This window comes from Microbacterium sp. NPDC060117 (genome assembly GCF_042729315.1).
In the GTDB taxonomy this organism is placed as follows: Bacteria; Actinomycetota; Actinomycetes; order Actinomycetales; family Microbacteriaceae; genus Microbacterium.
The window spans coordinates 284,464-398,535 of record NZ_JBHWXR010000001.1; the positions used below are offsets into that span (position 1 = coordinate 284,464).

General features: G+C 71.4%; 95 protein-coding genes, 1 pseudogene and 2 riboswitches (2 of these 98 cut by a window edge). Of the genes and pseudogenes, 47 read left to right on the top strand and 49 right to left on the bottom strand.

The features are described 5' to 3' along the window. Positions 1-787 carry the 3' portion of an MFS transporter gene (locus tag ACFWCK_RS01255; protein WP_378804174.1) on the top strand. Its footprint begins 485 nt before the window's first position, so 787 of the gene's 1,272 nt are visible here — the last part of the coding sequence; its start codon lies beyond the left edge, outside the window; its stop codon occupies positions 785-787. A gap of 24 nt (positions 788-811) precedes the next feature. Here the strand turns inward: ACFWCK_RS01255 and ACFWCK_RS01260 are convergent, their stop codons facing one another. From ACFWCK_RS01260 to ACFWCK_RS01270, 3 genes are all read right to left on the bottom strand, one after another. Then, entirely contained in the window at positions 812-1,444 is a 633-nt protein-coding gene (locus ACFWCK_RS01260; RefSeq protein WP_378804175.1) for a hypothetical protein, read from the bottom strand. Next, entirely contained in the window at positions 1,441-1,803 is a 363-nt protein-coding gene (locus tag ACFWCK_RS01265) for a PadR family transcriptional regulator (protein ID WP_378804176.1), read from the bottom strand. Before ACFWCK_RS01265 ends, ACFWCK_RS01260 begins: the two co-directional genes overlap by 4 nt. Before the next feature lie 64 nt (positions 1,804-1,867). Then, positions 1,868-3,115: an FAD-dependent monooxygenase gene (locus ACFWCK_RS01270; protein WP_378804177.1), complete on the bottom strand. Its 1,248-nt coding sequence runs from the start codon at positions 3,113-3,115 to the stop codon at positions 1,868-1,870. A gap of 107 nt (positions 3,116-3,222) precedes the next feature. Here ACFWCK_RS01270 and ACFWCK_RS01275 point away from each other — a divergent pair, with 107 nt between their 5' ends. The 4 genes from ACFWCK_RS01275 (at position 3,223) to ACFWCK_RS01290 (ending at position 7,969) form a co-directional block, all read left to right on the top strand. Further along, positions 3,223-3,804 (top strand): TetR/AcrR family transcriptional regulator, encoded by a 582-nt coding sequence (locus ACFWCK_RS01275; protein WP_378804178.1) that lies wholly within the window; start codon positions 3,223-3,225, stop codon positions 3,802-3,804. 87 nt (positions 3,805-3,891) lie between these two features. Further along, on the top strand, positions 3,892-5,493 hold the full coding sequence (locus ACFWCK_RS01280; protein WP_378804179.1) for a class I adenylate-forming enzyme family protein: 1,602 nt from the start codon (positions 3,892-3,894) through the stop codon (positions 5,491-5,493). Continuing rightward, positions 5,490-6,800, top strand: coding sequence for a beta-ketoacyl-[acyl-carrier-protein] synthase family protein (locus ACFWCK_RS01285; protein ID WP_378804180.1), 1,311 nt, complete (start codon positions 5,490-5,492; stop codon positions 6,798-6,800). The genes ACFWCK_RS01280 and ACFWCK_RS01285 overlap by 4 nt, the downstream gene beginning before the upstream one ends. Then, on the top strand, positions 6,797-7,969 hold the full coding sequence (locus ACFWCK_RS01290; RefSeq protein ID WP_378804181.1) for an acyl-CoA dehydrogenase family protein: 1,173 nt from the start codon (positions 6,797-6,799) through the stop codon (positions 7,967-7,969). The genes ACFWCK_RS01285 and ACFWCK_RS01290 overlap by 4 nt, the downstream gene beginning before the upstream one ends. Positions 7,970-8,060: 91 nt before the next feature. On the opposite strand, the gene ACFWCK_RS01295 is transcribed toward ACFWCK_RS01290, so the two are convergent. Then, a complete protein-coding gene (locus ACFWCK_RS01295) occupies positions 8,061-9,545 on the bottom strand; it encodes a DHA2 family efflux MFS transporter permease subunit (protein ID WP_378804182.1) in 1,485 nt (494 codons plus the stop codon). A gap of 94 nt (positions 9,546-9,639) precedes the next feature. Here ACFWCK_RS01295 and ACFWCK_RS01300 point away from each other — a divergent pair, with 94 nt between their 5' ends. After that, positions 9,640-10,335, top strand: a complete 696-nt coding sequence (locus ACFWCK_RS01300) for a winged helix-turn-helix transcriptional regulator (RefSeq protein ID WP_378804183.1) — start codon at positions 9,640-9,642, stop codon at positions 10,333-10,335. A 9-nt stretch (positions 10,336-10,344) separates the two neighbouring features. On the opposite strand, the gene ACFWCK_RS01305 is transcribed toward ACFWCK_RS01300, so the two are convergent. From ACFWCK_RS01305 to ACFWCK_RS01325, 5 genes are read right to left on the bottom strand one after another with little or no spacing between them, the layout of a single operon-like run. Further along, complete coding sequence (locus ACFWCK_RS01305; RefSeq protein ID WP_378804184.1) at positions 10,345-12,654, bottom strand: arylsulfatase; 2,310 nt, start codon at positions 12,652-12,654, stop codon at positions 10,345-10,347. Further along, positions 12,655-13,437: an ABC transporter ATP-binding protein gene (locus ACFWCK_RS01310; protein ID WP_233312548.1), complete on the bottom strand. Its 783-nt coding sequence runs from the start codon at positions 13,435-13,437 to the stop codon at positions 12,655-12,657. Further along, complete coding sequence (locus tag ACFWCK_RS01315) at positions 13,434-14,270, bottom strand: ABC transporter permease (RefSeq protein WP_378804185.1); 837 nt, start codon at positions 14,268-14,270, stop codon at positions 13,434-13,436. Before ACFWCK_RS01315 ends, ACFWCK_RS01310 begins: the two co-directional genes overlap by 4 nt. Next, positions 14,267-15,049, bottom strand: coding sequence for an ABC transporter permease (locus ACFWCK_RS01320; RefSeq protein WP_378805033.1), 783 nt, complete (start codon positions 15,047-15,049; stop codon positions 14,267-14,269). Before ACFWCK_RS01320 ends, ACFWCK_RS01315 begins: the two co-directional genes overlap by 4 nt. A gap of 5 nt (positions 15,050-15,054) precedes the next feature. Then, the gene (locus ACFWCK_RS01325; RefSeq protein WP_233312546.1) at positions 15,055-16,059 is read right to left on the bottom strand and encodes an ABC transporter substrate-binding protein; all 1,005 of its coding nucleotides are present in this window, start codon (positions 16,057-16,059) and stop codon (positions 15,055-15,057) included. 220 nt (positions 16,060-16,279) lie between these two features. Between ACFWCK_RS01325 and ACFWCK_RS01330 the strand changes: the two genes are divergently transcribed. Continuing rightward, positions 16,280-16,879, top strand: coding sequence for a TetR/AcrR family transcriptional regulator (locus ACFWCK_RS01330; RefSeq protein WP_378804186.1), 600 nt, complete (start codon positions 16,280-16,282; stop codon positions 16,877-16,879). 21 nt (positions 16,880-16,900) lie between these two features. On the opposite strand, the gene ACFWCK_RS01335 is transcribed toward ACFWCK_RS01330, so the two are convergent. Next, entirely contained in the window at positions 16,901-18,385 is a 1,485-nt protein-coding gene (locus ACFWCK_RS01335) for a GMC family oxidoreductase (protein ID WP_378804187.1), read from the bottom strand. Positions 18,386-18,388: 3 nt separating this feature from the next. Further along, entirely contained in the window at positions 18,389-19,822 is a 1,434-nt protein-coding gene (locus tag ACFWCK_RS01340) for an aldehyde dehydrogenase family protein (RefSeq protein ID WP_378804188.1), read from the bottom strand. Between the two features lie 227 nt (positions 19,823-20,049). Between ACFWCK_RS01340 and ACFWCK_RS01345 the strand changes: the two genes are divergently transcribed. Next, positions 20,050-20,346 (top strand): hypothetical protein, encoded by a 297-nt coding sequence (locus ACFWCK_RS01345; RefSeq protein WP_233312542.1) that lies wholly within the window; start codon positions 20,050-20,052, stop codon positions 20,344-20,346. Positions 20,347-20,360: 14 nt separating this feature from the next. On the opposite strand, the gene ACFWCK_RS01350 is transcribed toward ACFWCK_RS01345, so the two are convergent. Then, entirely contained in the window at positions 20,361-21,437 is a 1,077-nt protein-coding gene (locus tag ACFWCK_RS01350) for a DUF998 domain-containing protein (RefSeq protein ID WP_378804189.1), read from the bottom strand. A gap of 158 nt (positions 21,438-21,595) precedes the next feature. Between ACFWCK_RS01350 and ACFWCK_RS01355 the strand changes: the two genes are divergently transcribed. Continuing rightward, positions 21,596-22,246 (top strand): HAD-IA family hydrolase, encoded by a 651-nt coding sequence (locus tag ACFWCK_RS01355; RefSeq protein ID WP_378804190.1) that lies wholly within the window; start codon positions 21,596-21,598, stop codon positions 22,244-22,246. Here ACFWCK_RS01355 and ACFWCK_RS01360 read toward each other — a convergent pair. Then, positions 22,233-23,261, bottom strand: coding sequence for a LacI family DNA-binding transcriptional regulator (locus ACFWCK_RS01360; protein ID WP_378804191.1), 1,029 nt, complete (start codon positions 23,259-23,261; stop codon positions 22,233-22,235). The two genes, ACFWCK_RS01355 and ACFWCK_RS01360, sit on opposite strands and share 14 nt — an antisense overlap. Positions 23,262-23,475: 214 nt before the next feature. On the opposite strand from ACFWCK_RS01360, the gene ACFWCK_RS01365 reads away from it, so the two are divergent. Together ACFWCK_RS01365 and ACFWCK_RS01370 are read left to right on the top strand one after the other, a co-directional pair. Continuing rightward, a complete protein-coding gene (locus tag ACFWCK_RS01365; protein WP_378804192.1) occupies positions 23,476-24,555 on the top strand; it encodes a C45 family autoproteolytic acyltransferase/hydolase in 1,080 nt (359 codons plus the stop codon). A 21-nt stretch (positions 24,556-24,576) separates the two neighbouring features. Beyond that, positions 24,577-25,923: an MFS transporter gene (locus ACFWCK_RS01370; protein WP_378804193.1), complete on the top strand. Its 1,347-nt coding sequence runs from the start codon at positions 24,577-24,579 to the stop codon at positions 25,921-25,923. Between the two features lie 141 nt (positions 25,924-26,064). Here the strand turns inward: ACFWCK_RS01370 and ptsP are convergent, their stop codons facing one another. From ptsP to dhaK, 3 genes are read right to left on the bottom strand one after another with little or no spacing between them, the layout of a single operon-like run. After that, positions 26,065-28,629, bottom strand: a complete 2,565-nt coding sequence (gene ptsP, locus ACFWCK_RS01375) for a phosphoenolpyruvate--protein phosphotransferase (RefSeq protein ID WP_378804194.1) — start codon at positions 28,627-28,629, stop codon at positions 26,065-26,067. Between the two features lie 50 nt (positions 28,630-28,679). After that, entirely contained in the window at positions 28,680-29,318 is a 639-nt protein-coding gene (gene dhaL / locus ACFWCK_RS01380) for a dihydroxyacetone kinase subunit DhaL (RefSeq protein ID WP_378804195.1), read from the bottom strand. Between the two features lie 23 nt (positions 29,319-29,341). Further along, complete coding sequence (gene dhaK, locus ACFWCK_RS01385; protein WP_378804196.1) at positions 29,342-30,337, bottom strand: dihydroxyacetone kinase subunit DhaK; 996 nt, start codon at positions 30,335-30,337, stop codon at positions 29,342-29,344. Between the two features lie 256 nt (positions 30,338-30,593). On the opposite strand from dhaK, the gene ACFWCK_RS01390 reads away from it, so the two are divergent. After that, positions 30,594-31,361: an IclR family transcriptional regulator gene (locus ACFWCK_RS01390; protein ID WP_378804197.1), complete on the top strand. Its 768-nt coding sequence runs from the start codon at positions 30,594-30,596 to the stop codon at positions 31,359-31,361. 155 nt (positions 31,362-31,516) lie between these two features. On the opposite strand, the gene ACFWCK_RS01395 is transcribed toward ACFWCK_RS01390, so the two are convergent. Together ACFWCK_RS01395 and ACFWCK_RS01400 are read right to left on the bottom strand one after the other, a co-directional pair. After that, entirely contained in the window at positions 31,517-32,026 is a 510-nt protein-coding gene (locus ACFWCK_RS01395; RefSeq protein ID WP_233312533.1) for a phosphoribosyltransferase, read from the bottom strand. A gap of 47 nt (positions 32,027-32,073) precedes the next feature. Then, complete coding sequence (locus tag ACFWCK_RS01400) at positions 32,074-32,511, bottom strand: Lrp/AsnC family transcriptional regulator (protein WP_233312532.1); 438 nt, start codon at positions 32,509-32,511, stop codon at positions 32,074-32,076. Positions 32,512-32,662: 151 nt separating this feature from the next. On the opposite strand from ACFWCK_RS01400, the gene ACFWCK_RS01405 reads away from it, so the two are divergent. From ACFWCK_RS01405 to ACFWCK_RS01425, 5 genes and pseudogenes are all read left to right on the top strand, one after another. Beyond that, complete coding sequence (locus ACFWCK_RS01405; protein WP_378804198.1) at positions 32,663-33,805, top strand: thiamine pyrophosphate-dependent enzyme; 1,143 nt, start codon at positions 32,663-32,665, stop codon at positions 33,803-33,805. After that, complete coding sequence (locus ACFWCK_RS01410) at positions 33,802-34,860, top strand: alpha-ketoacid dehydrogenase subunit beta (RefSeq protein ID WP_378804199.1); 1,059 nt, start codon at positions 33,802-33,804, stop codon at positions 34,858-34,860. The genes ACFWCK_RS01405 and ACFWCK_RS01410 overlap by 4 nt, the downstream gene beginning before the upstream one ends. Next, complete coding sequence (locus ACFWCK_RS01415; protein WP_378804200.1) at positions 34,857-36,317, top strand: dihydrolipoamide acetyltransferase family protein; 1,461 nt, start codon at positions 34,857-34,859, stop codon at positions 36,315-36,317. The genes ACFWCK_RS01410 and ACFWCK_RS01415 overlap by 4 nt, the downstream gene beginning before the upstream one ends. Before the next feature lie 205 nt (positions 36,318-36,522). Next, positions 36,523-37,020 (top strand): DUF4265 domain-containing protein, encoded by a 498-nt coding sequence (locus tag ACFWCK_RS01420; RefSeq protein WP_378804201.1) that lies wholly within the window; start codon positions 36,523-36,525, stop codon positions 37,018-37,020. 195 nt (positions 37,021-37,215) lie between these two features. Beyond that, positions 37,216-37,546 (top strand): annotated as a pseudogene (locus tag ACFWCK_RS01425) (recombinase family protein); the annotation flags it as partial. A 199-nt stretch (positions 37,547-37,745) separates the two neighbouring features. Here the strand turns inward: ACFWCK_RS01425 and ACFWCK_RS01430 are convergent. After that, the gene (locus ACFWCK_RS01430) at positions 37,746-39,863 is read right to left on the bottom strand and encodes a RecQ family ATP-dependent DNA helicase (RefSeq protein ID WP_378804202.1); all 2,118 of its coding nucleotides are present in this window, start codon (positions 39,861-39,863) and stop codon (positions 37,746-37,748) included. Positions 39,864-39,995: 132 nt separating this feature from the next. Between ACFWCK_RS01430 and ACFWCK_RS01435 the strand changes: the two genes are divergently transcribed. From ACFWCK_RS01435 to ACFWCK_RS01450, 4 genes are all read left to right on the top strand, one after another. Next, complete coding sequence (locus ACFWCK_RS01435) at positions 39,996-40,415, top strand: pilus assembly protein CpaE (RefSeq protein WP_378804203.1); 420 nt, start codon at positions 39,996-39,998, stop codon at positions 40,413-40,415. Positions 40,416-40,479: 64 nt separating this feature from the next. Continuing rightward, the gene (locus ACFWCK_RS01440; protein ID WP_378804204.1) at positions 40,480-42,018 is read left to right on the top strand and encodes an ATP-dependent DNA ligase; all 1,539 of its coding nucleotides are present in this window, start codon (positions 40,480-40,482) and stop codon (positions 42,016-42,018) included. 219 nt (positions 42,019-42,237) lie between these two features. Then, positions 42,238-43,884, top strand: coding sequence for a thiamine pyrophosphate-binding protein (locus ACFWCK_RS01445; RefSeq protein ID WP_378804205.1), 1,647 nt, complete (start codon positions 42,238-42,240; stop codon positions 43,882-43,884). Between the two features lie 39 nt (positions 43,885-43,923). Next, positions 43,924-44,784, top strand: a complete 861-nt coding sequence (locus ACFWCK_RS01450; protein WP_378804206.1) for a PhzF family phenazine biosynthesis protein — start codon at positions 43,924-43,926, stop codon at positions 44,782-44,784. Between the two features lie 10 nt (positions 44,785-44,794). Here ACFWCK_RS01450 and ACFWCK_RS01455 read toward each other — a convergent pair whose 3' ends face one another. Beyond that, complete coding sequence (locus ACFWCK_RS01455) at positions 44,795-46,681, bottom strand: FAD-dependent monooxygenase (protein WP_378804207.1); 1,887 nt, start codon at positions 46,679-46,681, stop codon at positions 44,795-44,797. A 180-nt stretch (positions 46,682-46,861) separates the two neighbouring features. Here ACFWCK_RS01455 and ACFWCK_RS01460 point away from each other — a divergent pair, with 180 nt between their 5' ends. After that, positions 46,862-47,560, top strand: a complete 699-nt coding sequence (locus ACFWCK_RS01460; protein ID WP_378804208.1) for an IclR family transcriptional regulator — start codon at positions 46,862-46,864, stop codon at positions 47,558-47,560. A 160-nt stretch (positions 47,561-47,720) separates the two neighbouring features. On the opposite strand, the gene ACFWCK_RS01465 is transcribed toward ACFWCK_RS01460, so the two are convergent. Then, on the bottom strand, positions 47,721-49,100 hold the full coding sequence (locus tag ACFWCK_RS01465) for an MFS transporter (protein ID WP_378804209.1): 1,380 nt from the start codon (positions 49,098-49,100) through the stop codon (positions 47,721-47,723). A gap of 180 nt (positions 49,101-49,280) precedes the next feature. On the opposite strand from ACFWCK_RS01465, the gene ACFWCK_RS01470 reads away from it, so the two are divergent. The 8 genes from ACFWCK_RS01470 to ACFWCK_RS01505 all read left to right on the top strand — a co-directional run bounded on the left by ACFWCK_RS01470 (position 49,281) and on the right by ACFWCK_RS01505 (position 58,502). Beyond that, the gene (locus tag ACFWCK_RS01470; protein WP_378804210.1) at positions 49,281-50,780 is read left to right on the top strand and encodes a fumarylacetoacetate hydrolase family protein; all 1,500 of its coding nucleotides are present in this window, start codon (positions 49,281-49,283) and stop codon (positions 50,778-50,780) included. Further along, positions 50,780-51,445 carry a GntR family transcriptional regulator gene (locus ACFWCK_RS01475; protein ID WP_233312881.1) on the top strand — a complete coding sequence of 222 codons (666 nt, stop codon included), beginning with the start codon at positions 50,780-50,782 and terminating at the stop codon, positions 51,443-51,445. Before ACFWCK_RS01470 ends, ACFWCK_RS01475 begins: the two co-directional genes overlap by 1 nt. Before the next feature lie 44 nt (positions 51,446-51,489). Continuing rightward, positions 51,490-53,028, top strand: a complete 1,539-nt coding sequence (gene hpaE / locus ACFWCK_RS01480; protein WP_378804211.1) for a 5-carboxymethyl-2-hydroxymuconate semialdehyde dehydrogenase — start codon at positions 51,490-51,492, stop codon at positions 53,026-53,028. A gap of 129 nt (positions 53,029-53,157) precedes the next feature. Then, complete coding sequence (gene hpaD, locus ACFWCK_RS01485; RefSeq protein ID WP_378804212.1) at positions 53,158-54,321, top strand: 3,4-dihydroxyphenylacetate 2,3-dioxygenase; 1,164 nt, start codon at positions 53,158-53,160, stop codon at positions 54,319-54,321. Between the two features lie 138 nt (positions 54,322-54,459). Next, on the top strand, positions 54,460-55,245 hold the full coding sequence (locus ACFWCK_RS01490; protein ID WP_233312884.1) for a 2-keto-4-pentenoate hydratase: 786 nt from the start codon (positions 54,460-54,462) through the stop codon (positions 55,243-55,245). Beyond that, the gene (locus ACFWCK_RS01495) at positions 55,230-56,033 is read left to right on the top strand and encodes an HpcH/HpaI aldolase/citrate lyase family protein (RefSeq protein ID WP_378804213.1); all 804 of its coding nucleotides are present in this window, start codon (positions 55,230-55,232) and stop codon (positions 56,031-56,033) included. Before ACFWCK_RS01490 ends, ACFWCK_RS01495 begins: the two co-directional genes overlap by 16 nt. Before the next feature lie 150 nt (positions 56,034-56,183). Then, positions 56,184-57,161, top strand: a complete 978-nt coding sequence (locus ACFWCK_RS01500) for a DUF559 domain-containing protein (protein ID WP_378804214.1) — start codon at positions 56,184-56,186, stop codon at positions 57,159-57,161. A 117-nt stretch (positions 57,162-57,278) separates the two neighbouring features. Next, complete coding sequence (locus tag ACFWCK_RS01505) at positions 57,279-58,502, top strand: MFS transporter (protein ID WP_378804215.1); 1,224 nt, start codon at positions 57,279-57,281, stop codon at positions 58,500-58,502. A gap of 27 nt (positions 58,503-58,529) precedes the next feature. Here the strand turns inward: ACFWCK_RS01505 and ACFWCK_RS01510 are convergent, their stop codons facing one another. The 4 genes from ACFWCK_RS01510 to thiO all read right to left on the bottom strand — a co-directional run bounded on the left by ACFWCK_RS01510 (position 58,530) and on the right by thiO (position 62,127). Beyond that, complete coding sequence (locus tag ACFWCK_RS01510) at positions 58,530-59,720, bottom strand: ThiF family adenylyltransferase (protein WP_378804216.1); 1,191 nt, start codon at positions 59,718-59,720, stop codon at positions 58,530-58,532. Beyond that, the gene (locus ACFWCK_RS01515; protein ID WP_378804217.1) at positions 59,717-60,553 is read right to left on the bottom strand and encodes a thiazole synthase; all 837 of its coding nucleotides are present in this window, start codon (positions 60,551-60,553) and stop codon (positions 59,717-59,719) included. Before ACFWCK_RS01515 ends, ACFWCK_RS01510 begins: the two co-directional genes overlap by 4 nt. A gap of 5 nt (positions 60,554-60,558) precedes the next feature. Continuing rightward, positions 60,559-60,816: a sulfur carrier protein ThiS gene (thiS, locus tag ACFWCK_RS01520; RefSeq protein WP_378804218.1), complete on the bottom strand. Its 258-nt coding sequence runs from the start codon at positions 60,814-60,816 to the stop codon at positions 60,559-60,561. A gap of 123 nt (positions 60,817-60,939) precedes the next feature. After that, positions 60,940-62,127 (bottom strand): glycine oxidase ThiO, encoded by a 1,188-nt coding sequence (thiO, locus tag ACFWCK_RS01525; protein ID WP_378804219.1) that lies wholly within the window; start codon positions 62,125-62,127, stop codon positions 60,940-60,942. Next, positions 62,122-62,221: riboswitch (TPP riboswitch) on the bottom strand. It overlaps the preceding gene by 6 nt. 92 nt (positions 62,222-62,313) lie before the next feature. On the opposite strand from thiO, the gene ACFWCK_RS01530 reads away from it, so the two are divergent. Both ACFWCK_RS01530 and ACFWCK_RS01535 read left to right on the top strand, forming a co-directional pair. Next, positions 62,314-63,045: a DUF6882 domain-containing protein gene (locus tag ACFWCK_RS01530; RefSeq protein WP_378804220.1), complete on the top strand. Its 732-nt coding sequence runs from the start codon at positions 62,314-62,316 to the stop codon at positions 63,043-63,045. Positions 63,046-63,070: 25 nt separating this feature from the next. After that, complete coding sequence (locus ACFWCK_RS01535; RefSeq protein ID WP_378804221.1) at positions 63,071-64,273, top strand: HupE/UreJ family protein; 1,203 nt, start codon at positions 63,071-63,073, stop codon at positions 64,271-64,273. A gap of 47 nt (positions 64,274-64,320) precedes the next feature. On the opposite strand, the gene ACFWCK_RS01540 is transcribed toward ACFWCK_RS01535, so the two are convergent. Then, positions 64,321-64,797 (bottom strand): DUF4188 domain-containing protein, encoded by a 477-nt coding sequence (locus ACFWCK_RS01540; RefSeq protein ID WP_233312894.1) that lies wholly within the window; start codon positions 64,795-64,797, stop codon positions 64,321-64,323. A 66-nt stretch (positions 64,798-64,863) separates the two neighbouring features. On the opposite strand from ACFWCK_RS01540, the gene ACFWCK_RS01545 reads away from it, so the two are divergent. Both ACFWCK_RS01545 and ACFWCK_RS01550 read left to right on the top strand, forming a co-directional pair. After that, on the top strand, positions 64,864-65,451 hold the full coding sequence (locus ACFWCK_RS01545; protein WP_378804222.1) for a TetR/AcrR family transcriptional regulator: 588 nt from the start codon (positions 64,864-64,866) through the stop codon (positions 65,449-65,451). Positions 65,452-65,518: 67 nt separating this feature from the next. After that, positions 65,519-66,607, top strand: a complete 1,089-nt coding sequence (locus ACFWCK_RS01550; RefSeq protein WP_378804223.1) for an N-formylglutamate amidohydrolase — start codon at positions 65,519-65,521, stop codon at positions 66,605-66,607. A 25-nt stretch (positions 66,608-66,632) separates the two neighbouring features. Here the strand turns inward: ACFWCK_RS01550 and ACFWCK_RS01555 are convergent, their stop codons facing one another. Then, the gene (locus ACFWCK_RS01555) at positions 66,633-67,976 is read right to left on the bottom strand and encodes an anaerobic C4-dicarboxylate transporter (protein ID WP_378804224.1); all 1,344 of its coding nucleotides are present in this window, start codon (positions 67,974-67,976) and stop codon (positions 66,633-66,635) included. 123 nt (positions 67,977-68,099) lie between these two features. Between ACFWCK_RS01555 and ACFWCK_RS01560 the strand changes: the two genes are divergently transcribed. Then, a complete protein-coding gene (locus ACFWCK_RS01560; protein ID WP_233312898.1) occupies positions 68,100-68,639 on the top strand; it encodes a hypothetical protein in 540 nt (179 codons plus the stop codon). Between the two features lie 87 nt (positions 68,640-68,726). Here the strand turns inward: ACFWCK_RS01560 and ACFWCK_RS01565 are convergent, their stop codons facing one another. Continuing rightward, positions 68,727-69,608 carry a bifunctional methylenetetrahydrofolate dehydrogenase/methenyltetrahydrofolate cyclohydrolase gene (locus ACFWCK_RS01565; RefSeq protein ID WP_233312899.1) on the bottom strand — a complete coding sequence of 294 codons (882 nt, stop codon included), beginning with the start codon at positions 69,606-69,608 and terminating at the stop codon, positions 68,727-68,729. Beyond that, the gene (glyA, locus tag ACFWCK_RS01570) at positions 69,605-70,879 is read right to left on the bottom strand and encodes a serine hydroxymethyltransferase (RefSeq protein WP_233312900.1); all 1,275 of its coding nucleotides are present in this window, start codon (positions 70,877-70,879) and stop codon (positions 69,605-69,607) included. The genes ACFWCK_RS01565 and glyA overlap by 4 nt, the downstream gene beginning before the upstream one ends. A 34-nt stretch (positions 70,880-70,913) precedes the next feature. Next, positions 70,914-70,996: riboswitch (ZMP/ZTP riboswitch) on the bottom strand. 85 nt (positions 70,997-71,081) lie between these two features. On the opposite strand from glyA, the gene ACFWCK_RS01575 reads away from it, so the two are divergent. From ACFWCK_RS01575 to ACFWCK_RS01600, 6 genes are all read left to right on the top strand, one after another. Then, on the top strand, positions 71,082-72,641 hold the full coding sequence (locus ACFWCK_RS01575; RefSeq protein WP_378804225.1) for a beta-N-acetylhexosaminidase: 1,560 nt from the start codon (positions 71,082-71,084) through the stop codon (positions 72,639-72,641). Continuing rightward, entirely contained in the window at positions 72,638-73,813 is a 1,176-nt protein-coding gene (gene nagA, locus ACFWCK_RS01580) for an N-acetylglucosamine-6-phosphate deacetylase (RefSeq protein WP_378804226.1), read from the top strand. Before ACFWCK_RS01575 ends, nagA begins: the two co-directional genes overlap by 4 nt. A 468-nt stretch (positions 73,814-74,281) precedes the next feature. Beyond that, positions 74,282-76,318: a sigma-70 family RNA polymerase sigma factor gene (locus ACFWCK_RS01585; RefSeq protein ID WP_378804227.1), complete on the top strand. Its 2,037-nt coding sequence runs from the start codon at positions 74,282-74,284 to the stop codon at positions 76,316-76,318. A 10-nt stretch (positions 76,319-76,328) separates the two neighbouring features. Beyond that, the gene (locus tag ACFWCK_RS01590) at positions 76,329-76,730 is read left to right on the top strand and encodes a YrdB family protein (RefSeq protein WP_233312903.1); all 402 of its coding nucleotides are present in this window, start codon (positions 76,329-76,331) and stop codon (positions 76,728-76,730) included. 8 nt (positions 76,731-76,738) lie between these two features. Next, positions 76,739-78,172 (top strand): FAD-binding oxidoreductase, encoded by a 1,434-nt coding sequence (locus tag ACFWCK_RS01595; RefSeq protein WP_378804228.1) that lies wholly within the window; start codon positions 76,739-76,741, stop codon positions 78,170-78,172. Further along, the gene (locus ACFWCK_RS01600; protein ID WP_233312905.1) at positions 78,165-78,578 is read left to right on the top strand and encodes an NUDIX domain-containing protein; all 414 of its coding nucleotides are present in this window, start codon (positions 78,165-78,167) and stop codon (positions 78,576-78,578) included. Before ACFWCK_RS01595 ends, ACFWCK_RS01600 begins: the two co-directional genes overlap by 8 nt. A 21-nt stretch (positions 78,579-78,599) precedes the next feature. Here ACFWCK_RS01600 and nagB read toward each other — a convergent pair whose 3' ends face one another. From nagB to ACFWCK_RS01615, 3 genes are all read right to left on the bottom strand, one after another. Further along, on the bottom strand, positions 78,600-79,379 hold the full coding sequence (gene nagB, locus ACFWCK_RS01605) for a glucosamine-6-phosphate deaminase (protein WP_233312906.1): 780 nt from the start codon (positions 79,377-79,379) through the stop codon (positions 78,600-78,602). Positions 79,380-79,442: 63 nt separating this feature from the next. Further along, positions 79,443-80,369 (bottom strand): ROK family protein, encoded by a 927-nt coding sequence (locus ACFWCK_RS01610; RefSeq protein ID WP_378804229.1) that lies wholly within the window; start codon positions 80,367-80,369, stop codon positions 79,443-79,445. Next, complete coding sequence (locus tag ACFWCK_RS01615) at positions 80,366-81,517, bottom strand: ROK family transcriptional regulator (RefSeq protein ID WP_233312907.1); 1,152 nt, start codon at positions 81,515-81,517, stop codon at positions 80,366-80,368. Before ACFWCK_RS01615 ends, ACFWCK_RS01610 begins: the two co-directional genes overlap by 4 nt. Positions 81,518-81,800: 283 nt before the next feature. On the opposite strand from ACFWCK_RS01615, the gene ACFWCK_RS01620 reads away from it, so the two are divergent. Beyond that, complete coding sequence (locus ACFWCK_RS01620; RefSeq protein WP_378804230.1) at positions 81,801-83,279, top strand: L,D-transpeptidase family protein; 1,479 nt, start codon at positions 81,801-81,803, stop codon at positions 83,277-83,279. Between the two features lie 156 nt (positions 83,280-83,435). On the opposite strand, the gene ACFWCK_RS01625 is transcribed toward ACFWCK_RS01620, so the two are convergent. Beyond that, a complete protein-coding gene (locus ACFWCK_RS01625; protein ID WP_378804231.1) occupies positions 83,436-85,655 on the bottom strand; it encodes an NADP-dependent isocitrate dehydrogenase in 2,220 nt (739 codons plus the stop codon). A 247-nt stretch (positions 85,656-85,902) separates the two neighbouring features. Between ACFWCK_RS01625 and ACFWCK_RS01630 the strand changes: the two genes are divergently transcribed. Further along, positions 85,903-86,355, top strand: coding sequence for a GNAT family N-acetyltransferase (locus tag ACFWCK_RS01630; RefSeq protein ID WP_233312910.1), 453 nt, complete (start codon positions 85,903-85,905; stop codon positions 86,353-86,355). A 209-nt stretch (positions 86,356-86,564) separates the two neighbouring features. Here the strand turns inward: ACFWCK_RS01630 and ACFWCK_RS01635 are convergent, their stop codons facing one another. The 3 genes from ACFWCK_RS01635 to ACFWCK_RS01645 all read right to left on the bottom strand — a co-directional run bounded on the left by ACFWCK_RS01635 (position 86,565) and on the right by ACFWCK_RS01645 (position 91,302). Beyond that, positions 86,565-87,416, bottom strand: a complete 852-nt coding sequence (locus tag ACFWCK_RS01635) for a hypothetical protein (protein WP_378804232.1) — start codon at positions 87,414-87,416, stop codon at positions 86,565-86,567. A gap of 161 nt (positions 87,417-87,577) precedes the next feature. Continuing rightward, positions 87,578-89,386, bottom strand: a complete 1,809-nt coding sequence (locus tag ACFWCK_RS01640) for an ABC transporter ATP-binding protein (protein ID WP_378804233.1) — start codon at positions 89,384-89,386, stop codon at positions 87,578-87,580. Then, positions 89,383-91,302, bottom strand: a complete 1,920-nt coding sequence (locus ACFWCK_RS01645) for an ABC transporter ATP-binding protein (RefSeq protein WP_378804234.1) — start codon at positions 91,300-91,302, stop codon at positions 89,383-89,385. Before ACFWCK_RS01645 ends, ACFWCK_RS01640 begins: the two co-directional genes overlap by 4 nt. 608 nt (positions 91,303-91,910) lie before the next feature. On the opposite strand from ACFWCK_RS01645, the gene ACFWCK_RS01650 reads away from it, so the two are divergent. From ACFWCK_RS01650 to ACFWCK_RS01665, 4 genes are all read left to right on the top strand, one after another. Continuing rightward, positions 91,911-93,071 carry a M20/M25/M40 family metallo-hydrolase gene (locus ACFWCK_RS01650; protein ID WP_378804235.1) on the top strand — a complete coding sequence of 387 codons (1,161 nt, stop codon included), beginning with the start codon at positions 91,911-91,913 and terminating at the stop codon, positions 93,069-93,071. Beyond that, positions 93,068-93,973, top strand: coding sequence for a GNAT family N-acetyltransferase (locus tag ACFWCK_RS01655; protein ID WP_378804236.1), 906 nt, complete (start codon positions 93,068-93,070; stop codon positions 93,971-93,973). Before ACFWCK_RS01650 ends, ACFWCK_RS01655 begins: the two co-directional genes overlap by 4 nt. Next, complete coding sequence (gene menC, locus ACFWCK_RS01660; RefSeq protein WP_378804237.1) at positions 93,970-95,079, top strand: o-succinylbenzoate synthase; 1,110 nt, start codon at positions 93,970-93,972, stop codon at positions 95,077-95,079. The genes ACFWCK_RS01655 and menC overlap by 4 nt, the downstream gene beginning before the upstream one ends. Positions 95,080-95,182: 103 nt before the next feature. Next, positions 95,183-96,793, top strand: a complete 1,611-nt coding sequence (locus ACFWCK_RS01665) for a PucR family transcriptional regulator (protein WP_378804238.1) — start codon at positions 95,183-95,185, stop codon at positions 96,791-96,793. 73 nt (positions 96,794-96,866) lie between these two features. On the opposite strand, the gene ACFWCK_RS01670 is transcribed toward ACFWCK_RS01665, so the two are convergent. The 13 genes from ACFWCK_RS01670 to ACFWCK_RS01730 all read right to left on the bottom strand — a co-directional run. Further along, a complete protein-coding gene (locus tag ACFWCK_RS01670) occupies positions 96,867-98,930 on the bottom strand; it encodes a prolyl oligopeptidase family serine peptidase (RefSeq protein ID WP_378804239.1) in 2,064 nt (687 codons plus the stop codon). Then, positions 98,927-100,231: an erythromycin esterase family protein gene (locus ACFWCK_RS01675; protein ID WP_378804240.1), complete on the bottom strand. Its 1,305-nt coding sequence runs from the start codon at positions 100,229-100,231 to the stop codon at positions 98,927-98,929. The genes ACFWCK_RS01670 and ACFWCK_RS01675 overlap by 4 nt, the downstream gene beginning before the upstream one ends. A 61-nt stretch (positions 100,232-100,292) precedes the next feature. Then, positions 100,293-102,146 (bottom strand): ABC transporter substrate-binding protein, encoded by a 1,854-nt coding sequence (locus ACFWCK_RS01680; protein ID WP_378804241.1) that lies wholly within the window; start codon positions 102,144-102,146, stop codon positions 100,293-100,295. Between the two features lie 191 nt (positions 102,147-102,337). Next, positions 102,338-103,243: an ABC transporter permease gene (locus tag ACFWCK_RS01685; RefSeq protein WP_378804242.1), complete on the bottom strand. Its 906-nt coding sequence runs from the start codon at positions 103,241-103,243 to the stop codon at positions 102,338-102,340. After that, on the bottom strand, positions 103,240-104,190 hold the full coding sequence (locus ACFWCK_RS01690; protein WP_233310428.1) for an ABC transporter permease: 951 nt from the start codon (positions 104,188-104,190) through the stop codon (positions 103,240-103,242). The genes ACFWCK_RS01685 and ACFWCK_RS01690 overlap by 4 nt, the downstream gene beginning before the upstream one ends. Further along, positions 104,187-106,241 carry a dipeptide ABC transporter ATP-binding protein gene (locus ACFWCK_RS01695; RefSeq protein WP_378804243.1) on the bottom strand — a complete coding sequence of 685 codons (2,055 nt, stop codon included), beginning with the start codon at positions 106,239-106,241 and terminating at the stop codon, positions 104,187-104,189. Before ACFWCK_RS01695 ends, ACFWCK_RS01690 begins: the two co-directional genes overlap by 4 nt. Before the next feature lie 148 nt (positions 106,242-106,389). Beyond that, a complete protein-coding gene (locus ACFWCK_RS01700) occupies positions 106,390-107,433 on the bottom strand; it encodes a dipeptidase (RefSeq protein WP_378804244.1) in 1,044 nt (347 codons plus the stop codon). A 5-nt stretch (positions 107,434-107,438) separates the two neighbouring features. Next, positions 107,439-108,821: a serine hydrolase domain-containing protein gene (locus ACFWCK_RS01705; RefSeq protein ID WP_378804245.1), complete on the bottom strand. Its 1,383-nt coding sequence runs from the start codon at positions 108,819-108,821 to the stop codon at positions 107,439-107,441. Positions 108,822-108,922: 101 nt separating this feature from the next. Further along, positions 108,923-109,429, bottom strand: coding sequence for a methylated-DNA--[protein]-cysteine S-methyltransferase (locus ACFWCK_RS01710; protein WP_378804246.1), 507 nt, complete (start codon positions 109,427-109,429; stop codon positions 108,923-108,925). Further along, the gene (locus ACFWCK_RS01715) at positions 109,426-111,015 is read right to left on the bottom strand and encodes an AlkA N-terminal domain-containing protein (protein WP_378804247.1); all 1,590 of its coding nucleotides are present in this window, start codon (positions 111,013-111,015) and stop codon (positions 109,426-109,428) included. The genes ACFWCK_RS01710 and ACFWCK_RS01715 overlap by 4 nt, the downstream gene beginning before the upstream one ends. Before the next feature lie 253 nt (positions 111,016-111,268). After that, entirely contained in the window at positions 111,269-112,876 is a 1,608-nt protein-coding gene (purH, locus tag ACFWCK_RS01720) for a bifunctional phosphoribosylaminoimidazolecarboxamide formyltransferase/IMP cyclohydrolase (RefSeq protein WP_233310422.1), read from the bottom strand. A gap of 22 nt (positions 112,877-112,898) precedes the next feature. Continuing rightward, positions 112,899-113,525 (bottom strand): phosphoribosylglycinamide formyltransferase, encoded by a 627-nt coding sequence (gene purN, locus ACFWCK_RS01725; protein ID WP_378804248.1) that lies wholly within the window; start codon positions 113,523-113,525, stop codon positions 112,899-112,901. A gap of 57 nt (positions 113,526-113,582) precedes the next feature. Then, positions 113,583-114,072: the 3' portion of a DUF6350 family protein gene (locus ACFWCK_RS01730; RefSeq protein WP_378804249.1), read on the bottom strand. It continues 749 nt past the right edge of the window; 490 of the gene's 1,239 nt are visible here — the last part of the coding sequence; its start codon lies beyond the right edge, outside the window; the stop codon is at positions 113,583-113,585.

Here is a 114,072-nt window from a genome sequence, read left to right on the forward strand (position 1 = left end):
CGCGCTGGCGATGAATACGACCCTCATGCTCGGACCCGCGATCGGCGGGTTGTTGGTGAGCGCGTTCGGCACGGCGGCCGCGCTGTGGATCGGCTCCCTGTGGTTCGGGCTCTCCTTGATCGCGCTCCGCGATGTCAGCAGCGGCTACCGGCAGCCCGAGGTGCCGCACTCCTCGATCTGGCGGATGCTGGGCGAGGGGTTCCTCGCGATCGCGCGCCTGCGCGTGGTGCTGGCCGTGCTGCTCATCACCGTCGCCACGAACTTCCTCATCTGGTCGATCCACCAGGGCTTCATGCCGGTGTTCGCGCACAGCATGCAGCTCGATGCGGCGGGACTCGGCCTGCTCCTGACGGCGTTCGGACTGGGCGGCATCGTCGGTTCGCTCGTGATCGCCGCGCTCGGCGACTTCCCGTGGAAGGGCGCCGTGTTCGTGTGCGGGATCGCCGGGATGTCGGTGTGCTGGATCCTGTTCGCGCTCGCGCCCACCACGCCCCTGGCCGCCGCGGTGTTCACGCTGGCAGGGCTCGTCTCGTCGGTCTTCGGCGTGCTGCAGAACACGCTGATGCTCGCCTCCACGCCGCCGGCGCTGCAGGGCCGTGCCATGGGGCTGCAGGAGCTGGCGATCGGCGCGCAGCCCGTCGCGGCCCTGGCCATCGGCGCCGCCGCACAGGGGATCGGCATCGCCGCCACCACGGTGATCAGCGCGAGCCTGCTGCTGGTGTTCCTGGCCGTGATGGCGCTCAGCGTGCCGGCGCTGATGCGCTACCACGGCACCGCCGGCGCCTGAGCGAGTCAGGATCCGCGGCGGTCGTCAGCGGCGCGGGGTCTCGCGTCCGCGCAGGCGCCAGAGCAGCCAAGCGGCGCCGACGGGGACGAAGAAGATCGCCATGATCAACGATGAGTGCGCCAGGTCGTAGGCCGTGGGCTGCAACGGATTGCTGGCGCCACCGCCGGCGGGCGCTTCGACCCAGATCAGCCTCGACACCAGGGCGGCGGCGTAGAGCAACCCCCACCCCGCGAACGGAAGCAGGATCGCCACCGCCTTCTCCCAGCGCCGCCAGAATCGGCTCGAGGTCACGAGGCCCACTCCGATGATCCATCCGCCGAACGGGACGAGGAAGGTGCCGGCGCCCAGCACGAGCGCACCGACGATCGCGAACCACTTCGTGTCGACCATCGGCGGCTTCGCGAACGGAACCGGGGCCATGACCACGACCGGCGCGGGCGGCGCGGTTCCGGCCTCCTCCTCGGCGGCCGCGGCGATCTGCACCGGATCCCCGAGCTGCGCGATCCGCAGCCGCATCGCGGCGGCATCGAGCCCGTCGAGCTCCTCCGCGACGCCGCTGCGCAGTTCGTTCGCGACCCGCCACGGCAGATCCGCGATGGCGGCATCGAGTCGTCCCAGGTAGTCGTCGCGCAGGCTCTGCGCCTCGGCCTCGGTCATGCTTCCCCCTCTGCGGTCGCCCCCGCCGCCGGCGGGGCCTCTGCGATCAGTCCCGCCACGCTGCGCGCGAACGGGCTCCACGACGCGCGGAACTGCTCCAGCTGCCGCACGCCGTCATCGGTGAGCTCGTAGTAGCGGCGCACGGGACCAGCCCCCGACGGACGCTCGAACGTGCGCACCCAGCCGCTCTGACGCAGCCGCGACAGCAGCGGGTAGAGCGTGCCGATGCTCGCGATGAGGCCCTCGGCGATCAGCCGCTCCGAGAGCTCCCAACCATACATCGGGCCGCGCGCGAGCAGGCCGAGCACGCAGTACTCGACGACGCCCTTGCGCATCTGCGACCCGACATCCGCTGTCATGCTTCACAAGCTATCTTGCATCGCAAGACGAAGCAAGGCTCCCGACGACCCATCACCGCCACTGTCACTCGACGGCCAGCACTGCGTCCGACGCGGGCAGCGGCAGCGGCAGCGCGTCGGTGGCGTTCTCCGCGAAGGCGCGCCTCATCAGCGGGCGCAGCGGCCGGGATAGCATCACACGGGTCGTGAGTGCGCCCAGCACCGCGCCCGTCCACGAGGTCGGCACGGCGCGCTCGAGACTGCCGAACGGGATCTTCTTGCCGTCGGCGATGAACGGCTCGATCCGCCGCGCGTAGCGCGCGAGCGCGGCCGGAGCCTCCTCCGCACCGGCGCCGACCAGTTCGCCGGCGAGCACGTACGCGCCGACGAGCGCCATCGCCGTGCCCATCCCGCTGAGCGGCGATCCGCAGTAGCCGGCATCACCCACGAGCGCCACACGCCCCTTCGCGACCTCCGGCACGTCCACGCGCGCCAGCTCGTCGAAGTAGAAGTCCTCCGCCCCACCCATCGCGGCGAGCACGGCCGGGGCCTGCCAGCCGGCACCGGTCAGCACGCGACGGATGAGCACCTCCTGCGCCGCCCGGTCGCCGCGCAGCGCGGGGTCGTGATCCACGCGCAGCGTGAGCATCGCCTTCGACGTCGCCGGATCCCGGTCCGGACGGATCCCCAGCATCGCGCCCGGCACGATCCGCATCGAGAACCAGCCGTCCTCGATCCCTGCCGGAGTCGGCATCGTGAAGAACGCCGCGTAGCCGCCGAGGCGCGTGGCGAACCGCCCCTCCGGCCCGAACGCCAGGCGCCGCGTCGCCGAGTGCACACCGTCGGCGCCGAGCACGACGTCGAAGCGCTCCGAGGCGCCCGAGGCGAAGCGGACCTCGACGCCCGCCGCATCCTGGGCAAGGGCATCGATGCGGTCGCCGTACCGCAGGGACAGCAGACCCGGGGCCTGCTGCGCCGCCTCGGCGAGCGCATCCAGGAGGACCCGGTTCAGATCCCCGCGTGCGATCTCCACGTCGGCCACCGCACCGCGCCCGTCGAACAGCTCGACCGGCATGCGCCCGTAGGGGCGCCCTCGGCCGTCGACGTACAGCATCCCCTGCTCGTGCAGCTGATGCGCGCGGATCGCGGGCATCAGGCCCATGCGCTCGGCGGCCTCACGGCTCGCTCCGCGCAGGTCGACGGCCTGCCCACCCGGGCGGGCTTCCGGCGCCCGCTCGACGACCGTCGTGCGGATCCCGCCGCGGACGAGCTGCAGCGCCGTGGCGATCCCGGCGATGCCGGCGCCGGAGATGAGGACATGGGGTGCGGACATGGCGTTCTCCTCGATTCGAGTATTAGACGTTTGTCTAAGACGAATGTCTACACGCTTCCGAGACGCATGTCTAGTACAAGCGTCTAAGACGCGCCTAGGATGTCGTCATGGGAAATCGTGAGGATCTGCTCGCCGGCGCCCGCCGTGTCATCGTCGAGCGCGGCGTCGCGAACGCCACCGCCCGCGACATCGCCACGGAGGCCGGCGTCAGCCTCGCGGCGATCGGCTACCACTTCGGCTCGAAGGATCAGCTCGTCACCGAGGCGCTCCTGGAGACGCTGGGCACCGGGATCGGCGACGGCATGGAGGCCGCGATCCTGGAGGCCAAGGACCTCCCCCGCCTCGCCGGATTCGCCGCGCTGTGGAACGGCATGCCTGAGGTGTTCGCCGCGAACCGGGAGACCCTGCTGGCCAGCATGGAGAACGCCGTGCGCATGATGCGCGATCCGGCGGCGCTGACCCGCATGCAGGCCGCCGTCGATGAGGGCTACCGCGGCGTCGCAGAGGGTCTCACCGCCGCATACCCCGATCTGACCCCCGAGCAGGCGCTCGCGCTGGCACAGCTGGAGTTCGTGCTGTCTCAGGGCCTCGGGATCCTCTGGCTGCTGAGCCCCGAAGGCCGGATCCCCGACGGCGACACCCTGGCGTCTGCGGTCGCCCTGCTGCACGACGGGGCGCCCGAGGCCTGACCGACCCGCCGACCGCGGCTGGTCATAGACTGGATCGGCCGAGCCGGGCCGCACCCCGGCGCGCATGTGTCACGGGGAGGGCGGGGAATGCCGATCACCAGGACCGTGCTCTTCACCGCCGCACACGAGCCCTCGCAGCCGGCGATCGTCGGCCCTGAAGGCGCCCTGGACTACGCCGGGCTCGTGGAGGACTCGCGTCGCGTGTTCGCCGTCGTCGATGCCGCACACCGTGCACAGGACGCCCCACCGCCTCCGGCGCCGGAGACCCGCGGGATCCCGATCACCGCCGTCAGCACGTCGAGCGCCTTCCACGCCGCCCGGATCGTCGCAGGACTCGCCGGCTATCGCGCCGTGTCCGCCACGATCGACCCGAACTGGCCGCTCTCCCACCGCGTGCACGTCGTGGTCGCGGCCGGGATCGGGCTCGTCATCGGCGACGACCCCGCACTCGCACCCGCACTCCGCGACGCCGGATGGACCGGCACCGTTCTCTCACTGTCGGAGTTCCGCGATCGGGAGGCGACAGCGGCGCCCGCGGATCCGCCCACGGTGCGCGAGGCCGACGAGGCGTTCCTGCTGCTGTTCTCCTCCGGCACCACGAGCGATCCGAAGGCCTTCCTGAAGACCCGACGCCAGTACCGCGAGAACGTCGCCGTCTCGAGCGCGCACCTCGAACCGCGGCCCGGCGTCGAGACCCTGGCCCCGGGGCCGCTGTCGTACAGCCTCACGCTGTACGCCGTCATCGAGTGCCTCGCCACCGGCGGAGGCGCGCACCTCGCCGACCGGTTCGATGCCGCAGGCCTGGCGCAACGCGTCGCGGCCGAGGGGATCACCCGGATCGTCGCCGTGCCGGCCGTGGTGCAGGTGCTCATCGATGGCGCACGGCGCGACCCGCACGCCTTCGCCGGGCTGGACCTCGTGGTCACCGGCGGCGCGAACCTGCCCGCAGCGCTCCGCGACGGCCTCGCCGCGGCGCTGCCGCACGTGCGCCTGATCAGCTACTACGGCGCCGCGGAGATCGGGTTCATCGGCGACAGCCGCGGCGGCGACGGCACGCTGCTGGACGTCTACGACGGCATCGGCGCCGAGATCCGAGACGACGAGGGCCACGTCGTGCCCGACGGCGAGCTCGGCACCCTCTGGATCCGGGCCGCGGCCTGCTCCGACGGCTACCTCGCGGCGACGACCGACGCCGTGCTGCGCGGATCCGACGGCTGGGCGACCGTGCACGACATGGGGCGCGGGGTGCACGGCCGGCTCCAGCTCGCGGGGCGTGCCGGCGACATCGTCGCGACCGGCGGGCACAAGGTCTCACTGCCCGAGGTGGAGCGCGCGTTCGATGCGATGCCAGGGCTCGGTACCGTGTGCGCTGTGGCGCTGCCCGATCCGCGGCTCGGCAGTGTCGTCGCGCTCGTGATCGAGGCTCCGCGCCCGCTCGGGAGGAGTTCTCTCGCTCGGGAGGATGGATCCACGCCCGGAGCCCTCCCGAACACGAGTTCTCCTCCTGACGCGGTGAGCGACACCCCGACCAAGGCCGACCTCCGGGCCTGGGCGCGCGAGCGGCTGGCCCCGCAGTTCGTGCCACGGCGCTGGTACCTGCTCGATCGAATCCCGCGCACCGCTGGAGGCAAGATCCGACGCCCGGCGACGAGCGCGCTCATCGAGCAGGGCGAAGGGATCCGGCTGTGAGCGGGGACGCACGGCGCGTCGTCGTCACCGGGCTGGGCGCGATCACTCCGAGCGGCCTCGACGTCCCCTCCCTCTGGGATGCCGTCGTCGCGGGGCGCAGCGCCGTCACCGCCCTCGACGAACCGGAGTTCCGGGATCTGGCCGTGCGGATCGGCGGCAGGATCCGCGGATTCGACGCGACCGGGATCGTGGCCCCGCCGCTCGCCCGGCGCCTGAGCCCGCTCCAGCTCTGGGCGATCGCCGCGGCGGATCAGGCCCTGGACCACGCCGGCGTCAGCCCCGCCGCGTTGCGCGCCGGTGCTGCGCTCCCCTGGGACCCGGCCCGCACGGCGGTCCTCGCGGCGACCGGATCCGGACCGGTGGACGCGATGCAGGCCGCCACCCGCGCGCTCGACGCCCGCGGTCCGCGCGGCGTGCCGCTGAGCGTGGTCGTGCACGGGGCTCCTGATGCCGCAGCGGCGCTGCTCAGCGAGCGATACGGCGCCCGCGGCGCGGCGCACGGGATCACCGCGACATGCGCGTCCAGCGCGATCGCGCTCGGCGACGGGCTGCGCCGCATCCGGCACGGGTACGCCGACGCCGTGCTCGTGGTCGGCATGGAGGACTGCCTGAATCCGGTCAACCTCGCTGCCAACGCCAATCTGCGTGCGCTCGCCAGCGGGTACGAATCGGACCCCACCGCAGCCAGCCGCCCGTTCGACCGCGGGCGCCGCGGCTTCGTGATGTCCCAGGGCACCGCAGCCCTGCTGCTCGAGGCCGAGGACGTCGCCCGCGACCGCCGGGCCGAGCCGCTCGCCGTGCTCGCCGGATTCGGCGAGTCGAGCGACGCGCACCATCCCACGGCCCCGCATCCGCAGGGTCTCGGCGCCGCACAGGCCGTCGCCGCGGCACTCGCCGACGCCGGGCTGGATCCGCATGCCGCACACGGCATAGACCACGTCAACGCCCACGGCACGGGCACTCCGGCCGGCGACGCGGCAGAGCTCGCGGCGCTCGAGGCCGTGTTCGGCGCACGTGCCCGACAGATCCCGATCACCGCGACCAAGTCGAGCACAGGACACCTGCTCGGCGCGTCCGGCGCCGTCGAAGCCGTCCTCGCGATCCGCACACTGCAGACCGGCCTGATCCCGCCCGCGATCAACCTCGACGACCCCGAGTTCGCGGACTGGGACATCGTGCGCGGCGCGGCGCGCCACGCCGGACGGATCCGCCGCGTCCTGTCCCCCTCTTTCGGCTTCGGCGGCCACAACGGCGCCGTCGTCCTCGAAACGCCCGTCTTCTCCGACCACCCACAGGAGGCACGATGACCGACCGTCTCACCCGCCACGCCGAGCTCGCCGAGCAGTACCTGCCGGATGAGCTCCTGGAGCGGTTCCGCGAGCGCGCCGCCGTGTACGACCTCGAGAACCGGTTCTTCGACGAGGATCTCGCCGAGCTGACCGAGCGCGGATACCTGCTGCTGTTCGTCCCCGAGGCGCACGGAGGCCCTGGGCTGAGCCTGGACGAGGTCTCGCACCTGCAGCAGCGCCTCGCGACGGCCGCCCCGGCGACGGCGCTCGCGGTCAACATGCACCTCATGTGCACCGGTGTCGCGAAGGCCCTGGCCGACCGCGGCGATCACTCCCTCGACGGCGTGTTCACCGAGGCGATGGCCGGCGAGATCTTCGCGTTCGGGATCAGCGAGCCGTCCAACGACTGGGTCATGCAGGACTCGAAGACGGCGGCCGTTCCGCAGCCCGATGGCGGCTACATCCTCAGCGGCGTCAAGATCTTCACGTCGCTCTCCCCCGTCTGGACCCGGCTCATCACGCACGGCCGGGACGACACGGATCCGGAGAACCCGATGCTCGTCTACGGCTTCCTCGAGCGCGGCGCGGAGGGCATCACGGTGTCCGACCAGTGGGACGTGATGGGCATGCGGGCCTCGCAGAGCCGCGCGACGATCCTGACCGATGTGCGCATGCGACCCGAGCGGGTGAACCGTCGCATCGCCGTGGGACGGGTGCCGGACCTGCTCACCTTCGCGATCACGAGCAACTTCCAGCTGCTCATCGGATCCGTCTACGCCGGCGTGGCCCGCCGCGCACTCGACCTGGGAGCGGCGGGCCTGAAGAAGCGACGGTCCGCCAAGGCCGGAGCGACCTACGCGGAGGTCCCCGAGTCGCGCACCCGGCTCGCCGATGCGCACCTCGACTATCTGGCGGTGCCGGCGCAGCTCGAGGCCTACTGCCGCGACTTCGACGAGCTGCTCGACCATGGCGCGCGCTGGCCGCTGCTCCTGGTGAGCGCCCGCCTGAACGCGTCGACGGCCGCCCGCCGCGCCGCCGAGGCCGCGCTCATGTGCACGAGCGGATCCGGCTTCGACAACGGCCATGAACTGAGCCGGCTGTACCGCGACGCGGCGGCGGGACTGTTCCACCCGCCCAGCGCGGACGCCGCCCGCCCCATGTTCGCCGCGGCTCTGCTCGAGGACTGACCCGCACGCGACAGCACGGCGACCCCGGGGGTGAATCACCCCGGGGCCGCCGTGAAGGACGATCCGTGCTGCGCGGAGCCGTGCCGGCCGTTCAGTGCTCCGACGCCTCCACCACCACCACCACCGGCCGGCGCACGCACAGGGCGAGCGCGATGACGACGAGCGAGAGGATCGCGCCCGCGAGGAACGCGAGGTGCGAGCCCGAGGCAGCAGCCGCCGGCGAGGGAAGGTCCGGATCCGCGGATCCGGTCGCGGTCACCCCGGTGGCATAGAGCGCGACGAAGATCGCCGTGCCCGCCGCGCCAGCCACCTGCTGCAGCGTGGCGATCGTGGCGCTGCCGTGCGAGTACAGCTGGGGCGCGAGCGAACCGAGCGAGGCGCTGAACGCCGGCGTGAACAGGAAGGCGAGCGACAGCATCAGCACGATGTGCGCCCCCAGCAGCACGACCCACGAGGAGTGCTCCCCCAGGCCGAAGGCGAGTGTCCAGAGCGACGCCGCCAGCCCGATCGATCCCGGGATGACCAGCGGGCGCGGGCCGAAGCGGTCGTACAGGCGCCCGACGGTGGGTCCGGCGAGTCCCATCAGCAGGCCGCCGGGCAGCAGGATCGCGCCCACCCAGAGCGGGTCGAGGCCCAGCGTGTAGCGCGCGAACTGCGGCAGCACGATGAAGGCACCGAACAGCGACACCATGCCGGCGGTCATCATGGCGACCGCGACGGCGAAGTCCCGGGAGAGGAACGTCCGCAGATCGAGCAGAGCCGCATCGGTGCGCTGCAGCACCAGCTGACGCCAGACGAAGAGTCCGAGTCCCGCCAGCCCGAGGACGATCGGGATCCACGGCTGCACCGCAGCCTCGCCCACGGCGGTCGCGCCGATCTGGCTGAGGCCGAACACGAGAGCGGAGAACGCGAGGGCGGCGAGGATCACCGACAGCGCGTCGAGCGGAACGGCGCGCGTCTCCGAGACGTTCGGGATCCGACGCATCCCGATGGCCAGCATCGTGAGTGCGATGGGGAGCATCACCCAGAAGAGCCCCTGCCACGGCAGCACCTGGATCAGGGCGCCCGAGACGATGGGGCCGACGGCGGGCGCCACGGACATGACGATCGAGACGCGCCCCATGATCCTGCCTCGCTCCTCGGCGGGGACGACCGTCATGACGGTGGTCATCATGAGCGGCATCATGACCGCGGTGCCCATGGCCTGCACGACACGGCCCACCACGAGCATCTCGAAGACCGGGGACAGTGCGGCGATGACCGTGCCCACGACGAAGCTCGACATCGCGACCGTGAAAACCGTGCGCGTGCGCAGCCGCTGCATCAGCCAGCCCGTCGTCGGGATGACGACCGCCATGGTGAGGGCGAAGGCCGTGGTCAGCCACTGCCCGCGGGTCGCGTCGATGTGCAGCGACTCCTGGATCCGCGGCAGCGCGACCGCCATCATCGTCTCGTTCAGGAACACGACGAAGACGGCGGCGAGGAGCAGCCGCAGGGCGGTGCGGTTGCGCGCCGCCAGGGCGGAGTCGGCTGCGGGCGAGGCGTCGATCTCGGCCGGGGCGATGGTGGCGGTCATGTCCTTCTCCTTCTCGCGGATGAGCCCGAATCCGGGTTACTTCAAAAAATAAAGCACACTGCAAATATTGAAGTCAAGTGATAATCTGATTCTCATGACGAACCAGCACTACGGTCAGTTCTGCGGCCTCGCCCGCGCGGCGGAGATCGTCGGGCAGCGCTGGACGCTGCTGATCCTGCGCGATCTCAGCGTGGGACCGCGGCGCTATTCGGAACTCGTCGCCGGACTGCCCGGCATCCCCACGAACACGTTGGCAACGCGGTTGAAGGAGCTCGAGGACGAGGGCATCGTCGAGAGGGCGGCGCCCGCCGGCGGCGAGCGCTCGGTCGTCTACGGCCTCACGCCGCGCGGCCAGGAGCTCGGACCGGCGCTGGACGCGCTGTCGCGATGGGGCGCGGGTGGCATGCGCACGCCCCGCGAGGGCGAGATCGTGACGACGTCGTCGATCACCGCGGCGCTCCGCGTGGCCGCGGGCGACGGCGTCGTACCCGCCGTCTGGGACACGACCTACAACGTGCGCGTCGGCGACATCGAGGTGCACGTCGTCATGCGCGACGGCCGAGTCGTCGCCGAACCGGGCCTGCTCGAGGACGCGGACCTGGAGATCATGGCGGGCCCGGCGATCCGCGACCTGCTCGCGGGCACGCTGAGTCCGCACGACGCGCTCGCCACGGGAGCCGTGCAGCTCCAGGGGGATCCGGCTCTCTTCGAGCGCTTCGCGCAGGCCCTGCACGTCCCGTACAGCGCGAACATCCCGACCCCGGAGTCCGCTGCGGCTGTGGCGGGCTGAGAGCGCCCTTCAGTCGACGAGGTCGCGCATCTCCTGCTCGATCGCGCGCAGCACGGTCGCGTCTTCGGGCGAGGCCTCGCCCGGCACGTACCGCAGGGACCGGATCCGGCCGCCGCGGAACGGGTAGGAGCGGTGCCGTTCGTGGAGATCCCAGTCCACGGGGCCGCCGTAGTCGTAGCCGACGCTGATACCGGTGAAGGGCGCCATGCCGACGAGCATCGGCATGTCGTCGAGGCGGAGCCGCTCGGTGCCGTCGACATCGACGGCGAGACTCGAGCGCAGCCCGAGGTCGGCCCGCACCCGCAGGTCGATGCGATGGTGGCCGGGTTCCGGGGCGCTCGCGCGCACGCGGCGCATCGCGCCGTACGCGTTGTAGGAGAGCAGCAGCTCGGCGCCGTCCAATGCCAGCAGGTACCCCCCGCCCTGATCGCCGTGCGCGAGGACCACGCCCTCCGCGCCGTGCTCCAGTTCGAGCTCGGCGTGCACCTCGAAGGAGCGCAGCACCGTGAGGCGCGCCGAGCGGAACCGCTCGAGCGGCGGTCGGAACGGCACGAGCTCGACAGGCTCCGAGAGCGGGGCCTCGGTTCCGGGTCGCACCGAGTGCAGCGTGCCGTCGTCGTCCAGCGGGAACACGGTGTTGCGCCAGGCCTCCTCGCGCCAGCGCTCCGCGAGCTCCTGTACCCGCTCGGGCTCATGCTCGGCACGATCCCGCGTCTCGGTCGGATCGCTCGGCAGGTGGTAGAGCTCCCACGTGCCCCCGGTGGCGCCCTGCGCGCGCGTCGGCGGGATCGGCGAGACCGCCTTCCACTCGCCGTCGACGAACGCGCGCCGGCCGACGCACTCGAAGTACTGCTGCTCGCGTCCTGGAGCCGCCGGATCCGCGAGTATCCCGGCGATGCTGTCGCCGTCGACCTCGAGCGCGGACGTCCCGTTCCACTGATCCGGACGCGCGACGCCGGCCAGTTCGAGCAGGGTCGGGGCGAGATCGGACACGAAGACGAACTGGTCCCTGAGTCCCGGCGACGCCGCACCGGCGGGCCAGGAGATCACGAGCGGCGCATGCACCCCGCCTTCGTAGGTGCTCGACTTGAATGACCGGAACGGCGTGTTCGACACTCGCGCCCAGCCGGTCGGGTACTGGCCGTACAACCGCGGTCCGCCGATCTCCGAGAGATCGCGGGGAACGTCGTTCACCCACCCGTCGGGCACCGCGCCATGCAGGCCGAACTGCGCGAAGTAGCTGCGCGTTCCGGTCGGACCTCCCTCGGCGGTGCCGCCGTTGTCACTCGCGATCACGATGATCGTGTTCTCGCGCTCGCCGAGTTCATCGAGCCGGGCGAGCAGGCGGCCGACGCTCTGATCGATCTCGTCGACAGCGGCGGCGTAGACCTCCATGTGGCGGGCGAACAGCGCCCGCTCCTCGGGACCGAGGTCGTCCCAGTGCGGGATCTGGTCTCCGTCCGCGAGCGGATCCCCCGGCAGCTCAGCGTGCGCGGGCACGATGCCGCGGGCGCGCTGGCGCGCGAACCGCTCCTCGCGCACGGCGTTCCAGCCGCGCTCGTACCGGCCGCGATAGCGCTCGATGTCCTCCTCCTTGGCCTGGATCGGTCCATGCACCGAGGTGTGCGCGTAGTAGAGGAAGAAGGGCTTACTACGATCGTTCGCGCGGAGCTCGTCGACCATGCCGATCGCACGATCCGTCAGTTCGTCGGTGAGGAAAAACCCGTCAGGGAACTCTGCGACGTCCACGACGGAGTTGTCCTGCACGAGACGGTGCGGATGGTGCAGGGACGTGAACCCGTCCATCGAACCGAAGTAGCGGTCGAAACCGCGCTGCAGCGGCCACGACGACCGATCCGCCCCGTCATGCAGCCGCGACTCGAGGGTGAGGTGCCACTTGCCGACCATGAACGTCGCGTACCCGCCGGCCCGCAGCGATTCCGCGAGCGTGGGGGCGGCGGCGGGCAGCTCGCAGGCGAAACCGGGGTAGCCCGGATCGATGTGCGCCACGAACCCGAACCCCGCCCGGTGCGGGTTCAGCCCGGTGAGCAGCGCGGCACGTGCCGGCGAGCACATCGGCGCCGTGCGGTAGTTCGTGAACAGCCAGCCGTCGGCCGCGAGGCCGTCGATGAACGGCGTCCGGATCTCGCCGCCGAACGGGCCGAGGTCGCTGAACCCGAGGTCGTCGACGAGCATGACGACGATGTTGGGCGCCCCTTCCGCGGCGATCGGCCGGGGGCGCCACGCGGGATCAGACTCGGACGTGAACTCTCCGACGCGCCCGGCGAAGCCCTCGTAGCCGCGTGCCGCGGGGTCCATTCAGCCCGCCTTCCGGATGAGACCGAAGATGCGGGTGCGGAGCTCGGCGAACTCTGCCGTGGCCCGCGTCTCCAGCTGGTCGCGGGGGCCGCCGAAGTCGATCTCGATGGTCTCGGTCACGCGCGCGGGCCGCTCGCCGAGCACGATGACGCGATCCGAGAGGTACACGGCCTCGTCGATGTCGTGCGTCACGACCAAGATCGTCATGCCGAACTGCTCGCGGATCCGCAGGCACAGATCCTCGAGCTCGAACCGGGTCTGCGCGTCGACGGACGCGAACGGCTCGTCCATCACGAGCACCTCGGGACGGTAGGCGATCGCGCGGGCGATCGCGACGCGCTGTTGCATGCCGCCGGAGAGCTGCCACGGATACTTCGCGCCCGCACCGGCGAGCCCGACCGCGGCGAGCGCCGACGCGATGCGCTCCTCCCGCTCCGCGGTGCTCAGCCGGAGGTGCCGGAGCGGCAGCCGCACGTTCTTCTCGACCGTGAGCCACGGCATGAGCGAGCGCGTGTACTCCTGGAAGACGAGCGCCATCTCCTCGGGAGGCCCGTCGATCTCGACGCCGTCGATGCGGGCGGATCCGGACGTGATCGGCTGCAGGCCGGTGAGGCACTTCAGCAGCGTGGTCTTGCCGATGCCGGACGGCCCGACGATGCAGGCCACCTCGCCCGCCTGCACGTCGAACGTGAGATCCGCGATGACCGGGACGTCGCCGCCCTTGGTGCGATAGGTCTTGGCGAGGCCCTGGACGCTGAGCCGGGGGCTGGTGGTGATGCTCATTCGCTCTTCTCCAGTTGTTGTGAGGCGATGTACCAGCGCAGGACCGCGCGGCGGAACAGGACGAACAGGGCGGTGGACAGGTAGCCGAGCACGCCGAGGACGATGATGCCGGCCCACATGTCGGCGATCGCGAAGGACTGCTGCGCGAGCAGCGTCGCGGCCCCGAGGCCCGCCGAGGATCCGAGCATCTCGCTCGCGATCATCACGACGAACGCGGTGATGAGGCTCACCTGCATGCCGGACAGGATCCGAGGGCTCGCGGCCGGCAGCGTCACCTGGAACAGCCGCTCCGCGCGGGTGAGCCGGTAGACCCGTCCCACCATCAACAGGGTGGGCTCCCCCGCGCGCACGCCGTCGATCGTCGAGATGAGGATCGGGAAGAGCGCGGCGAGCGAGATCGAGAGGATGCGCGTGCCGTTGCCGAAGCCGATGAGCGACACGAAGATCGGCACGAGCGCGACCGGCGGGATCGCCCGGAAGAAGTGGATCGTCGGCTCGACGAACCAGCTGAGCGGGGCGATGAGTCCGAGCGCGCACCCCAGCAGCACGCCGATGACCGTGGCGACGAGGAAGGACACGGCCAGATTCAGCACGGAGATGCCGATGTCGCCGAGGAACGCGGGCGTTCCGATCAGCTCGCCCAGGCGCGCGAGGATCGCGGACAGCGGCGGGAAGAACGTGTTCGTGGATCCGGCCGAGGCGATCCACCACAGCGCGATGAGGACGACCGGGACCGCGATCTCGACGAGGATCAGCAGCCAGCGCGGAGAGGAACTCAGCCGGCGGCCGCGGCGGAGCCGCGCACCGGTCTGCACGGAGGTGGTGAGGGTCATGCGTGTTCCGCCTTCCGGTACTGCGGGTGCCAGTGCAGCAGACGCCGCTCGCCCCACTGGCTGAGCCCCTGGATGAGCAGGCCGAGCACGCCGAGGATCAGCACGTAGCCGAACAGTTCGGGCTGGTTGCCGGAGATCTGCGACATGAGCAGGCTCTGGCCGAGTCCCGGGCCTCCCCCGAGGAGGCCGGCGACGACGGCGATGACGAGCGAGGTGGGGGCCGCGACGCGCAGCGCGGTGCCGATGTAGGGCAGCGCGCTCGGGATCACGATCCGGGTGAGGATCTCCGCGCGACTCATCCCGTAGGAGGCGCCCGTCGCGCGGGCCACGGGATCGGTGTCGAAGACCCCGGCGGAGGACTGCACCGCGATCGCGATGAACGAGCCGAAGAAGACGAGGAAGGTCCCCATACCCGAGGTGGGGCCGAGCACGAGCACCACGACCGGGAGGATCACGATGGGCGGGATCGGCTTGAGGAACTCCAGCGGCACCCTGGTCGCGTGCATCGCGAGCGGAGAGGATCCGATCGCGATGCCCAGCAGCACGCCGACGAGGGCGGCGGCGATGAGGCCGCTGAGGGCCATGACCAGGGTGTCCGCCGTCGCCTGCCAGAGCTGCGGCGTGCCCAGGAGCCGGCCCGCCGCGCCCAGCGCCTCGAGGGCGGAGGGCAGCGGCGCGCCGGCGAGCGGGCCGACCGTCGCCGCGAGCTGCCACACCACGAGTGCGGTCAGCGCACCGGCGGCGCCGAGCAGCGCGGGGAGGATGCGGGAGCGGGTCATGGCCGTCACTTCGTGAGGATGACGCCCGTGAGGTCGACCGGCTTCTTCAGGAACCCGAGACCCACCATCTTGTCGTCGGGACGCTGCAGGTCCTCGTCCGTGACGGTCGCCGGCCAGACCGGGACCTTGACCTGATCGACCGAGAGCGTCGACTTCGTGTAGGCGAGGCCGGCCTTGATCGCCTCCTCGGGATGCGCGGTGGCGTACTCGTTGGACTTCGCGATCGCGCGCTGGAACGCGCTGACGACGTCCTTCTTCGAGGTCGCGGTCGCATCGCCTGTCGTCCACAGGCCCGTCGCACCGGTCTCGAAGAAGCCGATCGACGGCGCGGCGAGCTGGGGGTTCCCCGCGGAGAGCGCCTGCGCGGTGAAGGGGCTGACCAGTCCCGCCGCGTCGACGTTGCCGCTCTTCAGCGCGGCGACGGCCGAGGTGAAGTCGAGCACGACCCACTTCACACCCGTCGCGGGGTCGATGCCGTTCTTCTTGAGCTGCTCGGCGATGACCACCTCGAGCTGAGCCTTGCGGGCCGGGATCGCGATCGTCTTGCCGGCCAGCTCCTTCACGGACGTGATGCCGCTGGTCGCGCTCGCGAACAGGCCGGTGTCGTCGAACGCCGCGGGGTCCGAGGCGCTGGTCGCCGCGTCCGGGTAGCCGTCGGCGGGTGCGACGACCTTCATCTTCACGCCCTGGCTGAGTGCATTGAGCAGCGGGATGCTGGGCGAGTAGGCGATGTCGACCTGACCGCTCTGCGCAGCGGCGAGACCGGCGGGCGGGTTCGCGACGATCGAGGTCTCGACCTTGAGGCCCTCGTCGGCGAAGAACCCCTTCGCCATCCCGGTCAGCAGGCTGCCATCGGAGGTGAGGCCGATCGTGGCGACCTTGACCGTGGTGAGATCGCCCTTCTTCCCCGGTTCGGTGCTTCCGGAAGAGGACGAGCAGCCGGCGAGGGCGGCGGCCGCGCCGACGGCGACGACCGCGGCGGCGACACGGAGTGCGCGCGTGATGTGCATGTGTGCTTCCTGTCAGAACGAGGGATGGGATCTCGGAGCGGAGGCGTCGCTGCGGTGCGACTTCATCGTCTTTAATCACCACTTGGTCACTTAAATATCCAGCAAGGAGATAGTGTTGTCAAGATGTTTCGGAATCTTACGTGTCCAAGTGGCCGCGAAAGATGGGGCGGCTCTCCGTCTCCGCTCCCCCTAGGATCATCAGCATCGGAGGAGGACTGACGTGCCCAAGATCGTTGACCACGACGAACGGCGGGACCACATCGCGGATGCGGCCACCAAGGTGATCGCCAGGGAGGGCTTCGAACGGCTCACGATGCGCCAGATCGCTGCCGAGGCCGGCTACACCCACGGCGCGATCGCCCGCTACTTCCCCACCAAGGAGAGTCTGCTCACGGCGTCCTTCGTCCGCCTCCATGTGCAGGCCAACGGCCGGATCCTCACCGAGGTCGCGGGCAAGCGCGGCCTCGACGCCCTCGAGCAGATGTGCCGCGAGATCCTCCCCTTCGGAGACCTCGGTCCCAAGTACGCCCGCGTCGTCATCGCCTTCTGGGACCACGCCTCGCAGGACACGAGGGTCACCCAGATCCACCGCGAGAACAACCAGCGCTGGCGGGACCAGTTCCGCCGCTTCCTCGTCGAGGCGCGCGAGGACGGCGAGCTCGCCGACCACGTCGACATCGACACGGCGGTCGGCGAGGTCGCCTCGCGCAACGCCGGCTGGCAGATGGTGTCGGTGCTGCTGCCCGAGGTCGCCGGAGACGAGCGCATCGAGGCGGGGCTGCAGGCCCTGCTCGCGGAGCTGCGCGGCCAGGCCCGCTGACGAGCCCGGCCGCACACGCTCCTAGTCCGCGTCTTCGAGCAGGAACCGCACGCCGCGCTCGCCGATCACGGCGGCCGGGGCGTTCGTGTTGCCCGTGGTGATCGTCGGCATGACCGAGGCATCGATCACGCGGAGCCCCGCGACGCCGTTCACGCACAGGCGCGGATCCACGACAGCATCCGGATCCGATCCCATCCGGCACGTCCCGACCTGGTGGTGGTAGGTGATCGCGGTGCGGCGCACCCAGTCCTCGACGTCGGCGTCCGGCACCTCCGCTCCGGGGTAGGCCTCGATCGCGCCCCACTCCCCCGCGAGGGCGGGCCGGGCGCCGATCCGGCGCGCCTGGCGCACGGACGCGGCGAGCGCGGCCACGTCGCGGTCGTCTTCCAGAGCCGCGAGGTCGATGAGGAGCGGGTCCTCGACGCCGGGGCCCGACAGGCGCAGCGCGCCGCGGCTGTGCGGCGTCACCAGCCCCGCCATGAGCGTGAAGCCGTCGCCCGGCCCGTGCGCGCCGGGCCGCGGCTCGAGCTCACCCCACATCGGCACCGAGAAGTGGATCGGCTGGGTGTCGGGCTCGGCGAGGTCGTCGCGCGACCGCCAGAACAGGTGCGTCTGCGTCACCGAGACACCCGGCTGCGGCGCGCCCACGGGCTGCGCGGTCGTGAAGATCACCGGGGACAGCAGGTGGTCGTGCAGGTTCGCGCCGACCGCCGGGACGTCGCGGAGCACCTCGATGCCGAGGGCCTCGAGGTCCGCGCGCGGGCCGATGCCGCTGCGCAGCAGGATCGCGGGGCTGCCCAGTGCGCCGGCGGCGAGGATCACCTCATCCGCACGAAGCTCGGATCCGTCGCTCAGCCGCACGCCCGCGGCAACGCCGTCCTCGACGATTACGGTCGCGACCTCCGCGTCGGTGACGATGCGCAGGTTCGGGGCGTCCTCGACGGGACGCACATACGCCATCCACGTGTTGACGCGCTGGCCGTCGCGCATCGTGACCTGCTCCTGCGAGACGCCGTCGAGCGTGCCGCCGTTGTAGTCGGGGTTGTGCTCCAGCCCCTCCTCGACGGCGGCGTCGATGATCGACTGCTGGATCGGCACGAGCGGGTAGTCGTCCGTCACCGGCAGCAGGTCGTTCTCGATCGCCTCGTACACGGGCAGCACGTCGGACCACCCCCAGCCGGTGGCGCCGGAGCGCTCCCAGCCGTCGAAGTCGCTCGCCGCGCAGCGCACCCAGATCATCGCGTTCAGCGCATGGGATCCGCCGGTCACCTTCCCGCGCGGCAGGTGCAGCCGGCGCCCGGCCGCATGGTCCTGCGGCACCGTGAAGTAGTCCCAGTCCTCGGCGGCGTGCCAGAGTTCGCCCGCACGGGACGGGTCGTGGATTGCGGGGTTGGTGTCGTACCCGCCGGCCTCGATGAGCGTCACGTCGTACCCCGCGTCCACGAGACGCCGGGTGACGATGCTCCCCGAGGTGCCGGCTCCGACGACGATCGCGGAGCGGGCCATGGTCTAGGCCTTCCGGCCGGGGCCGGAGACGACCTGCGGCACGGCGACGGACTTGAGGCCCGCCACGCCGAACTCGAGGCCGTAGCCCGAGCTCTTCACCCCGCCGAACGGCACCATCGGGTGCAGCCCGCCGTGCGAGTTGATCCACACCGTGCCGGACTGCATCCGGGTCGCGGCTTCGCGGGCCGCCTCAGGGTCGCTCGACCACACCGAGGCGCCGAGGCCCACATCGACCGCGTTGGCGAGCGCGAACGCCTCGTCGACGTCGGAGTAGCGGATGATCGGCAGCGCCGGCCCGAACTGCTCCTCCTGCACGAGCGCGGCGTCGTTGTCGATGTCCGCCACGATTGTCGGCCGGTAGAACAGCTCGCCGAGCTCGGGGGCCGCCTCGCCGCCCGTCACGATGCGGGCGCCGCGCGCCTTCGCGTCCTCGACGAGGCGCGACACGATGTCGAACTGCTGCTTGTTCTGCAGCGGGCCCAGCACGTTGTTCTCGTCCAGGCCGTTGCCGATCGGCACGTTCGCGGCGATGCCGGCGAGCGCGTCGACCACCTGGTCGTACAGCGAGTCGTGCACGTAGAGCCGCTTCATGGCCGCACAGGTCTGCCCGGTGTTGATGAACGCACCCCAGAACAGGTCTTCGGCGATCGCAGACGGATCCGTCCCGGGCAGCACGATGCCGGCGTCGTTGCCGCCGAGCTCGAGCGTGAGCCGGGCGAGGTTGCCTGCCGAGCTCTCGATGATCTTGCGGCCGGTGGCCGTGGAACCGGTGAACATGATCTTGTCGATGTCGGGATGCGACGCGATCCGCGCGCCGACCTCGCGGTCGCCGGAGATCCCGATGAGCACGTCGGCCGGCAGCACCTCGTTCATGACCGCCAGCATCGCCAGCACGCTCAGGGGGGTGTACTCGCTCGGCTTGGCGACCACCGTGTTGCCCATCCGCAGGGACGGTCCGATCTGCCAGATGGTGATCATGAGCGGCCAGTTCCACGGGCCGATGGCGCCGACCACGCCGGCGGGCTTGTAGACGAGCTCGGCATGCAGGCTCTCGTCGTCCACGAGCACCTCGGGCTCGAGCACGGTGGTCGCGTTCGTGCGCAGCCACGCCGAGCACGCGCCCAGCTCGAACCGCGCGTTCGGGCCGTTCAGCGGCTTGCCCTGCTCACGGGAGAGCAGCTGGGCGAGCGCCTCCGCGTTCGCGTCGATCGCATCGGCCGCCGCGAGCAGCAGCTCGCTCCGCTTCGCGTGACCGAGCGCCTCCCACGCGGGCTGCGCGGCCTTGGCGCGGGCGATCGCGTCGTCGAGATCGGCGACGGTCTGCACGGGTGCGCGGCCGATGATCTCGCGCGTGGCGGCATCGGGGATGTCGCGGCCGGAGCCCTCGGGCGCCTGGATGCGGTCGAGCAGCGCGGACACAGCGGACGTGTCGGTCATCGGTCTCTCCTTCGAGTGTGCGGACGACGGTCGATGCTCCCATTGTCGTCGGGTGCCGGCGAGGAGGGTTGTCGCCGAGCGCGCCGGACATGTCATTGCGCGAAGGGATCCGGATCCGCCTTGCGAGAACGGCCTCCGCGGTTGCGGTCCCGGCCCGCGGGACGGACATCGACATGGACCGGCTCTCGTCGTTCCGGCCGGAGGATCCTGACCCCTAGAATCTGCGCATGACGAGCAGCATCGAGGTCTCCGGCGCCGATGGCGAATCGATCGTGTACGACGGCGCGACCGTGACGAAGTTCAAGCACCAGGGCAAGCTCGAGACCGCCCGCAACCCGGCGTCCACCTACCGCGAGATCCGCATCAAGGAGCGCACCTCGCTGTTCGGCAAGCCGCGCGATCCGCGCGAGTTCGAGGTGCTGCTGGCCATGTCGTCGATCATGTCGCTGACGGTCGACGAGGCGGGTAGGAGCGAGATCGAGCGGCTCGCCGCCGTGCTGGACGAGCAGCGCTCCGGCGGCTGACCGGCGCCCGCCGCTCAGTTCCGCGCGGACGCCTCCGCACGCACGACGCGCTCGGCGTCCCACGGCCCGTGGTCGGCGCCGGCGGTGCGCAGGAACACGATGATCCAGCTGAAGATCAGCACCGCGGCGATGAGCTCGACCGCGGTGAGGTTGTAGTAGCCGGTCGCGAAGAACACGCCGAGCAGCGCGATCACCAGCACGTACACCCAGCCGAGCGCGACGAACACGCGCGAGATCCGGCGCAGGAACCACGGCAGCCCGATCACGACCGCGGCGAAGCACACCGCCATGCCGGTCGCCACGGTGTTGTGCAGCAGGAAGAAGCGATCGACGGGGAAGATCCCGACGCAGGCGAGCAGGATCCCGATCAGGATGAGCGCCACGCGCACGATCGTGCGCCCCCGCTCGTCCCTCGGCTCCGGCACGGGGAGCGCAGCCGTGGCGTAGCGGGCGATCGTGGTGACCATCACGCCCGCGACGATGAGGGTGCCGTTGAAGGCGGGCGACGACGCGTTGCTCGACATCCCCAGCGCGGAGAGGTTGTCGCGCCACCAGTGCGGATCCGTCGCCTCGAGCATCGCGGTGAGGGCGCCGATCACGAGGAAGATCGCGAGGATCAGCGAGATCGAGGTGGGGCTCAGCGCGATCGCACTGAGGTAGCAGACGTAGGCGGTGAGGGCGAGCGCGACGGCGACGAGCACGGCGCCCGGGAACGGGAAGACCGGGGCGTCGCGGAAGCCCGCCTCGAGCAGAGCCGCGAGTCCGAACAGCGCGAGCAGCGCGACCGCGCCGTGGGCGAGCGCGATCGCGGTCAACTCGTACCAGCGCAGCTTCTGCCCGGGGGTCGTGAAGCCGTCGTTCGCGGCGTTCGGATCCTGCTTCTCGGGCGCCTCGGCCCCTTCCATGCGCAGTCCGATACGCCCGGCGGAGAAGCCCAGCACGGCCACGGCGGCGCCGCCGATGGCGGCGACCGCGCCGACGGACCACGGGCCGGTGATCGAGAGGGTGCGATGCCAGAAGATCACGAAGGCCACGAGGAAGCCGACCACCAGCGCGACCGCCCCGGTGAGCAGCGCGTCGGTCTCGCGCATCTGGCGCAGCGTCGCCGAGGCGCGCGCGACCCGCAGTCGCTGAATCAGTCGCTCCCACTCGGCTCGCATCCGGCTGCCCTCCCTCGTCAGGTCCAGCCTATGGCCGGCGCTCTCGCTGCTCGCGGAGCGTGCGGCGGAGCCGCCACTACCCTGGAAGCATGACCCAGACTTTCCGCGCCCGCGCCGCCCTGCTCGACATGGACGGCACGCTCGTCGACTCGACCGCGGTCGTGGAGCGGCTGTGGCTGGCCTGGGCTGAGCCGCACGACCTCGACCCGGACTTCGTGCTCAGCGTGGTGCACGGACGCCAGGGGCATCAGAGCATGGCGATCATGCTGCCGGACCGTCCGCACGAGGAGAACCTCGCCGAGAACCGCGTGATGCTCGCCGCCGAGAGCGGAGACGTGGACGGCGTCATCGAGATCCCGGGCGCCGCCGCGTTCCTGAAGGCCCTCGCGCCCTTCCCGCATGCGATCGTCACCTCGGCCGACGACCGGCTCATGCGCGTACGCATGGGTGCCGCCGAGCTCGATGTGCCGACGGGCCCGGTGACCGCCGAGCACGTGAGCGCTTCCAAGCCGGATCCGGAGGGTTTCCTGATCGGCGCGACCCGGCTCGGCGTGGATCCGGCGGACTGCATCGTCTTCGAGGATTCCGGAGCCGGAATACAGGCCGCCCGGGCGGCGGGGATGCGCGTGATCGGCGTCGGCACCGGGTCCGCGGCGCACTCCCCGGACGCGGTCGTCGCCGACCTGACGCACGTCACGGTGACGGTGGACGGCGACGGGTTCGTGCTCACGCTCGACTGACGCCGCGCGCGGTCGAACCGCGCGTGCGAAGTACGCTCGCGGTGCGCCGCGGCGTGTCCGGCGTGCGCCCCGCGATGAGCTCCTCCAGCGCGTCCAGGAGGGCGATGCCGGTCTCCCGCGGCGTCATCCCGATCGCCGTGATCGCCGGACGCGCCGCGCGCGCGTGCGCCGAGTCGGATCCGGTCGCGATCATGACCTGCCCCGGCACCGCGATGCCCGCGTCGAGCAGCGCCTGCTCCGCGCCGGCCGCGTGCCTGCCCGTCATGCAGACGAGCGCGTCGGGCAGGCCTTCGGCCAGCACGCGCGCCGCGATCTCGGCGCCGCCGTCCAGCCCCGTGCGTTCGGGCTGCGCGAGCAGTCTGGGCGTCACGCCGTGCTCCGCGCACCACGTCGTGTAGGCCTCGATGCTGTCCAGATTCCACGAGTTCGGATCCGTTCCGTGCGCGAGCACGATCGAGCGCGCTCCCGCCTTCCCGAGGTGGTCGAGCAGCCGCCGCATCGCCGCGGCGTCATCCTCCGAGATCCAGTCGACGAAGTCGGGGCGGCCTGGCACGCTGCCCTGTGCGACGCAGGGGATGCCGCGGCGCTCGAGCAGCGCCACCACGGCGTCGTCACGATGCGGATTGGAGACGATGTACCCGTCGAGCGAGAACGCCAGCGGCGGGATCGGAGTCCGCGTGAGGTCGGGCACGAGCACGACGCTGAGCCCCCGTGCGAGCGCCTGCGCGGACAGCTCCCCGGCGAAGCGCATGAACACGTCGACGCCGCTCGGGCGGTAGTCCGCGAGCGCATCGAGCGAGCGGAACACGAGTCCGATCGCCCCGATCGACGAGCTGCGCAGCCCGCGCGCCATGGCGTCCGCCTGGTAGCCCATCTCCTCGGCCACGCGCACGACCCGTTCGCGCGTGGCCTCCGACAGCGTGCCCTTGCCGTTCAGCGCGTGCGACACGGCGGTGATCGAGACCCCGGCGCGACGGGCCACGTCGCGGATCGTGATGCCGTGCCCCTGGACCATGCTCGGATGCTACGCGAACCGGATCCGTCCCGCCGATTCCGCCTCGGATCGCGCCTGCGCGGTATCCGTCGCCTGATCCGTCGGAGTGGCTGCGGCGAGGATTCCGCATCACCGTCTTGCATAAAACGTTTTACGTTCCTAACGTGCTTTCCACAGCACCCGTACGAGGCCAAGGACGGCCCGTCGCACCGCACAGCATGGACATTGGAGACCGATGCGGCTTCTCACGCTCACCAGCAGCAGCACCGACCCGCGCGAGCGGGGCCGGTCGATCGGGCGCGCCCATCCCGAGGCGGTGCGCCGCAGTGCCGCGCTGTACCGCGCACACTTCGCCGACCTCGGGATCGACCTCGACCTCGCCGACGAGATCGCGCGACGCAGCCACGATCTGCTGCGGCAGTGGCACGCCCCCCTCGCCGAGGAATCGGATGCGATGGCGGATGCGGCCGGCGTGGACCGTCTCCTCGTCGCCGCCATCGGCGCGCGCACCGAGATCCTCGCGGCCGCCGAGCCGCAGCGCGAGGGCGAGTGCTCCACCGCGGTGCACGTGCCCTCGACGGGCAGCGCCGAGACCATCCAGACCTGGGACTGGCACGCGACACTCGTGCCCTTCGGGCTGCTGCTCGACTACGCCCCCGCCGCAGGCCGGCGCGCCAAGCTGTTCACCGAGTTCGGCACCGCGGCGAAGATCGGCGTGAACAGCGCAGGCCTCGGCCTGCACTTCAACATCCTCAGCCATCGCGAGGACGCCGCGACCGGCGGCGTGCCGGTGCACGCGATCGCACGCCGCATCATCGACGAGGCAGACACCGTGGCCGACGCGATCGCCCTGGCCGCCTCGGCGACGGTGAGCGCCTCCACCGTGTTCACCGTGACCGAGCGCGGCACGGCGGACCGCGCGCCGCAGGCCGCTTCGGTCGAGGTCTCCCCCGCCGGCGTCGCCGTCGTGCGCCCGGGGGACGACGGCTGGCTGCTGCACACCAACCACTTCCTCGATCACGGACTCTCGTCGGGCGACACGATGCCGGCCGACTCGACCACGGCCGAGCGCTACTCGCACCTGGCCGCGATGAAGGCCGGCATGACCGGCCTCGACCCGCTCGGACGCGCCGCCGCGATGTGCGGCGACGACGGCGAGGGCGCCGCCGTGTGCATGCGTCCCGAGCTCGACAAGCCCTCCCATGAGCAGTGGGAGACGCTCCTCACCATCGGCATCGACGCCGCATCGACCCATCTCGACGTCTACCCCGGCACCCCCGCCGACGCCGCTCGTCACGGCATGACCCGCTTCTAGACCCCATCCTCAAGGACGATCATGGCCTCTCTCGACACCCGAGCCCTCGCGCAGCACGCCGCGACGGCGGTGCGCACCTTCTTCATCTCCGGCTTCGGCACGGCGCTGGAGTTCTACGACTTCATCATCTACGGCTTCGCGGCGGCGCTCGTCTTCCCGGCGCTCTTCTTCCCCTCGGTCGACCACCTCACCGGCACCCTGATCGCATTCGCGGCGTTCGGCGTGGGCTTCGTCGCCCGGCCGCTCGGCGGCATCGTGATCGGCCACTTCGGCGACCGCGTCGGGCGCAAGTCGATGCTGGTGCTGACGCTGCTCGTGATGGGCTCGAGCACCTTCCTCATCGGCTGCCTGCCGACCTACGGCGCTGTGGGTGCACTCGCCCCGATCCTGCTGGTCGCACTGCGCCTCATCCAGGGGTTCGCCGCCGGTGGCGAGTGGGGCGGCGCGTCGCTCTTCGGCATCGAGAACGCGCCCGAGAATCGTCGCGGCCTGTGGGGCAGCTTCACCAGCACCGGCATCGGCATCGGCTCGCTGCTGGGCACGCTGGTGTTCCTCGCGATCTCGATCTTCCCGGAGGCGCAGTTGCTGGCCTGGGGCTGGCGGATCCCGTTCTGGCTCGGCGGCGCGCTCGTGGTCGTCGGCCTCATCGCCCGCCTGCGCATGCCGCAGGAGACGATCGCCGCAGGGAAGGCGCCGAAGGTGCCGCTGTTCGCCGCGATCCGTCAGCACCCGCGCGCGATCCTGCTCGCGATCGGCGTCTCGTTCGGCTACAACACGATCGCTTACATCGGATCCATCTTCACCATCACCTACGCCGAGCAGATCGGCTACACCTCGACCGAGTCTCTCGTGCTGCAGCTGGTCGGATCCGCCGCGTTCATGGTCGCGGTGCCCTTCCTGGGCCTGCTGTCCGACCGGATCGGCCGCAAGAAGCTCGTCGGCTGGGGAGCGCTCGTCTACGGCGCGTTCTTCTTCGCGTTCTTCCCGATGGCGGAGGGGCACGTCATGTTCCTCGTGGTGCTCGGCTACATCGGCGTGAACGTCTTCATGGCGATGCCGCAGAGCACGATCCCCGCCTTCCTCGGCGAGCAGTTCTCGAAGGAGTCGCGCTACTCGGCGATCTCCGTGACCTATCAGACCGGCGCCGCGATCGGCGGCGGCACCGCGGCGACCGTCGCCACCGCCATGTTCATCGCATTCGGCGGCAATCCGATCGGAGTGGGACTGTACTCGGCGGCCGCGTGCGTGATCGTCGCGCTCTGCGCACTGGGTCTGCGCGAGACCTACCGCACCCCCACCGCCGAACTGGGCGCGCCCGTCGCCCGCACCACCGCGGCGTCCGAGAAGGTCGTGCTCACCACGGCGTGAACGCTGGCCCCGCACACGCGGCCCCGGATCCTGCTCCCTGGGATCCGGGGCCGCGTTCGTCGCCGTGCGGGTCCCCGCCGGGTTCGTCGCCGGACCGGATCATTCCGTTCGACGCTCGTGCCACGCGACACTCGTGCCGCGTCAGGCGAGCGCGGCGGTGACGGCGGCGCGCGCCTCGGCGGCGGTCGCCGATCCGAGCGCCGCCGCCGCGGCCCGCCCGCAGTCCTCCGCCGTCACCGTGCGCAGCTTCGCCGACACCCGGGCGAGGGATCGCGCCGTCATCGACAGGCTCGTGACGCCCAGCCCGATCAGCACGGGTGCCAGAGCCGGATCGCCGCCGGCCTCGCCGCAGACGCCCACGGGCTTGCCCGCGGCGCGTCCCGCCGCGCCCACCGTTCCGATGAGACGCAGCACGGCGGGCTGCCACGGGTCGTTGAGCGCGCCGAGCGGTGCCGACAGGCGGTCAGCGGCCATCGTGTACTGGGTGAGGTCGTTGGTGCCCAGGCTCACGAAGTCGACCACGGCGAGCATCTCCGCGGCCAGGAGCGCGGCGGCGGGGGTCTCGATCATGATGCCCGCCCGCGCGATCCCCGCGGCCCGGCAGGCTGCGGCGAAGTCGCGGGCCTCGTCGACCGTCGCGACCATCGGCGCCATCACCTCCAGCTGCGCGCTCTCGGCCGCGCCTGCCGCGGCGATCGCCGCGAGCTGGTGCCTGAGGAGGGCGGGATGCGCGACGGCGACGCGCAGGCCGCGCACGCCCAGGGCCGGGTTCTCCTCGTCCGTCGCCGTCGCGAACGGGAGCGGTTTGTCGGATCCGGCGTCGAGTGTGCGCACGACGACCCTGCGCCCCGCGAACGGTGCGAGCACGCCGCGGTAGGCGGTGACCTGCTCGGCGATCGTGGGCTCCGCAGTCCGGTCGAGGAAGCAGAACTCGGTGCGGAACAGGCCGATGCCCTGCGCGCGGGCGTCGGCCGCGGCGACCGCATCAGTCGCGCCGCCGACGTTGGCGAGCAGCGGAATCGCGGTGCCGTCGGCGAGCGCACCGGCGCCGTCGAACGCGGGGATCTCCTCGGCTGCGGTGCTCTGCTCATCCGCGGGCGGGTCGAGCTGCACGGTCCCCGCTCCGCCGTCCACGAGCACGACGGTCCCCGCCGTGATGCCGGTCGCATCCGCGACCCCGACGACCGCGGGGATGCCGAGCGCACGGGCGAGGATCGCCGTGTGCGAGGTCGGCCCGCCCTCCTCGGTGACGAGCCCGACGCACGCGCTGCGGCCCAGCGTCGCCGTCTCGGCCGGCGCGAGGTCCCGCGCGACGAGCACGAACGGGTCCGCCCGGTCCGGGATCCCCGGAAGCTCCTGTCCGGTCAGCCGGGCCACGATGCGGTCGCGGACGCTGCGCACATCGACCGCACGCTCCGCCATCCGCCCGCCCAGGCCCTGCAGCACCTGTTCCTGGGCTGCCGCCTCGTCCCAGACCGCACGGGCGGCCGACACCCCGTCCGCGCGCACTCGGGCGGCCGCCCCCGCGGCGAAATCGGGGTCGGCGGCCAGCAGGGCGGTCGCCTCGAGGATCTGGGCGACCTCGCCCTCGGCAAGGGCCGCGCTCTCGCGGAGTGCGGCGACGACCTCCGCCGCAGCGGGTGCGACCCGCTCGGCCTCGGCGTCGCGATCGGCGGCGGGCACCGCCTCGGCGGCGGCAGGCTCGGCGATCACCGTGCCCAGTCGGGCGACCGGGGCGATCGCGCGCCCCGGGCTCACCCCGAGGCCGCGCAGGGTCGAGCCGGGCTCCGGGGCCGCCCCAACCGGGGCAGTCGGGCGAGCGCCCTGCGTCGGCTCCGCGCCGGATCGGTCCCTGAGCGGGGAGCGAGGCGACGGGACGAAGGGCGTCTCGGTCGCGCTGTGCACGTCCTCGCTCGACGTCCCCGCTGACGAGGCATCGACCGGCGCTCCGTCCATCTCGCCGAAGCCGTCCTCGAACAGCGCGGCCACGCGCTCCACGGCAGCAGGATCACCCGACAGCTGCACCTCATCGCCGGGGCGGGCGCCGAAGGCGAGCAGTCGCATCATGCTCGAGGCGGGAACGGGATCCCCGTCCGGCAGGCGCCGCAGCCGCAGCTCCGCCCCGGCGGCGGCCTGCGCGATCATCGCGGCGGGCCGCGCATGCACCCCGGCGGGGTTGCGCACGACGACCGTGCGCAACCCCTCCCCCGGCCGCGAGACCGCAGACACCGGCACGCTCTCCTCGAGCACGGGGCCCCCCGACCCGACCGGAGCCTGCGGCTCGTCCGACAGCTGCGCCGACTTCGCGATCAGCGCGCCGTTCGCCTCCGCGGCGACCTCCTCCAGCGACGCCCCCTGCGCCGCGGTCACGGTGGCCGCGAGGAGCCCCTCCACGAAGGGCGCCGACGCGAGCCGCACCGGAACATCGCTCGCGCGCAGCTCCAGAGCGAACTCGGCGCTCATCACCGCGGATCCGAGATCCATCAGCACGAGCACCCCGTCGCATGACGCGGCGAGTCCGTCGATCGCCGCCGCCACCCGCGTCGCGTCCGTGCCGAGAATCGGGGCGCCATCGACGTCGGCCCCGGCGCCCGCGGCGAGCGCGATCCGCGCCGCCCCGCCCGGCACCATCTGCGCGGCGAGCTCCTGGGCGGCCTCGGCGAGGCGCAGGCTGTGCGAGACCGCGACGATCCCGGTGGTGCTCATCGTTCCGGCCCCTGTTTCCCGCGGGCGTCCGCACCCATGCGACGGATCCGTCAGCCCGTGACGGCCGCGGCGAGCGTCTCGAACAGCAGCGTCGCCGACGCGGATCCGGGATCCATGTGTCCGGCGCTGCGCTCCCCGAGGTAGCTGGCCCTGCCCTTGCGCGCGACGAGGTCGATCGTGGCATCGCGGCCGGCTGCCGCGGCCAGGGCGGCGGCAGCGGTCGCCTCCGCCGCGGATCCTCCGTCGGAGAGGGTCGCGTCCATCGCGTCGATCGCCGGAGCCACCGCATCGAAGAGGGTCTTGTCCCCGGCCTCCGCCTTGCCCCGCGCGACGATGCCTTCCAGCCCCGCGCGCAGGCCCGCGGCCAGCGCCGACGGCTCCACCTCCGTCACGGCTCCCAGCGTCGCGCCGATGCGCAGGAAGAACGTGCCGTACAGCGGACCGCTCGCGCCGCCCACGGTCGACACCAGCGTCATGCCGACGGCTTTGAACAGCTCGTCCGCCGTCGCGGGTGCAGCCTGGTCGATCTTCTCGACGACCGCGGTCATTCCGCGGGCCATGTTGGCGCCGTGGTCGGCGTCGCCGATCGCGGAGTCGAGCTCGGTCAGCCAGTCGCGCTGCGTCACCACGGCGTCACGGAAGCGGTGCAGCCAGTCGACGAGGACGGCGAGCGGGATGGTGTTCGACATGCAGGTGTTCTCCTTCGAGCGGGTCAGGCGCCCCAGCGCAGGCCGGGGGTGACGACGGGCGCGTCCCACAGACGGATGAGCTCGTCGTCCGCCTTGAGCACGGTGACCGAGCAGCCGGCCATGTCCAACGAGGTGATGTAGTTGCCGACGAGGTTGCGGGCGACCGTCACGCCGGCCTTCTCCAGCAGCGCCGCGACCTCGCCGTACATGAGGTAGAGCTCGATGAGCGGCGACGCCCCCATGCCGTTGAGCATCACGATCGCCGGGGATCCGGTGAAGTCCATGTCTGCGAGGATCGGCTCGACGAGCTGCGCCGCGATGTCCTTCGCGGGAGCGAGCGGAACGCGGTGCCGACCGGGCTCGCCGTGGATGCCGATGCCGATCTCCATCTGGTCGTCGGGCAGGTCGAAGGTGGGCTTGCCCGCAGCCGGCACGGTGCAGCTGGTCAACGCCATGCCCATGGATCGACCCTGGCCGTTCACGCGCGCAGCGAGTTCGGCCACGGCGGCGAGGTTCGCCCCCTCCTCGGCCGCCGCGCCCACGATCTTCTCGAGCAGCACCGTGAGACCGACGCCGCGTCGGCCCGCGGTGTAGAGCGAGTCCTGCACCGCCACGTCGTCGTCCACCACGACGGAGCGAACCTCGATGCCGTCCATGGCGGCGAGCTCGGCCCCCATCTCGAAGTTCATCACGTCGCCGGTGTAGTTCTTCACGATGTGCAGCACGCCCGCGCCACGGTCGATCGCCTTCGTCGCGACCTGCATCTGGTCCGGCGTGGGCGAGGTGAACACCTCTCCGGCGCAGGCCGCGTCGAGCATGCCCGTGCCGACGAATCCGCCGTGCAGCGGCTCGTGACCGGATCCGCCGCCGCTCAGCAGCCCGACCTTGCCCTCCGCCTTGCGATCCCGGCGCAGGATCACGCGGTTCGCCAGGTCGACGTCGAGCTCCGGATGCGAGAGCGCGAGCCCGCGCAGCGACTCCGCGAGCACGTCCTCCGGGGCGTTGATGAGCTTCTTCATCCTGCGACCTCCTCGTTGCAGTTCCACCAGCACCGACGTCGTCCGACCGGCACTCCACGACGGCGCGGATCCCGGGTGGATCCGCCTTCCAAGGCGTGCCACGACGCAGAGGACGCGACCTCTTGCATCGCGGGCGACAGCACTCCAGAATCGGAATACTTTTCGTTAATGTCGAATATGCGTGGAGGATCTCGGATTGTCAAGGGATCCGGATCCGCAGTCATCCCGAGCCACCGTCGAGGAGGGAGCCGCACCGATGATCCAGGCGATCGATCGCGCCGCGAAGGTGCTGGAGCTGCTGCAGGGCTCGCGCCACCTCGGCATCACGGATCTCGCGACCGCACTGCAGCTGCCGCCGTCGACCGTGCACGGCATCGTGTCATCCCTGCGCGAGCACGGCCTCGTGGCCAAGGAGCGCGGCGGGCAGCGCTACATGCTGGGCCCGACGCTGCTGAAGCTCAGCAGCGTCTACCTCGACTCGCTCGATGTGCGGGCACGCTCGATGCGCTGGACCCAGGAGCTCGCGCGCCGCACCGGCATGGCCGTGCGCCTCGGCGCCCCGCACTTCTCCGAGGTGCTGGTGATCCACCATGCGCTGCGGCCCGACGACAGCCCTCAGATGCTGGAGACCGGGGCGGCGCTGCCGGCCCACGCCTCAGCCATGGGCAAGGTGCTGCTCGCCTATGACCTCGGCTTCCAGCGGGCGGTGTTCGCCGACCCGCTGCCGCCGCTGACTGGTGACACCGTCACGGATCCGGCGACCCTGGAGGCAGCGCTCCCCGCGATCGCCGAGCACGGCTACGCGACGGAGGTCGACGAAGCCGTCCTGGGCGAGTCGTCACTGGCCTCCCCCGTCGCCGACTCCCGTGGGGACATCGTCGCGGCGGTCGCCGTCGTCTACCCCACGGCCGACGGTCCCGCGCCCGATGCCGTTCTGCACGCGCTGCGCGACACCGCCCGCAACATCTCCCGCGAGCTCGGCTCCTCGACCTGGCCTCCGCGCGTCGCCCCCGCCGACGACTGACCCGCAGCGCGGGAGCCCTGACCCGCCGAGCCACCCCCTTCACAACGAACCACCCCTCTCGACGCAGCGCGAGAAGGGGTGGTTCGCGAGCAAGGGGGTGGCTCGACGCTCGACCGGACCACGGTGCGACGTCGGCACACCGCGTCGGCGAAGTGTCAGGCGGTGGGCGGCAGACCCAGGTCCTCCTCGCGGACCGTGCCGTTGGCCGACCACGGGAAGTCGATCCAGCGATCGGTGTCCTTCCACGCGTAGTCGGGCTGGATGATCGTGGTGGGCTTGGTGTAGATCGTGACCGATCGCACCGCCGCGCCCTTGCTCTTGAGCAGCTCGACGGCCAGGGCGAGCGTGCGCCCGGAATCGGCGACGTCGTCGACGAGCAGCACGCGGCGCCCGTTCAGATACTCCATGTCGAGCGCCGGCGGCAGCACCTCGGGGGCGTCCAGCACGGTGCCGATGCCGGTGTAGAACTCGACGTTGATCGCGCCGCAGTTCTTCGCACCGAGACCATACGCGATGGCCCCGGCCGGCAGCAGCCCGCCGCGTGCGATCGCGACGACCACCTCGGTCTCGAACCCCGACTCGAGGATCCTGCGGGCCAGATCCCGCGTCGCCTCTCCGAAACCGTCCCAGGTGAGCACTTCGCGCTCGATCACCGCATCCGTCATGGATCCATTCTGCCGTGCGGCAGCGCCGGTCGGGAACGCGAAAGCGGTCAGTTCCGGCCGAAGTCCTCGAAGATCAGCGTGGTGCGCGTGGAGCGGACCGCGGAGATCGCCTGGATGTCCTCGAGCACGATCCGGCGCAGATCGCGGGCGTCACTCGCGCGCACGAGCAGGATCACGTCGAAGTCCCCGCCCACGAGCGCCATGTGCTCGACCTCGGGGATCCGCTGCAACTGCTCCTGCACCTCCTGCCACGCCGGCTGCTCGAGCGCCAGCATGACGTAGGCCGAGGCGTGGTGGCCGAGCAGCACCGGATCCGTGCGCACCGTGTATCCGGTGATCACGCCGGCGTCGGTCAGCCTCTTGATGCGCGCATGCGCACCCGCACGCGAGATGTGCACCGCCTCCGCGATCGCCGTCATCGACACGCGCGCGTCGCGGCGCAGCTCATCGAGGATCGCCCGGTCGATGTCATCCAGCTCGGCCATCCGTGCACCCTTCCGTCCGCGATCCACTGACACTCTGCATCATTGTGGCGCACTCAGCACGCAATCGTCCAGATTCGTGTGGATCCTGTTGGACGACTGCATTTCCCGCCGCACACTGGAGGCATCACGTTCGGCAAGGAAGGCGGACCCGATGCAGCAGACCATGCCTGCCACGAGCCACGCGCACGACACGGATCCCCGCGATCTGCTCCCCCGCGACGAGCCCGTGCAGCTCATCGACGAGACCGGATCCGCGCACGTCGACGAGGACTATCCGATGCCCGCGGACGACGTGCTCGACAGGGCGTACCGCGGCCTCGTCGAGGGGCGCCGCATCAACGACCAGGCGAACGCGCTGGTCCGCCAGGGGCGCCTCGCGGTGTATCCCTCCTCGCACGGCCAGGAGGCCTGCCAGATCGCGGCATCCCTCGTGCTCGGCGCACACGACTGGCTGTTCCCGACCTACCGCGATTCCGTCTCGGTGATCGCCCGCGGCGTCTCCCCCGCCGACGCCATGGTGCTGCTGAAGGGCGACTGGCACTCCGGATACGACCCCCACGAGCACGGGGTGGCCCCGCAGACCACGCCGCTGGCGACGCAGCTGCTGCACGCCGTCGGCTTCGCACAGGCCGCGAAGCACCGCGGCGAGGACACCGTGGTGCTGGCGATGTGCGGAGACGGATCCACGAGCGAGGGCGATTTCCACGAGGCGCTGAACTTCGCCGCCGTGTTCCACGTGCCCGTCGTCTTCTTCGTGCAGAACAACGAGTTCGCGATCTCGGTGCCGCTGAGCCGGCAGACCGCGGCCCCCTCCCTCGCGCACAAGGCGGTCGGCTACGGCATGCCCGGTCAGCGCGTGGACGGCAATGACGTCGCCGCCCTCCTCGCCGTGCTCGGCGAGGCCGTCGATCGAGCCCGCGCCGGAGGAGGCCCGACCCTCGTCGAGGCGCACACCTACCGGATGCAGGCCCACACGAATGCCGACGACGACACCCGCTACCGCGAGCGCGCCGAGGTGCAGGCCTGGGTTGAGAGGGACCCGCTGACCCGCCTGCGCACGCACCTCACCGCACGAGGCCGGCTCGACGAGGCCCGCGAGCAGGAGCTCGCCGAGGGCGCCGAGACCATCGCGGCGGCCCTCCGCGACGCCCTGAACGCGGACGCCGAGCTCGACCCCGAGGATCTGTTCCGCTTCGTGCGCAGCACCCGTTCTCCGCAGCTGGAGGAGCAATGGCACCAGCTGCGCGACGAGCTGGAGCGGGCCGGATCCATCGCCGAAGGAGGCACCCGATGACCATCGCGCACGAGGACGTCCGCATGGACGCCGCAGACCCCCACGACCAGTCGGTTCCGACGGTGCAGACCATGACGATGGCGGCGGCGCTCAACCGCGCCCTCGCCGACGCGATCGAGGCCGACCCCGACGTCGTCGTCTTCGGCGAGGACGTCGGCGCGCTCGGCGGTGTCTTCCGGATCACCGACGGCCTCACCGAGCGCTACGGCGAGGACCGCTGCTTCGACACCCCGCTCGCGGAGTCCGGCATCATCGGCACCGCCGTAGGCATGGCCATGAACGGCATGCGCCCCGTGGTGGAGATGCAGTTCGACGCCTTCGCGCTTCCGGCGTTCGAGCAGGTCGTCAGCCACGTCGCCAAGCTCGGCAACCGCACCCGCGGCGCGATGCGCATGCCGATGGTCATCCGCATCCCCACGGGCGGCGGCATCGGCGGCGTCGAACACCACTGCGACTCGTCCGAGGCGTACTACGCGCACACCCCCGGGCTGATCGTGGTGTGTCCCTCGACCCCGCAGGACGCATACTCCCTGCTGCGCGCGGCGATCGCGTCGCCGGACCCGGTCGTCTTCCTCGAGCCGAAGAAGCTCTACTGGAGCAAGGGCGAGGTCGACACCTCGATCGTCGCCGAGATCGGATCCGCCCGGATCGCCCGCGAGGGCACGGACGTCACCCTCATCTCCTACGGGTCCTCGGTGGCGATCTGCCTCGAGGCCGCAGAGATCGCGGCCGCCGAAGGACGCAGTGTGCAGGTCATCGACGTGCGCACGCTGACGCCGATCGACGATGCCTCCCTCACCGCGGCGGTGCGCGCGACCGGACGCGCCGTGGTCGTCGCCGAGGCGCCGGGCTTCGCGAGCGTCGCCAGCGAGATCCAGTCGCGGGTGTTCGAGCGCTGCTTCGAGTTCCTCGAGGCGCCCGTGCGCAAGGTGACCGGCTTCGACACGCCCTTCGCTCCGCCGAAGTTCGAGCACTGGTATCTTCCCGACGCCGACCGCGTGCTCGACGCGATCGACACTCTGCACTGGCTCGATGAGCACGGAGAAGAAGCATGACCACCGCGACGACGAAGGTGTTCCGCCTGCCCGACCTGGGCGAGGGCCTGACCGAGGCGGGCCTGGTGCAGTGGCTCGTGCAGGTCGGCGACACCATCCGCACCGACCAGCCCATCGCCGAGGTCGAGACCGCCAAGAGCGTGGTCGAACTGCCGTCGCCGTACGCCGGCGTGGTGCTCGCGCTGCACGGCGAGCCCGGCGAGACGATCGACGTGGGCGCACCGGTGCTCGAGGTCGCGGATCCGGATGCTCCCGCGGTGCCGGCCACCGGGGCGCCGGGGGCCGGCGGGGAGGTCGAGAAGGAGGCCTACCGCGCCGAGGAGCGTGCCGGATCCGGATCCGGCAACGTGCTGATCGGCTACGGCACCAGCGAGCGCGCGGGGTCGGGACGACGCCGCGCGCGCCGCACGGCGGGGCCCGTGCGCGGAGACGGCTCCCCCGCGGGGCGTCCGAGCTCCACATCGGACCGGTTCCTGAGCGAGCGCAGCGAGACCAAGGACGCCCCCGCCGCGGGGATCCGCCCCGTGGCGGTGCGCTCCCCCCTCGTCCGCCGCCTCGCGCGCGATCTCGGTGTCGACGTGCGGCGTCTCAGTCCCACGGGATCCGACGGCGCGGTCACCCGGGCCGACGTGCTGCGCGCGGCCGTGGACCAGGCCGTCGACGGCATCTCGCTGCATGAACTCGCGGCACCCGCCGGGCGGGAGCGCGCGGCGGCGGCCGATGTCGACGCGAGCGGATCCGGCGAGACCGTCGACGGTCTCGCCGTCGCCTCCCGCGAGCGCATGTCGCCGCTGCGCAAGGCGGTGAGCGCCAAGCTCACCCGCAGCCGGTCGGAGATCCCCGAGGCCACGGTGTGGGTCGACGTCGACGTCACCGAGCTCTGGACGCTCCGTGCCGCCATGGCGCCGGAAGGCGGCAGGGCACCGTCGCTCACGGCCCTCGTGGCACGGTTCGTGCTGATCGCCCTCGCCGAGCACCCGCTGCTGGCATCGCGGCTCAGCGACGACGCGAGCGAGATCCTCTCCTTCGACGGTGTGAACCTCGGTGTCGCCGCCGACACCGACCGCGGACTCATGGTGCCGGTGATCCCACGCGCGCACGAGCTCAACGTCGACGAACTGGATGCGGCGCTGCGCGAGCTCGCCGCGACCGCCCGGGCCGGATCCATGCCGCCCGAGCGCCTGCGCGGCTCGACGTTCACGCTGAACAACTACGGCGGCCTGGGCGTGGACGGATCCGCCGCGATCATCAACCACCCCGACGTCGCGATCCTCGGCATCGGCCGGATGATCGAGCGGCCGTGGGTCGTCGACGGCGCGATCGTGGCGCGGCGCATCGCGCAGCTCTCCCTCGTGTTCGACCACCGGGTGTGCGACGGCGGATACGCGGCCTCGTTCCTGCGCCGGGTGATGGAGCTGCTGGAGCACCCGGCCCGCGCCTTCGGCCGGGTGCGCTGACCTGCGCACGCTGCCGCTCGCGCCCGGTTTGGGGCGCAATCATCCCGTTTTGGTGTGATTCGCAGCCGTAAATGGCGGTGAATTCGCAGCGCTCTTTGGCGTGGTGTTGAACGTAAGCGGATCCGTCTGCCCCCCTTGGCGGTGCACATCCCTGACACGGCGCCCGTTGGAGTGAGAGCCGATGCTCGGCTGATACGGTTCGTGCGTGCCAGAGTTTCGGGAGCATGCTTCGTTGGCGGGAATGTGGGATGGCTCTCACCTGGCGCCGGCACCCGAGGCGGTTTCGGCCACCGCCACAGTCTGGTTTCCGCTACCACTAGATGATGCCCTTCCAGATGCTCCGCCGATTTGGGAAGGGCTGCGCGCTACTCCCGTCGCCGCCGACGAATACGTCGTGCACGCATGCCCGGCGCTGATTGCGCGAGTGGCTTTCGGCGATCGCGTTCAAGTGATGACTTCTGGCGAAGGGGCTCTGGTCGTGACCGCCGTCGTCGCGACAGGTGGGTACGCCAGCGCGAGGCTGTGGTTCGCGGACGGCGGCGAGTCTTGGCAGAAGTCAACAGAACTCCTCGCACAGGCTGGCTGCATCGTCGACGTGTACTCAGACCACCTGGTCGGCATTTCCTGGCCCACCCAATCCAGCGCGCTGGCCATCCTCGACCGACTCGAAGCGCAAGGCACACTTCAATACGCCACCGCATGAAGCTGGCGTCGAAGCGAGCGCACGCTACGCGATCCGCGATCGGGCAATCCTTGGGAGATGATGTTGTCATGCTCGCCGAGGAGATCCAATGTCGGGGAGAGGCGCTAATCGCGACCCAGCTTCAATACGCGCTCTTGAGTTGTGCGAGACCAAGCTCGGGCACACGCTTCCTGATCAATTGCGGCAACTGTTCACGGTGAGCTGACGAGGAAGGGCGTCGCGCTCAGTCTCGGCGGTTCTGTCTATGACCTGAACGACCCTGTGGGCCGGCTGCTGTTCAACGTGCTCGGCATGGTGGCCGGGTTCGAGTCCGACCTGATCCGGGCTCGCACTCGCGAGGGCATGCAGATCGCCAAGGCTGCAGGCAAGCTCCGCGGGAAACAGCCGCCCCTGAGCGACACGAAACGCAAGCACCTGCGACCTCGCCACGGCAGGAACTTACACACAGGCCCGGCTGGCCGAGCTGTTCGACGTCGCCCGCACGACCATCTACCGCGAACTACGGCGCATCCAACCCGAGAACTGAACGCGACAAAGAGCGCTGCGGAAACCCGCCATTTATCGCTGCGAGTTACACCGTTTTGGGGCGCACCTCTTCTGTTTGGGGCGCGTCCCGCCGCCGGATCCCGGGGTGACGCGCCCCAAAACGCACGAACACGCCCCAAAACGCACGGGTGCGCCCCAACCCGGAGGACAAGCCAGAGAACACACGGTCGGCACGGCGTTCACCCGCGCAGCGCGAGCACGAACGGGAGCACGTCGGTCGCTCCGGCACGGCGGAGGGACCGTGCGGCGACCGTGAGCGTCCACCGGCTGTCGGCCTGATCGTCCACGAGCAGCACCGGGCCGGCAGGAACGGCGAGAGCGTCAGGCGAGAAGCGGTCCCAGACGCCCGCGAGGCGGAAGGCGCTGTTCCCCCCTGGACCGCCCGCGGGCCCGCCTCCGACCAAGGCGAGTTCGCCCAGGTACGGCAGCCGACCGATCTCGGCGAGGCTCTGCGCGAGCGATCCGACGAGCAGCGGTCGGGTGCGCGACGGCACCGAGACGACCGCGACCGGGCGCTCGGCCCAGCCCCAGCCGGCGAGCACCCGCACACACGCGTCGCGCAGCCGATCGGGAACCGGCCCGTCGGGGGCGCCTGCCGCGAAGAGCTCGCGCAGCGCACCGCCCCAGCCGAGGTCGGTGAGACGTGCGAGAGCACGCCCCTCCCCCGCCTGCTCCTCCGCAGCGATGCGTCCCTTCACCGCGACACCGAGCCGGTCGGCGCCCGTCGGCCACGCCCGCCGGGGCTCGATCGGCACCCCGACGCGGTCGAGCGACGCCGAAGCCGCGGCGCTCGCCTCCGTGCCGATCTCGGTCGGGTACCAGACTCCCGCGCAGTTGTCGCACCGGCCGCACGGCACGGCGGTGTCGTCGTCGAGGGTGCGCTGCAGGAACTCCATGCGGCAGCCGGATCCCTGCTCGTACTCCACCATGTGCTGCTGCTCCGCCCGGCGCTCCGCCGCGATCCGGTCGTACCGTTCGGCGTCGTACACCCACGGCTCACCCGTGGCGACCCATCCGCCCTGCACGCGGCGCACCGCGCCGTCGACGTCGAGCACCTTGAGCAGCAGCTCGAGCGGTGTGCGCCGGATGTCGACCATCGCCTCGAGCACCGGGGTCGACACCGGCGCGTCCCCCAGGGCCGCGATGACGCGCTCCGCCCGCTCCCGATCCGGCATCGAGGCCGTCGCGAAGTAGTGCCAGATGTCGCGGTCCTCGACACCCGGCAGCAGCAGCACATCGGCGCTCTCGCTCGCGCGCCCCGCGCGACCCACCTGCTGGTAGTACGCGACCGGCGAGGACGGCGCGCCCAGATGCAGCACGAAGCCGAGATCCGGCTTGTCGAATCCCATCCCGAGCGCGCTCGTCGCGACCAGCGCCTTCACCTCGTTGCGCTTGAGCATCGCCTCTGACTCGGCGCGCTCGTCCGGGTCGGTCTGACCCGTGTAGGCGCGGACCTCATGCCCGCGATCACGCAGCAGGCGCGCCGTGTCGACAGCCGCCGCGACCGTCAGCGTGTAGATGATGCCGGATCCGGGCAGCTCGTCCAGATGGCTGAGCAGCCAGGCCAGCCGGCTGGGCGCATCGGGCAGGCGCAGCACTCCGAGCCGCAGCGAGGAGCGGGCGAGAGGACCCCGGATCGTGAGCACCTCGGATCCGCCCCCGACCTCCGCGGCGCCGAGCTGCTCGGCGACATCGGCCACCACCCGGCTGTTCGCGGTCGCGGTCGTGGCGAGCACGGGGACGTCGGCGGGCATCTGCGCGATGAGCTCGCGCAGCCGCCGATAGTCCGGGCGGAAGTCGTGCCCCCAGTCGCTGATGCAGTGCGCCTCGTCGACGACGAGCATGCCGATCCGGCGCACGAGGGCGGGCAGCTGCTGCTCGCGGAACGAGGGGTTGTTGAGCCGCTCCGGAGACACCAGGAGCACGTCGACCTCGTCGCGGTCCAGCTGCGCGAGCACGTCGGCCCACTCGTGCGCGTTCGTCGAGTTGATCGCGACCGCACGTACGCCGGCGCGTGCGGCCGCGGCGATCTGGTCGCGCATGAGCGCCAGCAACGGCGAGACCAGCACGGTGGGACCGGCGCCCTCCTGCCGGAGCAGCAGGGTCGCGACGAAGTAGACGGCCGACTTTCCCCACCCGGTCCGCTGCACGACCAACGCCCGCCGTCGCTCGGCGACCAGCGCCTCGATCGTCTCGTACTGCCCGTCGTGGAACTCGGCGTCGGGCCGACCGACCAGGGCCCGCAGGGCGGTGAGGGCGGCCGCGTGCGTCTCGGGTGAAGCACCGTGCTGCGTCATGCCCCCAGCCTGCCGCACTCCTCCGACATGCGCTCGGCCGTCCTCCCCTCCACGCGGCTACGCTCGGACGATGAGCACATCGGCGCGACGGGCACTCGGTCTCCGCGCCGCGATCGCGCCGGGGCCCGCGTCGTGATCACACGGGAACTCGCGCTCGCGCTGCGCGACGCCGGCCTGGTGTGGCACCCTGACGAGGGCGACCGGTTCCAGCTCGTCCTGCCGGACGAGGTGGAACTGGAGGTCGAGGCCGACGTCTTCACCGTCAGCGTGATGACGATCGAGGCCCGACGCACCCCGACCGGCACGATCCTCGCGTTCAACGGCACCACCGAATGGGCGCTCGACGCGGTGACGCTCGCCGACGCGGTCTGGCTGCCGCGAGAGGATCAGCTGCGCGATCTTCTGCGCGGCACGTTCCGCCGCCTCGTGCGGCTCGACGACGCGTTCCGCGTCGAGATCGAGATCGGCACGGAGCAGCTGCGCTTCGAGCACCCGGATGCGTCCGAGGCGTACGGGCGGGCCCTGCTCGCGCTCATCGCCCGCTCGCGCTGAGAGCCCCCACGGATCCGGCGAGCGCGCGGATCGTGATGTCCGACCCCGGTGCGAGAATGCCGACATGAAGCTCAGCGAGCTCGTCACCGCGACCGGCCAAGTCGCCGCCACCTCATCGCGCCTCGCCAAGATCGACGCGCTGGCGACGTTGTTGCAGAGCGCCGAGCCCGATGAGCTCGCGCCCGTCGTCGGCCTGCTGCTGGCTGCGCCCCGGCAGGGCAGGCTCGGCATCGGCTGGAGGGGGATCTCCGCTGTCGAGGTCACGCCCGCCGAGACGGCGTCCCTGACGATCGACGACATCGACCGCGCCCTCGACGAACTCGCCGCCCTCTCCGGTTCGGGGTCTGCGGCCGCCCGATCGGCCGCGCTCGAGGGGCTCGCCGCCCGTACGACCGCTGCGGAGTGGGACTTCCTCGCCCGGGCGATGCTCGGCGAGCTGCGCACGGGCGCGCTCTCCGGCGTGCTCCTCGACGCGATCGCCCGCGCCTCCGACCGGTCCACCGCGGCGGTCCGGCGGGCGGCGATGCTCTCCGGCGATCTCGGTGCGACCGCGCTCATCGCTCTCACCGGCACGGAGGAGGACCTGGATGCGGTGGGGCTCGCCGTGGGGCGCCCGGTGCTGCCCATGCTCGCGGCGAGCGCCGCGACCCCCAGCGCAGCGCTGGAGATGGTCATCACCTCAGAGCATGGCGAGGCGTCCGTCGAGTACAAGCTCGACGGCGCGCGGATCCAGGTGCACCGCCATGGCGACGAGGTCCGCATCTTCACACGCAGTCTCGTCGACGTGACGCACCGGCTTCCCGAGATCGTCGAGATCGTGCGCGCGCTGCCCGCACGCGACCTCATCCTGGACGGCGAGACGCTGTCGCTCGATGAGGACGGCGGCCCCCGTCCGTTCCAGCAGACCATGTCCCGCTTCGGCGCCGACGTCTCGCGTGACCTCGTGCTGCGGCCGTGGTTCTTCGACGTGCTGCATGTCGACGGCCGCGACCTCCTCGACGAGCCGCTCGCGGTGCGCCTCGATGAGCTCGAACGGGTGGCCGGTGGCTGGCGCATGCCGGGCGTCGTCACCGCCGACCCCGTGGTGGCCGAGCGTCTGTCCCAGGAGGCGCTGGCAGCCGGGCATGAGGGCGTGGTCGTCAAGGCCATCGGATCCGCCTACGCCGCCGGGCGTCGCGGAAAATCCTGGGTGAAGGTCAAGCCCGTGCTCACCTACGACCTCGTCGTGCTCGGTGCGGAATGGGGCTCCGGTCGCCGTCGCGGCTGGCTCTCGAACCTGCACCTCGGCGCGCGGGATCCGGACGGCGATTTCGGCGAGCCAGGCGGCTTCGTCATGGTCGGCAAGACGTTCAAGGGCCTCTCCGACGAGCTGCTGCGCTGGCAGACCGAGACGTTCCCCGGCTACGAGACGCGCCGGACGGGCGCCGCCGTGCTCCTCCGCCCCGAGATCGTCGTCGAGATCGCGATCGACGGCGTGCAGCACTCCCCGAGGTACCCCGGCGGGATCGCGCTGCGCTTCGCGAGGGTCAAGCACTACCGCCCCGACAAGACCGCGGTCGAGGCCGACACGATCCAGACCCTCCGGGCGCTGCTGCGGGAATAGCCCCCCGACGGCGATGGCGACGGCGACGGCGACGGCGATCGCCGGAAGAGCGATCGGAGCACGTGCCGGCGCTCGCTAGACTGGACGGGTCCGGCGCATGCGCGAACCGCTGCCGCGCCGGTGCTCGAAAAAGGGGCACGAAGCCCGCAGTGCGACGACGCGCTCCGGCGAGACACATACGGATCCTCGTTCCGTTGTCGTCTCGAAAGGCCGTTCAGCATGCCCACCGTCTCCGCGCACGTCGCCCTCACCCTCGCCCAGCACATCGATGCTGTCTTCGGCGTGATGGGCAACGGCAACGCCTACTTCCTCGACGCGATCGAGAAGCAGACCGGCGCCTCCTTCACCGCCGTCCGGCACGAGCAGGGCGCCGTGGTCGCCGCCGACGCGCACTTCCGCGCCTCCGGCCGGATCGCCGCCGCCACCAGCACCTACGGCGCCGGCTTCACGAACACGCTCACGGCCCTCGCCGAATCGGTGCAGGCGCACATCCCTCTCGTGCTCGTCGTCGGCGACGAGCCCACGAGCGGACCGCGCCCCTGGGATGTCGACCAGATCGCGCTGGCCTCCGGCGTCGGCGCGCGCACCTACACGGTCGGCCGGGCCGACGCGGCCGCGACCACGGTCATCGCGATCGAGCACGCCCTCACCTACCGGGTTCCCGTCGTACTGGCCATCCCCTACGACGTCGCCGCGCTCGAAGCCGGCGAGGTGCCCGCCGCCGCCGCACCGCGCGTGCCGGCCCCGCTCGCGCCCAAGGGCGAATTCGCCGAGGGCATGCTCGACCGCATCGCCGACGCCCTGCGCTCCGCCGAGCGCCCGTTCCTGCTCGCGGGCCGCGGCGCCTGGCTCGCCGGCGCGGGCGAGGCGCTGACCGCGCTCGCCGACGCGACCGGGGCGCTCACGGCGTCGTCCGCGCTCGGCCGCGGCGTCTTCGGCGACCAGCGCTACGACCTCGGCGTGACCGGCGGCTTCGGCGCCGAGGGCGCGATGGAGCTCATCCGCGAGGCCGACGTGGCGGTGGTGTTCGGTGCCTCGCTCAACCAGTTCACGATGCGGTTCGGCGCACTGTTCGCCCCGGGCACGCAGGTGTTCCAGATCGACGTGGCCCCGGCCGCGACGCATGCGCACGTGGGCGGCTTCGTGCGCGCCGACGCCCGGCTCGCGGCCGAGACGCTCGTCGCCCGGCTGCCGGGTGCGACGGATTCGGGCTGGCGCGAGGGCGTCGACGTCGCTGCGGCCCGCGCGTACGAGCCCGGGGACGAGACCGCGCCCGACGGCCGGCTCGACCCGCGCTCCGCCGCGCGCCGCATCGCCGAGCTGCTGCCCGAGGATCGCGTCGTCGTCTCCGACGGCGGGCACTTCATCGGCTGGGCGAACATGTACTGGCCCGTGGCGTCACCGGATCGGATGATGATGATCGGCACCGCGTTCCAGGCGATCGGTCAGGGGTGGCCCAGTGTCGTGGGAGCCACGCGCGCCCGCCCTGAGGCGACGGTCGTGCTCACGTCCGGTGACGGCGGCGGACTCATGGCGATCGCCGATATGGAGTCGGCCGTGCGCTCCGCCGGCGGCCGCGGCATGGCCGTGATCTGGAACGACGCGGCGTACGGCGCGGAGATCAACCTGTACGGCCTCAAGGGCCTGGCGCGCGAGCCCATGCTCATCCCCCAGGTCGACTTCGCCGCATTCGCCGCGGCGGTCGGCGCGGAGGGCGTCGCGGTGCGCACGCTCGCCGACCTCGACCGGCTGGCCGCGTGGACGGCCGAGGATCCGGCGAGCCGCCCGTTCCTCGTGCTGGATCTGCGCATCTCGGGCGACGTGATCGCGCCGTACCAGGAGGAGATCATCCGCGTGAACTCCTGACGCGGCGGGCGGCCACGGTCCGCCCTTAGGCTCGACGTCATGAGCACCAGTCCGGAGGTCATCCGCTACGCCGCTTTCGCCGCCACCGCCGAAGGCGGCAACCCGGCGGGGATCGTCCTGGGTGCCGGCGATCTGTCCGACGCGGACATGCTGCGGATCGCCGCGGAGGTCGGCTATCCGGAGACCGCGTTCCTGTTGTCCTCCGCGACCGTCGGCGGCGTCCGGCGCCATCGGATCCGGTACTGGTCGCCGGCCGCGGAGGTGCCGTTCTGCGGACACGCGACTGTCGCCACAGCAGTGGTGCTCGCTGAGCGCGAGGGGCCGGGAGCGATGCTCTTCGACACCCCTGTCGGAGAGGTCGCGATCATGGCGGAGTCGGCGGAGGACGGGATCCGGGTCTCGTTCACGAGCGTCGAGCCGACCGTGCGGGAGCTGGATCCGCAGGTCCTCGCGCGAACCCTTGCACTGCTCTCGCTGCAGGCGGGCGACCTGGATCCGGCCTATCCAGCACGGGAGTCCTCCGCCGGCAACTGGCACCCGGTCCTGGTGCTGCGGGATCCGGAGATCTTCCACCAGTTCCGCTTCGCGCCCGGCCCCGTCGCGGAGCTCATGCGCGCGCAGGGATGGACCGGCACCATCACCGTGCTGCACGCGCGGTCCGATCGCGAGTTCCTCGCGCGCAACATCTTCCCCGTCGCGCGGATCACCGAGGACCCGGCAACCGGATCCGCCGCCGCGGCGACCGGCGCCTACCTGCGCGCGATCGGCCGCGTTCCCCAGGACCGCGTCGCGCGGATCCACCAGGGCGCGCACGTCGGCCGGCCGAGTCTGCTGACCGTCACGATCCCCGAGTCCGGCGGCATCGTCGTGTCCGGCGGCGCCAACCCGATCACGGGCTGAGGCTCGGTCCTCACGCCTCCAGGAAGGCGCCCGCCAGGAACGACTCCAGCTCGTCCACGCCGTCGAGCGGCAGGATCGCGGCGACGTACTGGTCGGGGCGGACGATGACCACGACGCCGTCGCGGGACAGCTCGCGCTCGGCGAAGATGTCACCCTTCGACCAGTGCGAAGGCGCCGCGGCGTAGAGCTTCTCCCAGTCGGTGAGCCCGAGCGGGCCGGTCTTCGGCTGGAACAACTCGGGGGCGGTCGTGACGTCGAGGTCCTCGGAGGACTGCTGGTAGACGGCCTTCACGTCGAACACCGCATCCACGTCGCCGGCGGCCGGGGTGAACCTGGCCAGCACCGGCGCCACGGCGTCGGCCCAGGCATCGAGGCCGGATCCGGTCGCGTCGCCGAACGCGTACACGCGCCAGCGACCGTCCGCCTTCGCGTGGTGACCCAGGTGCACGACGTTGCCGTCGGACACGCGCACGACCTCCGCGCTCTTGAACCGCTTGCCGAGCGGGAAACCTGCAGCCAGCGCCTGGTGCGCGTCGGATCCGGTGATCATCGAGCTCGTGTACTGCGTCATGAACCCCGAGGGGAACTCGGCCGTGGCCAGGTAGTAGTTCGCCAGCTCCTGCGGGTCGGAGATCTCCTCGGGCTTGCGCGCCATGAGCGAGGACCACTCGCGGTCGAAGTCGATGAGCTGCTGCGCCACGGGGTGCCGCTCGGCGCCGTACGTCGACAGCAGCTCCTGCGGGCTGCGGCCGGTGAGCACCGATCCCAGCTTCCAGCCGAGGTTGAACCCGTCCTGCATCGAGACGTTCATGCCCTGGCCGGCCTTGGCGCTGTGGGTGTGGCAGGCGTCGCCGGTGAGGAAGACCCGCGGGTGGCGGGTGCTGTCCTCCCCCACGTCGTCGAAGCCGTCCGTGATCCGGTGCCCCACCTCGTAGACGCTGTGCCAGGCGACCTGCTTCACGTCGATGGCGTAAGGGTGCAGGATCTCGTTCGCCTTGGCAATGACCGCCTCGATCGGCGTGTTCTTGACCTGGCGGTTGTCCCCCGCCGCGACCTCACCGAGGTCGATGTACATGCGGCTCAGGTAGCCGCCCTCGCGCGGGATGTGCAGGATGTTGCCCGCCTCGGCATTGATCGCGCACTTGGTGCGCCAGTCCGGGAAGTCGGTGTTCACGAGCACGTCCATGACGCCCCAGGCGTGCGCGGCCATCGCGCCGACGTGCGTGCGTCCGATCGCCTCGCGCACCCCGCTGCGCGCGCCGTCGCAGCCCACGACGTACTTCGCGCGGATCGTGCGCTCCTCGCCCTCGCGGGCGCCTGCGACGTACCGCACCTGCACCTCGACCGGGTGCTCGCCGTCGGTCCCCGAGCCGGTCGAAGGGTGGACGCTGAGCCCGGTGAACTGCACGCCGTAGTCGGGCACGATCCGGCCCGGGCCGTCGGCGGCTGCCTCGGCGAAGTAGTCGAGCACGCGCGCCTGGTTCACGATGAGGTGCGGGAACTCGCAGATGTCGTACGCGTAGTCGGCGGTGCGCGCCGTGCGGACGATGTTCTGCGGGTTCTCCGGATCCGGGCCCCAGAAGTTCATCCAGCCGATGTTGTACGCCTCGGCGACGATCCGCTCGGCGAAGCCGAACGCCTGGAACGTCTCGACGCTGCGTGGCTGGATCCCGTCGGCCTGCCCGAGCTCGAGGCGGCCTCCGCGGCGCTCGATGATGCGGGTCGTGATGCCGGGGTACTGCGACATCTGCGCGGCCAGCAGCATGCCCGCCGGGCCCGATCCGACGATGAGCACGTCGACCTCATCGGGGAGTTCGGCGGGGCGGTCGACGCCCGTGCCTGCGGCGGGGAGCACGCGGGGGTCATGGGAGACGTATCCGTGGTGGTGGAACTGCATCGTCGTCGATTCCTTCCTGACGGCGCCGTCGGGCTCGGTTCGGGCTGGTGCGCGATTCTCGCGCCTCGCGAGAATGCCTTGCATCTCGCATCGCCGTGTTCTATATTCGAACGCGACGTTCTACTATTGAACACAGACTATCCGAGGTCGCCCGGGCGATCAAGACGACGAGGAGGATCCATGGCCGACGCACCCGCCTCGCAGACCCTCAGCCGCGGCATCCGGATCCTGGAGGTGCTCTCCGACGCTCGCGGAGCGCTCTCGATCGACGAGATCGCCGGCGAGCTCGGCGTGCATCGCTCGATCGCCTACCGACTGCTGCGCACGCTCGAAGATCACGGCCTCGTGTCTCGTGACGCCTCGGGGCTCGTCTCCCTGGGCGCGCGCATGGCCGCCCTCGCCGCCGGCGTCGCCAACGACCTGCAGGCGGAGGCCCTTCCCGAACTGACCGCTGTCGCCAACGAGCTCGGCATGACCTGCTTCCTGGCCGTCCTCGACGGCGAGGAGTGCATCACGCTCGTGAGCGTCGAACCCCGGCACGCCGTGGCCAGCGTCGCGCAGCGCCCCGGGGCACGGCACTCCGTCACCGTAGGCGCCCCGGGCAAGGCGATCCTCGCCCAGCTGGCCGAGGCGGAGTGGCCGGCGGGCTCTTTCGCCGCGTTGCACGACACGGTCGCCCAGTCACGATCGGCCGGGTTCGCCACCAGCCACGATGAGGTGATCCCGACCGTGCAGTCCGTGGCCGTGCCGCTGGCCCTGCGCGGGCAGCGTCCGGCCGCGATCGCCGTGGTGCACGTCGCCACGGACCGCACCGACGCCGAGATCGCCGCGCGCCTGCAGCACTCGGCGACGACGATCCGCGAGGCGCTCGGCGGCTGAGGCGCACCGGTCCCAGCCCGCATACGCGTGTCCCCCTCCCCTGCGCGACTTTCCCCCCGCTGAGCGGTGCAGCTCTGGGGAGGGAAAGACGCTCGAGCGAGGGGAACACTGATCGCGCCCCGCCGCAGGGCAGGGCGCGATCAGGCGCGTCGCTCGGCCGTCAGGCCCGGGACATCCCGTGGATCGGGCTGACCGACTGCTCGGCCTCGTGATCGGGACCCAGCGGGATGCCGCTGCGGTCGCGCAGCAGCAGCGTCGCGATGAGGCCGATCACGGTCATCCCGGCGAGGTACCAGGTCACGGCCTGCGTCGAGCCCGTCGCCTGCACGATCGCCGTCGCGATGGTCGGCGCGAAGGCGCCTCCGGCGATGGCCCCGATGGCGTAGGAGATCGAGACCCCGGAGAACCGGATCGAGGCGGGGAACAGTTCGGTGTACAGCGCCGCCTGCGGACCGTAGGTGAAGCCGAGCCCGATCGTGAGGATCGCGAGCGCAGCGAACAGCAGTCCGACCTGCCCCGTGTTCACCAGCGGGAACAGCGTGAACACGCCGACCAGCTGCAGGATCCAGCCGATGATGTAGGTGGTCCGGCGCCCGATCCGGTCCGAGATCCACCCGGCGACCAGGGTCGACAGCAGCCAGGTGACGGCGGATCCGGCCACGGCCCAGAGCACGGGACCGCGGTCGAGCTTGAGCGCGCCCTCGGGGTTGGTCGCGTACCCCTGGATGTAGCCGCCGGTGGTCATGTAGCCGACCGCGTTGTTGCCGGCGAAGACGAGGGCGGCGATGACCACCAGCAGCAGGTGCTTGCGGAACAGCTGCACGATCGGCATGCTCGCGGCCTCCTTGCGCTCGGCGAGCTCGGTGAACACGGGGCTCTCCTCGACCCGGCGTCGCACGTAGTAGCCGACCACGATCAGCACCACGCTGAGCAGGAACGGGATCCGCCAGCCCCAGGACAGGAACTGGTCACCCGGCGCGACCAGCGCCATGATCGCCATCACGCCGGAGGCGATCAGCAGTCCCAGCGGCACGCCGATCTGCGGCGCCGCGCCGAAGATGCCGCGCTTGGCCTTGGGCGCGTGCTCGACGGCCATCAGCACCGCCCCACCCCACTCGCCGCCGGCCGAGATCCCCTGCAGGATGCGCAGCAGCACCAGCAGGATGGGAGCCGCGATGCCGATCGCGTTCGCGTCGGGCAGCACGCCGATCAGCGCCGTCGCCGCGCCCATCAGGATCAGGGTCCACATCAGGACCGCCTTGCGGCCGAACTTGTCGCCGAAGTGGCCCGCCAGGAACGCACCGAGGGGGCGGAACAGGAAGCTCACACCGACCGTGGCGAATCCGACCAGGGCGCTGTTGGCGCCGAGGTCCTTGAAGAAGAGCTGGCCGAACACCAGGCCCACCGCGGTGGCGTAGATGAAGAAGTCGTACCACTCGACCGTGGTGCCGATGACGGTGGCGAAGACCACCCGGCGCCGGTCGGCGGCTGAGGCGATGGTTCCGGTGGGGGTGAAACCCGGGGAGGATTCTGCGGACATGCTGTCTCCTTTGCATGGGACGTCGTCGTCTTGGCCGACATCGTCGTCGTGCCCGACACGGGGATCCAGGATCCTGCGGACGGATCCGGATCCCATGCTTGCCGGGCTCGACACGATGATATACGATTTCGAATACGACGCCAAGGGTCCCCCTGGCACCCACCGCGCGAGGAGGCGCCCATGTCCGCACCGATCGACCGGCCCGGCAAGATCATCGCGATCCACCTCAACTACCGCTCCCGTGCCGACCAGCGCGGCCGCACCCCCGCGACCCCCTCCTACTTCTTCAAGCCGTCCTCCTCCCTGGCCGGCACCGACGGTGTCGTGGAGCGCCCCGCCGGCACCGAGCTGCTCGCCTTCGAGGGCGAGATCGCGCTCGTCATCGGCAGCGCCGCGCACCGGGTGAGCGTCGCGGACGCCTGGTCGCACGTGGCCTGGGTGACCGCGTCGAACGACCTGGGCCTGTACGACCTGCGCGCGAACGACAAGGGATCGAACGTCCGCTCCAAGGGCGGCGACGGCTACACCCCGATCGGTCCCGACCTGATCCCGGCCGCCGACGTCGACCCCGCCGAGCTGCGGGTGCGCGCCTGGGTGAACGGAGATCTGCGCCAGGACGACGAGACCAGCGGACTGCTGTTCCCCCTGCCGCAGCTCATCGCCGACCTCTCCCAGCACTTCACCCTCGAGCCCGGCGACATCATCCTGACCGGCACCCCGGCCGGATCCAGTGTGATCGTGCCCGGCGATGTCGTGGTCGTCGAGGTGGACGCCCCGCACTCCCCGAAGACGCTCACCTCCGGCGGGCTGCGCACCACCGTCACGCAGGGCACCGTCGCCTTCGACGGCGCCCTCGGCTCGCTCCCCGCCGTGGACGACCTGCAGCGCGCCGAGGCGTGGGGATCGCGGGAGGAGGCGGGGCTTGCACCGATCGCTGAGCCGGTCGAGGCGCCCGCCGCAACGCCCGCCCTGGACCCGCAGCTCCGCGCCAAGCTCGTCGCCGCCCCGACGGCCGGCCTCAGCGCCCAGCTGCGCAAGCGCGGCCTGCACGCCTGCTTCATCGACGGCGTCTCTGCCAACCTGCCGGGAGCCAAGATCGTCGGCACCGCGAAGACGCTGCGCTTCGTCCCGGCCCGCGAGGATCTGTTCAAGACCCACGGCGGCGGCTACAACGCGCAGAAGCGCGCCTTCGACGCCGTCGAAGAGGGCGAGATCATCGTGATCGAAGCCCGCGGTGACGCGACCACCGGCACGCTCGGCGACATCCTCGCCCTGCGGGCCAAGGCACGTCGCGCCGCTGGCGTGGTCACCGACGGCGGCGTGCGCGACTTCGCTGCGGTCGCCGAGATCGGCCTGCCCGTGTTCTCGCAGGGCGCGCACCCGTCGGTCCTCGGCCGCAAGCACGTGCCGTGGGACATCGACGTGACGATCGCCTGCGGCGGGGCCACGGTCCAGCCGGGCGACATCATCGTCGGCGACAGCGACGGCGTGATCGTGATCCCGCCCGCCCTCGTCGAGGAGGTCGTCGACGCCACCCTCGCCCAGGAGGACGAGGACGCCTGGATCGCCGAGCAGGTCGAAGCCGGGCATCCGGTCGATGGGCTGTTCCCGATGAACGCCGCCTGGCGCGCCGAGTACGACGCCGCACGTTCGGCCGACGCGGAGTCTGCGGGCGCCTGATGGCCGACGTCCTCACCGGCAGTAAGTCGGAGCAGGCGTACGCCTGGATCCGCGCGCGCATCGCCTCGCACGCTTTCGGGCCCGGGTTCCGGCTCGTGCTCGGCACGATCGCGGACGAGCTGGGCATGAGCGTGGTCCCGGTGCGCGAGGCGATCCGGCGGCTCGAGGCCGAAGGCCTCGTCACCTTCGAGCGCAACGTCGGCGCCAGGGTCACCCTCGTCGACGAGAGCGAGTACGCGCACACGATGCAGACCCTGGGCCTGGTGGAGGGCGCCGCGACGTCGCTGTCCGCCCCGCTCCTGGACGCAGCAGCCCTGGACCGGGCGCTCGAGGTCAACGACCGCATGACGCGTCTGCTCGACAACTTCGACGCGCACCGGTTCACCGAGCTGAACCGCCAGTTCCACTCCGTGCTCTACGAGCCGTGCCCGAACCCGCACATCCTCGACCTCGTCCAGCGCGGCTGGGCTCGCCTCAGCGGCATCCGCGAATCGACCTTCGCGTTCGTCCCCGGACGCGCCGAGCACTCCGTCGAGGAGCACACCCAGATCGTGGAGCTGATCCGCTCCGGGGCCGATCCGCTCGAGATCGAGCTCGCCGCACGCAACCACCGCTGGCGCACGCGCGACGCGTTCCTCGCGGCGCTGCACCCCGAGATCCTCTGACCGCACCACCCGAAGCCACCCCGAACCACCCCGGAAGGACGATGATGACCGACGCCTACGCCCCGGCAGATCTGCCGGAGAAGATCCAGCACTACATCGACGGCGAGTTCGTCGACTCCCTCGACGGCGACACCTTCGAGGTGCTCAACCCCGTCACCAACGAGACCTACGTGCACGCCGCCGCCGGCAAGAAGGCCGACATCGAGCGCGCCGTCGCCGCCGCCAAGCGCGCCTTCGACGAGGGCCCCTGGCCGCGCATGGTCCCCCGCGAGCGCTCCCGCGTGCTGCACAGGATCGCCGACATCGTGGAGTCCCGCGACGCGCGCCTCGCCGAGCTGGAGTCCTTCGACTCGGGCCTTCCCATCACGCAGGCGCTGGGCCAGGCCCGCCGCGCCGCAGAGAACTTCCGCTTCTTCGCCGACCTGATCGTGGCTCAGGCCGACGACGCCTTCAAGGTCCCCGGCAAGCAGATGAACTACGTCAACCGCAAGCCGATCGGCGTCGCGGGCCTCATCACGCCGTGGAACACCCCGTTCATGCTCGAGTCGTGGAAGCTCGGCCCCGCGCTCGCGACCGGAAACACGGTCGTGCTGAAGCCCGCCGAGTTCACGCCGCTGTCCGCGTCCCTGTGGGCGGGCATCTTCGAGGAGGCGGGGCTGCCGAAGGGCGTCTTCAACCTCGTCAACGGCCTCGGCGAAGACGCCGGCGACGCGCTCGTCAAGCACCCCGACGTGCCGCTCATCTCGTTCACCGGCGAGAGCCGCACCGGCCAGATCATCTTCGGCAACGCCGCGCCGTTCCTGAAGGGCCTGTCCATGGAGCTCGGCGGCAAGAGCCCCGCCGTGGTGTTCGCCGACGCCGACCTCGACACCGCGATCGACGCCTGCATCTTCGGCGTCTTCTCGCTGAACGGCGAGCGCTGCACGGCCGGATCCCGCATCCTCGTGCAGCGCGATGTCTACGACGAGTTCGTGGAGCGCTACGCCGCACAGGCGAAGCGCGTCAAGGTCGGCCTGCCGCACGACCCGACCACCGAGGTCGGCGCGCTGGTGCACCCGGAGCACTACGAGAAGGTCATGAGCTACGTCGAGATCGGCAAGGGCGAGGGACGCCTCGTCGCCGGCGGTGGACGCCCCGAGGGCTTCCCGACGGGCAACTACGTCGCCCCGACCGTGTTCGCCGACGTCGCCCCGGAGGCCCGGATCTTCCAGGAGGAGATCTTCGGACCGGTCGTCGCGATCACCCCCTTCGACACCGACGAGGAGGCGCTCGCCCTCGCGAACAACACGCGCTACGGCCTCGCCGCATACATCTGGACCAACGACCTCAAGCGCGCGCACAACTTCGCCGGCGCCGTCGAGGCGGGCATGGTCTGGCTGAACTCGAACAACGTGCGGGACCTGCGCACCCCGTTCGGCGGTGTGAAGGCCTCCGGCCTCGGTCACGAGGGCGGCTACCGCTCGATCGACTTCTACACCGACCAGCAGAGTGTGCACATCACGCTCGGCGCCCCGCACAACCCCGTGTTCGGCAAGCAGGCGCCGCCGGCCGAGCAGGACCTCGACGACCCGGATCCCCGCTGACCCGGAACCCACCACTGGTCGTTGAGCGAGGACGGCGAAGCCGACCGAGACGAAACGCGGTGATCCCCGGAAACGGCGTTTCGTCTCGCTTCGCTCGCTCAACGACCACCTGAAAGCAAGGACGCTGACATGACCAATCGCGCCGACATGACGCTCACCTCCTCCGGCTTCTACACCAGCCAGGAGGCGCCCATCTCCACCGACCACCCGATCCCGACCCCCTCGTCCCCCGCTCCGGACGTGCTGCGCTGCGCCTACATGGAGCTCGTCGTCACCGACCTCGCCGCCTCGCGCGTGTTCTACGTCAACGTGCTCGGGCTGTACGTGACGGAGGAGGACGACGAGACGATCTACCTCCGCTCCACCGAGGAGTTCATCCACCACAACCTCGTCCTGCGCAAGGGTCCGGTCGCGGCGGTCGCCGCGTTCTCGTACCGGGTGCGCACGCCGGAGGACCTCGACCTCGCCGTCGCGTTCTACACCGAGCTCGGCTGCGACGTGCGCCGCAACCCGTCCGGCTTCGTGAAGGGCATCGGCGACTCGGTGCGGGTCACGGATCCGCTCGGCTTCCCCTACGAGTTCTTCCACCAGACCGACCACGTCGAGCGGATGAGCTGGCGCTACGACCTGCACATCCCCGGCGAGCTCGTGCGCCTGGACCACTTCAACCAGGTCACCCCCGACGTGCCGCGCGCCGTGAAGTACATGCAGGACCTCGGCTTCCGCGTCACGGAGGACATCCAGGACGAGGAGGGCACGGTGTACGCCGCCTGGATGCGCCGCAAGCCCACGGTGCACGACACCGCGATGACCGGCGGCGACGGCCCGCGCATGCACCACGTGTGCTTCGCCACGCACGAGAAGCACAACATCCTCGCCATCTGCGACAAGCTCGGCGCGCTCCGCCGCTCCGACGCGATCGAGCGCGGCCCCGGCCGCCACGGCGTGAGCAATGCGTTCTACCTGTACCTGCGCGACCCCGACGGCCACCGCGTCGAGGTCTACACGCAGGATTACTACACCGGCGACCCCGACAACCCGGTCATCACCTGGGACGTGCACGACAACCAGCGCCGCGACTGGTGGGGCAACCCCGTCGTGCCGTCCTGGTACACCGACGCGTCGCTCGTGCTCGACCTGGACGGCAACCCGCAGCCGGTCGTCGCCCGCACCGACTCCAGCGAGATGGCCGTCACCATCGGCGCCGACGGGTTCAGCTACACCCGGCCCGCCGACGAGGAGGCCATGCCGGAGTGGAAGCAGGGCGAGTACAAGCTCGGCCACCAGCTGTAGTCCGCCCATTCGGGGTCGTTGAGCGAGGACGCGCAGCGACCGAGACGGAACGCGGCGCACTCGCAGATCACCGCGTTCCGTCTCGCGCCGGCTCCGCCGGTGCTCGCTCAACGACCCGTTCCAGGAAAGGACCGACCCATGCTCCCCGAATCCACCCTCACCGCACTCGCCGCCGAGCTGGCCGAGGCGGACCGCACGCACGGCGTGATCCCGCGCATCACGGCACGTCACCCCGAGGCGACGGTCGAGGACTCGTACGCGATCCAGGGCGTCTGGCGCGACGCGCAGGTCGCTGCCGGGCGACGGCTCGTGGGGCGCAAGATCGGCCTCACTTCGAAGGCCATGCAGCAGGCCACCGGCATCACGGAGCCCGACTACGGCGTGATGTTCGACGACACCGTGTACGCATCCGGATCCGAGATCCCCGTCGATCACTTCTCGAACGTGCGCATCGAGGTGGAGCTCGCGTTCGTGCTGAAGGAGCCGCTGTCCGGCCCCGACTGCACGCTCGAGGACGCTCTCGCCGCGATCGACTACGCCGTGCCCGCGCTCGAGGTGCTGAACTCGCACATCGAGCTCGAGGGCCGGACGATTGTCGACACCATCAGCGACAACGCCGCCTACGGCGCGATGGTGCTCGGGACCGTGCACAAGCGCCCCGACGAGATCGACCTGCGCTGGGTGCCGGGCGTGCTGTCGCGCAACGGCGAGATCGAGGAGACCGGCGTCGCCGCCGGCGTGCTCGGTCACCCGGCGACGGGCGTCGCCTGGCTGGCGAACAAATTCCATCAGCACGGCGCGCGTCTGGAGGCGGGCGAGATCATCCTGGCAGGATCGTTCACGCGCCCGATGTGGGTGGCGCGCGGCGACGAGGTGCTGTGCGACTACGGACCGATGGGAACGATCGAATGCCGCTTCGTCTGAATCCGACCTTCCGCGAGCACCTGGCCGGTGCCGACCGTGCCCTGATCGGCATGTGGGCGTGCACGGGCAGCCCGCTCGTGACCGAGATCGCCGCCGGATCCGGGCTGGACTGGCTGCTCATCGACGGTGAGCACTCCGCCAACACCCTGGACTCGCTCCAGGTGCAGCTGCAGGCCGTCGCCGCCTACCCGATCACGCCGCTCGTGCGCGTGCCGTGGAACGACCCCGTGACGATCAAGCAGGTGCTCGACCTCGGTGCGCAGAACCTCATCGTGCCCATGGTCTCGTCCGCCGCCGAGGCCCGCGCCGCGGTGGCGGCGACCCGGTACCCGCCCGCGGGCATCCGCGGCGTCGGATCCGCCCTGGCCCGCAGTGCCCGCTGGAACCGCGTGGACGGCTACCTCCTCGAGGCCGCGCAGCATGTGTCCGTCACCGTGCAGATCGAGACCACGGCCGGGGTCGCTGCGGCGGCCGAGATCGCCGCCGTCGATGGCGTGGACGCCGTCTTCGTCGGCCCGTCCGATCTGTCCGCGTCGATGGGGCTGCTCGGGCAGCAGACGCACCCCGACGTGGTCGCCGCCGTCGAGCACGTGTTCACGGCCGTGAAGGCCGCAGGAACGCCGGTCGGCGTGAACGCGTTCGACCCGGTCGCCGCCGATGCCTACATCGCCGCCGGCGCCTCGTTCGTCGCGGTCGGGGCCGACGTGGCTCTGCTCGCCCGCGCCTCGGAGGCCCTCACCGCACGCTTCGCCCCGGCTCCCTCCTCGGGGCCGACCGCCAGCTACTGACACGACGCCGGTTCCCGCTCGCGTTCGAGGAGCAATGTTCGCTCTCTCCGGGCGAATTCAGGACAAACATTGCTCCTTGAGCGCGAGGGCCAGATCCGCGCTTGTGGATAAGTCCGGCGGGGATCCAGCAGGGCAGGCAAAGTGTCGAGCATGCGTCGACATGAAGACCTGCCCGATGAACTCGGATCCACGTTCTCTGTCGCGCTCGCGCGCCGGTACGGGGTCAGTCACGGGCGGCTGCGGGGATCCGACCTGCGGGCTCCGTTCCCCGGTGTGCGCGTCCAGGGGGAGACGGCCGAGGTCGAAGCGATCACCGACCCGTACGAACGACAGCGTCAGATCCGCGTCGCCCGGGCCGCGGACTACGCCCCTCGGATGCACACAGGGCACTTCTTCAGCCACCAGACGGCAGCCGCGATCTGGGGGGCTCCACTACCGCTCGTCCTGGATGTGCACGGCGACCCCGCGGGAGCCACGGAACTCGGGCTGCATGTCTGCGCACGCGGTCACGTGCCACTCCCGCGGATGACCGGAATCGAGCGACACCGCTCCCGGCTCAGCATGACCGCTGTCTGCGAGCATGACGGATTCCACGTCGCCACACCCGCGGCGACGTGGGTATCGCTCGGTGCCGAGCTTCGTACTGTCGACCTCGTGGTCGCAGGCGACTACTTTTGCCGCGAGTGGAAGTCAGGCATCGGGCGCCGTGACGTCGGCAAAGCACCTCTCACCACGATTGACGAGATGCGGGAGGTCATGGATGCGGGTCGACGCCGTGGAATCGCCAAACTGCGTGCGGCGCTCGATCTCATCCGAGTGGATTCGTGGTCGGCGCGCGAGTCGCACCTGCGGTGGCTGATCGTGACATCCGGTCTTCCCGAACCGGAGCTCAACAAGGACGCCTTCGATGACAGCGGCCGTTTCCTCGGCTGTGTGGATCTCAGCTTTCCCGCGCAGAAGGTGGCGATCGAGTACCACGGTCTGCAGCACTCGGCGCAGTGGAGCAGGGACGTCGAGCGGGCACCTGCTCTCCGGGCCGCCGGTTGGACGGTGATCGAGGTGACCGCCGCTCTGCTGAAGGATGAGACCACGCTGCTCCGACGGATCGGCGCGGCATTGGGTGCATGACCACGAGCGTTTCGAGGAGCGCTGTTGCCCCTAACACCCCCCGATTCTGCAACAAACATTGCTCCTTGAACGAGAGGGGTCGCCGGGCGATCCGCCCCGCCTGCCAGGATGGGACGAGTGAGAGCAGGCATCGCAGCATTGACGGACCGCGGGTTCCGCTGGTTCTTCCTGGCCCGGACGATCACGCTGGTCACCGGCTCGATGTCGTCGATCGCGCTGGCGTTCGCGGTGCTCGGGATCGCGAACGACGCGGGGTCGCTCTCGGTCGTGCTCACCGCGTTCACCCTCGCCAATATCGTGTTCCTGCTGTTCGGCGGCGTCGTCGCCGATCGCCTGCCGCGCGCGCTCGTCATCCAGACCAGCTACGTCGTCGACATCCTCTCCATCGGCACGACGGCCGCACTTCTCTTCACCCACACGGCAACGGTTCCGCTGCTGGCCCTCCTCGCCGCCGTGAACGGCGCCTCCGCAGCCTTCGTCATGCCCGCGATGCAGGGGCTGATCCCGCAGCTCACCACGCCTGCGCATCTGCAGCAGGCCAACGCCCTGCTCTCGTTCGCGCGCGCGGCGACCACGATCGCCGGACCGGTCGTCGCCGGTGCGGTGGTCGCGTTCGCCGGCCCTGCCTGGGTGATGGTGCTCCAGGCGGTCGGCTGGGCCCTCGCGATCGTCTTCCTCGCCCTGGTGAAGCTTCCGCCGCCGGTCCGCGGCGAGCGCACGAGCCTCTTCCACGACCTGCACGACGGGTGGCGCGAGTTCTGGTCCCGGCCGTGGCTGTGGATCGTGGTGCTGGCGTTCATGGTGCTCAACGCGATCCACGCGGGCGCGTGGGGCGTCGCCGGCCCGTACATCGCGAAGAACGATCCGCTGCTGGGCATCACCGGCTGGGGGTGGGTCGTCGGGGCCGAGGGCGCGGGCGTCATCGTCATGACCCTGGTGCTGCTCTGGCTGCCGCTGCGGCGGCCGCTGCGTCTGGGCATGCTCGGGATGTCGCTCCTCGCCATGCCGTTCGCCCTGCTCGGCGTGCACCCGGCCGTGCTGCCGCTCATGATCACGGCATTCATCGCCGGGGCGGGAGTGGAGGTGTTCAGCACCGGCTGGAACGTGACGATGATGGAGCAGATCCCCGGCGAGAAGCTGTCTCGCGTGTCGAGCTACGACATGCTGGGCAGCTTCCTGGCGATGCCGATCGGAACCCTGGCGTTCGGCTGGCTGATCGCGCGGATGGATGTCGGATCGCTCCTGGTGGGAGCCGCCATCGTCTACGCCGTGGTGGCGCTGGCTGCGATGGTCGTGCCGAGCATCTGGCGGATGGGACGCGCGCAGGGCGCCGCGGCCTGACCGAACGACGCCCCGTCCCGCCCGGCCTCACTGCGCCCACGCGCTCATTCCGCCGGTGAGGTTGCGCAGCGGGGTGCCCGCCGGCGCGTTCGCGCGCAGCGCGTCGATCGCGCGGGCCGAGCGGATCCCGGCCTGGCAGGTGAGGACGATGTCCCGTCCGTCCACGGCGGCCCCGCCCAGCTCCGCGGCGAGCACGGGCCAGCCGTCGGCCAGGATGCGCTCCAGCGGCACATGCACGGATCCGGGGATCGACGCCGACTCCCGCTCCTGGGAGGTGCGCACATCGACCACGACGAGTCCGTCCGTGCCGGCTCGCAGGCGCGCGGCCACCTCCCCCGCGGAGATGTCGTCCGGGCGACCCACCGACGCCGCGGCGCGACACGCGTCCGCGATCGACTCGAGTCCGGTCACCGGCGGACGGTCCGGATCAACGTCGAAACGCAGCTCGTCCCAGCGCGCGGTCAGCGCGTCGTACCGGGCGAGCCGGCCCACGAGCGGCTCCCCGATCCCGCAGACGAGCTTGAGCACCTCCACCGCCATCGCCGATCCGATCACGCCGCAGAGCGCGCCGAACACGCCCCCGGTCGCGCAGTCCAGCGCCTCATCGTCGGGGAGCTCGGGGAAGAGGTCGCGGAGCATGGGCCCGCGGCCGGGCCAGAACACGCTGAGCTGTCCGGCGAAACGCAGGATGCCGCCCCACACCACGGGGGTGCCGGTGAGCTCGGCGGCGTCGCTGCAGAGGTACCGCGTGGCGAAGTTGTCGCTGCCGTCGAGCACGAGGTCGTGCTCGGCGAAGAGCGCGAGCGCATTGTCCGGACCGAGCCGATCGACCCTCGCCACCACATGCAGGGCGGCGTCGCGGGCCGCTACGGCGTCGCGCGCCGACTCGGCCTTGGGACGGCCGACATCGCCTTCGGTGTGCAGCACCTGACGCTGCAGGTTCGTGCGCTCCACCCGGTCGTCGTCGACCACGGTGATCCGGCCGATGCCGGCCGCGGCGAGGTACTGGATCGCGGGCGCCCCCAGTCCGCCGGCGCCGATCATCAGCACCCGGGCGGCGGCGATACGGCGTTGACCGGCCGCGCCGACACCCGGCAGGGCGATGTGCCGGGCGAAGCGCGCGGCACGCGCCGGCGGCAACGCCGGGCCCGGCTCCACGAGCGCCGGCAGCGCGGCCGGTCTCATCGCCTCGACCTCGGCGACGGCGCTGCGCGTCACAGGTCCTCCTCCGACGGGCGGCGCGCGATGAGTCCCTCGCCGCCGGACGAGGCGAGCGCGAGCGGCCGCTTCGGGATCCGCCCCGCGGCGCTCGCCAGCCGCCCCGCCTCGACGGCGGCACGCATCGCCCTCGCCATCGTCGCGGGGTCGTGTGCGCGGGTGACGGCGCTCGCGAGCAGCACCGCGTCCACGCCGAGCTCCATGGCCAGCGCAGCGTCCGAGGCGGTGCCGACACCGGCGTCGAGCACGACCGGCACCGCGGCGCGATCCACGATCGTCGCGATGTTGTGCGGGTTCAGTATGCCCAGGCCGCTGCCGATCGGCGATCCGGCCGGCATCACCGCGGCGACGCCGACATCCTCCAGACGGCGGGCGAGCGCGGGGTCGTCGTTCGTGTAGGCGAACACGCGGAAGCCATCGGCGGTGAGCTCCTCCGCGGCGCGGAACAGCTCGACCGGATCCGGCAGCAGGGTCTCCTCGTCGGCGATCACCTCCAGCTTCACCCAGTCGGTCTCGAGCGCGTCGCGGGCCAGCTGCGCGGTCAGCACCGCGTCGCGCGCGGTGTAGCACCCGGCCGTGTTCGGCAGCACGCGCACGCCGAGCCGCTCGAGCAGAGCGAACACGGAGTCGCGCCCGTCCGGGGAGAACCGGCGGATCGCGACGGTGGTGATCTCGGTGGCGGAGGCCAGCAGCGCCTGCTCCAGCAGCGCGAGGCTGGTCGCCCCGCCCGTCCCCATGATGAGGCGGGAGGAGAACCGCTCCCCCGCGACGAGGAACGGATCCGCCTCCGCGGAGACGTCGGGATGCCCGGGAGTCGTGTCGATCACGGTCATGACGCTCAGCCGCCCTGCACCGCGGTTACGACCTCGATCTCGTCGCCGTCGGCGAGAGTGCGCAGGGCCCAGCCGCCGCGAGGCACGACGGAGCCGGCGATCGCCGCAGCGACGCCGAGGCGCCCGCCGTCGACCCGGGTTCCGTCGGTGCGGAGTTCGCGCCCGGTGAGCTGCGCCACCAGATCGAGCAGGGACGACCCGGCCGCGACGTCATGGCGGGCGCCGTTCAGCCGGATCGTGGGGGCGGTGGGGGTGTCGGTCATCATCGGCCTTTCTTCAGGGGACAGGGGGTGCGGGGGCGCCGGGAAGCGGGATCCGGGATCCGGGGTGCGAGGCGAGGAAGCGCGCGAGGCAGCGAGCGGCGGGCGGCCCGGCGGACCGGGCGTTCAGGCGACGCTGAGAGCCGGGGCGCCGGTGGCGCACGCAGCGCCGGTGCCGGTACCGGTGGCGGTGCCTTCGGCGGTGGCGTCGCCGGTGCCGTCGAAGCGGAACGGGTCCATCGCGGCCGAGACGGCGGGGGCGACGCCCCGCCCCTCGATGAGGTCCGCGCCGAGCTCGGCGGCCAGCGGCGTCAGCAGCACACCGTGCCGGTCGAACCCGGTGGCGACCACCAGTCCTGGCGCGACGCGGCCGAGCAGCGGCACGGCGTCGGGGCTGCCGGGGCGAGCACGGGCGAGCACCTCCGCGATCTCGCATTCCGCGACGCCGGGCAGGATCCGCTCCGCGTCGCGCAGCAGGGCGAGGACGCCTCCGGCCTGCACGCCCTCCACGCCGCCCTCGCGCACGGTGGCGCCGAGCACGAGCTCTCCGTCCTCCCGCGGCACGAGGTACACGGCGGAGCCGCGCACCAGTCCGCGGACGGTGTGCGTGAGCAGCGGCCGGATCCCGTCCGGCACGCGCAGGCGCAGGATGTCGCCCCACACCGGGCGCAGCGGCAGCGGCGGCACTCCGTCGATGCGCGTCGCGCCCAGACCCGCGGCCACGAGCACCTCGTCCGCGTCCGCGCGTTCGCCGGAGGCCGTCCGAACCCCGGTCGCACGTTCGGATCCCGCCTCCCGTTCGACGGCGGCCACCGCCTCCAGACGCACCCGGGATCCGAGCTCGGCGAGCAGCGCGGCAGCGACCCGGCGCGGGTCGACCTGATGATCGTCGGGGACGAGCAGCCCGCCGGAGACGGCGGGAGCGAGCGCTGGCTCGAGCTCCCTGGCCTGCGACCCCGTGATCCGCCGCACCGCGGCGCCTCGCCGTGCGGCGAGCTCGGCGAGGGTCTCCCGATCGGCGGCGTCGACTCCGAGCGCCAGGGTGGCGGTGCGGCGGTGGCCCGTGCGGAGGCCCGTGCGCCCCTCGAGGGCGGCGATGAAGGCGGGGTAGCGCCCCGCCGCGTCCGCCAGCAGCGGATGCAGGACGTCCTGCCCCCAGGCGAACTCCGTGGTCGGTGCGAGCATGCCGGCGGCGGCGCGGCTCGCCCCCGCAACCGGGTCGGGATCGAACACGGTCACCTCGTGCCCGCGCCGAAGCAGTTCGGAGGCGCTGGCGAGACCGATGATCCCGGCGCCGACGACGATGATGCGCATGACTGTGCCCTTTCCTACGACGGTATGACCCGTATCAGGTTCGGCGGTCGGCACGTGGCCCTCTCAGCCCCTCTGGGCTCCCGCGGACCCCTCCACCCTAGAGGGTCGCGCCGACAGCGGTGCACCGATGACGGCTCCTGGCCGCGCGACTGGCGCATTCATAGGCCTGCGCGGCAGGATGAGGGCATGACCTTCCCCGCCCTCGCGCCCCTCGCCGACCGCGCGGCGCTCTTCGCCGCCCTCCGCCAGGACCAGCTGGTCACCGCGACTGCCGCCCTGGGCGAGCACCGCTGGGACGTCGACCTCGCGGCGGGCACCCTCACCTTCACGTCCGAGACCGATCCGAGCCGCCAGCTCGTCGCGCGCGCATCGCTCGTCGCCACGATCGCCCCGGGGCCCCGTTCGCTGATGTGGGCCTGGGCGCACCCGCAGGGGGGATCCGATCCGTCCGTCGCCGGCCTCCGCGACTACGGCACGACGTACTCGATCGACGCGCTGTCGAACGCGGAGCTGCCGTTCCCGACCGAGGCCGACGCGGACCTGGACGAGTGGATCGCGGGCGCCGCGCATCAGGTCGGCGCGATCGCCGAGGAGATCACCGGACGCTCGCCGTACTACTCCGCCCCGGTCGGCAGCGGCACGCGGGCCGTGTTCCTGCTGGATGCGCCGCTCGCTCCGCTCACGGTCGCCGATGCCGTCATCGCCCTGCCGCGGATCCTGTCCGAACTGACGCTCTCCGACGCGCGCTCCTCCGTGTGGGATCTGGCACGGCTCGCCGGCTGGAGCATGCAGTGGGCCGACGAGGCCTACTCCGCAGCGGTCGTCAGCGACGCGAGCGGCAGCGCCACGTTCCGCTTCGACGAGTACGCGCGCATCGCCGGCATCGAGTCGCAGCTCGGGCAGGTCCCTCAGGCCTGATCCGGGCGATCCGAAGCGACCGCCGATGCGCTCGGTTCCGCGCGCCGCGGTCGCGCTGGCCCTCGCCGTCGCCGCGCTGCTGCTGTCCGCGGGTCCCGCCTGGGGGCATGTCACCACGGTCGCCTATGCCGATCTGACCTCGGCAGGCACGAACGATGTGCGCGTCGAGTTCGACCTCCAGTACGAACTGCTGAGCGCCTCCGCCGCCAAGACGCAGAACGACCCCGCGCTCTTCGCCGACGCCATCGAGCACCCCCAGTCGGGCGGCGAGAACCGGGTGCTCGCCGGCCACGCCGCGGCGATCCTCGCCTACACCACGAAACGATTCACCGTCACGGTCGAGGGCGGCTCGGCCTGTGCGCCGCACCCCGACGGCGCCGCGGTCTTCCACGCGAGGGACGCGACCGACTACGCGCGCTTCGCGGTCCGATACGCGTGCAGTGCCGGGCACGGCGGGGCCTTCGTCGTGCGGAGCGCCCTTTTCCCCGACTCCGAAGGCATGGTCACCGACTCCAAGACGATCGTGACATACGCGGTCGACGGCCGCAGCGGCAGCGCGGCCCTCGACGCCGCGCATCCGCAGTTCTCCACGGCGCAGCCCTGGACCGCGCGTTTCGCCGAGTTCTTCCTGCTCGGCGCCGAGCACCTGCTGACCGGGATCGACCACATCCTGTTCCTCCTCGCGCTCATCATCAGCTCGCGGCGTCTGCGGGACGTGGTCGAGCTCGCGACCTGCTTCACGGTCGCGCACTCGATCACCTTCCTGCTCGCCGCCCTGGGCCTCGTGCACATCGGCGCGAACGTGGTCGAGCCCGCGATCGCGCTGTCGATCGCGGCCGTCGCGGGCTGGCACCTCTGGGAGGAGCGGCTCCGTCGAGCCACGCGGCGTCGCGGAGAGCCGGCGCCGCCACCGTCCCGACGAGCCGCTCTCCTGCGCCTCGGGATCGTGTTCGGCTTCGGCCTCATCCACGGGCTCGGCTTCGCGACCGCGCTGAAGATCGAGGAGCCGTGGTCATGGACGCTGCTCTGGTCGCTGCTCGTCTTCAATCTGGGGATCGAGGCGGTGCAGCTCTCGATCATCCTGGTGGTCTTCCCGCCCCTTCTGCTGCTCCGCCGTCGGATGCCCCGCATCGCGACCGTCCTGGGCGTGGTCGTCACCGCCGTGGTCCTCCTGTTCGGACTGCTCTGGTTCGCGATGCGGATCCTGGGTCTGCCCGGCACGCCCTGAGTCCCCGGCGGCCGCAGGGAACGCCTGCGTGGTCGCCCGCACCCCTCTCAGCGGCCGAGCCGCTGGCGTGCCGTGTTCCGACCTGCGCCCACGGGTTCATGCGCCGTGGCCGCGGCGAGGCCGAACAGCGGCATGTCGGCGTAGATCGCCTCCATCTCCCCCGCGGGCACCTGGTAGGTCTCGTGCCAGACGCCGACGCTGCCGGATCCGAGCAGGGTCCGCATGAAGTCGCGCCACGGCTGCAGGTGCGGCGCGTCCCGATCCGCCGCGAAGCGCTGCAGATGCTCCGGGCTCTCCCAGTACGAGAGCAGGATCGTCGTACGACCCAGCCAGCTCTCGCAGCCGAGCATGCCCGCCTCCGGGTGCTGCGCGAGATGGCGCAGCATCTTCGGCATCTGCCGCGCCACGCGCTGCACACGACCCAGCTGCCACCACTTGTTCGCCCGCATCCCGATGACGAACACCGTGATGTCGCTGCGGTCCACGGCCGCCGTGTACCGGCCGGGAAAGACCTTCGCACTCATCGCCATTCCTTCCGAACGTCGTTATAGAACATTGTTACAGAACGACGTTACGATAGAGTCGGCCTCATGGCAAGACCCATCACGCACGATGCGAACCTGCGTTCCCGGCTCATCGAGGTCGCCTCGACGATGATCGACCGGGATGGCCCTGAGCGCTTCTCCGTGCGCGAGGTGTCACTCGGCGCCGACACCTCGACATCCGCCGTCTACTCGCTGTTCGGCAGCAAGGCGGATCTCATCTCCGCCGTGGTCGCTGACTCGTTCGCGTCCTTCGCCCGCGCTCAGCGCGAGGCGGAAACAGGGGGGCTGCGCGCTCTCGGCGAGGCGTATCGTGCATGGGCGCTGCAGCACCCCGACCGTTACCGGCTCATGTTCAGCGGCGCGATCGCCGGGGCGCCCCACGGCGCCACCGGAGGCCACGGTGATCCGGAGTCCGATCCGGAGCTGGACGCCCTCCTCCCCCTCGCCCGCACTCTCACCGGCGCGGACCGGGTCGATGAGGGCGTCGACCTGCGCAGCACGCTGTCCGTGTGGGCGCAGGTGCATGGCGCGGTGAGCCTCGAGCTCGCCGGGGTCGCCCCGCCCTGGATCGATGCCGAAGCCGTCTACGAGACGGTCCTCGACGCGATCGCCGCGGTGCATCCCGGGCGCTGAGCGTGCCGGCGCTCTGCACGCGGTCGGGCTCACCGCGGGCACTCCGCGGCTGGGTAGCATGAGCCGCATGAGCGCCCTGGATCTGATCCCCGCCGGCCGCACGTTCACCGTCGAGGACATCGTCGTCTACGCGGATCCGCAGCGCCGTTCCCTCGACCAGGCGCTCCAGGACGCCGATGTGCTCGTCAGCTGCCCGCATGCCGGGGCCGCCATCCCCGAGGAGCTCGCCGAATTCCTCTCCCCCGCGCTCACGCGGCGGCTGCAGTACGACTTCACCGACGTCGCGACGGCGGCGATCGTGCGACACTGGGCAGCTCAGGATCCTCGGGTCGTCGCCGTGATCAACCCGCATCCCCGGCTCGTGCGCGACCCCAACCGGGCCAGGCCTGCGGACGTCGCCGCCGATCTGACGACGGCGATCGAACGCGTGCGCACCGCCGGGCCCTGGCAGAAGGTGGATCTCACCGGGGTGGACGCGATCCGCCCCGTCACGTTCTCGTTCTTCCCGATCATCGAGGTGCCCGGCACCGACGCCGGTCTGCACCGCCTCGTCGACACGTTCGTCGAGGTAGCCGAACGCGGCCTCGGTGTGTACGAACGCACCAGGGATGAACTCACCGAGCGGATCGTCGCCGAGCGCCTGCGCACCGGGGGCTCGTTCACCCGTCTGTCCTTCCACGACACCATGAACACCACGACGACGAGGGACGGAGCCGTCGACGTCCCTCGCGCCGAGAAGGACCGGCTGCCACGCATCGTGGCGCTCTCGAACCGGGGCGACGCCCGCGGCGAGGAACGGGACCCGGTCGATCCCCCGACCATGGATCCCGCGCGTCTGCGGGCCCTCGCCGAGGCCCATCGCACCGGCTTCGCTGTCGCCGACCCCGACGACGTGGCGTTGAATCAGCCCTACCTCGGCAGCCAGGAGATCCTCGCCGCCGGTGCGCGGTTCAGGGCGGTCGCGGACGAGGCGGCCGCATCCGGCGCGCAGTTCGACGCCGTGCAGGCCGAGTTCCTCCGCGAGTTCCTCCTCGGCGACGCGGCGAACGGCGAGCTGCACCGGCCCGGCACCGAGTGGATCACCGAGGATCCCGCTCAGGTCGACCGCATCGCCGCAGCATGCCGGCGCTCCTGGGATCTCTACCGCGCCCGCTGATCGACGTGCGCCCCACCGACACGGCTCACCCGCCCCAGAGCACGCCGAACAGGGCGCCGAACGCGATGGTCGTGACGGCCAGGATCAGCGTGGGTGCGAAGAAGGAGTGGTCCACGAGCTTCGTGCCGAGCTTCGTCGTGCCCGAGGTGTCGAAGTTCGCCGCGGCGATCTGCGATCCGTTCGTCGGCAGCAGGTAGATCCCCGCGAACGCGCCCGCCCACATGCCCGAGAGCAGCCCGAGCGGGATCCCCGCCGCGAGGCCGATCGGCACGATCGTGCGGGTGGCCGTGGACTGGCTGGTGGTGAGCACGCAGACCAGGAAGACGCCGAGCGCGAAGATCCACGGGGCCGCGGTGACGAGTCCGCCGACGCCCTCGGAGATGAGCTTCGCGTGCGCGCCGAGGAAGGTGTCCGTGAGCCAGGCGAGGCCGAACAGCGCGATCGCCGAGACCATGCCGGCCTTGAACACGGACATCGTCGGGATCTCTCCGACCTTGGGCCGCGAGACGAGCAGGATCACCGTTCCTGCGACGAACATCACGATCTCGATGATCGGGGTCATGCTCACCGGGTCTCCGGCGGCGTCGAGCGGCCGGAGCGCCTTGAAGAGCCCGAACAGCACGATCACGGCGACGCCGAGCAGGAAGATGATCGCCGCATTGCGTCCCGCGGCGGTCACGGTCACGTCCGCCTTGACCTCGGCAGCGCCGGTCCGCGGAGGCGCCAGCTCGCCGCGGGCGATCCTCGCCTGCACCTCCGGGTCGTCGGCGAGCTCCTTGCCGAGCCGGTTCACGACGAAGCTCGACACCACGATGCCGACGACGGCGGCCGGGATCGTCACCTTGAGGATGTCGATGAGCTCGAAGTTCCAGGGCGCCACGTCGGTGAGGGTCACCATCGCGGCCATCGCGGCCGAGACCGGGCTGCACGCGAGCGCGATACCGGTCGCGACGACGGACAGCGACAGCGGACGGGACGGCCTGATGCCGTTGCGGTACGAGAGGTCCTGGATCACGGGCAGCAGCGGGTACAGGATGTTCGACGTCCCCGCGCCGACCGAGAACAGGAACGAGATCAGCGGTGCGACGAGCGTGATCTGCTTCGGGTTGCGCGCGATGAGCTTCGCCGCGACCGACACCATCCAGTCGATGCCGCCGGCGGACTGCATCATCGAGGAGGCGAGCACGACCGAGAGCACGATGAGGAGCGCGTCGACGGGCGGCGAGCCGGGAGCGACCCGGAACACGAACACCAGGATCGCGACCCCCGCGCCTCCCCACAGGCCCAGGCCCACGCCGCTGGAGCGCGTGCCCATCACGATGCAGCCCAGAACGACGATCAGTTCGGCGATGAACAGGGCGATCTGCATGTGCGTCTCCTCGAAGGTCGCGGACGCGGCCAGCATATTGGTCGCCGCCGCGCCGCGCACCCTCGCCCGCGACCAGGCGCGGCGCCCCTACCCGCCTGCCGTGTCCCGTGACAGTCTGGATGCATGAGGAATCTGATCGTGCGGTTCGCGTCGCTCTACGTCTTCAACGTGGTCGTGCTGCTGGTGATCGGCTGGCTCACGCCGGCGCGGGTCGGCCTGCACGCGCTGTGGGCCTCGGTGATCCTGACCCTGGCGACGCTGTTCCTCAAGCCGCTGCTGAAGAGGGCTGCATCGTCGATGTCCGCCGGCGGCACCAAGTTCGTGCAGTACCTCGCCGTGTTCGTGGTCGAGTTCCTCATCTGGGCGCTCACGGTCTGGCTGAGCGGCGTGCGCGCGGGGAACCTCTGGGGCTGGATCCTCCCGCCGGTGATCCTGCTCATCGGCTGGGTGATCTACGACCAGGTCGACGACGCACTCACCCGCAAGGCCGGCGAGCTCTACGACGCAGCAGGAGCGAAGATCTCCGGATCCCGGGCCGGATCCGCGCGCGACACGCCTGCGGCCGGGTCCGTCGCGTCGTCTCAGGCGACCGCCGCCGGGCGCGAGGAGCTCAAGGACGGTCTCACGCCCGAGCAGCGTCGCATGCTCGACGAGCTCGGCTGAGCCCGCCCGCTGCCCGCAGACGGAACGGGCGGATCCGACCAGTGTCGGATCCGCCCGTCGTTGGTCGGTGCGTGTGCGTCGCCGCGCTCAGGCGGCGGCGCGCTCCGCGGCCTCGACCACGTTCGTCATGAGCAGGGCGACCGTCATCGGGCCGACGCCCCCGGGGTTCGGCGAGATCCACCCGGCGACCTCGGCGACCGCCGGATCCACGTCGCCGTAGACTTTGCTCTTGCCGGTCTCCGGGTCGTCCTCGCGCGTCACGCCCACGTCCAGCACCGCGGCGCCGGGCTTGACGACATCGGCGGTGATGAGGTGCTTGACCCCGGCACCGGCGACGATCACGTCGGCCTCGCGCAGGTACGGCGACATGTCGGGCGTCCCCGTGTGCACCTGCGTGACGGTGGCGTTGATGTCGCGCCGCGTGAGCAGCAGGCCCATCGGGCGACCGATCGTGACTCCGCGGCCCACCACGACCACGTGCTTGCCCTTGAGGTCGTAGTCGTTGCGCAGCAGCAGCTCGATCACTCCGCGCGGCGTGCACGGCAGCGGCGTGCGGATCGGTGCGTTCACGTTGAGCACGAGCCGGCCGAGGTTCGTCGGGTGCAGTCCGTCGGCATCCTTGGCCGGGTCGATCCGCTCGAGGATCGCGTCGGTGTCGAGGTGCTTCGGCAGGGGCAGCTGCACGATGTAGCCGTGGCAGGCCGGATCCGCGTTGAGCTCATCGATCACGGCCTCGACCTCGGCCTGCGTGGCGTCGGCCGGCAGCTCGCGCTGGATCGAGTTCATCCCGATCGCCTCGGACTGCCGGTGCTTCATGCCGACGTACAGCTGCGACGCCGGGTCGGCTCCGACCAGCACCGTGGCGATGCCGGGGACGATGCCCTTCTCCCTCAGCGCGGCGACGCGCTCGGCGAGCTCCGCCTTGATCTCGGCCGCGGCCGCCTTGCCGTCGAGGATCCGAGCCGTCACTGCACGAGGTCCGGGTAGAGCGGGAACGCGGCCGCGAGCGCGTCCACGCGGGCGCGCAGCGCCTCCACGTCGGCGCCGGGCTGCAGCGCGAGGGCGATGACGTCCGCCACCTCGGTGAACTCGGCGTCTCCGAATCCGCGCGTCGCGAGCGCGGGCGTGCCGATGCGCAGGCCGGAGGTGACCATCGGCGGACGCGGGTCGTTCGGGACGGCGTTGCGGTTCACCGTGATGTGGATGTCGTGCAGCAGGTCTTCGGCCTGCTTGCCGTCGATCTCGGCGTCACGCAGGTCGACGAGCACGAGGTGCACATCGGTGCCACCGGAGCGGACCGCGATGCCCGCATCGGTGACGTCCTGCTGCGAGAGACGGTCGGCGATGAGCGCGGCGCCGCGCAGCACCCGCTCCTGGCGCTCCTTGAACTCCGGGGTGCCCGCGATCTTGAAGGCGGTCGCCTTGGCGGCGATCACGTGCATGAGCGGGCCGCCCTGCTGGCCCGGGAAGACCGCGGAGTTGATCTTCTTCGCGATCTCCGCGTCGTTCGTCAGGATGAAGCCGGAGCGGGGGCCGCCGATGGTCTTGTGCACGGTCGAGGAGACGACGTGTGCGTGCGGCACCGGGTTCGGGTGCAGGCCCGCGGCGACGAGTCCGGCGAAGTGCGCCATGTCGACCCAGAGCAGCGCGCCCACCTCGTCGGCGATCTCGCGGAAGGCGGCGAAGTCGAGGGTGCGCGGGTAGGCGGACCAACCGGCGATGATGACCTTCGGCTTGTGCTCGATGGCGAGGCGGCGCACCTCGTCCATGTCGATGGTCGAGGTCTCGGGGTTCACGCCGTAGGCGACGATGTCGTAGAGCCGCCCGGAGAAGTTGATCTTCATGCCGTGCGTGAGGTGGCCGCCCTGGTCGAGCGACAGACCGAGCAGGGTGTCGCCGGGGCGGGCGATGGCGTGCAGCACCGCGGCGTTCGCGGTGGCGCCGGAGTGCGGCTGGACATTGGCGAACTCGGCGCCGAACAGCTCCTTCGCGCGGGCGATCGCGAGCTCCTCGGCGACGTCGACCTCCTCGCAGCCGCCGTAGTAGCGGCGGCCGGGGTAGCCCTCGGCGTACTTGTTGGTCAGGACGGATCCCTGCGACTGCAGGACCGAGACCGGGACGAAGTTCTCCGAGGCGATCATCTCGAGGAAGGTCTGCTGGCGCTTGAGCTCCCGGTCGAGGACCTGGGCGATCTCGGGGTCGACCTCGGAGAGAGGCGCGTTGAAGAAACGGTCGGTCATGGCGTGCTCCTTTGACATAGCGAAGAGAAGGGTGCTCATCGGCCCAGGCGCGCGGTCGAATCCATGACGGTCGCTCCCCGGTGGTGACCCACCCAGACGCCAGTCGCGACAGGACGAGCCTACCGGATCGCGATGAGGATCCGGAGGGCGGTGACGACCGACCGTCGGCGCGGTGCGCCGCGCAGCACGGTAGTTTTTGTTCATGGTCCTGCATGATGCACCGTCGCTCATCCCCTTCCCCTCCTCCGTGCAGCTAGGCGAGGGTTCCGTCCCGCTCGGATCCGCGCACCTCGCCGGAGACCCTGACGCGATCGCCCTGCTGCGCCCGGAGCTCGAGGGCGTGCTCGGCTCGGATGCGCTGACCGAGGCGGGGACGACGGAGATCGCGCTCGAGATCGACCCCGCGCTCGGGTCCGCCGAGGGCTACACGCTCACCGCCGGCGCCGACCGGATCCGGGTCACGGGGCATGACGCCGCCGGCCTCTTCTACGGCACCCGCACGCTGCTGCAGCTGCTGCGCCGCGGCGAGCGCGACTGGTCCGTCCCGGAGGTCCGCATCGAGGACGCTCCGCGCTTCCGCTACCGCGGCGTCATGCTCGACGTCGCGCGGCATTTCTTCGACGTCGCCGACGTCGAGCGCTGGATCGACCGCGCCGTCGCGCTCAAGTACAACCACCTGCATCTGCACCTCACGGACGACCAGGGCTGGCGCATCCACATCGACGCCTGGCCGCAGCTCACCGGCGCCGGATCCGGCGGCGACGCGACCGGCGGCCCCGGGGGCTTCTACACGAAGGACGACATCCGCGAGATCGTCTCGTACGCCGCCGCACGGCACATGACGATCGTTCCCGAGATCGACCTGCCGGGGCACACCCACGCGGTCGGGCTCGGCTATCCCGACCTCGTCGAGGAGCCCGCGATCACGGAGGCGAACATCGCGGAGGCTGCCGCACTGGGCCAGCCGCTGCCGGCGCACGGGGTGCACTACGCCGCGTGGGGCGTGGGGCACTCGTCGGTGAAGATCCACGAGGAGCGCACCTACGAGCTCATCCGCGATGTGCTCGCCGAGGTCGCCGAGCTGATGCCGGGCCCGTACCTGCACATCGGGGGCGACGAGTGCCTCGGCACGTCCGCCGCCGACTTCGCGCTCTTCTTCGAGCGCGCGGGACGCCTCGCCGCGGCGACCGGGAAGACCCCCGTCGCCTGGCACGAGGCGGGCGCCGTCGACGGCCTCGTTCCGGGCATGATCGGGCAGTACTGGGGATCCGTCGTGCCGGAGGACGGCCACGCGGCGCACGCCCGTCGCTTCGTGGAGCGCGGCGGTGCTCTCATCCTCTCGCCCTCCGATCGCGCCTACCTCGACATGAAGCCTCGCGTCGACCATCCGCGGGGGCTCGCGTGGGCGGGGATCGTGCCGCTGCGGGACGCGTACGACTGGGACCCCGCCGCCGTGCTCGACGAGGTCCCCGCCGCGTCCATCCTCGGCATCGAGGCGCCGCTGTGGACCGAGTCCGTCACCACGCTCGCCGAAGCCGATGGGCTGGCGTTCCCGCGCATCGCCGCGCACGCGGAGATCGGCTGGTCGGCGCAGAATGGATCCGAGCGCACCTGGGAGTCGTTCCGCGGGAGGGTCGCGCAGCTCGTCCCCGCGTGGAAGGCTTCCGGCATCGCGGTCGACCGCGCCGCGCTGGACGATGAGAACACCCCGGAGCCCGCCGTGGGCCCCGGCACCGCCCCGAGCATCGAGGAGACCGCATGACCGCCCGCACCGAGAGCTCCGCGCAGGGGTCCCTCGTCATCCACTCCGCCCGCATCGTCTCGGGCGGGTCCGTCGTCGAGGACGGCTGGGTGCGGTTCGAGCATGGAACAGTCGCTGCGCGCGGCACCGGATCCGACTGGACGTCGGCGGACATCGTCGTGGACGCGAGCGAGGCGGCCGGCCGCGGCGCGATCCTCACGCCCGGCTTCGTCGACATCCACGGTCACGGCGGAGCGAGCGCGGCCTTCGACGACGGCGCCGACGCGATCCGCACCGCCCGGGCGATGCACCGCACGCACGGCACCACGCGTGCGGTCGTCTCGCTGATCACGGCGACGCTCGACGAGCTCTCCGAACGTGTCGGCATGGTCTCCGACCTGATGCAGACCGAGCACGACCTGCTCGGCTCGCACCTGGAGGGCCCGTTCCTCGATCCCGGCCACATGGGAGCCCACGATCCAGGGCTGCTGCGCGCTCCCGCCGCCGCCGATGTGCAGCGACTGCTCGATGCCGGCCGCGGCACGGTGCGCCAGGTCACCCTGGCCCCCGAGCTCGAGGGCGGGCTGGAGGCGATCCGTCTCGTCGTCGCGGCGGGCGCCGCCGCAGCCGTCGGCCACACCGACGCGGACGACGACACGATGCGCGCCGCATTCGACGCCGGCGCGACGATCCTCACCCATGCGTTCAACGCCATGCGCCCCGTGCACCACCGCGATCCCGGGCCGGTGCTCACCGCCGCGCACGACGAGCGCGTGACGCTGGAGGCGATCGCGGACAACATCCACCTACACCCGCACATCATCAAGCTCGTGTTCGACGAGGCGCCGGGACGGGTCGCGCTCGTCACCGATGCAATGGCGGCGGCCGGATCCGCGGACGGCGACTACATGCTCGGCTCGCTGCACGTCACCGTCCTCGACGGCGTCGCGAGGGTGGACAGCGGCTCGATCGCCGGCTCCACGCTCACGCAGGACGTGGCGCTGCGCCGTGCCGTCGAGGCGGGCGTCCCGCTCGCGGACGCCGTGCTCGCACTGACCCGCACGCCCGCGCGCGCGATCGGGGTCGCGGGCGAACTGGGCGAGCTCGAGCCCGGGCTGCTGGCGGACGCGGTGCTGCTGACCGCCGGACTCGACGTCACGACCGTGTGGACCGGTGCGGCACTGCGGCGCTGAACGCCGGGGCCGTCGATCAGGGCGGGGCCGCCGCTCCCCAGCGGCGGTCCCCCTCCCGTGATCTCCCCAGATCCTCTGGTACCCGATCAGAGGGCTCCCCTTGTCAGAGCGGGTCGGCCCGGAACTCCTCCCCCGAGGTACCGGGCCGACCCCGCCGACGGATCCCCATCCGCCGGAGCCTGTGCTCGCCGCCCCCCGGTGGCCCACGCAGACTGTCTCTGACAGGAGAGATGGGGGCGAAGCGGATCCATTACGCGACTTCGCAAGATTTCTTCAGAAAAGTTCTGAGACGCTGTCTCACGTGCATCGGGACCGAGTCCGATGCGTTCGACCTCTGATGACGGCCGGCGATTTCGTTCGTACCCTGGCGTGTTCGCGCCTCAGGGTGAACAATGGAGATTCCGCGTGATGAGAACCAGGGGTCTGCGTCTCTTCTGATGAGAACGCTTCCGACCTGAGAACCGAGAGATGACCGACCACACCCTTTCACCGAACGATGCCGCGCCCGCGTCGGGGCGGAGCGACGCCGACCTCGTGCTGCGCAGCCGCTCGGGCGATGCTGACGCGTTCGCCGAACTGTGGCGCCGGCACTACGCGTCGGGCATCACCGTGGCGCGGTCCGTCACCAGCACCTTCGACGCCGACGACCTCGTGCAGGAGGCCTTCGCCAAGATCTACCAGGCCATCCAGAAGGGCGGCGGGCCGACCGGCTCCTTCCGCGCCTATCTGTTCACGAGCATCCGCAACACCGCGGCCGGCTGGGGCCGTGCTCGGCGCGAGGCCCCGATCGACGAGCTCGACACCGTCGCCGATCCCTCCTCGACCGAGCAGGCCGCGAACGACGCCCTCGACCACAGCCTGTCCGCGAAGGCCTTCCGCAGCCTGCCGTCGCGCTGGCAGGAGGTGCTCTGGTACTCCGAGATCGAGCAGATGAAGCCGGCCGAGATCGCGCCGCTGCTCGGCATGACCGCGGGAGCGACCGCGCAGCTCGCCTTCCGGGCACGCGAGGGCCTGCGTGAGGCGTGGATCCAGGCGCACCTGAGCACCGCCGAGCCCGGATCGGTCTGCGAGTGGACCATCGAGCGCCTGGGCGCCTATTCGCGCGGCAACCTCGGCGCGCGCGACCGCGCCAAGCTGGAGAACCATCTCGGCGAGTGCGCACGCTGCCTGATCGTCGCGGCCGAGGCCAAGGAGGTCTCGCACCGTCTCGCGTTCGTGCTGCTTCCGCTGGTGCTCGGCATCGGCGGCTCCGGCGCCTATCTCGCGATGCTGCAGAGCGGATCCGCTCCGGTCGTCGCCCTCGCGGCGATGCCGTCGAGCGTCGTGCAGGGCGCCGTCGTCGCCGGATCCGCCGGCGCCGGTGCGGCGGGAGCCGCTGCCCACGGCGCCGGATCGGCTGCGGTCGGCTCAGGAGGCACCACAGGTTCCACGGGTGGCGCGGTCGCCGGCTTCGGCGCCCTGGTCGGCGCGGGGTCGGCGGCACTGGTGATCGCCGGCGCGATCGTCGCCGCGGCCGTGGTGCCCGGGCTCACCGCGAACCCCGCCTCCACCTCGGCCCCCTCCGCCTCGGATCAGGGCGACTCCAGCATCGTGGCCCAGATGTCGCCGCCGGCCAGCGGTCCGCTCACGCAGCCCGCCCCGGCGGATCCGGCACCCGACCCCGCCCCGCGGCCGGAGAAGCCGAGGCCGATCGTGAGCGTCCCGGTCGAGGTCCCCAAGAACGTGCCCGCGAGCGACCCCGCGCCCGTCCCGGTGGAGCCGACCACGCCCGTGGAGCCGGGCAAACCCGGTACGGACCCGGGCACAGACCCCGGCACGGATCCCGGTACAGACCCGGGTACAGACCCCGGCACCGACCCGGGTACAGACCCCGGCACGGACCCGGGTACGGACCCCGGAACCGATCCCGGCACCGGCCCCACCTTCTCGTGGGGCACGGCGACCTTCGTGATCGACGACAACCTCCACACCCACGTCCTGATCCCGCTCACGGGCACTCCCGGTACGAAAATCCAGGTCTGGATCAAGGGACGGCCCCCGCGCGGCGCTCAGGTCGTGCTGGACGCTGCGGGCACCGGCACGGCGGACATCCGCCCGAACGCCGCCGAGATCCTCTTCAACGCCACCGTGAAGCTGCGCTCCGTGATCGACGGCACGCCGGGAGCCTGGCGGACGACGACCCTGGCCGCGCTGGCCGTGACGGGCTCGACATCCGATCAGGCAGGCACTCCGGCGGATCCGGGGACGACGCCCGCCCCGCCCGCGACGCCCCCGGTCGAGACGCCGGGGACCGGCGCCCAGCCCGCGTCGACCCCGACCGTTCCCGCGCCCGCCCCGGCACCTGTCGAGCCGGCACCGGCACCGGCACCTCCCGAGACTGTCGTGCCCGCTCCGGACCAGACCGCGCCCGCGCCGACCGCTCCGGAATCGGTCGACCCGACGACCGCACCGGCGACCGTTGTCGACCCGCCGGCGCCCGCGGTCGCCCCCGCGCCCGGCGCGTAGAATTGTCGGCATGTCCGCCGACACCCCTACCCAGACCCCTGGAGCGGCCGCATCGCTCCCCCTGCAGCAGGGTGTGCTCCCCCGCGCCACCGCGCTCGACATCGTGCGCGTGATCGTCCTGGTCGCCGCGCTCGCGTCGCTCGTGCTGTGGGGCCTCGCCGTGTGGACCCTGCCGTGGAACCTCGTCGCAGCGATCGGCGCCCCGGTGATCACGCTGCTGCTGTGGGCGCTGTTCCTCTCCCCGCGCCCGGTGCTGGTCGTCCACCCGTTCGTGCGGGCCGCGGTCGAACTCCTCCTCTACGCCGCCGTGACCGTCGCCTGGTGGACGATGGGACAGGCCTGGATCGGGCTCGGCTTCGCCGTCGTCGCGATCGCCACGGGGCTCATGGCCGGCCGCCGCGCGCTGTCCTGAGGCCGCCGGTGCACGTCACCGTCCTGGATCGGCTCCGCACCGCGCTGGGCGACCGCGTCGACACCACGGACGCCGCTCTCGACGCCGCCCGTGCCGACCGCTCCGGGCATGCCTCACCGGCCGCACCCCTCGCGGTGGTGCACGCCGAATCGACCTCCGATGTGCAGGCGACGCTTCGCATCGCACACGAGACCCGCACGCCCGTCGTGGTGCGCGGCGCAGGCACCGGCCTGGCAGGCGCCGCGATCGCCGGCACCGGGGAGATCGTCCTGTCCACGCTGCGCATGCGCCGCGTGCTCGAGATCCGTCCCGACGACCTCCTCGCCGTGGTGGAACCGGGGATCCTCAACGCCGAGCTCGACGCGCTCCTGGCCGAGCGCGGACTGTGGTGGCCGCCCGACCCCGCCAGCCGCGACATCTCCACGATCGGCGGCAACATCGCCACCGGCGCGGGCGGCCTGCTGTGCGCCAAGTACGGCGTGGTGCGCGATGCCGTGCTGGCGATCGATCTCGTGCTCGCGGACGGCCGCCTGCTGCACCTGGGGCACCGCAGCGTGAAGGGCGTGACGGGCCTCGACCTCACCTCGCTCGTGATCAGATCCGAAGGGCGGCTCGGCGTGATCGTCGGCGCCACCCTGAAACTGCGCCGCATCGTGCCCGGCGGCCCGTGCACGATCGTCGCGACCTTTCCGGCCGTCCGCGACGCAGCCCGCGGATCCGCAGCCGTCACGGCCTCGGGAGCGGAGCCCGCGATCATGGAGCTCATGGATGCGCGCTGCCTCGCCGCCGTGCATGCGCTGCTCGAGCTGGATCCGCCGGCCGACGGGGTGGCGCAGCTGACGATCCAGACCGACGGACGCTCCGCCGCGGTCGAGGCGGAGCAGATCGCCACGGTGCTGCGCGCATCCGGGGGGACCGTGACGGTGACCGATGACCCCGCGCAGGGCGAGGAGCTGCTGCGGATCCGTCGTTCGATGCACGCCGCGATGGCGGCCCTGGGCACCACGCTCATCGAGGACGTCTCCGTGCCGCGCAGCGCACTGCCCGCGATGTTCGACGAGATCGCGCGCATCGAGCAGGAGTACGCGATCGAGATCCCCACGGTCGCTCACGCCGGCGACGGCAACCTGCATCCCAACTTCATCGTGCAGAGCCCGGAGATCCCCGAGCGGATCTGGCGGGCTGCGGACGACCTGTTCCGTGCCGCCATGCGTCTGGGCGGCACGCTCACCGGCGAGCACGGCATCGGGATCCTCAAGAGCCGCTGGCTCGCCGAGGAGCTCGGCGAGGACCAGTGGGAGCTGCAGCGCGACATCGTGCGCGCGTTCGATCCGGCAGGCATCCTGGCGCCCGGCCGAGTCTTCGCACCTCGCCCCGCCGGAGCGGGCGCCGCGACGCCGGACGATGAGATGCCGGACCGAACGGAGGAGTCCCATGCCTGACATCCATGTCTCGGCCGCGATCATCACCGACACGGCAGGGCGCGTGCTGGTGGTGCGCAAGCAGGGCACCGAACGGTTCATGCAGCCGGGCGGCAAGCCGGAGGCCGGTGAGACCGCGGCGCAGACCCTCGCTCGCGAACTGCACGAGGAGCTCGGGCTCCTCGTCGACGAGGACGCGCTGCGCCCGCTCGGCGTGTTCGTCTCGGCCGCTGCGAACGAGCCCGGTCACCGCGTGGTCGCGACCGCGTTCGCCACATCCGCCGAGCCCGGCGACGTGCAGGTGCAGGCCGAGCTCGCCGAGCTCCGCTGGATCACCCCGGCCGATGCGGAGTCGCTTCCGCTGGCGCCGCTCAGCGAGGAGCACCTGCTCCCCCTGGCCTGGCCGGGGCTTCTCCCCGATCGCTGAGCGTCGACGTGCCGGATCCGGTCAGATCCCCTGCCAGGCCGGCTTGTTCGCGAAGGTGTAGCGGTAGTAGTCGGCGAGCTTCAGCTTCGACGCCGCGGCCTCGTCCACGACCACCGTCGCGTGCGGATGCAGCTGGATCGCCGAGGCCGGCATGAAGGCGGAGAGCGGCCCCTCGACGGCATCCGCGATGGCCTGCGCCTTGCCCTCGCCGTAAGCGAGCAGCACGAGGTGGCGGGCCTCCAGGATCGTGCCGAGGCCCTGGGTGATGCAGTGCCGCGGCACCTGCGCGAGCGAGTCGAAGAAGCGCGCGTTGTCCTCGCGGGTCTGCTCCGTGAGGGTCTTGACTCTGGTGCGCGACGCGAACGAGCTGCCGGGCTCGTTGAACCCGATGTGACCGTCGGTGCCGATGCCGAGCAGCTGCAGGTCGACTCCGCCTGCCGCACGGATCTTGGCGTCGTACTCGGCGCCGGCGTGCTCGATCCCATCCTCGGATCCGTCCGGCACATGGACCAGCGCCGGGGTCAGGCCGAGCGGCTCGACGACCTCGCGCGTGATCACGGACCGGTAGCTCTCCGGGTGCGAGGGGTCGATGCCGACGTACTCGTCCAGGGCGAAACCGCGCACGCGCGAGACGTCGGCGTCGGCGAGCCGAGCGCGCAGGGCCGAGTAGACCGGCAGCGGGGTGGATCCGGTCGCGAGCCCGAGCACCGCGTCCGAGCGGCGGGCGATGAGCCGTGCGATCTCGGCGGCGACCAGTTCGCCGGCAGCGGCGGAGTTCTCGACGATGACGACTTCGGCCATGGGGTGCTCCCTCGTAGGTGTCGGTGGCGTGGATTCTGAGTGCGGGTCGACCTGACGCCGTGCTCAGACGAGTTCGGCGGGCAGCCGCGCGGCTCCCACCAGCGCGGCTCCGAGCGCGGCGGCAGGGGATCCGATCGGCAGCAGCTCGATCCTCTCATCCAGACGCAGCGAGCCGATGAACGGCGACTCCGCGCTCTCCTGGCGCAGCCGTCGCACGATGTCGTCCAGCAGGCGTTCGCCGAGGGCGGTGACCCCGCCGCCGATCACGACCGTCTCGATGTCGGCCCCGAGCACGAGGCTGCGGACCGCGGAGGCCGCACCGAACGCGATGCCCTCGCGCAGCTCCAGGGCGAACGCGTCGCCGTCCTCGGCGAGGTCGAAGATGTCGCGGAGGGGCAGCTCGCCGCCTCTCCCCCAGGCCTTGCTCACGGCGCCGCCGCCGCAAAAGGTCTCGATGCAGCCGCGCTGCCCGCAGCCGCACACGCGCCCGCGAGGGTCGACGGAGAGATGTCCGACCTCGCCGGCCGTGCCTCGCGCGCCGCGCCACAGCGCCCCGTCGATGACGATCCCCGCGGCGACCCCGGTGCCGAGGTTCAGGTAGGCCATCGAGTGCGCGTCGCCGCGCAGCGATCCGGCGCCGAGCGCCGCGGCCTTCACATCGTTCTCCACGGAGACGGGGACGGGCAGGCGGACGCGCACGGCGTCGGCGAGGTCCAGCTCGGTCACGCCGAGGTTGACCGCATGCAGCACCCGGCCGGCATCGGCGTCGATGAGGCCCGGGATCCCGATGCCGACCGATGCCACGTCCGAGACCGGGAAGCCACCCGCGTCGGCGAGAGCGGCGACGGCGTCGTGCACGGCGGCGACGACGGCGTGATCGCCCCACCCCGTGGGAATGCGGGTGCGGGCGAGGATCGCGCCGTCCGAGGCGAGGGCGAGCGCGTCGATCTTGGTTCCGCCGACGTCGAGGCCGACCCGGATCGCGCTCACGAGACGCCCAGCTGGCCGGACAGGACCATCACCGCTGCCCCGCGCAGCACGATGTCATCCTGTGCGGTGAGCCGGATCGCGACGTCGTCGAACACGCCCTCCAGTGTGCGCTCCGTGAGGGTGCGCGTGGCGGCCTCGATGAGCGTGCCGGCGAGCAGGTCGGCCGGACCGGACAGCACGATCTCCGAGAGGTCGAGCGCGGCGACGATCGGCGCGATGGCGACCCCGAGCCGTGTTCCGGCCTCCCGCAGCACCTGCTCCTCGGATGCCGGGTCCTCGGCGATGCGCGCGCGCAGCCGCGACGCGCTCAGCCAGGCCTCCAGGCATCCGTCCTTGCCGCACGCGCAGCGCGGCCCGCCGTCGGTGCCGACGACGACGTGGCCGATCTCCCCCGCCGCGAAGCGGCTCCCCACGAGGGGCTGACTGTCGGAGATCAGCCCCGCGCCCACGCCGCGGCCGATCTTGATCAGCAGCATGTCGGGACGGGCCTGACCGAAGGTGTACTCGGCGAGCACCGCGGCGTTCGCGTCGTTGCGCACCAGCACCGGCAGATCCAGGGCTGCGCTGAGCAGGCGCTCGAGCGGGAAGTCGCTCCAGTCCAGGTTGGGCGAGTTCAGCACCATCCCGTCCGGGCGGACGATCCCGGGAGCGCCGACGCCGATGCCGAGCACCGGCACGGTGGACAGCTCGACCAGCTCCGCGGCGAGGGAGCGGACCGCTTCGTACGCGGCCGCACCGCCGCTCGGACGAGGCAGGTCGCGGCGCTCGAGCACCACGCCGTCCAGGCTCATGAGCGCCCCCTCGAAGTCTCCGGGGCCGGACAGGTCGAGACCGACGATGCGGTGGCCGTCGCGATCGATGTCGATGAGGATGGGCGGCTTCCCCGGACCGGTGGTCTCGCGGATGCCCTTCTCCACGACGATGCCGTCATGGATGAACTCGCCGACAAGGTCGGAGATCGTCACGCGGGTGAGGCCCGTCTCCCGGGAGAGGTCCGCCCGGCTCATCGCCCCGGAGTGATAGAGCGTTTGCAGCACCAGCGCGCGATTGTGCCCGCGGGCGTGCTCGGGAAGCACCTTGGTGCTCGTGCGCAGCTTGCCCGCGGACCCGAAGCGGTGCGGGCTGCTCTCGCCGCTCTCCGCGTTCATCGGGCGACGCTGCTCATCCGTGGGACCATGTTTGTTAGTACACCTTACGAACGGGGTGAAAATCAAGCCCTATCGCGCGTGGCGCGAGTCGGGGTTACCCGAACGTTACCGGATCCGGGTTCGAGCACCGCGTGTTTCCCGCGCGCGGCGCCGTACGGCCGCGCGGGAGGACCGCCGATCCCGCACATGCCCGCCCGCCCTTGTGCTTCCGTTGCCGTTTTGTGATATGGCATCCCGTATCCTTGAAAGACTGACAGCGCTCAAGGGCAAGGGGGGTGTGCACGTGACGGATCTGGTGACGGCAGCGGGGGCTCCGACCGAGGAGAACACGATCGTCGACGGCACGGACGCGACCACGGAGGCCGCGACCGGAGACGGCGCGGGCGACCGACCCGTGGAGTGGGCGCCCACCGATGAGCCTGCGCGCAAGAAGCGCCACGTCGGGCGCTGGGTGGGCATCGGCCTCGGCGCGCTCGTGCTGGGACTCGGCGCCGCGTCGATGATCCTCATCGCGCCCGGCACCACGATCGCCGGAGTGCCGGTCGGCGGAATGACGCCCGGCGCCGCGGCAGAGGCGGTCAGCAACCACATCGGCGCCATGCAGATCACGCTCGCGGGCGAGGGCGACGGCAAGCGCGTCACCGGATCCGACCTGGGTGCGCACGTGGACGCGACGAAGCTCGCCGACAAGGCCTTCGCCGAGCGGCCGATGTGGAACATCACCAGCTGGATGTCCGCCCCGATCGCCGGCACGATCACCCTCGACGACCGCGCCGCCGAACACGCGCTGCGCGCGCAGGTGCCCACGGTCTACCAGGACGCGACCGACGCCACCGTCGCCTTCCATGGCACCGGCTACACGGCGACGCCCGCGAAGGACGGATCCGGCATCGACCTCAAGGCCCTCACGGCGGCGATCGCGTCTGCGGCGGAGAAGGGCCGGAGCTCCCTCACGTTCGAGGCGAAGGCGGCCCCGGTGGCCCCGGCCATCAGCGACAAGACCGCCGCGGCCACGGTGACCGAGCTCAACACCATGCTCTCCACGATCGGCTTCTACGTCGGCGCCGAGCGCACGGTGCCCGTGGACGCGGCGACGGCCGCCGGATGGCTCACCCTCACGCCCGAGGACGGCAAGCTCGCGATCACCGCGAACCAGGCCGCGATCCAGAAGAGCGTCGACGCGCTCGCGGCGACGGTCAACCGCGCACCGGTCAACGCGACGACGGTCGTGAACTCCTCGGGCGAGGTGCTCGACGACATCACTCCGGGCGTCACGGGCCGTCAGCTCGGCGACGTCTCCGGAGCCGCCGCGGCGTTCGCCGCACAGATCGCGAAGGGCAACGGCACCTTCGCCCTGCCGGTCAAGGACACCCCCTTCGCCTCGACCTCGCTGCTGCGCAAGGTCGACGTGAACCTCAGCACCGAGACGCTGACCGTCACCGAGAACGGCAACGTCGTCGACTCGTGGCTGATCTCCTCGGGCCGCGGCGACTTCGCGACGCACACCGGATCCTTCACCGTGAACTGGAAGCTCGACAGCCAGAACATGGGCAACACCGACCTCACCAAGGCGCCGTACTACTACCAGCCCGACGTGAAGTGGGTCATGTACTTCAACGGGGACGAGGCGCTGCACGGCGTGTACTGGCACGACAACTGGGGCACCCCGATGAGCCACGGCTGCGTCGGCATGCCGGAGTGGCGCGCCGAGTGGCTGTTCGACTGGACTCCGCAGGGCACCGAGGTCAACGTCCACTACTGAACGAGGGATCTCACAGGATCCGCTTCGGAGAGGCCCGTCGCATCGTGCGGCGGGCCTCTTCGTCTGTCCGGACGTGCGAGCCGACGCGATACCCCTCTCTCCGGAGGGACGACGAAGGGGCGGACGCAGCTCGCGTCCGCCCCTTCGTCGATCCGATCAGCTCAGGCCGTCGATGACCGCGTTCAGCGTGGCCGACGGACGCATGATCTTCGCCACGAGGGCACCGTCGGGGCGGTAGTAGCCGCCGATCTCGACGGGCTTGCCCTGCACCGCGGTGAGCTCGGAGACGATGCGCTCCTCGTCCGCGGCGAGCGCGGCGGCGACCGGGGCGAAGGCCGCTGCGAGCTCGGCGTCCTCGGTCTGCGCAGCCAGCTCCTGCGCCCAGTACAGGGCGAGGTAGAAGTGGCTGCCGCGGTTGTCGATCGTGCCGAGGGCTCGACCCGGCGAGCGGTCGTTCTCCAGGAACGTCCCCGTCGCGGCGTCGAGCGTCTTCGCCAGGATCGCGGCCTTCGCATTGCCGGTGCGGTCGGCGAAGTGCTCGAACGACGCGGCCAGGGCGAAGAACTCGCCCAGCGAGTCCCAGCGCAGGTAGTTCTCCTCGACGAGCTGCTGCACGTGCTTCGGGGCGGATCCGCCCGCGCCCGTCTCGAACAGGCCTCCGCCGGCGAGCAGCGGGACGATGCTCAGCATCTTCGCGCTGGTGCCGACCTCGAGGATCGGGAACAGGTCGGTGAGGTAGTCGCGCAGCACGTTGCCGGTGACCGAGATCGTGTCCTCGCCCGCGCGCATGCGCGCGAGGGAGTAGCGGGTCGCCTCCTCGGGGGTCAGGATCTCGATCGTGAGGCCGTCGGTGTCGTAGTCCTTGAGGTACTCGGTCACCTTGGCGATCAGCGCGGCGTCGTGGGAGCGGGCCGGGTTCAGCCAGAACACCGCGGGCGCGCCGGTGGCGCGGGCGCGGCTCACGGCCAGCTTCACCCAGTCGCGGACCGGGACGTCCTTGGTCTGCGTGGCGCGCCAGATGTCACCGGCGTGCACCTCGTGCTCCAGGACGACCTCGCCCGCCGAGGTGAGGACCTGTACACGGCCGTCGGCGGCGATCTCGAAGGTCTTGTCGTGGCTGCCGTACTCCTCGGCCGCCTGGGCCATGAGGCCGACGTTCGGCACGGTGCCGATGGTCGCGGGATCCAGCGGACCGTTCGCGATGACGTCCTCGATCGTGGCCTGGTAGACGCCGGCGTACGACGAGTCCGGGATGACGGCGAGAGTGTCGTCCTCTCCGCCGTCCTTGCCCCAGAGCTTGCCGCCGTTGCGGACCAGCGCGGGCATCGAGGCGTCGACGATCACGTCGCTCGGCACGTGCAGGTTGGTGATGCCCTTGTCCGAGTTCACGTAGCTGAGGCGCGGACCGCTCTCCATGGCCCGGAAGAACGCCTCGGCGATCTCCTCGCCGCCCTCGAGATCGGCGAGCCCGGCGAGGATGGAGCCGAGTCCGTCGTTCGCGGTGAGGCCGGCCGCGGCGAGCTTATCGCCGTACTGGGCGAAGACATCGGTGAAGTAGGCGCGCACGACGTGTCCGAAGATGATCGGATCCGAGACCTTCATCATCGTGGCCTTGAGGTGCACGGAGTACAGCACGTCCTCCGCCTTCGCCTCCGCAAGGGTCTCGGCGAGGAACGTGTCGAGGGCCGCGGCGTTCAGGAAGGTCGCGTCGACGATCTCACCCGGGAGCACCTTGAGGTTCTCCTTCAGGACGGTGACCTGCCCGTCCGCGGAGACGTGCTGGATCGTGAGCACGTCATCGCCCGGGGAGACCCAGCTGCGCTCGTTCGCCTTGAAGTCGTCGTGTCCGAGGGTGGCGACACGGGTCTTGGACCCGGCGGCGAAAGCCTTGTTGCGGTGCGGGTGCTTCTTCGCGTAGTTCTTCACCGCGAGTGGGGCACGGCGGTCGCTGTTGCCCTCGCGCAGCACCGGGTTCACGGCGGAGCCCTTGATGCGGTCGTACCGGGCGCGGATGTCCTTCTCCTCGACCGTGGACGCGTCGTCCGGATAGTCCGGGACGTCGAAGCCCTGCTGCTGCAGTTCCGCGATGGCGGCCTTCAGCTGCGGGATGGAGGCCGAGATGTTCGGCAGCTTGATGATGTTCGCTTCGGGTGTCGTGGCGAGGCCGCCGAGCTCGGCGAGCGCATCACCCACGGCCTGGCCGGAGCTCAGACGCTCCGGGAAGGTCGCGAGGATCCGGCCCGCGAGCGAGATGTCGCGGGTCTCGATGTCGACGCCCGCCTGGTGGGCGTAGGCCTGGACGATCGGCAGCAGCGAGGCGGTGGCCAGCGCCGGCGCCTCGTCCGTGTAGGTGTAGATGATGGCGTCGTCGGTCACCGGGGTCTCCGTTTCACACAGGAAGGGTTTCAGACAGCGGCCTCGCGCGGCTGCGCACGCGGGGCATCGCGCGAATTTGTCTCGATACCAAGATACCTGCCCTTCGTGCGCTTCCCGAGCGAGGTTCGCGGGTTCCTGCGCGGCTCCGCCGCGGCCCGGCCCCGCGATGCGTGCCGCGCAGATGAACTTATCCCCACGTTTCGGCTCCGGCCGTCACGGGGCCCATCCAGGGTTTAGCCTGTTGTCCATGACGGAACTGCGACTGGTCGAACTGTCCGCGGCGACGATCGTCGCCGTCAACAACCTCTCCCTCAAGCCCGGGCAGGAGCAGTACCTCGCGCCCGTCTCGTACGGGATCGCGGCGACCGTCATGAATCCGCAGACCAGCTGGCAGCGCGTCGTCCTGGACGGCGACGAGGTCGTCGGCTTCGTCAGTGCGAACTTCGACCCCGATGCCCCCGAGGAGCACTTCCGCTCCGTCCTGTGGCGCATCAACGTGGATGCCGACGACCAGGGACGCGGCGTCGGCCGTTTCGCCGTGGAGAGCCTGATCACCGAGGCCCGCGCGCGCGGCTTCGAGCACCTGAACGTGATCTACGAGGCGGGCACCGGCGGCCCTGAGGCGTTCTTCCAGCGGGTCGGTTTCACGCCGGTCGGCGAGACCGAGTACGCCGAGGTCATCGCGGAGATCCGCTTCTGAGCACCGGCACGCCCGGTTCTGCACCCCGACGCGCCCCCGACACGCGTACGCTGTGATCGGCGGCGGGGTTTCGAATCCCCTCCCCCATCGAAGCCCCGTCGTCCTCTCTCCCTGGAGCAGGCGAAGCGGACGTCGCCGCCCTGCGCTCCGTCGCGCTCCTCGGTCGGAGCCGCTGATCGAAGGACCGGCGGTTCCTCGCCGCCCGGATCTCAATCGCGCTCGTCGCGCCGCTTCGGGCTGCGACCGCGTGCATTCCACGTGGCGACCCACGAGGCGGCCGCGTCGGTCGCCCGGTCCAGCGCATCCGCCGACAGCCCGATCATCTGCTGCGCCGCGTCCCGCCATCCGCCCGCGCGTGCCTCCCGTTCGCGCTCGCTGAGCGGATCCCGTCCCTCAGCCCGTGCCCGCGCATCGGCCTCTGCCGTGCCGAAGGTGCGGCGGAGCCGCTCGACGGCGTCGCGGTAGGCGCCGAATTCCGCCGGCGTGACCCGGGCGGTCGGCGAGGGCCGTGCGTCACGCGCCTCGGCCATCGCGGTCAGGAAGGCGTGCGTCGATGGATCCCCCGCATCCCGCATCGTCGGATAGGCGAGCAGCAGAACGGGATCGGTCTCATAGGTCATCCAGCGCACGAGCACGGCGTCATGCGCCGCCAACGCCCGCGGAAGGGGTCGCCGCTGCGGATCCGCGCCGATCGCCAGCTCCGCACGCGCCGCGTCGAGCTGTGCGCGCCGCGCGCGGACGGCGGCCGCCGCAGCGCGCGACCGCTGCTCGGCGTCGCGGGCGACACGACGCGCGTCGGCGACCGTCGCCGCATCCGTCGCGCCCGCGGCGCGACCGGCGACGAGGCCGGCGAGCTCGGCGCGAGCCACGCGCACGGCGACGCGGGCCTCGTTCGCCTGCCTCAGCGCGCTCTGCAGATCGAGGCGCGCGGCGTCGTAGCCGAGGCGACGGCCACCGGAACGGAGCTTCTGACGCACGCCGGCCACAGTCAGCACCGCCCCGCCGGCGACCACCGGCGCGACCCACCAGAACTCCGCGGCCGCGGACCAGATCGGATCCACACCTCGAGCCTACCGACCCGCTCCACGATGCCCTCCTCGGTCGACACGCCCCCGCCGGCGCAGAATGTTCGCAACGTCACAGGACAGATCCTGCACCGCCATCCTGCGGAGTCGCCGAAACCCCTCGGCACGACGTCGCACCGAGGGGTTCGGCCGCCCGCTCAGACCAGCGTCTGCTGCCACGCGGCGTGCAGCTGGGCGAACTTGCCCGTGCCGGCGATGAGGACGTCGGGGGCGTCGTCCTCGATGATGCGTCCATGCTCCATGACGAGCACGCGATCGGCGATCGCGACCGTCGACAGACGATGCGCGATGATGATCGCGGTCCGGTCCGCGAGCAGAGTCTGCAGCGCGTCCTGGATCAACCGCTCCGACGGGATGTCCAGCGAGGCGGTCGCCTCGTCGAGGATCAGCACGGCGGGGTCGGCGAGGAAGGCCCGCGCGAACGAGATCAGCTGACGCTGCCCCGCCGAGACGCGCCCACCGCGCTTGTTCACGTCGGTCTCGTACCCGTCCGGGAGCGCGTCGATGAACGCGTCGGCGCCCACGGCCCGCGCGGCGGCGCGGATCTCCTCCATCGTCGCGTCGGGCTTTCCGAGCGCGATGTTGTCGGCGACCGTGCCGCTGAACAGATACGCCTCCTGCGTGACCATGACGATCGCGCGGCGCAGATCCTTCGGATGCAGATCGCGAAGATCCACGCCGTCCAGCGTCACGGCGCCGGCCGTCGGGTCGTAGAAGCGCGACACGAGCTTCGCGAGCGTCGACTTGCCGGCACCGGTGGTGCCGACCAGTGCGATCGTCTGCCCCGCCGGGATGTCCAGGGAGAAGTCGGGCAGGATCACCCGGTCCTGGGCGTACCCGAACTCGACGTCGTCGAAGCGCACGTGGCCCTTCGACGCCCAGAGGTCGACCGCCTTGACCGGATCCGGAACCGTCGGCACCTCGTCGAGGACGCCGGACACCTTCTCCAGTGCGGCCGTGGCCGACTGGAACGAGTTCAGGAACATCGCGATCTCCTGCATGGGCGCGAAGAAGTTGCGCACGTACAGCACCGCGGCCAGCAGGATGCCGACCTGGATCTCACCGCTCGCCATCCGCACGCCGCCCCACACCACGACCACGCCGAGGGTGAGCGCGGCGACCGCCATGAGCCCGGGCTCGAACGTGCCGAAGAGCAGCATCGATCGACGGTTCACGTCGCGGTAGTCACCGGCCACCTCCTGGAAGGACACGTCGTTGCGGGGCTCCTTGCGGAACGCCTTCACGGCGCGGATGCCGGTCATGGTCTCGACGAACTGCACGATGACCTTCGCGCTGATCACGCGCGACTCGCGGTACACGAGCTGCGAGCGCTGGTAGAACCAGCGCATCAGGTAGACCAGCGGAACGCCGGCCAGCACCAGCACCACACCGGACTCCCAATCCACCAGCACGAGCGCGATGAAGGTGAACAGCCCGTACAGAAGGCCCGACACCAGCTGGTTGAGGCCGCCGTCCAGCAGCTCCCGGATCGAGTCCAGATCGCTCGTCTGGCGCGAGATGATCCGGCCCGAGGTGTAGCTCTCGTGGAACTCGAGGCTCAGCCGCTGGGTGTGCAGGAACATGCGCTTGCGCAGGTCGAGCAGCACCGCCTGCGTGATGCGGGCGGTGAGCACCGCGTACCAGCCGATCAGCGCGGATCCGACCGCGCCGATCACGAGGAAGGCGATCCCGACCACGATCGTCGGCATCCAGTCCGCGTGCTTGAGCACTGCCGGCAGCGCCGTGTTCAGCCCGTAGGCGATCAGTGCGGGGCCGGCGACCTGCGCGGCCGTCGAGATCACCAGCACCAGTGCGGTGAGCGTGATCTGCACCTTGAGCGGCGCGATCAGGGATCCGAACAGCCGCAGCGAGCGACGACGGATCGCGCGGCTCTCCTCGTGCGTGAGGTCGGAGCGGTCCTCGTCCTGGGTTCCGATGACGCTCATGCCTGCACCTCCTCGTTCTCGGCGTGGGTATCGGCGGCGCTCTCGCCGAACGCCTCGGTGGCGGGCGCGGCCTTGGGGACCGCCTCCCGGATCACGGGGATCGCGCCCGTGCGCGCGGCCTCCTCGGCCTCGAGGCTCGAGATCACGTGCCGGTAGTGCGCGCTCGTGCGCAACAGCTCCGAGTGCGCGCCGACCGCCGTCACCTTCCCGTTCTGCAGCAGCGCCACCCGGTCGGCGAGGGCCACGGTCGAGGGGCGGTGCGCGACGATGAGCGCCGTGGTCTCCGCGAGCACATGGCGCAGCGCCTCCTCCACGAGCGCCTCGGTATCGACGTCGAGCGCCGACAGCGGGTCGTCCAGCACGAGCACCTTGGGCTTGGCCGCCACGGCGCGCGCGAGCGCGAGCCGCTGACGCTGTCCGCCGGACAGGCTCAGCCCCTCCTCGCCGATCATCGTCTCGACGCCCTCGGGGAGCGTGTCGACGAAGGCGGCCTGCGCGACGTCCAGCGCTTCGCGGAGCACGCGCTCCGCCTCGTCGCTGTGCACGTCCAGATCGGCCCGGCCCAGCAGCACGTTCTCGCGCACGGTGGCCGAGAACAGCGTGGCGTCCTCGAACGCCATCGCGATGTGCGTGCGCAGCTCGGCCAGGGTGAGGTTGCGCACGTCGACGCCGTCGAGCGTCACGCGCCCGCCGGTCACGTCGTACAGGCGCGTCGGGAGGGTCGTGAGCGTGGTCTTGCCGGATCCGGTGATGCCGACAAGCGCCATGGTCTCGCCGGGGCGCAGCACCAGGTCGATGCCGTCGAGCAGGTCGCGCTCGTGCGGGCGGGCGTCCTGGTAGCGGAAGCGGGCTCCCTCGAACGCGAGCTCGCCGCGGGGCTCCGCGATGCTCACCGGGTTCTCCGGATCGGTGATCGTGTTCTGCTCGTCGTAGATCTCGAAGACGCGGTCGGTGGCCGTGCGCGCGTCGAGCATGAACGAGAACAGGAAGCCGATCGACTCGATCGGCCAGCGCAGCACGGTCGCCATCGCGAAGTAGGCGAACAGCTCCGGCGCGTTGAGGGCGCCCTGGGCGATCAGCCAGATGCCGGCCACGAGGTTGAGCGCGAACGCGATCTCGGGCATCAGCACGAGCCAGAACCAGATCCAGCCCACCGAGCGCGCCTTGCTCAGCTCGGTCTCGCGGAGCGACTCGGCCTGGCGCGCGAACTTCACGAGTGCGTGCTTGCCGCGGCCGAACGCCTTGAGCACGCGGATGCCGTGCACGCTCTCCTCGACGCTCGTGGCGAGGTCGCCGGCCTGATCCTGGCTGCGCCGGGTGAGCACGCCGTAGCGCTTCTCGAACAGGAAGCCCGAGATCCACAGCGGCACGGCGGTGATCAGGAAGATCGTGCCGAGCAGCCAGTGCCAGCGGAACAGCAGGGCCGCGCCGATGACGATGGTGAGCAGGTTGACGACGAGCAGCACCAGGCCGAAGGCGAGCCAGCGGCGGATGAGGCCGATGTCCTGCATCATCCGGCTGAGCAGCTGGCCCGACTGCCAGCGGTCGTGGAAGGCGACGGGCAGGCGCTGCAGGTTCGAGTACAACTGCGTGCGCATGCGGTACTCCACCTGGGTGGCGGGGTTGAGCACGAACTGCCGACGCAGCCACACCATGAGGGCCTCGCCGAGGGCGAGCACCGTGACGGCGACCGCGCCCCAGATGATGGCGCCGATCTCGCCGGTGGCGATCGGGCCTTCGAGCACGACCTGGAGCAGCAGCGGCACGCACAGGGCGATGACGGCGGCGGCCAGAGCGGAGGCTCCGCCGCCGATGAGGCGCCAGGCGACCGGCTTCACGAAGGGCGCCAGGCGCGCGAGCGCGCGGGGCGTGGAGAGGGTGGAGGCGGATGAGGACGACGTGGATTCTTCAGACATGATTCTCAGCGGTTGCGTATCAGGGGGATGGCAGGGGACGAGAAGGAGCGGACGCGAGGCATCCGTGCGATGAGCGACCGGTGCGGCCGAGGGGGTCGGAGCGGTTCAGAGGCCCTGGGCCGCTGAACGTCCGCGAAGACGCAGAGGTTCCGCCGTGAGCGGGTGGGTCTGAGTCAGTCCTCGGCCGGGGTGATGGGCGAACCGGCGACAGCGCTGATCGACGATGCAGTGGTGATCGTGGGCATGGTGTCCTCCTCGGTTCGACGGCCGCCGGGTCGGTTGACGCGACAGCCGTCCAGCCTATGTTTGTGAACCGTCTGAACGCAAGCGTTTTCCCGAAACCGATCTCATCGCCCTCGTGGCCTGTCCCGGACCGTCGCCTTCGCGCGGCTCGCTGGTACTGAGGGCAGCATCCGGCGCGCGGCATCCATTCCCGATCCGCCGGAAGCTCTGGGTCGGCCCGCGGTTCACACGACGGCACGGCGCGCGCCAGGAGTCCGATCGTCGGATCGGATCAACCGGAGCGTCCGGTTTCGGTCGAGCGGACAGCCGAGCGGCGTCCGCGGCTCAGCAGGATGGGAGCACGATCCCCTCCCGAAGGAGCCGCCATGCCGGAACCCGTCGAGACGCTGGTCGCGGAGATCCTGCGCCTCGTCCGCTGCGAGTCGCCGTCGGACGACCTCGCCGCCGTCGCCCGCAGCGCCGACGCCGTCGCCGAACTGGGCACGACCCGCCTCGGCGCGGCGCCGGAGCGGATCGTGCTCGATGGCCGCACCCACCTGCGCTGGCGCTTCTCCGGCGAGCCGAGGATCCTCGTCCTCGGCCACCATGACACGGTGTGGCCGATCGGGTCCCTGCACGAGCTGCCCGCCCGCGCGGACGAGCGGACGCTGGCGGGCCCCGGAGTCTTCGACATGAAGGCCGGACTCGTGATCGCCTTCCACGCGCTCGGCCTGCTTTCCGACCTGACCGGGATCACACTGCTCGTGACGGGGGACGAGGAACCGGGATCGACCACCTCGCGAGCGCTCATCGAGGACGAGGCCCGCGAGGCGGTCGCCGCGCTCGTGCTCGAGGCGGCGGGCCCCGACGGCGCGCTCAAGATCGCCCGCAAGGGGGTCTCGCGCTATGAGGTCGCCGTGCACGGGCGCGCATCGCACGCGGGGCTCGACCCGGAGCACGGGGTGAACGCGACATTGGAGCTCGCGCACCAGGTGCAGGCCGTGGCGCTCCTCGGGGACGCCGACGCGGGCACCACGGTCACCCCGACGCGCACGAGCTCCGGCACGACCACGAACACCGTCCCCGCCCAGGCCTCGTTCTCGGTCGACGTCCGTGCGCTCTCCGCCGCGGAGCAGGACCGCGTGCACGCCGGGATGCTCTCACTCACCCCTCGACTGGCGGGTGCGCGCGTCGACGTCGACGGAGGGATCAACCGTTCCCCCCTCGCCGCCGACTCCTCCGCCGAACTGTTCCGTCGAGCGCAGCGGGTCGCGGACGCGCTCGCGCTGCCTCCGCTCGCGGGGATCAGCGTCGGCGGGGCCTCGGACGGCAACTTCACCGCGGGCGTGGGCACACCGACGCTCGACGGCCTCGGTGCGGTCGGCGGCGGGGCGCATGCCGCTCACGAGCACGTGCTGATCGCCGAACTCGAACCACGGGTGCGCCTGCTGGCCGGCCTCATCGAGGACATCCGCGCGGCGCCGCCGGGCCCGCCTGCCCCGGTCGCACTCCCGGCGTCGGCCTCGACCACCGCTCCCATCCGATGATCGGAGCCACCGCACCCACCACGGGGGAACGGGCAGGCCTGCTCGCAGATGCGGACCGCGCCGCGATGGCCGCGGAGGCCGCGTCCGGAGCGACGATCCGCCCGCTCGACGACATGCGCGACCTGGCGGCCGTGCGGGCCCTGTACGAGCGCATCTGGCGTACAGGGGCGACGAACCCTCCGGTCACGGCCGACATGCTGCGCGCCCTGGTGCAGGCCGGCAACCAGGTCTCGGGCGCGTTCGACGACCGCGACGGAGTCCCGGAGCTCGTCGGCGCCTGCTTCGGCTTCTTCGGTCCGCCCGCCTCGCGGAACCTGCACAGCCACATCGCCGGCACGACCCCGCGCGCGCGAGGGCGGCACCTCGGCTTCGCCCTGAAACTGCATCAACGCGCCTGGGCTCTGCACCGCGACGCGGACACGATCACATGGACCTATGACCCGCTCATCCGCCGCAACGCGCACTTCAACCTCGGCAAGCTCGCGGCGTCGGTCGACACGTACCTTCCGCGCCTCTACGGCGCGCTCGACGACCGCATCAACGGCGGCGATGAAACGGACAGGATCCTGGTGCGCTGGGAGCTGGGGTCCCCGCGCACCCTCGCCGCGGTCGAGCACCGGCCGTTCGCGGTCGATGCCGCCCGGGCTCGCGCCGAGGGCGCTGCCGTCGCGCTGCGCCCCGATGATTCCGACGCCCCGAGTCTCGCCGCACCTGACGCCGACACGGTGCTGATCGGCGTGCCCGCCGACATCGAGGGCATGCGCGAGACGGATCCGCGGCGCGCCGCCGACTGGCGTCTCGCCCTGCGCGACGTCATGGGAGAGCTGCTCGCCGACGGCGCGACCGTCCGCGGCTTCGATCGCACCGGCTGGTACATCATCGACAGACAGGAGAGGCCATGAAGCTCGAGGGCGTGGAGGTCCGGACGATCCGGATGCCGCTGGTGAGCCCGTTCCGCACCTCGTTCGGCACCGAGACCGTGCGCGAAGCGGTGCTCGTGCGGGCGGTCGGCGCCGACAGCGAGGGCTGGGGAGAATGCGGCGCGAGCGCGCTGCCGCTGTACAGCTCGGAGTACACACCGGCTGCAGCAGCGGTACTCACCGACGTCCTGGCGCCCGCACTCGCGGACCGCGGCGACCTGGACCCGCATCGGATCGCCGGAATCCTGGCGCCGTTCAAGGGGCACCGCCAGGCCAGGGCCGCGCTCGAGACGGCGGTCCTGGACGCCGACCTCCGTTCCCGCGACGTGCCGCTGTCCTATCACCTCGGCGCCGTCAAGGACCGGGTCGCGTGCGGTGTCTCGGTGGGCATCACCCCGACGATCCCCACACTTCTGGACGCCGTCGAGGGCTATCTCGCCGACGGCTACGTGCGGATCAAGCTGAAGATCGAGCACGGCTGGGATCTGGAGCCCGTGCGGGCCGTGCGCGAACGCTTCGGCGACATCCTGCTGCAGGTCGATGCAAACGCCGCCTACGGGAGGGCCGACATCGAGCACCTCGCACAACTTGACGCCTTCGATCTGTCTCTGCTGGAGCAGCCGCTCGCCGCCGACGATCTCGCGGGCCACGCGATGCTCGCCCGACGGATCAGCACGCCGATCTGCCTGGACGAGTCGATCCTGTCGGCCGCGCACGCCGCGCAGGCGATCGAGCTCGGCGCCTGCCGCATCGTCAACATCAAGCCGGGTCGCGTCGGCGGCTACCTCGAATCCCGGCGGATCCATGACCTCTGCGTCGCGCACGGGGTCCCCGTGTGGTGCGGCGGCATGCTGGAGACCGGCATCGGCCGCGCGGCCAACCTCGCTCTGGCCGCTCTGCCCGGCTTCACCCTGCCCGGCGACACCTCGGCCTCCGCGCGCTACTACGAGACCGATGTGACGGCGCCGTTCCGGCTCGACGACGGGCACATGAGCGTCCCCACCGGGCCGGGTATCGGCGTGACGCCGGATGCCGCGGTGCTCGACGAGGTGACCGTCTCACGCGCCTGGATCCCGTTCGCATCATGAGCGGCGCAGCAGGCGGCGGCGCGCGTTCGGACGCCGGCGGAGTCCGCGACGGACGCCGCACGACAGCGCGAGGCCCCGTGCTAGCGTCGCGAAGGTGCCCCCGATGAACCACCGCCCGCAGGTCACCCTGGTGCGGGTGCTCGAGGCACTGGACACCACGCTGCTCACGGTCGTCTGCGGCACGGTCGCACCCGAGCGCACGATCGAGGCGATCGTGATCCACGATCCTCGCGACGAGCCGGACGCCCCGCGCAACTCGCTCGTGATGGGCGTCGGCGTCGAGGATCCGGAGCTCGTGAGGCGCTTGCTCCCCCTGCTCGCCCAGGCCGCTGTGACGGCCCTCGTGGTCCGCGCCCCGTTCGACGCCGACGACGCGCTGCGGGCCGAGGCCGAGGCGACCGGCGTCGTGGTGCTCGCGCTGAACCCCGGCACGACATGGGCGCACCTGGCCGGCATGCTGCGCTCACTCATGACGCCCGGGGATCCGGACGAGGCGCGGCCGGTGACGTTCGGCGGCATCCTCGCGGGCGACCTGTTCGCGGTGGCCGACGCGATCGCGGCGCTGCTGGAAGCCCCCGTGACGATCGAGGATCGCAACGCGCAGCTGCTGGCCTTCTCGAACGGCCCCGAGCAGCAGCGCGCACCGGGGATCCGCGCCCGCCCCCTGCCGTCGCAGGACGTGCGCGCGCTCGAGGAGAGCGGCGCCCTCGCCCGGATCGCGCGGAGCGAATGGCCTGTCGAGGTCGCCACCGGCTCCGCCGGCGACGAGGTGCGCACCGCGATCGCCGTCCGCGCCGGGGACGAGGTGCTCGGCACGATCTGGACCGCGGGCTCGCTCACTGCGGAGCGCAGCGCGTCCCTCCACGATGCCGCGAAGCTCGTCGCGATGCACATGGTGTGGCAGCGCACGGATGCCGACGTGGAGCGCCGGCTCCGCGCCGAGCTACTGCGCACCGCGCTCTCCGGCGGCCCCTCCGCCGGAGAGGCGGTGCACCGCCTGGGGCTGCGCGAGGAGCACAGCGTCGTGCTCGCCCTGACCCTGCACGATCCCGCCGCCGAGCAGCTCTCGCACGCGCACCTCGCCGCGGAGCGCAAGCGCGTCGCCGACGCGTTCGCCGTGCACCTGTCGTTCGCGCACCCGCGCTCGGTCTCCGGCCTCGTCGGCGACATCGCCTACGGCGTGCTTCCTCTCGCCTCCACGGCGGACGCAGACGAAGAGGGCGACAGCGCTGTGCGCGTGGCGATGGAGTTCCTCGCCCGGATGCGCTCGACGCTGCGTCCGCTCATCGGCGTCGGCATCGTGGTCACGGAGACCTCGCTCCTCCCCCGCTCCCGAGCGAGCGCCGACCGCGCGCTTCGGGTGCTGCGCGCCGGCATCGTGGACCGCCAGGTCGCCAGGCTCGATGAGGTGCACGCCGAGGCGCTGCTGCTCGAGCTCGCCGGACCCGCGCGGGACATCCCGTCCGGTCCGCTCGCGCGGCTGCTCGCCTATGACGAGGCGCACGGCAGCAGCCTCGCCGAGACGCTCGAGGCCTGGCTCGATGCATTCGGCGACGTCGGCGTCGCAGCCGCAGCGAAGTTCGTGCACCCCAACACGTTCCGCTACCGCCTGCGCCGCGTGGCGGAGGTCGGCCGGATCGACCTCGATGACCCGAACGCGCGCTTCGGCGCGATGATGCAGCTGCGCCTGCGGGCCATCAATCCCGAGCGCTGACCCGCGCCGGGACACGCCCCGACGCGGGAACCCGTGCGTGGAGGCGCCGATCGGACCGGGTCGGGTCTCGCGTTCAGCGGCGCGACTCGGGCCGGACCGGATCCGGCAGACCGAGCGCTCCCAGGAGGCACGCGAGCCAGGCCGCGTCCTGCGCGACGATCACGTCATGCCCGGTGCCGGATCCATGGCCGGCGTTCTCGTAGACGTGCAGCAGGATCGGCGCCGGTCCGCGCTGCGCCGCCTGCATGCGCGCCACGAACTTGCGTGCCTGCCACGGCGGACAGCGCGGGTCGTTGGCACCGGCCTCCACGTAGAGCAACGGGTAGTCCGCCGGTCGCACGCGCTCGTACGGGGACAGCGAGATCATGCGCTCCACGTCGACGGGATCGTCGGGGTCGCCCCAGGCCTTGCGGATCACGAACTCCAGATACGGGTTGCGGAACCCACCGACGAGGTCGAGCAGCGGGGCGCGCGGCAGCACCGCGCACCACAGGTCGGGGCGCGCGGTGATCGCGTTGCCGCACATGAGCCCGCCGTCGGAGCCGCCGGACAGCGCGAGCCGGCCTGGTGCTGCGATCCCCGCGGCGACCACGTCCTCGGCCACCGCGAGCAGGTCGCCGTCGCGGGTGCCGCGTCGTTCGCGGTCGGCCGCCCGGAACCAGGCGCTCCCGAACTCTCCCCCTCCGCGCAGGTACGCCTGCACGACGGTGCCTCCCGAGGCCAGGACGGCCGCGAGATCCGGCTGGTACTGCGGAAGGGTGGGGATCCCTGCGGCGCCGTAGGCCGAGATCAGCACCGGAGCCGCCCCGGAGCCGCCCCGCGGGCGCACGACGTGGTAGGGGATCGCGGTGCCGTCGGAGGCCGTCGCCTCACGCAGCTCCGCGGTCGCGTCGATCACGATCTCGGGTTCGCGCAGCACCTCGAGCGCACCGCCCGGTCGGTGCCGGTACACGCCCCACGACGAGGTGAGCGTCGAGAACGCGAAGAGGAAGGTTCCGTCCCGGCTCTCGGCTGCGAGACCGGTCAGCGGGAAGAACGGGGCGGCGAGAGCGCCCTCTCCCGGCAGGGGCAGGGTGCCCCGTTCGGCGCCGCTGTCGTCGAGGATCCGCACGCGCGCGGCGGTGCGGTGGAACTCGCTCAGGTACAGCGCATCACCGACCGGGAGCACGGAGCGCAGCACCGCGTCGCTCTCCGGCACCAGCTCCGTCCAGCAGGACGGGTCGGCCGGATCGTCGGCGTCGAGCGGGATCGCGACGAGCCGGCGGCGGGGCGCGTCCAGGTCTGTGACGGCGACATAGCGGTCACCCACGATGTGCCCCACGACGGTCTCCGGCCGCGACGGCAGGAAGGGACGCCACGGCGCAGCGGGATCGGCGAGGTCGCGCACCGCGACGGGGAACGGCGTGCCGACCCGGTGGCTCGCGACCGCCCAGCGTCCGTCCGGAGAGAACTGGATCCGGGTGTACTCGCGCGATCCTGCCGGGACCGGCACGTCCTCGACCGCGGACGGTCCCCGCATGCCCAGCGTCCGGCGGTACACCACCTGACGGAAGTCGTGCGCGGTGCTGGAGAGGCCGAGGAAGGCGAAGCCCGTGCTGTCGGGGAACCACGAGATCCCTCCGCCCCAGGAGCTGTGCAGCAGCTCCGGCGGGGCGTCGTCGCGCAGCGCGCCCGTGCTCGTCTCGACGAGCTCGACCCGATTGTGCTCGCTGCCGTCGGTGCAGACCCCGAGCGCCAGCAGCGCACCATCGGGCGACGGGGCGAACCAGCTGAGCACGGCCGTGCTGCCCGACGCGTCGAAACGGGCGAGATCCACAAGGGTGCGCCCGACGCCGTAGGGCTCGTCGGCGACCACCAGACGGCGCCCCTCCGCACGGAACCAGCGTCCGTTCCCGCCGCGGGGCAGCTCCGGCCAGGCACCGGTGTGGCTGCGCTCGACCAGGGCGAGGACGGCCTCACGGTCGTGGCCGGCCCAGATGCTCTGCTCGGCGTGGGATGCTTGGGCGCGCTGCCAGTCGGCGACCTCGCCCGGGACCGAGGCATCGCCCTCGAGCCAGCGGTAGGGATCCGGCACCGCGATGCCGGCGACGATCTCCACGGTGTCCTCGACCCGGGCCGGCAGCGGTGCGACGCTCATGCGAGGCCCTCCTGCCCGTCGCCCGGCGCGTCGGACCGTGCGCCGGCACCCGGAGGCGACGGAGCCGCGTCGCCTCCGCCGGGGCTCTGGCGCCCGACGCCGAACTCCGCCTGCAGCCGGTCGAGGTGGCCGGGCACGAGCTCGACCCGATGCCGGTGCGCGATCGCATCGAACGCGCCCGTCACATCGGCGAGCGGATCCATCCCCCCGCCCGCGTGCGTGCCCTCGACTCCGTCCCGCAGCGCGGCGGGCGCGTCGCGCAGATCGACGAGCACGTCACCGAGCGGATCCAGGGCGAGTTCGAGCGAACCAGGGGCGGGTTCGCGCTCCGAGAGCGCCGCCTCCCAGTCGAAGGGACGCGGCGAGCGCTCGACGAACGAGACCACGGGGCCGTGCCCGTATGTCATGCCGATCACTCGCAGCCCGGCGCCGAACCGCTCGTGCAGCAGCGTGCCGATCGTCGGTCGGCCGTGCAGCGGCTCCCGGCGCACGTGCGCGTTGTGCGCGAGCACCAGGATCCGCTCCTCGCGCTCCGCGATCCACGCGACCGTGTCGGCCATGAGCCGCTCCCGCGGGTACGCACCCGGCTCGCCGTCCCAGGCGAGCTCCGCGAGGAAGGCATCGAGCGTCGCCGCGCTCCGCCGCGCGATGTCGTCGCCGTCTCGCTCCACCCGCGCACGCAGCCCGGCGATGCCGTCGCGGATGCGGGCTCGCCCTTGCTCGTCCAGGCTCTCCCAGGCGATCGCCGCCTCGGTGCGTCCGCCGAGATCCGTGATCCGGCGCAGCTCGTCGTCGCCGGGGTGCGCGGGGATGTGCGCGAGGCATACCCGCACAGCGGGTCCGGGCGAGGTCGAGGATCCCGGCAGGTCCATGCCCCAGAAGCGCAACGTGCCGCCCGCCGACCCGGACTCGCCGGGCCCGGTCGCGCGCGCCGTCCGACGCTGCTCGTTCTCCGAGCGCATCCAGCCCAGCTGCCGGCGGACGGCGTCGGAATCGCCGAAGCCGTAGGTGATCCCGGCCCGGGCGACGTCCTCGACGTCGCCCGTTCCGCCCTGGATCCACGCGTCGACGGCCAGCCCTTCCGCGAAACCCGACTCGCGCACGAAAGCGGTGAAGCCGAGCTCCGTCGCGAGCGTGCGGAACAACCCGTCGCCGAGCCGGGCGAAGTCGTCGATGCCGTGCGCGCCCTCGCCGAGCAGCACGACGCGCGCATCACCGACCAGGCCCTGCACCAGAACGGGATCCCAGGGGGCGCCGGGTGCCGCCAGCGGGCGGACGTACGTCCGATCGGTCTCGCGCATCAGGGATGATCCTCTCACCGTCACGGGGCCGGCCTCTCGGGACCGGCCCCGTTCCGGGTCGCTATTTCTGCTTCTGGGTGAAGTACCACTGCTCCGGGGAGTAGATGAACTTCAGCAGGCCCTCGAACGTGTCCGGCGGCCCGGAGAGCGTGCTCTTCCAGACGATGAGGTTGTCCGGGGTCGGCAGGAACAGCACCGGCAGGTCCTTCGACAGCAGGGTCGTCTCGGCACTCAGCGCCTTCGGGTCGGATCCGAACACGCTCGCCTCGATCGCCTTGTCGGCGTCCGCGTTGCTGTAGCTGCCGAGGTTGAAACTGCCATCGGTGTTGAACGCGCCGTTCGCGGTCGGGTACGAGGTCATCACCAACGGCCCGCTGTCCTGCATGGCCCATTCGTTCGTGTTCGCCGGTGCGCCGGGATTCGTGTAGTTCTCGTACATGTAGTTCAGGGACTTCGAGACGACCTTCACGTCGATCCCGATCTTCTTCGCCTCCGAGGAGAACGCGAGGTCGCGTGCGCCGACGTAGCTCGGAGAACTCGCCGAGGCGAGCGTGAACGAGATCTTCTGCCCCTTGGCGATGCCCGCACCGCACTGGTCGGATCCGGTGCCTGCCCGCTCGCAGGTCGTGCCCGCCTTGTCGACCTTCCAGCCATGATCGGCGAGCAGCTTCTCGGCCGTCCGGGGGTCGAAGGGGTAGGGCGCCTTGTCGCCGAAGGCGGGCGGGAAGGCCGAGCCCAGCCCGACGGTGGCGTAGTTCTCACTCGCAGCGCCGTTGTAGACGCCGCGGCTCTTGATGTACCCCGGCTGGTCGACGAGATGCTGGAGCGCCTGTCGCACGTAGGGCTGGGCGATGATCTTGTCGAACCCTCCCGTGGTGTTCGCGAAGTTGATCACCAGGGGATCCGAACGCGCGGGGGCGGGGGCCGCGTAGACGTTGTAGCCCTTCTTCCGCAGATCCTCGATCTTCGAGGAGTAGCTGGAATCGAGACGCCCGACCGTGATCGTGCCCGCCTGGTACTGGTTGTAGATCGCGGCGGCCGAGGTGAAGGCCTTGAAGTCGACCTGCTCGAGCCGATGCTCCCCCGGGCCCGTGTACGCCTTGTTGGGGGTGAGCGAGAACGATCCGGTGGTCGGTTCGAAGCTCTTCAGCGCATACGGTCCGCTCACGACCTGCCACAGGGGGTTCGTCGCGAAGGTGGACTGGTCGGAGGACTGCCCGGTGAGGAACGTGTAGATCGCGCCCGCGTTCGCCGGATCCGTGTAGTCCAGCACCGGCCCGCCGCTCGCGGCGATGCTCCAGTCCGCCGAGGGGAGGACGACGAGCTGCTGAAGGAGCGATTCCAGGTACGCGGGGTTGTACGCCTTCTCGAGCGTGAACACCACGGTGTCGGTCCCCTGCGCGGTCGCGGTCACCCCGTCCGGGAACTGCCCGGGCGTGTAGAACGCCCAGTTGGCAGCGCTCTGGGCGACGGCGGCCTTGAGGATGTCGAGCGAGAAGACGACGTCTCCGGCGGTGAGGGCCTTGCCGTTGGACCAGCTGTTCTTCCTCATGGCGATCGTCACGGTGCGGCCGTCGTCGCTGTAGACGGGGGCCTCGGCGAGGCTCGTGCCCGCGTTGCTCTTGCCGTCGGCGTCGGCGCGATACAGCGTGCGCCACATCAGGTCGTAGCCGATCACCGCGCCGTTCGCCTCGGCCGGCGGGTACGGGAAGATGTAGTTCGGGGCGAGGCCGGGCGTCATCGCGATCGTGATGACGCCGCCGTCGACGGCCTTGCCGCTCGCGGCCGGGATGGTGCGGTACTGCGAGGGGTCGACCTTGGTGGTCCCGGCGGTGCAGCCGGTGGTGATCAGGGCGGCCGCGACCGTGAGCGCGATCAGGAGGCGCCGTCGCCTCCGGGGAACCTGCGGGTTCATGCTGTGCTCCTTCTTCGAATTCATCGGGTTCGTCGAGCGGGTTCGTCGGGTTCTTCGGTTTCCGGGGCGATCCCGCCGGGTCCCGGATCCTGCTGATTCGAGCGTGCAGGACGTCTGATCCGGCACGTTCAGAGATCCGGACAGTTTCCGTTCCGCGCGGCTGTCAGGGTGGACACACCCGCTCCGCGCACTCACCGCCGCCGATCGAGAACGTCGCGCAGGGCGTCGCCGAGAAGGTTCAGCCCCAGCACCACGACCACGATGCACAGCCCTGCGGGGTAGATCAGCCACCAGTTGCCGGCAGTGATGTACGCGACGCCGCTGGAGAGCTGGCTGCCCCAGTCCGTGACCGGATAGCTCAACCCGAACCCGAGGAATCCGAGCGCGGCGATCACGAGGATGGCGTCGGCGACCTGGAAGGTGAGGTTCACGATGATCACGCCGAACGTGTTCGGGATGAGGTGCGTGAAGATGATCCTGCGGTCCCCCGCACCCATGAGCCGCGCGGCCTGCACGAACTCGCGCACCCGCAGCGACAGCACCTCGCCGCGGATGAGCCGCGCCGAGACGAGCCAGGAGAAGCCGCCGATCACGAGGCTCAGGGTGAGGGGTGTCGCGGTGAACCGCGCCGCGATGATGAGCACGAAGAACAGGAACGGGATCGCGAGCAGGACGTCGACGAACCGCATCATGATCCCGTCGACGACGCCCCCGGCGAGCCCCGCGACAGCGCCGTAGATCGTGCCGAGCGTCGTGGCGAAGACGGCGGCCAGCAGGCCGATCTCGAGCGACACCTGTCCGCCCAGCATGAGACGGCCGAGCACGTCGAAGCCGTTCGGGTCGGTGCCGAGCGGGTACCCCTCCCCCGGCGGCAGGAGCGCATCGAGCAGGTTCACATCGGTCTGGTTCGTCGGGTACAGCAGCGGGCCGACGAAGCTGAACAGCACCAGCAGCGCGAGCAGCGCCGCCCCGGTCACAGCCATCGGGCTGCGCCGCAGCCCCCGCAGGACCGCTCCCGCGGCGAGCGGCCGCGCCCTCGATGCGGTCGCGACGATGACGTCGGTCTTCTCGGACAGCTCAGGGTGTGCGGTGGTCATCTGCTCAGCTCGATCCGTCGGTCCGCGCGTGCGACCACGAGGTCGGCGAGGAGGTTGCCCAGCACGGTGAGGGCACCGCCGATGAGCGTGTAGGCCAGCAGCACCGGATAGTCCTCGCGATGCAGGCTGTTCAGGAACAGGAGGCCGAGGCCGGGGTAGTTGAACACCGACTCGACGATGAGATTGCCCGCCAGGAGCGTCGGGATCATGACGCCGACGAGCGTGATGAGCGGGATGCAGGCGTTGCGCAGCAGGTGCCGCATCAGGACGATCCGCTCCGGGGCTCCCTTGGCGCGCGCCACCTTGATGTAGTCCATGCCGAGCTGTTCGAGCGCCGCGGAGCGCTGGTACTGCGAGAAGACGACGACATTCGTGAGCGCGAGCGTGAGCAGAGGCAGCGCCATCGCGCGCGGATCCGTGAACACGACCCAGGGCGAGGCGGACTGCGAGGCCTCCGCGGGGAAGAGCGGCACGAGTTGGCTGAGCAGCGCGATCAGCAGGAGCGCGACGAGGAACGACGGCGTCGCGTAGAGCAGATAGGCGACGCCGGTGGCGGCGCGATCGACGACGGTGTTCCGCCGGACCGCCTGAAGGATCCCGAGCGGGATCGCGATGAGCAGCGCAAGCACGAGACCCGAGAGGGACAGCACGGCGCTGCGCCCCGCGTTCTGCGCGAACAGCACCGACACCTCCTCGTTCAGCTTGTAGGAGCGCCCGAGGTCGCCGTGCAGCAGCTGTCCCACGTAGTCGACGTACTGCGCGAAGAGCGGACGGTCGAACCCGTTCTCCCGGTTGAACGCGTCGACTGCGGCGGCCGAGGCCTGCGGGCCGAGCACGACCCTGCCCGGGCTGTCGGAGATGAGATGCAGCATCACGAAGATCACGATCGAGATGCCGATCAGCACGAGCAGTGAGATCAGGATCCGGCGAAGCAGATAGGAGATCATGCCGCCGCCTCCGTCTCGGTCCGGTCCGCATCGGGGCTCGGGGCACCCTTCGCTGTCGTCTTGGGCTGCAGCGGGAAGTGGCACGCGACGTCGTGGCCGGTGCCGACTGCTTCCAGCACCGGCTCCTCCGCCGCGCACAGCTCGGTCGCGAGCGGGCATCGCGTGCGGAACCGGCAGCCGCTGGGAGGGTCGAGCGGGCTGGGCAGTTCTCCCCGCACGCGCTCGGCACCGACCGGCACCGGGGCGTCCGGATCCGCGACGGGCACCGCCGCGAGCAGACCGGCGGTGTACGGATGCGCGGGCCGCTCGTAGACGTCATCCGTCGCGCCGGTCTCGACGATCTTGCCGAGGTACATGACCCCGACCCGGTCGGAGAGGTAGCGGATGACCGACAGGTCGTGCGAGATCACCACGCTGCTGAGCCCTCGCTCGCGCTGCTGGGTGCGCATCAGGTTCAGCACCTGGGAGCGGATCGAGACGTCCAGGGCGCTCACCGGCTCATCCGCGACCAGGACGTCGGGATCCAGCGCGAGAGCCCGGGCGAGCCCGATGCGCTGACGCTGCCCGCCGGAGAGCTCATGCGGATACCGCTCCATGATCGACGGACCGAGCCCGACGCTGTCGAGCAGCGCGATCGCCCGCTCGGTGCGCTCCGCCGTCGTACCGATGCCCTGGATCGCGAGGGGCTCGCGCAGGATCGTACCGATCGTCATCTTCGGGTCGAGCGCGGCGCCGGAGTCCTGGAACATCATCTGCAGCCGCGCCCGATGGGCTCCGAGCGCCCTCCTGCTCACCCCCGAGACGCGCGCGCCCTCGAGCCGCACCTCGCCCGCCGTGGGCCGGTCCATCGCGACGAGCATGCGCCCCAGTGACGACTTGCCGCACCCGGACTCCCCGACGAGGCCGAGGGTCTCGCCCGCTCGCACGGTGAAGCTCACCCCGGAGACCGCCTTCACGGTGCGCCGACGCCCCTTCGGCGTCCAGCCCGAGACGGGGTGCTCCTGTACGAGCTCGAGGACCTCGAGCCGGGGTGCCGCCGACGCCTCCACGATGCGGCCGGCGGGAAGGGCACGGCCCAGCCGCACCGCCGTCGCCCCGTCGACGGGGTTCCAGCACGCGAAGACGTGCCCGCCGTCGCCGTCCAGCGGCGGCCGCTCAGTCCGGCAGCGATCCGTCGCGGCCGCGCAGCGCGGCGCGAACCGGCACCCGGGAACCGTCTCCGCAGGGTCCGGCGGGGATCCGGGGATCGAGAACAGCTCGGCGCCGCGGTCCTGCTCGAGCGACGGGATCGAGTCGAGCAGCGCCCGAGTGTAGCGGTGCTTCGTGCGCCGGAACAGCGAGCGGGTCGGGCCCGTCTCCACGAGTCTTCCCGCGTACATGACGCCGACGCGGTCGGCGTGCCGTGCCACCACGCCCATGTCATGCGTGACGAGGATCATCGCCATGCCGAGCTGATCCTTGAGCCCGCCCAGCAGGTCCAGGATCTCGGCCTGGATCGTGACGTCGAGCGCGGTCGTGGGCTCGTCGGCGATGAGCAGATCGGGTTCGGTGATGAGCGCCATCGCGATCATCACCCGTTGCCGCATCCCGCCGGAGAGCTGATGCGGATAGTCGCGCATGCGCTCGGAAGGGCGCGGAATGCCCACGAGCGCCAGCATCTCCTCCGCCCGGCGCAGCGCCTCCGACCGGCGTGCCAGTCCGTGCAGCAGGAGCGGCTCCGCGACCTGGTCGCCCACACGCTGAGTGGGGTTCAGTGCGGTGAGCGAGTCCTGGAAGACCATCGAGATCCGGCGCCCGCGCAGTGCACGGAAGGCGCGCGGGTCCGCACCGACGAGCTCCTCGCCGTCGAAGCGGATCGATCCGCTGGTCACCACGGATCCGCTCGGCAGCATCCCCATGATGGACAGACCCGTCATCGACTTGCCGGATCCGGTCTCGCCGACGATGCCGAGCGTCTCGCCACGAGCGAGGTCGAGGTCGACGCCGGAGAGAGGACGCACGGTCCGCTCCCCCGTGCGGATCTCGACCGAGAGGTCTCGAATCGTCAGCATTGCGCGCTCCCTTGCGCCCGCCGCTCCGCACGGCCGGGCCTGTTCTTCCATGATCCTGCGCCACCGCGATGGAGCAGCGTTCGTCCGGTCCGTCGAACGGCGCAGCCTCCGTTCGTCCGCCGAGACGACTCTCGACGATCGGACCCGGTCAGCGGGCCGAAGGTCGTCCGAGCTGTTCCCGGAACAGCCGCTGCACATTGCCGCCGAGCACGCCGAGGATATCGGCCTCGGCCCACCCTCGTCGCAGCAGCGCCTCGGTGACGAGCGGCAGCCCCTCCGGACCTTCCAGCCCGGGCAGGTAGACATCGGCCGGGACGCCCTGCACCTCGGTGACCACACAGCATGGCGGTGTGGTCTCACCGATCACCTCCCGCACGAAGTCGGGACCGAGGCCCACGTGGCCGCTCCCGGCGATCATCACGATGTGCTCCAGATGATCCACGAGCCGCTCGATCGTGGCGGGTTCCGCATCGAGGAACGGCGCGAAGAAGTTCGCGCAGATCACGCCGCCGCCCGCGGCGATCGCGGCGAGGTGCTCGTCGGAGAGATTGCGATGGTGATCGCGCAACGCTCGCGCGGACGAATGCGTCGCGATCACCGGCCTGGTCGCGATCTCCAGCACGTGCGAGACGCCCGCGACGCCGAGGTGGCTGAGGTCGACCAGCATGCCGATCCGCTCCATCTCGCGCACCGCGGAGATGCCGGCCCCGCTCAGCCGGCTGCCGGCGGCGTCCTCGCCGGATCCGTCGGCGAACGCGCTCCGCCCGACGTGGGTGAGAGAGCCGACGCGCACGCCGAGGCGGTGCATGGTGGCGATCAGCTCCACGTCCGCGTCGACGCCGGGCATGCCCTCGAGCGCCAGCACGAGGGCGATCCGCCCGTCGGCGATCGTGCGATCGACGTCCTCGCCGGAGCGGCAGAGCGCCACGCGGCCGGCGTTCTCCTCCGCGAGGCGGTGCGCGGCCTCCACCATGCGCAGCGTGCGCCGCAGGGCGGACTCGGGGCGGTAGGCGTCCTCGACGAACACGGGGAGCACCTGCAGATCCACCCCGCCGGCCTCGAGCTGCGGCAGCCATCGCTCGCGGAAGAAGCTCCCCCACCGGTGCGGAGGACGGGCCACGACGGCGCACAGCAGATCGTTGTGCGCGTCCGCGACCACCGCTCTGCGATGCAGGGCGCCGGCGTCAGGCATCCCGATCATGACGCGACCCGCCGGTCCGCCCGGCCGGCGTGCAGGAATTCGGCTCGGCCTGCGCCGTCGTCGCCGAGGAAGGCCACAGGCTGGTGCACGCCGTCCTCCGACTCGGTCGGCAGGAACGACTCGCCGCGCCAGCGCACCAGTGCGGTGACGTAGGGAGGATCCCCGACCTCCTCCGCGATGCCGACCGGGATGCGTTCCAGCACCAGGGAGTCCCCCTTGCGCACGATCTCGGTCACCGAGGTCGCCGAGGCGTAGCGCCCCTCGTAGCGGCGCGTGTCGCCGAGCGGCGCACCCGAGGGCATCGGCGGCGCTGCGCGTGGCGCGCTCGCGAACTCCTCCATCACACCGTTCATCAGCTCCGCCATGAGCGCTCGCGCGCCTCCTCCGTTGGCCAGGACCGCCACGACGACGCCCCGCTGGGGCTCGATGCGCAGCAGAGCCGACTGTCCGATCGTGCTGCCGTCGTGCCCGAACAGCGCGCGTCCGCCGTGCTCGAACAGCTCCCAGCCCAGACCCCATGCCACGCCCTGGGCGATGTCGGGGAGGCGCACGTGCGCCTGCTGCATCGCGGAGACCGCGTCCGCGGACAGCACACGGGCGCCGTCCGCAGCGACGCCGGAATGCAGATGCATGCGGGCGAACGTCACGAGGTCTGCGGCGCGCATGGCGAGCATCGATCCGGCGGGCGCGTTCGAGCGCCCCATCGACCAGATCGGCACCGGTGCCAGAGGCGCGCCGGGCCGCGGGGCGAGGTGCCCGACCGCGACCCGCTGACGCACCGCCTCGGCCGCATCCACCGCGGCGTGGCCGAGGCGCAGCGGATCCAGGATCCGCTCGCGCAGCGCTCGCTCCCAGCTCTGTCCGCGCAGGACCTCGACGATCCGCCCGAGCAGGCAGTACCCCGCGTTGTTGTAGGACCAGAGCGCGCCGGGAGGGAACAGGGCGGGCGTGCGGTCGGCGAGCAGCGCCACGTAGTCGCGGAGCGCGTCGTCGCCCGCACCGGTGTCGTCGAACACATCGCCTTCGAAGCCTCCGGTGTGCGTGAGGAGCCTCCGAGCGGTGATGCCCGGGGCCGCCGGTGCGCCGGAGAGCCGCAGACCCGGCAGCACCGCGGTGATCGGAGCGTCCAGATCGAGAAGGCCGTCGTCTACGAGTTGCATCGCGAGGGTTGCGGTGAAGGCCTTCGTGATCGAGCCGATCTGGAACACCGCATCGGCGGTCGCCGTCACGCCCGTCCCGAGGTTCAGCGTCCCGTCGGCCGCCGCGGCGGTGCACTCCCCGACGCCGACGGCGACGGACACCGCCGGCACCTCGTGCGCACGGCGCAGGGCGGGCAGGCGCTCGTTCAGCGCCGTGCGGAACGCGTCGAGCTCGGGCATGGTCCTCCTTCGGTCGCGCCGAGCCTATGGCGCGACCGGAGGAGGGAGTTCATCGGGTCGGACGACCGCGGCGGCTGCAGTTGGTCCGCCGGGCCAGACGCTCACGCGACGATCGCGTGTGCGGCCTCCCGGTCGAGCAGGCGGCGCTTGACGTCCTCGCCCCAGGCGAACCCGCCGAGGGTGCCGTCGGTGCGCAGCACGCGGTGGCAGGGGACGAACAGGGCGGGAGCGTTGCGTGCGCAGATCGACGCAGCGGGGCGTACGGCCCCCGGCTTGCCGAGGGCGACCGCGAACTCGGTGTAGGTGAGCGGCTCGCCGGGCGTGATGCGCCGCAGCGCCTCCCACCCCGCGTTCTGCATGCCGGTGCCGAACTGGCGCACCTCGACGGTGTCGATCGCGGCGAGGTCTCCCGCGTAGTAGGCGTCGACGGCAGCCGCCGCCGTCGTGGTCCCCTCGACGACGTCCGCGGGACGGTTCTTCTCGGCGAGGCGATGCAGGATCGCCTCCTGGTCGTCGGTCCACCCCGATGCGAGCACGCGGTCCTGCTCGTCGGCGAGGATCGTGAAGGGCCCGTCGGGAGTGTCGATGGTCTGGATGATGGCGGTCATTTCGAGCCTTCCGTGGTCGAGAGGGTCTGGGTGGTCTTCGTGGTCTGAGCGGGCGCGGCGCGCGATGCGCCGGCACCGGTCGTGGCCGCCCTGGGGTTCTTGGCGGCCTTCGGCGGGACCGCGCGCCAGAGGTGCGCGGTCAGGTAGCTGCGCCAGGGCGCCGTGCGGACGGCCCACGCGTCCAGCGGCGCCGCCTCGGAGGGCAGCCCCGCCGCGGCGGCTCCCGCACGGGCGGCGACGTCGCCGGGCAGGAACACGTCGGGATCGCCGAGCACGCGCATCCGCACGTAGTCGGCCGTCCACGGCCCGATCCCCGGCATCGCCAGCAGCGCGGCGCGCTGCGCCTCGCCGTCGTCCCCGAGCGTCAGCCGCAGCGAGCCGTCGGCGAGGGCCGCGGCGGCTCCCGTGACGGCCTTGATCCGCGCGGCAGGTCCGCGCAGCACCTCGTGTCCGTGCTCGGCGATGGCGGCCATGGTGGGGAACAGGATCCCCTCCCCCTGCGGGTCGCCGGGGGATCCGACCCTCTCCCCGAGCTCGTGAGCGAGCAGGGTCAGGGCGGTGCGCGCGGCGGCGACCGTGATCTGCTGCCCGATCATGGCGCGGATGAGCATCTCATGCGGATCCGCCGCTCCCGGAACCCTGATGCCGGGAAGACGGGTCACCAGTGGGGCGAGCGGCTCATGCGCGGACAGCGCGGCGTCGACCGCCAGCGGATCCGCATCGAGGTCGAACAGGCGGCGGGCACGGGCGACGAGAGGCGCGAGGTCGCCGAGCTGCGCCAGCCGGGCGCGCAGGTGCAGCCGGTCGGCGGCGTCGAGGCTCAGCTCGAACCAGCCAGGGCCGCCATCCAGCCGCAGATGCCGCGAGAACCGGCGCTCCCCCACATCCTCGACGCCGGGGAGCGCCCGGGCGCGCATCCACGCGAACAGGCCGTCGGCGTCGAACGGCTTGCGATAGGGCAGCAGCAGGTCGATCTCGCCGGGCACCGCGGTCGCCGCGGCCATCGCGTCCCTGCCGTGGCGCCGCGCGCGCAGTTCCCCCGGTGCCAGGCCGAACACCTCGCGCACGGTGTCGTTGAACTGGCGCACGCTCGCGAACCCCGCGGAGAACGCGACATCGGCGATCGGCAGATCGGTGCCGACCAGTAGCATCCGGGCGGTGTGCGCACGGTGGGCGCGGGCGAGAGCGAGCGGCCCCGCCCCGAGCTCCCCGGCCAGCAGCCGCGTCAGGTGGCGCGCCGAATATCCGAGCCGTGCGGCGAGTCCCGGCACGCCCTCGCGCTCCACGACGCCGTCGGCGATGAGGCGCATGGCGCGTGCGGCGACGTCACCGCGCAGGTTCCATTCCGGCGAGCCGGGGGCGGCTTCGGGCAGGCAGCGCTTGCAGGCGCGGTATCCGGCCTCGTGCGCGGCGGCGCTGGTCGGGAAGAAGGTGACGTTCTCGGGCTTGGGCGTGCGGGCTGGGCAGCTCGGCCGGCAGTAGATCCCGGTCGAGCGCACAGCCGTGACGAACTGCCCGTCGAAGCGGGTATCGCGCGCGTCGATCGCGCGGTACCGCTCGTCGAAGGTCATTCCGGGGAAGCTCATGCCTCCACTCTGACACGACCGAAACCCGCAGGCTCGCGGAAATCGGACATGACAGTTCTCCCTCCCTGCGCCCCTCTGCGGCGCGCCGCGACTCCCCTCCTTCCGCGCTTCCCGCACCCCTGTCACGCCGAGACCCCCACAGCGCGTCGAAACCCCCGCGTAGCGGTGTCTCTCCGTGGGGGTTTCGACGCTACGTGGGGGTCTCGGCGGATTGGGGTCAGGATCAGGGTCCGGACCCGGATCCGGACTCGGCTCAGTGGAAGAAGTGGCGCTCGCCCGTGAAGAACATCGCGACGCCGGCCTTGCGCGCGGCGGCCACGACCTCGTCATCACGGACGGATCCGCCGGGCTGCACGATCGCGGTGACGCCCGCGTCGATGAGCACCTGCGCACCGTCGGCGAAGGGGAAGAACGCGTCCGAGGCGGCGACGGATCCCGCCGCGCGGTCACCGGCGCGCTCGACCGCGAGGCGGCACGAGTCGACCCTGTTGACCTGGCCCATGCCGACGCCGACCGTGGCGTTGCCCTTGGACAGCACGATCGCATTGGACTTCACGGCGCGGCACGCCTTCCAGGCGAAGATGAGGTTCTCCATCTCCTGCTCGTCGGGGCGCTCGCCCGAGACCAGCTCCCAGCCGTTCGCGACGGACTGGATGTCGTCGGGGAACCGGTCCGCGTCCTGAAGCAGCAGACCGCCGGAGACCAGGCGCACGTCCATGCGCTCCTGCTGCCAGTCGTCGGGGAGCTGCAGCAGACGCAGGTTCTTCTTCGCCTTGAACACCTCGAGCGCGGCCGGCTCGAAGGCCGGGGCGACGATGACCTCGGTGAAGATGTCCTTGAGGTTCTCGGCCATCTTGAGCGTCACGGTGCCGTTGGCCGCGATCACGCCGCCGTACGCCGAGACCGGGTCGCACTCGTGGGCGCGCAGGTGCGCGCTCGCGATCGGATCCAGGGCGTTGGGGGCCGTCGTCGCGATGCCGCACGGGTTGGCGTGCTTGATGATCGCGACCGCCGGGTGCACCATGTCGTAGGCCGCGCGCAGGGCCGCATCGGCGTCGACGTAGTTGTTGTACGACATCTCCTTGCCCTGCAGCTGCGTCGCCTGGGCGATGCCGTGCCCACCGGCGCGCGTGTAGATCGCGGCGCGCTGGTGCGAGTTCTCGCCGTAGCGCAGCGTGGCGAGCCGGGAGGCCGAGATCGTGAGCTGCTCGGGCAGCTCGCTGTCGCTCGACAGCGTGCCGTCCGAGAACCACTGCGCGACCGCGGTGTCGTAGGCGGCCGTGTGCGCGAACGCGCGCGCAGCCAGTTCACGGCGCTGGGCGAGCGTGGTGCCGCCCTCGTCGATCGAGCGGATCAGCGAGGGGTACGACTCGGGCGAGACCACGATCGCGACGTTCGCGTGGTTCTTCGCCGCAGCGCGCACCATCGCAGGGCCGCCGATGTCGATCTGCTCGACCACGTCGTCACCGACCGCACCCGAGGCGACGGTCTGAACGAACGGGTACAGGTTCACCACGACGAGCTCGAACGGGCTGATGCCGAGCTCGGCCAGCTGGCGCTCGTGATCCTCCAGGCGCAGGTCGGCGAGCACAGCTCCGTGGATCGACGGGTGCAGCGTCTTCACGCGCCCGTCCAGCATCTCGGCGACACCGGTGACGGCCGCGACGTCGGTGACCTCCACCCCCGCATCGCGAATGGTCTGCGCCGTGGATCCGGTCGAGACGATCTCGATGCCACCGGCGGCGAGGGCCTGCGCGAGGGGCACCAGGCCGGTCTTGTCGCTGACGGACACCAGAGCGCGGCGGATGCGCACGGCGTCACGGGGGCGGTAGAGGGACGGGTCGTGAGCGGGACCGGCCATCGGGGTTCCTTCCGGGTAGGCGTCAGTTCTCGTCAGCGGCCTGCGGCCGAGGATCCGAGATCGTGGGACGGGCGCCGAGAGCCAGGGATCCCTCGGCGATGCGGCGGACGACGTCGATCAGCAGGCGTCGCTCGACGGGCTTGATGCGCTCGTGCAGGGTGGACTCCGTGTCCTCCTGGTGCACGGGCACGCGCTCCTGCGCGAGGATCGGTCCGCTGTCGACGCCGTCGTCGACTACGATCACGCTCGCCCCGGTCTCGCTCACGCCGGCCGCGAGCGCGTCGCGCACGCCGTGCGCTCCGGGGAACTCGGGCAGGAATGCCGGGTGAGTGTTGATGATGTGAGGAGACCATGCCGCGACGACATCGCGCGGCAGCAGCCGCATGAGCCCGCTGAGCACGACGAGGTCCGGCCGCCAGACCTTCAGCTGCGCGTCGAGTTCCGCACCCCACGCCTCACGGCTGTCGAAGGCCTCCCAGGGCACGACGAAGGAGGGGATCCCGTACGCCTCGGCGTGTGCGAGACCATCGGCCTCCCGGTCGGCGCCGATGACGATGATGCGGGCCGGGAATCCGGGGTCGGCGGCCGCGTCGAGGAGGGCACGAAGATTCGAGCCGGTGCCCGAGATGAGAACCGCGACCGTCAGCACCCAGACAGTCTAGCCGGGAGCCCGGAGGCCTCCGTGCCCGCGAGACGCGCGGCGGATTCAGACCCGATCGTCGTCGATCCACGCGGCTTCGACGTCGCCGTGGCGGCGGGGCGCGAGCAGCATGATCGCTGCCCCGACCAGCACCTCCAGGCCGAGGGCGAGCGCGACCGGACCCGGATCCGGTCCGGCGACGGCGAGCCGGCCGGGGCCGAGGGATCCACTGGTCAGCGCGGCCAGCAGCGCGCCGAACCCGCCGGCGAGGACCGCGATCCCGACCGCGGTCGCGACGCGGGATCCGATTCCCGCCTCTGCGCCCGCCGACACCTGCCGCGAGCGGATCAGCCAGCCGGCGAACGCGCCGGCGGCCACCGGGATGAGAATCACGATGAGGAGCCACGGCGAGGCGGAGTCCGGCACGAGACCCAGCAGGGGCACTCCCGGGACGACCCCCAGCACGGTGCCCGCGGGCGAGACCGCGGTCCCGGCCCCGATCGCGAAGCCGGGACCGGCGATCCACGCCACGGCCCACCCCACGAGCGTCGGCAGG

Coding starts and splice junctions, on each gene's coding strand:
- ACFWCK_RS01350 (WP_378804189.1), bottom strand. CDS start 21,437: ATGCGCGAGACCGACGCGCTGCTCACCGGGGCGGTCGCGCTGGTGGTC.
- hpaE (WP_378804211.1), top strand. CDS start 51,490: ATGACCGACGCCTACGCCCCGGCAGATCTGCCGGAGAAGATCCAGCAC.
- ACFWCK_RS01290 (WP_378804181.1), top strand. CDS start 6,797: ATGACCGACCGTCTCACCCGCCACGCCGAGCTCGCCGAGCAGTACCTG.
- ACFWCK_RS01455 (WP_378804207.1), bottom strand. CDS start 46,681: ATGCAGTTCCACCACCACGGATACGTCTCCCATGACCCCCGCGTGCTC.
- ACFWCK_RS01650 (WP_378804235.1), top strand. CDS start 91,911: ATGCCGGAACCCGTCGAGACGCTGGTCGCGGAGATCCTGCGCCTCGTC.
- ACFWCK_RS01410 (WP_378804199.1), top strand. CDS start 33,802: ATGACCATCGCGCACGAGGACGTCCGCATGGACGCCGCAGACCCCCAC.
- ACFWCK_RS01270 (WP_378804177.1), bottom strand. CDS start 3,115: ATGTCCGCACCCCATGTCCTCATCTCCGGCGCCGGCATCGCCGGGATC.
- ACFWCK_RS01315 (WP_378804185.1), bottom strand. CDS start 14,270: ATGACCCTCACCACCTCCGTGCAGACCGGTGCGCGGCTCCGCCGCGGC.
- ACFWCK_RS01430 (WP_378804202.1), bottom strand. CDS start 39,863: ATGACGCAGCACGGTGCTTCACCCGAGACGCACGCGGCCGCCCTCACC.
- ACFWCK_RS01335 (WP_378804187.1), bottom strand. CDS start 18,385: ATGGCCCGCTCCGCGATCGTCGTCGGAGCCGGCACCTCGGGGAGCATC.
- ACFWCK_RS01695 (WP_378804243.1), bottom strand. CDS start 106,241: ATGCTGACGATTCGAGACCTCTCGGTCGAGATCCGCACGGGGGAGCGG.
- ACFWCK_RS01395 (WP_233312533.1), bottom strand. CDS start 32,026: ATGACGGATGCGGTGATCGAGCGCGAAGTGCTCACCTGGGACGGTTTC.
- ACFWCK_RS01600 (WP_233312905.1), top strand. CDS start 78,165: ATGCCTGACATCCATGTCTCGGCCGCGATCATCACCGACACGGCAGGG.
- dhaK (WP_378804196.1), bottom strand. CDS start 30,337: ATGAAGAAGCTCATCAACGCCCCGGAGGACGTGCTCGCGGAGTCGCTG.
- ACFWCK_RS01705 (WP_378804245.1), bottom strand. CDS start 108,821: ATGCCCGAGCTCGACGCGTTCCGCACGGCGCTGAACGAGCGCCTGCCC.
- ACFWCK_RS01530 (WP_378804220.1), top strand. CDS start 62,314: ATGACCTTCCCCGCCCTCGCGCCCCTCGCCGACCGCGCGGCGCTCTTC.
- ACFWCK_RS01325 (WP_233312546.1), bottom strand. CDS start 16,059: ATGCACATCACGCGCGCACTCCGTGTCGCCGCCGCGGTCGTCGCCGTC.
- ACFWCK_RS01400 (WP_233312532.1), bottom strand. CDS start 32,511: ATGGCCGAGCTGGATGACATCGACCGGGCGATCCTCGATGAGCTGCGC.
- nagA (WP_378804226.1), top strand. CDS start 72,638: ATGACCGCCCGCACCGAGAGCTCCGCGCAGGGGTCCCTCGTCATCCAC.
- ACFWCK_RS01490 (WP_233312884.1), top strand. CDS start 54,460: ATGCTCCCCGAATCCACCCTCACCGCACTCGCCGCCGAGCTGGCCGAG.
- ACFWCK_RS01280 (WP_378804179.1), top strand. CDS start 3,892: ATGCCGATCACCAGGACCGTGCTCTTCACCGCCGCACACGAGCCCTCG.
- ACFWCK_RS01575 (WP_378804225.1), top strand. CDS start 71,082: ATGGTCCTGCATGATGCACCGTCGCTCATCCCCTTCCCCTCCTCCGTG.
- ACFWCK_RS01495 (WP_378804213.1), top strand. CDS start 55,230: ATGCCGCTTCGTCTGAATCCGACCTTCCGCGAGCACCTGGCCGGTGCC.
- ACFWCK_RS01295 (WP_378804182.1), bottom strand. CDS start 9,545: ATGACCGCCACCATCGCCCCGGCCGAGATCGACGCCTCGCCCGCAGCC.
- ACFWCK_RS01690 (WP_233310428.1), bottom strand. CDS start 104,190: ATGATCTCCTATCTGCTTCGCCGGATCCTGATCTCACTGCTCGTGCTG.
- ACFWCK_RS01405 (WP_378804198.1), top strand. CDS start 32,663: ATGCAGCAGACCATGCCTGCCACGAGCCACGCGCACGACACGGATCCC.
- glyA (WP_233312900.1), bottom strand. CDS start 70,879: ATGACCGACCGTTTCTTCAACGCGCCTCTCTCCGAGGTCGACCCCGAG.
- ACFWCK_RS01555 (WP_378804224.1), bottom strand. CDS start 67,976: ATGCAGATCGCCCTGTTCATCGCCGAACTGATCGTCGTTCTGGGCTGC.
- ACFWCK_RS01645 (WP_378804234.1), bottom strand. CDS start 91,302: ATGTCTGAAGAATCCACGTCGTCCTCATCCGCCTCCACCCTCTCCACG.
- ACFWCK_RS01445 (WP_378804205.1), top strand. CDS start 42,238: ATGCCCACCGTCTCCGCGCACGTCGCCCTCACCCTCGCCCAGCACATC.
- ACFWCK_RS01655 (WP_378804236.1), top strand. CDS start 93,068: ATGATCGGAGCCACCGCACCCACCACGGGGGAACGGGCAGGCCTGCTC.
- ACFWCK_RS01460 (WP_378804208.1), top strand. CDS start 46,862: ATGGCCGACGCACCCGCCTCGCAGACCCTCAGCCGCGGCATCCGGATC.
- ACFWCK_RS01675 (WP_378804240.1), bottom strand. CDS start 100,231: ATGCGCGAGACCGATCGGACGTACGTCCGCCCGCTGGCGGCACCCGGC.
- menC (WP_378804237.1), top strand. CDS start 93,970: ATGAAGCTCGAGGGCGTGGAGGTCCGGACGATCCGGATGCCGCTGGTG.
- ACFWCK_RS01470 (WP_378804210.1), top strand. CDS start 49,281: ATGTCCGCACCGATCGACCGGCCCGGCAAGATCATCGCGATCCACCTC.
- ACFWCK_RS01680 (WP_378804241.1), bottom strand. CDS start 102,146: ATGAACCCGCAGGTTCCCCGGAGGCGACGGCGCCTCCTGATCGCGCTC.
- ACFWCK_RS01320 (WP_378805033.1), bottom strand. CDS start 15,049: ATGACCCGCTCCCGCATCCTCCCCGCGCTGCTCGGCGCCGCCGGTGCG.
- ACFWCK_RS01665 (WP_378804238.1), top strand. CDS start 95,183: ATGAACCACCGCCCGCAGGTCACCCTGGTGCGGGTGCTCGAGGCACTG.
- ACFWCK_RS01700 (WP_378804244.1), bottom strand. CDS start 107,433: ATGCCTGACGCCGGCGCCCTGCATCGCAGAGCGGTGGTCGCGGACGCG.
- ptsP (WP_378804194.1), bottom strand. CDS start 28,629: ATGAGCACCACCGGGATCGTCGCGGTCTCGCACAGCCTGCGCCTCGCC.
- ACFWCK_RS01300 (WP_378804183.1), top strand. CDS start 9,640: ATGACGAACCAGCACTACGGTCAGTTCTGCGGCCTCGCCCGCGCGGCG.
- ACFWCK_RS01515 (WP_378804217.1), bottom strand. CDS start 60,553: ATGACCGTGATCGACACGACTCCCGGGCATCCCGACGTCTCCGCGGAG.
- ACFWCK_RS01415 (WP_378804200.1), top strand. CDS start 34,857: ATGACCACCGCGACGACGAAGGTGTTCCGCCTGCCCGACCTGGGCGAG.
- ACFWCK_RS01340 (WP_378804188.1), bottom strand. CDS start 19,822: ATGACCGACACGTCCGCTGTGTCCGCGCTGCTCGACCGCATCCAGGCG.
- ACFWCK_RS01265 (WP_378804176.1), bottom strand. CDS start 1,803: ATGACAGCGGATGTCGGGTCGCAGATGCGCAAGGGCGTCGTCGAGTAC.
- ACFWCK_RS01305 (WP_378804184.1), bottom strand. CDS start 12,654: ATGGACCCCGCGGCACGCGGCTACGAGGGCTTCGCCGGGCGCGTCGGA.
- ACFWCK_RS01260 (WP_378804175.1), bottom strand. CDS start 1,444: ATGACCGAGGCCGAGGCGCAGAGCCTGCGCGACGACTACCTGGGACGA.
- ACFWCK_RS01685 (WP_378804242.1), bottom strand. CDS start 103,243: ATGACCACCGCACACCCTGAGCTGTCCGAGAAGACCGACGTCATCGTC.
- ACFWCK_RS01540 (WP_233312894.1), bottom strand. CDS start 64,797: ATGAGTGCGAAGGTCTTTCCCGGCCGGTACACGGCGGCCGTGGACCGC.
- dhaL (WP_378804195.1), bottom strand. CDS start 29,318: ATGTCGAACACCATCCCGCTCGCCGTCCTCGTCGACTGGCTGCACCGC.
- ACFWCK_RS01545 (WP_378804222.1), top strand. CDS start 64,864: ATGGCAAGACCCATCACGCACGATGCGAACCTGCGTTCCCGGCTCATC.
- ACFWCK_RS01475 (WP_233312881.1), top strand. CDS start 50,780: ATGGCCGACGTCCTCACCGGCAGTAAGTCGGAGCAGGCGTACGCCTGG.
- ACFWCK_RS01535 (WP_378804221.1), top strand. CDS start 63,071: ATGCGCTCGGTTCCGCGCGCCGCGGTCGCGCTGGCCCTCGCCGTCGCC.
- ACFWCK_RS01615 (WP_233312907.1), bottom strand. CDS start 81,517: ATGAACGCGGAGAGCGGCGAGAGCAGCCCGCACCGCTTCGGGTCCGCG.
- ACFWCK_RS01355 (WP_378804190.1), top strand. CDS start 21,596: ATGACCCAGACTTTCCGCGCCCGCGCCGCCCTGCTCGACATGGACGGC.
- ACFWCK_RS01360 (WP_378804191.1), bottom strand. CDS start 23,261: ATGGTCCAGGGGCACGGCATCACGATCCGCGACGTGGCCCGTCGCGCC.
- ACFWCK_RS01365 (WP_378804192.1), top strand. CDS start 23,476: ATGCGGCTTCTCACGCTCACCAGCAGCAGCACCGACCCGCGCGAGCGG.
- ACFWCK_RS01640 (WP_378804233.1), bottom strand. CDS start 89,386: ATGAGCGTCATCGGAACCCAGGACGAGGACCGCTCCGACCTCACGCAC.
- thiS (WP_378804218.1), bottom strand. CDS start 60,816: ATGACCGACACCCCCACCGCCCCCACGATCCGGCTGAACGGCGCCCGC.
- purH (WP_233310422.1), bottom strand. CDS start 112,876: ATGGCCGGTCCCGCTCACGACCCGTCCCTCTACCGCCCCCGTGACGCC.
- ACFWCK_RS01465 (WP_378804209.1), bottom strand. CDS start 49,100: ATGTCCGCAGAATCCTCCCCGGGTTTCACCCCCACCGGAACCATCGCC.
- ACFWCK_RS01710 (WP_378804246.1), bottom strand. CDS start 109,429: ATGACCGCCATCATCCAGACCATCGACACTCCCGACGGGCCCTTCACG.
- thiO (WP_378804219.1), bottom strand. CDS start 62,127: ATGCGCATCATCGTCGTCGGCGCCGGGATCATCGGTCTCGCCAGCGCC.
- ACFWCK_RS01715 (WP_378804247.1), bottom strand. CDS start 111,015: ATGAGCTTCCCCGGAATGACCTTCGACGAGCGGTACCGCGCGATCGAC.
- ACFWCK_RS01670 (WP_378804239.1), bottom strand. CDS start 98,930: ATGAGCGTCGCACCGCTGCCGGCCCGGGTCGAGGACACCGTGGAGATC.
- ACFWCK_RS01440 (WP_378804204.1), top strand. CDS start 40,480: ATGAAGCTCAGCGAGCTCGTCACCGCGACCGGCCAAGTCGCCGCCACC.
- ACFWCK_RS01590 (WP_233312903.1), top strand. CDS start 76,329: ATGTCCGCCGACACCCCTACCCAGACCCCTGGAGCGGCCGCATCGCTC.
- ACFWCK_RS01275 (WP_378804178.1), top strand. CDS start 3,223: ATGGGAAATCGTGAGGATCTGCTCGCCGGCGCCCGCCGTGTCATCGTC.
- nagB (WP_233312906.1), bottom strand. CDS start 79,379: ATGGCCGAAGTCGTCATCGTCGAGAACTCCGCCGCTGCCGGCGAACTG.
- ACFWCK_RS01630 (WP_233312910.1), top strand. CDS start 85,903: ATGACGGAACTGCGACTGGTCGAACTGTCCGCGGCGACGATCGTCGCC.
- ACFWCK_RS01345 (WP_233312542.1), top strand. CDS start 20,050: ATGACGAGCAGCATCGAGGTCTCCGGCGCCGATGGCGAATCGATCGTG.
- hpaD (WP_378804212.1), top strand. CDS start 53,158: ATGACCAATCGCGCCGACATGACGCTCACCTCCTCCGGCTTCTACACC.
- ACFWCK_RS01370 (WP_378804193.1), top strand. CDS start 24,577: ATGGCCTCTCTCGACACCCGAGCCCTCGCGCAGCACGCCGCGACGGCG.
- ACFWCK_RS01550 (WP_378804223.1), top strand. CDS start 65,519: ATGAGCGCCCTGGATCTGATCCCCGCCGGCCGCACGTTCACCGTCGAG.
- ACFWCK_RS01450 (WP_378804206.1), top strand. CDS start 43,924: ATGAGCACCAGTCCGGAGGTCATCCGCTACGCCGCTTTCGCCGCCACC.
- ACFWCK_RS01560 (WP_233312898.1), top strand. CDS start 68,100: ATGAGGAATCTGATCGTGCGGTTCGCGTCGCTCTACGTCTTCAACGTG.
- ACFWCK_RS01310 (WP_233312548.1), bottom strand. CDS start 13,437: ATGAGCATCACCACCAGCCCCCGGCTCAGCGTCCAGGGCCTCGCCAAG.
- ACFWCK_RS01390 (WP_378804197.1), top strand. CDS start 30,594: ATGATCCAGGCGATCGATCGCGCCGCGAAGGTGCTGGAGCTGCTGCAG.
- ACFWCK_RS01585 (WP_378804227.1), top strand. CDS start 74,282: ATGACCGACCACACCCTTTCACCGAACGATGCCGCGCCCGCGTCGGGG.
- ACFWCK_RS01500 (WP_378804214.1), top strand. CDS start 56,184: ATGCGTCGACATGAAGACCTGCCCGATGAACTCGGATCCACGTTCTCT.